The following is a 115343-nucleotide window of genomic DNA, read 5'->3' on the forward strand; positions in this document are numbered from 1 at the left end:
GAGTTGCCGCGGACGCTGCATGTGGATGAGCCGTCTCCGCACGTGGACTGGTCGGCGGGCACGGTCCGGCTGCTGACCGAGTCCCGGGAGTGGTCTTCGGACGGCCCGCGCCGCGCCGGGGTGTCGTCGTTCGGGATCAGCGGCACCAACGCCCACCTGATCCTGGAGCAGGCCCCCGAGGAGGAGCGGCCCCCTGCCGTGGAGACCGTGGCGCCGCTGTTGCTGTCGGCGCGGTCGCCGGAGGCGTTGCGGGACCAGGCGGCCCGGCTGCACGCTCACCTGACGGCGCGGCCTGACATCGGTGCCGGAGACGTGGCATACACGCTGACCACCGCCCGTACGGCTTTCCGGCACCGCGCTGCCGTCCTGGGAACCGACCGTGAGGCGCTGCTCACCGGACTCCAGGCCCTGACCGAGGGCCGGGAAGCCCCGGGCGTAGTGCGCGGCAAGGCCGTCACCAAGAGCCGCACGGCGTTCCTCTTCACCGGTCAGGGCGCCCAACGGGTGGGAATGGGAAGGGAGTTGTACGAGGCCTTTCCGGTGTTCGCCGCCGCCCTGGACGAGCTGTGCGGGCATCTGGATCCGCTGCTGGGACGGTCGCTGTCGGAGGTGATGTTCGACGGTCCGGCCGAGATGCTGGATCGCACGGCCTTCACCCAGCCCGCGCTCTTCGCGTACGAGGTGGCACTGTTCCGGCTTGTCGAGGCCTACGGCGTACGTCCGGACGTGCTGATCGGGCACTCGGTGGGGGAGCTGGCGGCGGCGCACGTCGCCGGTGTGCTGTCGGCCGCCGACGCGTGCGTGCTCGTGGCGGCGCGCGGACAGCTGATGGAGGCCGCCACGTCGGGCGGAGCCATGGTCGCCGTACGGGCTCCCGCCGAAGAGGTGGCCGCCTCGCTGCCGGAGGACGGTAGGGTGGCGATCGCCGCGGTCAACTCGCCCGGCTCCACGGTCGTCTCCGGTGACGCCGAGGCCGTGGCCGCGACGGCCGCGCACTGGCGGGGACGCGGCGCCAGGGTTCGCCCGCTGTCGGTCAGTCACGCCTTCCACTCCGCACACATGGACCCGGCCCTCGACAAGTTCCGCGGGGTGGCCGCCACCGTCGAGTTCCGGCCGCCGACACTGCCGGTCATATCCGATCTGAGCGGCGAGGAGGCCACCGCCGAGCAACTGACGTCCCCGGACTACTGGACCCGGCACATCCGCGAGACCGTCCGCTTCGCCGACTGTGTCCGCGCCGCCGAGGCCCACGGAGTGACAGCCTTCCTGGAGATCGGGCCCGACGAGGTCCTCGCGCCGCTCGCCGCCGAGTGCCTGTCGGCCGACGCGCTGTCCGCCGACGTGCTCACCGCTCCCGCCGTGCGGCGCGACCGGTCCGAGACGCAGAGCTTGATCGCCGCCCTGTGCCGACTCCACCTGCACGGAGTCGCGGTGGACCGGTCCGTGCTGGTTCCGCGAGCCGGCACGGTCGAGCTGCCGACGTACGCCTTCCAGCGGCGCCGGTACTGGCTGCGGGACACGGCCGCCGGGCCCGGTGAGTGGCTGGACGGCTGGTTCTGGATGGCCGTGGAGAACGGCGACACCGGGGCACTCGTCGACACCCTCGGTCTCACAGCCGAACAAGTGGGCTCCGCCGAAGCACTGTTGACCGCCGCACGGCGGTGGCGCGAGGACACGCTGAAGGCGGTCGCCGTACTTGATGACCCGCCGCCGGCGGGGGACACCCGGGAAGCCGTCGCGGACGGTGTGCCGCGTAGTCCCGACGCGCTGGCCGAGTGGCTCGCGGGGTACGACCGTGCCGGTCGGGAACGCCTGTTGCTGAGCCTGGTCCGCACCACGGCGACCGAGGTGCTCGCGCTGCCCGGTCCCGACGACCTCGACCCGGAGGCCGACTTCCTCGACGTCGGGTTCTCCTCGCTGACCGCCGTGGAGTTGCGCAACCGGCTGTGCGCCGTGACCGGGCTGCCGCTGCCGCCCAGCGTCATCTACGACCTGCCCACCTCCCACGTGCTGGCGGCCTACCTGGAGGAGAAACTGGGCGAGAGGGAAGCTGCGGGCGAACCGACCCTGGAGGCGACGGCGTGAACGACACCGTGGTGATCGCCGGCGGCGGACCCGCCGGCCTGATGCTGGCCTGTGAACTCCAGCTGGCCGGAGTGCCCGCCGTGGTTCTCGAGAGCCGGCCGGTACGCGAGCGGTCGTCCGGCGGGATGCTGCTGCACGCCCGCTCCGTCGACGCGCTGCGCAGACGCGGCCTGGCGGACCGCTTCCGCGACGCCACCACTCCCGTCTGGCCGCGCACTCACTTCGCCTTCCTCTGGCTGGACCTGTCCGAACTCGGCGGCACCGACTACGACCTGATCGTCCCGCAGTGGCGTACCGAGAAGCTGCTGGAGCAGCGCGCGGTGGAGCTGGGCGTGCGCGTCCTGCCCGGCCACCGGCTCATCGGGCTGCGCCAGGACGCCGACGGGGTCGCGGTCCGGGTGCGTTCCGCCGCGGGTGAGCAGGTGCTGCGCTGCACCTATCTGGTGGGGTGCGACGGCCCGCACAGCACCGTGGCGGAGCTGGGCTGCTTCGACTTCCTTACGCTCGCGCCGTCGTACTACGGAGTGATCGCCGATGTGGCGGTGTCGGGCGACGCTCAGGGACACTTCCAGGCCGGCGTCCATCCCGACGGCCAGTTCGGCGTGCTGCCCATGAACCCGCATGATCCGTCCGAGGTACGGCTGATGACTGTCGAGTTCGACCGCGAGCCCCCGGCCGCCGACGTTCCGGTGACCGCCGAGGAGATGCGCGCGGCGATCCGTCGCATCACCGGTGCTGGCGCCGACTTCGGCGAGCCGCGCTGGATGACCCGGTACGGCAGCCCCACCCGGCTGGCCACCTCCTACCGCAAGGGACGGCTGCTGCTCGCCGGCGACGCCGCCCACCCGCATCCCCCGTCCTCCGGCAACGGCCTGAACACGGCCCTGCACGACAGCGTCAACCTGGGGTGGAAGCTCGCCGCGACGATCCACGGCTGGGCGCCGCCCGGCCTGCTCGACACGTATCACGACGAGCGGCACCCCGTCGGCCGCCGGGCCTGCATGCGCGCGCTCGCCCAGGTACCGCTCCAGCACCCACCGCAGCGGGCGGATCCCCTGCGTGAGCTGTTCGCCGAGCTGATTGAGTACCCCGAGGTCAACCGGCACCTGGTCCAGGCTGTCACCCGGGTACGCTACCCGATCGCCTACCCCGGCCTCCCGGCCGAGGACCATCCGTTGCTCGGCACCACGCTGCCCGACGTTACCCTGCGCACCGCGGACGGCGAGGTGGAGGCGGCGGGGCTCCTGGCGGACGGCCGCGGGCTGTTGCTGTGCCTCGGCGCGGACGAGGAACCCGATCTCACCGGCTGGGCCGATCGCCTGGACGTCATCCGCGCGGACGAGGCCGAGGTCCTCGACGCCCGCTGGCTGCTGGTCCGGCCGGACGGCCACATCGCCTGGGCCGACGCCGGCGCGGGCGACCGGGACGGGCTGCGGGTCGCGGTGACGACCTGGTTCGGAGCGGCCCGGGAGCCGGCCGCTGCCCGTACGGGCTGACCGGGCGGCGTCCGCGGCCGGGAGCGAGGGCGCCACGGAGCCCGGCTCGACTGCCCCGCCCGCGGCCGGCCCCTGGACGACATCGGCCGAGAACGGCTCCGGGCCCCGCACATGTTCGGTCGCGTGCCGGACGAGAAGTGGGGCACTTTCCTGTCGCAAGCCGGCGCGTGGTCCGTACGGACGCGACCGGCCAGTCCCCCGGAGCAGACCCGAATCGTTCCTGGTCACGGTGCGTTTCACCGCAAGCACAGGGCTTGGGTCGCCCCCGGGCCGAAGGGCGGCCCGCCGAACGGCCGGTACCGTCGGTCCCCGGCCGTCCCACCAGGTGCAGGCACTTAGTCCTGCCTTAAGAGCTTCATTAGATGCCCCCTCCATCCTGGCTGAAGATGCACCGTGTGCGGCCGGCCGCCGTACACGGCTCGGACGTCGGAGGGAGTTGGCGGATGAACCAGACGGCGGCGCGGCACCAGAGGTGCCCGGTAGCACCGGGCACCCCGGAGGAGCGGATCCGGAGATGGAGCACCTACCAGCCGTGGCTCCAGGCTGACCCGATCGGCGCGTGGCACGAGCTCCGTGAGTACGGACCGGTCCTGCGCTCGGAGGAGTTCGGCGGCTACTGGATCCTCACCCGGTACGCCGACATCGAGTGGGCGGCCCGCAATCCGGACCTCTTCTCCAGCGCTGACATCGGCATACCCAACCGCCAGATCTACAAGGACAAGCTGATCCCGATCCAGCTCGACGGGGAGGACCATCGCAAGTGGCGGCAGGCCCTCTCGGCCCTGTTCAACCCCGCCGTGGTCAACCACATCACCCCGCAGATCCGTGAGGCGGCCGTGGACGCCATCGAGCCCATCGCCGCTCGCGGCTCCTGCGAGTTCGTCGAGGACTTCGCGGTCCGGCTGCCCGCCGAGACCTTCCTGATCAACTTCGGTATCGATCGCTCCCACCTGCCGGAACTCCTCGACCACAAGAACTGGTTGCGCCGCGAGGGCCTGCCGAATGCCAGGAACGACGAGGAACTGCACGCGGCCGGACGGCCGTTGTGGGAGTTCTTCAGCGCCGCCGTCGACGCGCGCCGTTCCGAGGGCACCGAGGGTCGGCGTGACGTCATCAGCTCACTGCTGCGCGCCGAGCACGAGGGCAGGCCGCTGACCCAGGACGAGATCGTCAACATCATCCTGATGACGATGTTCGCGAGTCTGGACACCTCCAACTCGCTGCTCAGCATGGTCTTCCGGCACCTTGCCGAGCACCCCGAGGGCCAGCGCACGGTCGTCGAGGAACCGCACCGCGTCCCGACCATGGCCGAGGAGTTGATCCGCCACGAGGCGATGGTCTCCACCGCCCGCGTGGTCACCCGGGACGTCGAACTGCACGACGCCAAGCTCCGTGCGGGCGACAGGGTCCTGATGTCCTGGGGCATGGCGGGCCTCGACCCCGAGATGTTCGAGCGTGCCGACGAGGTCGACTTCGACCGGCAGTCGGTGCGCCACCTCGCCTTCGGGATCGGCCCGCACCGCTGCCTCGGCATGCACCTCGCCCGCCGGATCGTCAAGGTCGCGCTGGAGGAGTGGCACACCAGGATCCCGGAGTACCACCTTTCCCCCGGCACCGAGCCGGTCTCCCGCTACTCGCCGATTCGCGGTCTGGACCGCCTGGACCTCACCGTGGGGGCGGCCCGATGAGCGAGCGGATCGGCATCCGGGTCGACGCCGAGGTCTGCCAGGGATACGCCCTGTGCCACGCAACGGCACCCGAAGTCTACGAGATCGACGAGGACACCGGTTTCAACGGCATGGGGGAGTTCGTGGTGCCCGAGCGGCTGCGCGGTCAGGCCTCGCGCGGTGCGGCGGCCTGCCCCGAAGGTGCCATCACGCTGCTGTCCCAGGAGGTGGAGCGATGAGCGAGCGCTCGCTGCTGTCCCCGAGCACCGGTGTGGAAGATGCCGCGACCCGGGTACGGCATCCCGGTGTCACCCTCGCGGTGATCATCAGCTGCCAGCTGATGATCGTCGTCGCGACGACCGTGGTGAACATCGCGCTGCCCGGCATCCGGGAGGACCTCGGCTTCTCACCGACCGACCTGTCCTGGGTCGTCAACGCCTACATGCTGACCTTCGGCGGCCTGCTGCTGCTCGGCGGCCGGTGCGGTGACCTGCTCGGCCGCCGAGCGGTCTTCCTGACCGGCATCGCGATCTTCACCGCCTGCTCGCTGCTGGCGGCGCTCGCGCCGACCGCGCCGGTCCTGCTGGCGGCCCTGGTGGGCCAGGGCCTCGGCGCCGCGCTCGCCGAGCCGACATCGCTGGCGATGCTGGCCACCACCTTCGCCGAAGGCCCGCAGCGCAACCGCGCGCTCGGCGCGTTCTCCACCGTGGCCGGCGCGGGCACCGCTGTCGGGATGATCTTGGGCGGACTGCTCTCCCTGGCCTCCTGGCGCTGGACACTCTTCCTCAACGTGCCGATCGGCATCGCCGTCCTGCTGGTCACCCCGCGGTTCGTCGCGGAGTCCGAACGCCGGCCCGGCCGGTTCGACCTGGCGGGCGCGCTGACCTCCACGGCCGGCATGGCGGCGCTGGTGAACACCTTCATCCAGGCGCAGAGCCACGGCTGGACCGACCGGGCCACGCTACTGTCGGGCGGGGCGGCCGTGCTGCTGCTGGCGATCTTCGTGGCGGTCGAACTGCGGGCCGAGCAGCCGGTGGTGCCGCTGCGCCTGCTGGCCCGGCGCGAGCGCACGGCGGCATATCTGGACACCCTGCTGGTCGGCGCCACCGTCTCCGGACTGTTCTTCTTCCTCACACAGTTCCTGCAGACGGTGCTGGGCTACAGCGGACTGCGGGCCGGCTTCGGGTTCCTGCCCCTGGCCGTGCTCATGGTGGTCTCCGCGGTCGCTGCACCGCGCCTGCTGGCCCGGTTGGGCGCCCGGCCGCTGCTCGTCGTCGGCGCGGCGGTGCTCGGCGCCGGGACGTTCTGGTTCTCCCGCATCACCGAGGAGACCGGCTACGCGAGCGGGCTGGCGATACCACTGGTCCTGGTAGGCCTTGGGTTGGGGCTGACCATCATGCCGCTCAATTCCATCATCCTGACCGGCGTGTCCCGCGGGGAGGTCGGTGCCGCTTCCGGGCTCCAGCAGGCCATGCTGCGGGTGGGTGCTTCGCTGGGCCTGGCGTTGCTCGTCACGGCGGGCGGGGGCCGCGCCGGTGCCCATCGCGCGCCGGTGCCCGGCGCGGGTCACGGCGCACTCGTCCACAGCATTGAGACGGGATTCACGGTCGCCACAGGTTTCGTTCTCTGTGCACTGGTTCTCGGGCTGCTCGCATTTCGGAAGGGATCGACCACCCTGCCCGAAAAGTCAACTGGCGATCATTCGGGGAAGTAATTCGACTGTTACGGAATGGTATGCGAATGCTAGGTTGCCCTGGCAGTTCCCTTCAGGGCTGAAAGGAATTCCACAGGACTGGAGTTGTGGAGATATCGGAATGAGGCATTCCGATTGTCTCTTCGAGTCAAGCGGCAGCAAAAGATTCCCAAAATTCATCTCAAGGATTCGGAATGGGATAATGACCGCGAATGTATGGAACGTTCTGAGCGGTGCCGGAGCCACTGCGACGGTGCTGGCCTCCGACTTTCCGGCGACCGGCCGTACCGTTGCCGGATTCGGCGACCTGGTGCGCGAGCTTGGCGACGCCGCCCCCGCCGTCTGGGAGACCGCCCCGCCCCGACCTGGCCGGGAAGCCGGAATGACCGGAGAGGACTATCTCCGGCACTGGCAGCCCGGCGTCGAATCCGCCGGACCGGTGAGCGCGGTGCTCGGCTTCTGCGTGGGTAGCGTCTTCGCCGCCGGTCTGGCCGACCGGATCGGTCGCATGCAGGGTGAGGCGCCGCGCCTCGTCCTGTTCGACCCCGAGCGGCCCGACAGCGACCTGCTTCACCGCCACTACCACGAACTGATCGGCGGCCTCGCCCCCATGCTCTCCCCAGACGAGATCGACGAGGCGCGCCGCGCCGGCGCGGATGTCAGGCGAGCGCACACGGCCATGCGCCCGCTGGCCGAGGACCTGTGTGAGCTGTTCCGCAAGTACGGCGAGCCGGCCTTCCGACGCACCGGCCTGGACGCGGAACGCGGCGCCGAAGTCGTCGCCACGTTCGCCTCCTTTCTCGGCTACCTCGTCGCCGCCTGTGACCTTGACCCGCGCGAGGCCTGGGCGGACGCGGTCGCCATCAGCTCCGCCACGGCGCACAGCGGCCTCAACCCCCTCCCAGTACAGGAGCGATCGGCGCTGGTGGCCCGCGAGATCGCCTTCGACCTCCCGCACACGGAGCTGCTCCGCGACACCGGCGTCGCGCGAGCGGTGGCCGAGCTTCTCGCGTGACGCAGTTCGCAAAGGAAGGAAAGGCAATGCAGGCGTTAGGAATCGGGGCATCCACCGAGGTTCGCGGCCTGGACAGATCCGAGGCCGCCGGCCGGAAGGAGGAAGCGCTCTGGCTGCTGGAGCGACTTGCCCCGCGCAGTGCGCCCAACAATCTGTCGGTCGCCTTCCGGGTGGACGGCAGACTCCAGGAGCTCCCGTTACAGGAGGCCCTCACCCTCTTAGTGCGCAGACATGAGGTGCTGCGTCACGTCTACCGGGCCTCCGGCGCCCACCTCACCCGGTCCGTTCTCGACCCCTCGGCCGTACGCCTCGTCCCGCGCGTGCTCACCACACGCCCGGAGGACCTCGACGCCGACCTGACGGCGTTCGTCGCGGAGCGCTTCCCGCTCGACGGCAGCCTGCTGCTGCGCGCTGCCGTCTTACGAGGTGCCGGCGGGGACGTGTTCTGCCTGGCCGTCCACCACCTGGTTTTCGACACCCTCTCGGGGGTCTCCTTCCTGTCCGAACTGGCTGAGGTCTACGGCGCGCTGGCAGACACGGGTGCACCGCCGCCGGCTCTGCTGGAAGCGGTGCCGGCCCTCGCCGAGCCCGAGCCGGCCGAGGACAGTCTGGAGTTCTGGCGCAAGCAACTCGCCGACTACGACCTCGGCGCCCTCGACCTGTGGTGCGGGGTGCCGGACACCGCCGAACCGACTCTGGTCGGCGACCGGGTGCTCCACGACCTGTCCGAGGCCGCCCGGGCGGCGGTGAAGCGACTCCAGCGAGAGCTCCGGGCCCCGGAGACGGCCGTCCTGCTCGCCGCCTACCAGCTGCTGCTGGCCGCCCACGGCGCCGGACCCGACCTGGCGGTCGGCTCGCCCGTGGACGTACGCCCGCGCGAGGCGGCGGGCGCCATCGGCTACCACGTGAACGTGCTGCCGCTGCGGGCCCGCGTGACACCCGAGCAGACGGTCCGTACCTTCGTCCGCAGCACCCGTGACGTCTTCTTCGACGCCCTGGCGCACGCCGACGTCCCGGTCGACCACCTGACCCCGCTAGTGCCGCGCGGGGGCTCCAGCTGGCGGAACATGCTGTTCCGGCACCTGTTCAACTATGTGCCCGACAGCGTCCTGCACCAATTCACCATCGGCGGACGGCAGGCCGAACCGCTGGTGGTGGAGAACGGTTTCAGCAAGTTCGACCTGGAGTTCTTCGTGGTCGCCGCGCCGGACCGGCTGCGCGTCCGGGCGGTCTATTGCACCGAACTGCTGACCCGTCAGGACGTCGAACTGCTCCTGGAGCGCTACGACGCGCTGCTGGTCCAACTGGCCGAGGACGTCGAACGGTCGGTCGGCGCGCTGCGGGTGTGGGGCGATCAGGATCACGAGGTGATCGCGACCGCCAACCGGACCCAGGCGGAGGTGGGTCCGGAATCGGTCCTCACGGCGTTCACAGCCCGGCTTCTGGCGAGCCCGGACGCCCCCGCGGTGCACGCCGCGGACGGCGCCACCAGCTACCGGCAGCTGTGGCACGCGGCGCTCACGGTACGGGAGCGGCTGACCGAGGCCGAGGTGCGCCACGGCGACGTGGTCGCCGTCGCCGCCCAGCGCGGTCCCGAACTGGCTGCGGCCGCCCTCGGGAGCTGGCTGGCCGGCGCGGCGTACCTGCCGCTCGACCCCGAGCATCCCGAGCAGCGGATCGCCTACCAGCTCTCGGACTCCGGCGCCCGAGCCGTCCTCGCCGGGCCGGGGGTCCACCTGCCGGGCGCGGGCGACCGGACGGTGCTGACCCTGGCCCGGGCCGGTGACGCGCCGGCCCGTCCACTGCCCACCGAGCCGGTGGCGACCGACCCTGTCGCACCCGCGTACCTTATTTACACGTCGGGCTCGACCGGGCGGCCCAAGGGGACCGTCGTCGGCCACCGGGCGCTGGCCAACCTCGTCGCGCACTTCGGCACCGAGCTGGACGCTGGCCCAGATACCACCGCGGTGTGGCTGACCACCTTCTCCTTCGACATCTCGGGGCTGGAGCTGTACGTCCCGCTCGCGCACGGCGGCAGTGTCGTGGCCGCTCCGGATGCCGCCCGCACCGACGGCGGTGTCTTGCGCGAGTTGATCGAACGGCACGACGCGGACGTCGTCCAGGCCACCCCCACCACCTGGCGGTTGGTGCTCGAAGCGGCCGGGCCCGCCCTGCGCGGCCGACGCGTCCTGTGCGGCGGTGAGGCGGCGCCGCAGCCGCTGGTGGAGCGGCTGCTGGCCACCGGCAGCACCCTGCACCACGTCTACGGCCCCACTGAGACGACCATCTGGTCCACCTCGGCGATCCTGCGACCGGGCGACCCCGAGCCCGCCGGGATCGGCCGGCCCATCGCCAACACCCGGGTCTTGGTGCTCGCACCGGACGGCACTGAACTGCCGATCGGGGTGCGCGGTGAGCTGTGCATCGGCGGTGACGGCGTCGCCCACGGCTACCACGGCAGACCCGAGCTGACCGCCGAACGGTTCGTGGACGACCCCGAACGGGGCCGCTACTACCGGACCGGGGACCTGGCGCGCTGGCGGGCCAACGGCACCCTCGAACTGCTCGGCCGGGCCGACCGCCAGATCAAGCTGCGCGGCAACCGGATCGAACCGGGCGAGATCGAGGCTGTCATGCTCGCCCACCCCTCAATCCGTGGCGCAGCGGTTGCGCTGGTCGGCGATCCCGACGCCGACGCGGCCCTGGTCGCCTTCGTCGAACCGGTTGGCGCCGATTCTGCCGGCGTGACGGGGGACCTGGTGGAACGGCTCTGGGAGCACGTTCGGGCCGAGTTGCCGCGCGCCCTGGTACCGCAAGAGCTCCTGGTCCTGGACGTGCTGCCGACCACTCCCAACGACAAGGTGGACTACCCGGCGCTGACGGAGCTGGCCCGTGCGCGGCGGGCGGAAGCCACGTCCCAGGGATCGGTCGACTACACCGGAGACCCGTTGGTGCGGGACCTGATCGGGCTATGGCAGCGCGTGCTGAACCGCCAGGACATCACCGCGGACACCAACTTCTTCTCCCACGGCGGCCATTCACTGCTTGGAGCGCTGGTGGTGCAAGAGGCCGAGGCGCTCCTCGGGGTCCGGGTGGCGCTGTCCGAACTGTTCCAGCATCCGACGCCGTCACGGCTGGCCGGACGGCTGCGCGCGGCCGGAGGGGACCAGACAGAGGGAAGGCGGGAGAGCGAATGAGGTACCAGGTACTGGGGCCGCTCCAGATTATCGACTGCGGCGTCGCGCGCCAGATCAGCGCACCTAAGATGGAGAACGTCCTCGCGACCCTGCTGGCCCGTGCCAACCAGGTTGTCTCGGTGCCCCAGCTCACGCTGGAGATATGGGGCGAAAATCCGCCCCGGCGGGCCACCCCGGCGATCCATGTCTACATATCCCAGCTGCGCAAACTGCTGTCCGGAGCTACCCCGGACGAGTCCCCGCGCCGGGTCGGCCCGATCGTCACCTCGTCATCGGGCTACCTGCTCCAGGTGAGGCGGGACGACCTGGACTGCCGGGTTTTCCAGGGGCTGGTGCAGCGCGGGCGCGCCGAACTCACCGCACGTCGCTTCACGGCGGCCAGCGTGACCCTCTCCGGCGCGCTCGACCTGTGGCGCGGCTCGGCGTTCGGCCAGCTCGGCAACGGGCCGATCGTCGCCGGGTTCAGCGACTGGCTGGAAGAGCTGCGTCTGGAGTGCATCGAGATGCAGATCGAGGCCGAACTGGCCCTCGGTCATCACCGCGAGCTGGTGGGTCGGCTGTACCGGCTGATCTCGGAGCACTCGCTGCACGAGGTCTTCTACGCGCAGCTGATGCGCGCTCTGTTCGCCTCCGACCGGCGGGCCGACGCGCTTGCCGTGTACGCGCAGGCCGCGGACGTGCTGCGCAACGAGCTGGGCCTGGAACCCGGACTGCGCCTACGCGAGTTACAGCGTGTGGTGCTGATCGCGGACAGTCGGCATCGCGTGGCGCTGGCACCGGCGGTCTGAGGGAGTATGAGGGGCGGCCCCGTGGCGAGCGCTCGCCACGGGGCCGGCTTTCAAGCTGCGCACACCCGGTCCGAGGGCTCAACTCGCAGACCCGGCTTCCTGGGCCTTGGCGGGCGCGGGAGCCTGGGCCGCCTGCGCCTGCTTGCTCTTGTCCTGCAGGAAAAGCGCCACCAGGACAGCGACGACGAAGAACGGCAGCGCCCAGCGGAACATGCTCTGGGTGCCGCTGGCCACGGCGTCCACATATGCGGTGCGGGCCGACTGGGACAGCGACTCGATCGCGCTCGAACCCGCACGCCCGCCGTTGTTGTGCACGGCCTCCAGCTCGGCGGCGGAGAGCTTGGAGTCGAGGGAGTCGCTCAGCCGGCTGGTAAACACGGCCGCAAAGAGCGCTGTACCGAACGAGCCGCCGATGGAGCGGAAGAACGTCAGGGTGCCGCTGGCCACGCCCATGTCCTTGAGCTCGACGCTGTTCTGGGTGATGACCATGACGTTCTGGAAAAGCAGGCCCAGACCGAGGCCGAAGACCACCATGTAGACCGAAGCGACGACACGGGAGGTGTCCACGTCCAGCATCGACAACAGGAACGAGCCGACGCTCAGGAGCACTCCGCCAGCAAGGAGGATCACCCGGTGGCGGCTGGACTCGCTCATCAGCCGACCGCTGTACATCGAGGCGACCAGCATGCCGCCGAGCACCGGAAGCAGCAGCAGACCGCTGCTGGTAGCGGACAGATGCTGCACGCTCTGCTGGTAGACCGGCAGGTAGGTGATGGTGCCGTAGAGGGCGATGCCGACGAGGAAGCCGAGCACCAGGCTGGCTACGAAGTTGCGGGAGCGGAACAGGTGCGGTGGCAGAATCGGCTGAGCGGCGCGGCGCTCGACCACCACGGTGGCGATGATGACGACCACCGCGAGCGCGATCAGACCGAGGATGGTGGGCGAGCCCCAGGCGTACTGGTTGCCGCCCCAGGTGGTGAACAGCACCACAGCGGCGCTGGCCACGGAGAGCAGGGCGGCACCGAGGTAGTCGATGCGGCCGGCGCCCCGGTTGTGCGGGAGGTTGAGCCGGGCAGCGACGAACCAGACGGCGACGGCGGCGATCGGCAGGTTGAGGTAGAACGCCCAGCGCCAGGAGGCATGGTCGGTGAGCGCGCCCCCGAGCAGCGGACCGCCGACAGTAGCGACCGCGCTGAGGGCGGCGATGTAGCTCTGGTACTTGCCGCGCTCCCGCGGGGGAGCCATGACGCCGATCACCGCCATCACGCCCACCATCAGTCCACCCGCGCCGATGCCCTGGAGAGCACGGAAGGCGATCAGTGCCCCCATGGACTGGGCGACGCCGCAGAGCACGGAACCGATTGTGAAGATCACGATCGAGGCGAGGAGCAGCTGCTTGCGGCTGAAGAAGTCGCTCATCCGGCCCCAGAGCGGGGTGGAGACCGTGGAGGTGAGGATGTATGCGGTGATGACCCAGGAAAGGCGGCTGAATCCGCCGAGGTCACCCGCGATGGTGGGCAGAGCGGTGGCGACGATCATCGCGTCGAGCATGGAGAGCAGGAGCGCGAGCATCAGCCCGGGCAGCACTCTGCGGAGGCCGGAGTTGGGGCTTGGCGCCGCTGAAGTTGACACGGTGGGACTCCCCGGAATGGAAGGAACGGGTGGAACCAGTCTGGCTAACCGGGTCCACGGACCCGGTTGCGGACGATACGGGGCCGCTGCCCCGGTTGTCAACGAAGTGCGGTTACAATCGAAGACCTCCGCCGCCCTGAGGCGTACCCGCGGGGGTGTTGTCACGATCGGGAGGCACCATGGCAGTCGGGAAGTCGACGGGGCTGGACTCCGCCATCCCCTATGCGCCTCCCCCTCCAAGGCCGCTGCGTGCCGACGCGCGCCGCAACCGTGACCAGATCCTCGCCGCCGCGCTGGAGACCTTCGCGGTGGAAGGGCACTCGGTATCGCTGGATGAGATCGCGCGCCGCGCCGGCGTCGGGCCGGGCACCGTGCATCGGCACTTCCCTACCAAGGAGGTGCTGTTCGAGGCGGTGATCATCACCCGGATCCAGCGGCTGACCCAAAAGGCCCGCGCGCTGGCCGACCTGGCGGATCCCATCGGGGTGCTGTTCGGCTTTCTCTTCGACGTCCTGGAGGAGGGCCGCGTCAAGAAGGACTTGGTCGACGCGCTGATCGGGGCTGGGGTCGACGTCGGCGAGGTCACAGGCCCAGCCGCCCTTGGCCTGAACGAGGCACTCGGCGTGCTGCTGACGCGCGCTCAGCGGGCTGGTGTCCGTGAGGACGTGACCGTCGCCGATCTCATGGCCGTCATGGCGAGCACCCTGATCGCGGCACAGCGCACGGATGACGCCCGGCTGCCCAGTCGGATGCTCGCGATCTACTGCGACGGTCTACGCGGTGAGGGCACGGTCGAGCGGTTGAGGCGGGCTGGTGATGGCCCGGCGTCGAGGGGGTGACCGGCGGAGCGAGGGGCATGCACTGCGGCGCGCGGTGAAGCGGACCGGGGCGACGGCCGTCCCGGCGGCACTGCACGGCGGCGGCCGGCAGGAAACACCTTGCGTGGCCGCCAGAGCGTGCGGTGGACGGCATATGGCGACCTGTGACGTCAATCACGGCGACTCAGAGATGTTCGTGCAGCGCCGCCCGGATCCCGGCCACGACGACATCTCGCTGTTCCTCCAGGTAGAAGTGACCGCCTGGAAGCACCCGCACCTCGAAACCCCTGCTGGTGTGCCCTTCCCAGAGGCGGGCGTCCGTCACGGAGACCCGGGGATCGGCGTCCCCGATGAGCACGGTCACCGGACAGGCGACCGAGGCATCCTGCTCACACCGGTAGGACTCGATCGCACGGTAGTCGGAGCGGATGGTCGGGAGGAGCAGAGCCCGCACCTCGGGATCGGCGAGCAGCACGGGATCCGTACCGCTGAGCGCCTGCAACTCGGCGACCAGCCCGTCGTCGTCCTTCCGGTGCACGAACTCCGGACGGAAGGCGCTCGGCGCCCGCCGGGCTGAGGCGAAGAGATGCAACACCCGTGGACCTGGCCCCTCCTCCAGCCGACGAGCCGTCTCGAAGGCGACCGCCGCACCCATGCTATGGCCGAAAAAGGCCAGCCGCTCGTTCGGGCGATGCCCCCGCAGCACCTCGGCCGCCCGGTCCGCCAACGCGCCGATCTCATCCAGACAGGGCTCCCCCCGCCGGTCCTGCCGGCCCGGATACTGCACCGCCAGCACCTCGATCTCCGGCCGCAGGAGTTTGGAGTACGGGAAGTAGAAACTTGCTGAACCTCCCGCGTGTGGGAAGCATACGAGGCGAAATCCATCGACCATGGGTCCGCTTTTCGGGCCCGCGTCGAAGGTGCGTATCCAGGCGTCGTGGTCCAGTGCCGCAGAGGTCATCGGATACTCCCTGTGAGCCGCGCAACTTGGCAGTTGCAGGTTAGCGCGAACCTATCTTATCTTTCTGACGAATTGCTGCAGACGCACGGACTTGCAGAGCAGTGTCCGTGGGGGCTTTCGCATTGCCGAGGGAAGCTGAATACTCACGTCCGAGGGATTACTGAACTCGAACTCGTGACGTCGGATGGCGCAAGCCTTGGTCGCCTGTCAGAGCTTGGCTTCCTACTGCGGCGTGTCAGTTTCCCCGTCGACATCGTCCACAACGAGGAGGAACTTTCTGGAGCAGATGATTGGGGACCACCCCGCTACCTCACTCCTGAGCAGGTTCGCACCGCAGCCGCCGCCCTGGCTGCCACACCAAGCCACACCTGGATCGGCAGCGTTACCGTCAGGGAGCTGGCCTAGGCCGATCTGTATCCCAGCATCACTGAGACGAGCATTGGCTGTCGTATGTCGTCCACCACTACGAAGCTCTGACGCCGTACTTCCAAGCAGCAGCCCAGGACGGCGACGCGATGATCATCTGGCTGGACCGATACTCGCCAAGCTCGATCCCAGGGTGGACCGCCCTGTCCTGCGTCACGGACGTTGAGCTCGTGATGTTCCGCGGGTGATCAAGGGCTGATCGTCAGTCCTGTCTTGGTGAGGCAGCCGTCTATGAGGTGACTGCGGTACTGGATGTGGCGGAGGCCGCTTCTTACGTGTTGCATTAGGTGGTCCGGCGTGGTGAAGGCGACGTTGGAGAGCCTGCCGCGCCCAGCAGGGACCAGATACCCTCGACGGGATTGATCGGGTGCATAGGGCGGCAGGTAGTAGATGGTCAGCCAGTCCCGGCTCTCGGCGAATTTCCGTAGTCCTGCAGCCTTATGCACGTTGAGGTTGTCCCAGACCAGGACGATCGGACCGCCGAGCTGAGCGTGGGCCGCGATGAGAAGGTCCCGGTAGTCGCGCCAGGAGAAGCTCTTCGCCAGCCTGCCGCAACCGACTCCGCCCGGCGCAGCTCAAGCGAGGCGACGGCGGCGTCCGGGTGCCCAGGTACTACGGGGTGACTCTGTGGGAGGCCTGCTGGTGGATCTTGCAGCCGGACGCCTAGGCTCACCGTGACAACGAAGGAGGATCCCGATGATGACGCTCGATCTCCACCCGGTCTTCCGTAACAACCGGGACATCGAGCTCGCGTTGCGTCAGTTTCTCTTCAGGGCGTCCCATGCGGGTGAACCGGTCGCGGAGATCATCCCCGGCAAGGGATCGGGACGGCTTAGGGCCCGGGTCCTTGCCTTCCTGGACCAGAAGCACATCCGCAAGCTCTATGTGCGCCGAGAGGTCGACTCGGGCAACTCCGGCCGCATCCTGGTGTACTTCAACTGAGGGGGCGGTCCCTGCATGCCCCGGATCAGGACGCCGACGCTGGACGGCGTCGCGTAATTATTCTGGGGCGGGCAGGTTGACCTGCCCCGTCTGCTCGTCAGCCGGTGAGGGTGAGGTCGTGCAGGCGGGCGATGCCGAGCATGGCGTGGTGGACGCCGTCGCCTCTGGGGCGGCAGTCGCGCAGGATCTTCCAGCTCTTCATGTGGGCGAAGGTGTGCTCGATGCGGGCGCGGACGCGGCGGTGGGAGGCGTTGTGGCTCTCCTTCCAGGCCGGTGGCTCCTCGTTCTCGCCCGCGATTCCAGCATTCTCCTGGCCTCGGCGACCACCGCTGGGTCGGTGACGAAGTGCGTGTCCTGCTCGGCGGAGGCGCTGGAGGCGCCGAGGGGGATCCACGTTCCCCCGCGCCGGGGTTCTGCGCGGCGCTTCGCGGAGAGGTGGACGGCGGCGACACCGGCGGCGGTCAGGGCCGGGATGTCGGCGGGGCGCACCCCGCCGCCCGCCATCACCTGCACGCCGGGCGCGGCCTCGACCATGGCGGCGAGCGCGGCGAGTCCCTCTCCGGCTGCCGGGGCGCCGCCGGAGGTGAGCACCCGGGTGAGCCCCAGGGCGGGCAACAGCGCGGCGGTGGCGACCGGGTCCGCGGACAGGTCGATCGCGCGGTGCAGGGTCACCTCGACGGGGCGGCCCGTGTCATGAGCCGCCGCGGCGAGGCGGGTGACGGCGTCGGTGTCGAGGCGGCCGTCGACGGTGAGCGCGCCGACGACTACGCCGGAGGCGCCGGAGGCGATCACGGACCGCACCTCGGCGACCATCAGGGCGATCTCCTCGGCGTCGTGGACGAAGTCGCCCGGTCGGCAGCGGACCAGGACCTGCACCGGCAGGCCTACGGCGGCGACCGCCTCGACGAGGGCGGCCGACGGGGTCAGACCGCCCAGTTCCAGGCCGGTGCAGAGTTCGACGCGATCGGCTCCGTGGTCGAGGGCGACACGGGCACCGGCCGGTGAGGTGACGGCGATCTCCAGTGCGGGCCGCCGGGAAGGTACAGCCGGCCCGGGAACCTCGTCGGCCGCCACCGGTGCTGGGGCCCGGCCCGCACCGCCGGCCTGGGGCGAGCCGAGGGACCGGGGGGTGCGGTCGGTCACTCGTCGTCCCCGGTGAGCGGCTGGTCGGAGGCCGGAATGACACGGGCCGTCAGGTTCGGGTCGGCCATGTCGCGGTCGAAGGGGAACATCGGGCGGCGGATGCGGCGGTGGCCGAGGCGTACCAGGTCCTGGTCGACACCGCCGGGAGTGAGGGCCATCTTCCAGCCGACCGACATGTCGAACAGCTCGGGCTCCAGGTAGCCGATCTTGACGATCACGATGTCGGCGGAGCGCGGGTCGAGGTCGAGGTCGGTGAAGTCGTGCTCGTGGTGGTACGGCTTCCGCAACCTGGTGAGGATCGCGTACACGCTGCCGACCCGGATGACGACCTCGGTCTTCGCGTCCCGGTCGCCGTGCCGGATCGCGTGGACCACGCCGGTGAGGGTGACGGGGCCGGCGTGCCGGTCGTCGACCTCGGCGCCGGCGGTGACGGTGACGGTGGCGCCGATCCCGGCGGCGACGGCGGTCTCGATCGCGGCGGGGCCCGGCACCGAGGCGTAGAGGACGGTCGGCCCGTCCTCCTTCTGGAACTCGGGGCGCTCGAGCAGCCGGGTCAGGCCCCAGGTGACGTCACCGGCGCCGCCCGCGGTGGGGTTGTCGCCGGTGTCGCTGATGAAGTACGGCCGCTGGTCGGAGGCGAGGGCCTCGTCGAGGAGTTCGTCGTAGGTGCCGGTCGGGGCGACGAAGTCGAAGTCGTGGCGGGCGTTCCAGAAGCCCCGGGCGAGTCGTTCGGCCCCGGCCGAGACCGCCGCCGCATCGTCGCCGGTGACGACCACGACGGCGCGGTTGCGGGGTTCGTCGGCCCAGGCGTAGCCGACCCAGATGGCGGCGTCCGTCACGCCGTCGGCGGCCTCGACCTCGTCGACCGCCGCGTACACGCTCTTCGCTGGTTCGATCCGGGTGGAGGTCTGCTCGCCGGCCAGCAGCACCGGGACCGGGACCCACGCCTTGACCGGGCGGGGGGCGCCGGACGCGAGCAGGTCGACCAGGTTGCGGACGGCACGCTCCTTGGTCTCCATGTGGTCCTCGTGCGGGGCCATCCGGTAGCAGGTGATCAGGTCGCTGCCGTGGACGAGTTCCCGGGAGACGTTGCCGTGCAGGTCCATCGAGGTGGAGACGATCACGTCGGGGCCGACGGTGGCGCGGATCCGTTCCAGCAGCACGGCCTCGGCGTCGTCGATCCCCTCCACGGTCATGGCGCCGTGGATGTCGTACCAGAGGCCGTCCAACCGGGGTAGCGCGGCGAGGCGTTCGATCAGTTCGTCGGTGAGCGCGGTCCAGGCGGTGGCGGTGACGGTGCCGCCGGGCAGTGACTTGCCGACCAGGGCGCCGTGCCATTCGGCGGCCTCGCGCAGTTCCTCGCCGGGGGCGAGGAACGGGTACCGGTCGAGGACCTCGGCGCCGCGCGAGGGGTGGAAGGCGGGGGCTTCGGTGCGGGCCGGGGAGAAGGTGGAGGACTCGATGCCGAGGCCGGCGACGGCGATGACCGGACGGGTGACGGCGGTGCGGGTGTGGGACATGGCTCCTCGTGCGGGGTGGTGCGGAGTGGGCGGTGTGGCCGGGGGCGGGAGTTCACCCGGTGCGGGACTTTTTGAGCGGGCGTCAGCCCCTTCCGGGGGGCGCGGCGGTACGGAACCCGTCCGTGCCGGTGCCCCCGGCATCGCCCAGAGCGCGGGCCAGGGAGTGCTGCAGGGCGAACAGTCCGGCGCCGACCAGTCCGGCGTCTGCGCCGAGGACGACTCGCTCGATGGTGAGGTGTTCGGTCACCAGCGGGTGGCAGCTCTCGTAGAGCTGGCTGCGCACCGCGGCGACGAACGGTTCGAGGGTGGAGAGGATGCCGCCGAGGTAGACGGCGTCCGGGTTGAAGAAGTTGACGTTGGCGGCGAGTACCCGGCCGAGGTGGTCGCCGGCCCTGCGGACGGCTCGGGTGGCTTCCGGGTCGGCGTCGGTGACGAGCCGTACGACGTCCTCGGGGCCGGCGACGTCGAGACCGCGTTCGCGCAGGATGCGCACGAGCGCGGCGCCGGACGCCACGGTCTCCAGACAGCCGGTGTTGCCGCAGGAGCAGGGGATGTCGGCGCCGCCGTCGATGCGGATGTGGGTGATGTCGCCGGCAGCTCCGCGGGCGCCCCGGTAGAGGCGGCCGTCGGCGATGACGCCGGCACCGATCGCCGAGCCGATCTTCACCGTGATCGACTGCCGGTGCTCGGCGGGCCTGACGCTCTGCTCACCGACCGCCATGCAGTTGGCGTCGTTGTCGACGACGGCCGGGACCCCGAAGCGCTCCTCCAGCCAGGCGGCGACCGGGAAGCGATTCCAGCCGAGCATCCGGGACGGCTGGACGACGGCGCCGGCGGCGACGTCCACCGGCCCGGGCAGGGAGAGCCCGACGCCGCGGAGCTGGTCGCGTCCACGCTGCTCGGCGAGGGACTCCAGGTGCTCGGCGAGCCTCGGCAGGGCGGCCTCGGGACCGTCGGCGATCTCGAAAGGGACGTTGGCGACGTCACGGACACCGCCGCCCGGGAGCACCACCCCGATCCGGGCATGGCGGCCGCCGACGTCGGCGGCGACGGCGTACTCGTCGTTGCTGCCCGCCCTGAGCACCCTGCGGGGGCGGCCGCCGGTGGAGGAGTGGGTGCCCTCCTCGGCGATGAGCCCGCGCTCGACCAGCTGGGCCACGGTGAGGGAGATGGTGGAGGGGGCCGTGCCGAGGAGTTGGGCGAGTTCGGCGCGGGACGTGGCCTGGCCCGAGGCGACGAGTTCGAGGACCCGCGCGGCGATGGCCGTGCCCTTCTGTGCGGCGCCCTTCGACGTCGCGCCCTTCAGGGACACGCCCTTGGTGGTCCTGCGGCCCCGTGCACTTATTTCAGTCATGTACGAAGTAACTTCCGCAATGGTGGATGTGACGGAGAGAGTACGCCCGTCCTGGCAGGCAGGGAACAGTCTCCGTGAAGGAAGTGGACGGCGTCAGCGCACAGTTAAATCGCCTCAAATCGGTACATAGAAACCACTTGAGGCGCCTGAAGTGGCCGACTGTGACTTTTGTCGAAACTGCAGAAACTTACTTTTTACTAAATCTTGTTTGTTTGTTCGGCGCGTCCGTCGTTGTATGTCGCCATACACAGCGCCGATCCCGCGGCGCCGGCCCGGGTCCTCCCGGGATGGATGCGGGTCCTTTCACTCTGAGGAGAGTCATGTTCCTTGCTCACACGGCGGCCGGCCGCCGCTGGGCCCTCGTCGCGGGTGCCGCCGTCATCACCGGCGCGCTGCTCACCGGCTGTTCCGGGGGCGGTGGCTCGTCGTCCTCGGGCTCGGCGTCGTCGGACACCATCAACTACGCCCTGCCGGCGAACTTCACGCCGAACTGGATCCTCCCGGTCGGTACCGCCTCGCACCTGAACACCAACAACTCCTCCATATCCCAGGCCGTCTGGGAGCCGCTGATCGCGTACGACGGTTCCACCGGCAAGGTCGGCTGGAACAAGGACAACTCGCTGGCCACCGACGCGAAGTTCGCTGCGGACAGCAAGAGCGTGACGATCACCCTCGGCGATCGTCACTGGAGCGACGGCAAGCAGATCACCTCGCGCGACGTGGAGTTCTGGTTCAACCTGGTCAAGGCCAACAAGGCGGACTGGGCAAGCTACAGCCCGGGCAAGGCGCCGGACAACTGGACCTCCTTCAAGACGATCGACGACACGCACTTCACGATCACCTTCGACAAGGCGTACAACCAGGAGTGGATGCTCGCCAACGAGCTGAGCATGATCCGCACGATGCCGCAGCACGTCTGGGACAAGGCCAGCGACTCCGGCGCCGTCTCCGACCTGGACCGCACCGCCGCCGGCGCCAAGAAGGTCTGGACGTACCTCAACAACGCCGCCAAGAAGATCTCCGGCTATGCGACCGACCCGCTGTGGAAGACGGTCAGCGGCCCGTACACCATCAAGTCGTTCTCCACCGCGGGCAAGGTGGAGCTGACCGCCAACGCGAAGTACGACGGCGGCGGCAAGGCCAACATCAAGAACGTCAACCTGCTGCCGTTCACCACCACCGAGGCCGAGGTGAACGCCCTCCGCGCGGGCACCGTCGACTACGGCTACATCAACGCCACCGACCTGAGCCAGGAGTCGTCCTTCAAGGCCAAGGGCTACTCGGTGAAGCCGTGGACCGGCTGGGCGATCACCTACATGCCGTACAACTTCAACAACCCGACCATGGGCCCGGTGTTCAAGCAGCTGTACGCCCGCCAGGCGATCCAGATGTCGGTGGACCAGACCACCCTCTCCAAGGTGGTCTTCAACGGCACCGCCGTCTCCACCTACGGCCCGATCCCGCAGGGCCAGGACTCGTCCTTCGTCTCCTCGGAGCAGAAGAACAACCCGTACCCGTTCGACACCGCCAAGGCGAAGAAGCTGCTCACCGACCACGGTTGGACCGAGCAGGGCGGCACCATGGTGTGCACCAGCCCCGGCAGCGGCGACAACCAGTGCGGCGCGGGCGTCGGCAAGGGCACCAAGTTCGAGATGGAGGTGCTGTCCCAGTCCGGCTCCACCGTGACCGACAACATGATGAGCGCGCTGCAGTCGTCGTTCGCGGAGACCGGCATCAAGTTCGGCATCAAGACCGCCCCGGTCAACTCCGTCCTGTCGCAGTCCGGCCAGTGCACCGCCGACGAGTCGAACTGCAAGTGGCAGCTGTCCTTCTTCGGCACCGCGGGCAGCTGGTACTTCCCCGCCTACCCGAGCGGTGACTCGCTCTTCGCCACCGGCGGCGGCTCCAACTTCGGCAGCTACTCCAACGCCGGGGTCGACAAGCTGATCAACGAGACCACCACGTCCTCCTCGAACGAGGCGGTACAGAAGTACAGCGCCGCGCTCGCCAAGGACCTCCCCGTGATCTGGCTGCCGGAGCCCGACTACCAGATCTCCGTGGTCAAGGACGGCCTCGGCGGCTTCGCCCAGGACTCCCTCGCCAACTTCCACCCCGCCATGTGGAAGTGGACCAAGTAAGCCCGGTCGGCGCCCGCGCGGGCCGACGGCAGCCTGCCGGTTGCCGGGGCCCGCGCGCGTTCGCGCCACACCGGCACCCCTCCGCACCGACACCCACGTCGCAGTGACGTCCATGTCCAGGTGACACCCGCGCGCACCACAGAGACGAAGCGACCGGAAAACACATGAGCACTTCCTCGTACCTGATCAGACGCGTCCTCCAGGCCGTCGCGGTGATCGTCATCGTGACGATCGTCGTCTTCGGCCTGCTGCACGCGTTGCCCGGAGGCCCCGCACGCGGGATCCTCGGGCCGCAGGCCACCGCACAGCAGATCGCCCGCTTCAACCACGAACAGGGCCTCGACAAGTCCCTGCCCGTGCAGTACTTCTACTACCTCGGCCAACTGCTGCACGGGGACCTCGGAACCTCGTACACCCTCAACGAGCCGGTTTCCCAGCTCATCGCCGAGCGGCTGCCGAAGACCCTGGTCCTCACCGTGCTGTCGGCGCTCGTCGGCCTCGTCCTGGCGATCCCGCTGGGCATGTGGCAGGCCATGCGCCGCAACAAGCCGGTGGACTACGTCATCACCACGCTGAGCTTCATCGCCTACTCCACGCCCGTGTACTTCCTCGGGCTGATCCTGGTGCTGGTCTTCAGCCAGATGCTGGCGTGGTTCCCGTCGCAGGCTCCGCAGGGCGAGACGCTGGGCCAGGTGCTCTCCGACCCGCAGGCCCTGGTGCTGCCGGTGGTCGCGGGCGCGGCCTCCATGGTCGCGGTGTTCAGCCGCTACATGCGGTCGGCCACCCTGGAGAACCTCTCCGAGGACTACGTCCGCACGGCCAGGGCGGGCGGCTCCCGCTCCCAGGCCATCCTGTGGCGGCATGTGTTCCGCAACTCGCTGACGCCCGTGGTCGCCATGCTCGGCTACTACGTGCCGGTGCTCTTCGGCGGCGCCCTGGTCGTCGAGCAGCTCTTCAACTACCCCGGCATGGGGCTGCTGTTCTGGACCGCGGCGCAGTCCTCCGACTACCCGGTCCTGCTGGGCTGCGTCCTGGTGATCGCCGTCGCCACCGTCGTCGGCACCCTGCTCGCCGACATCGTCCAGTGGATCATCGACCCCCGAGTGAAGGCAGGTCGGGCATGAGCGCCGTCATCCAGCCGGACATGGCCCCGGCGAAGGACGCAGCACCGCGCGAGGCCTCCGGCGTACGGCTCGCCGTCCGCCGTTTTCTGCGCAACAAGCTGGCCGTCGTCGGACTCGCCGTCGTGGCCTTCTTCTTCCTGTTCTGCTTCGTCGGTCCGCTGGTGTACTCCACCGACCAGACCCACACCCTGCTCCAGCAGGTCAACCTCGCCCCCAGCGGCGCGCACTGGCTCGGCACCGACGCCGTCGGACACGACGAGCTGGGCCGGCTGATGTACGGCGGCAAGGTCTCCCTGATCGTCGGCCTCGCGGCGGGCGTCCTCGCCACCGTCATCGGCACCCTGTGGGGCGCCGCCGCCGGTTACGCGGGCGGCTGGATCGACGCCGTGATGATGCGGATCGTCGACGCCGGCATCGCCATCCCCGCGCTGTTCATCCTGCTGGTGGTCTCCGCCATCACCACGCCGGGCCTGACCGGTCTCGTCCTCATCCTGGGCCTGGTGTCCTGGCTGGTGCCGTCCCGGCTGGTCCGCGCCGAGACACTGACCCTGAAGAACCGGGACTACGTCCTGACCCTGCGCGCCATCGGCGGCACGCACGCCCGGGCCATCCTGCGTCACATCCTGCCGAACTCGGTCTCGACCATCATCGTCGCCGCGACCTTCCAGGTCGCCGATGCCATCCTGCTGGTCGCCTATGTCTCCTATCTGGGCATGGGAGTCCGGCCGCCGCAGACCGACTGGGGCGGCATGCTCTCCGCCGGTCTCACCGCCGCCTACTCCGGCTACTGGTGGCTCATCCTGCCGCCCGGCCTGGCCATCATCCTGGTGGTGTGGGCGTTCAACGCGATCGGGGACGGACTCCGCGACGCATTCGATGTGAGGGGACGCGGATGACCGCCACCACCAAGGGCTCCGCCGCCCGCGCCGCGACGTCCGGCCCGATCCTCGAACTCGACGACCTCGGCGTCGTCTTCACCACCGAGACCGGCGACGTACCCGCGGTCAGGGGCGTGTCCCTCCAGGTCCGACCGGGCGAGACGCTGGCGCTGGTCGGCGAGTCCGGCTCCGGCAAGTCGACCGTCGCGCTCGCCGCGATGGGCCTGCTCGCCGGGAACGCCCGCGCCACCGGCAGCGCCGTCATCGCCGGCACCCAGATCGTCGGCGCCTCCGAGAACGGTCTCGCGGCACTGCGCGGCAAGACCGTCTCCATGGTGTTCCAGGAGCCGGCCACCGCGCTCGACCCGCTCACCCGGATCGGGAAGCAGATCGCCGAGGTGATCCGCAACCACCGCGAGGTGTCCCCCAAGGAAGCCGCCGCCGAGGCCGTCGAGTTGCTGCGCAGGGTCGGCATCCCCGAACCGGAGAAGCGCGCCCGCGCCTACCCGTTCCAGCTCTCCGGCGGACAGCGCCAGCGGGTGGTGATCGCCATGGCCATCGCCAACGAGCCCGTCCTGCTCATCGCCGATGAGCCGACCACCGCCCTCGACGTGACCGTGCAGGCCGAGATCCTCGATCTGCTGCGGAGGCTCGCCGTCGAGACCGGCACCGGAGTGCTGCTCGTCACCCACAACATGGGCGTCGTCGCCGACTTCGCGGACCGGGTCGCCGTCATGTACCAGGGCGAGATCGTGGAGAGCGGATCGGTCGAGGACGTCCTGCTGCGCCCCTCCCACGACTACACCCGGCGCCTGCTGGCCGCCGTGCCCCGGCTGTCCGTCGCCGAGGCCGCGGACGGCACCGGCCGGCTTGCCGCGTCCGTGCCGGCCCAGACGAACCGTTCCGCGGCCGAGCCGTCGGCCCCGCCCGCTGGGACCGACCGGCCCGGGAGCGAGCCGGTGGTCGAACTGCGTGACATCAGTGTGGTGTTCGGCCGTGGCAGGGCCGCCGTACGCGCCCTCGACGGAGTGTCGTTCCGGGTCGGGCCGGCGGAGACCGTGGGTCTGGTCGGCGAGTCCGGCTCCGGCAAGTCGACCGCTGCCCGGGTCGCGCTCGGCCTGATCCCCCCCACCTCCGGGACCGTCTCCCTGTTCGGCACCGACCTCGGCCGCACCCGCGCCCGGGCCCGGCGCGCCCTGCGCTCCGGCATCGGTGTCGTCCTCCAGGACCCGGTGGCCTCCCTCGACGCCCGTATGACCGTCGGCGAGTGCATCGCCGAACCGCTCCGGGTACACCGTCACGATCTGTCCGCCAAGGACCGGCAGGCCAAGGTGGCCGCCGTCCTCGACCGGGTCCGGCTGCCCCGCGAACTCGCCCGGCGCGCCCCCCGCGAACTGTCCGGCGGACAGCGCCAGCGGGTCAGCCTGGCCCGCGCCCTGGTCCTGGAACCCCGGCTGCTGGTCGCCGACGAACCCACCAGCGCGCTCGACGTGAGCGTGCAGGAAGCGGTCCTGGAGGTCATCGCCGAGCTCCAGGGCGAACTGGGCTTCGCCTGCCTGTTCGTCTCCCACGACCTCGCCGTGGTGCAGCACTTCGCGCAGCGCGTCGTCGTGATGCGCGCCGGCCGCATCGAGGAGCAGGGCTCCACCGGGACGACGCTGCTGCATCCGGAGACCGACTACACCCGCCGTCTGCTGGCCGCCGTGCCGGTGCCCGATCCGGTGGTGCAGCGGGGCCGCCGAGCCGAACGCCTGGCCACTCTCGCGGCCGGCCGTACGGAGGCCCAGGCGTGACCGGCCCTCTACCTTCCCCCCACACCCCGCAGGACTCCGCCATTTCCAGCACTCTCCGGCCGCTGTTCGCCGGCATCGACATCGGCGGCACCACCACCCAGGTGGTGCTCTGCTCCGACGACCTGACCGTCCTCGACCGCGCGGAGACCACCACCCCGGCGCAGGAGGGCGGCCGGGCCATGGTCGGCGCCGCGCTCGACGCGCTCGCCCCGCTGCTGGCCCGCACCCCGGGCCGCCTGGTGGGCGCCGGAATCGGTGCCGCCGGGGTGGTGGACTCCGCGAACGGCCGCATCCTGGTCGCCAGCGACTCCTTCCGCGGCTGGGCCGGCTTCGCCGTCACCGCCGCCGTCGAGGAAGCCCTCGGCGTCCCGGCCTTCCTGGACAACGACGTCAACGCCTTCCTCTACGGGGAGGTCTACGGCGGAGCGGTGCGCGGCGAGACCGACGTCCTCGGCATGACCCTGGGGACCGGCGTCGGCGGCGCCCTGTGGACCGACGGCGCCCTGTACACGGGTCCGCACGGCGCGGCCGGCGAGATCGGGCACATCCCCGGCTTCGGTGACCTGCCCTGCTCCTGCGGCGGCCGGGGCCATCTGGAGACGTTGGCCTCCGGCCGCTCCATCGGGGCTCGTTACGCCGACCGCACCGGCCGGCACCTCACCGCCCGCGAGGTCGCCGAGGCCGCCGCCCGAGGCGACGAGGACGCGCTCGCGGTGTACCGCGGCGCAGGAGAAGGCATCGCCCGGGCGATCGTGATCACGGCGGGCGTCGTCGACATCACCACGGTGGTCGTCGGCGGCGGCGTCAGCCGCGCCTGGCCCCTGCTGGAGCCCGTCGTCCTGTCCGCCCTCGCCGCCGACCCCCCGGTCAGCGGCCACCCCGTCCGCCTGGTCAAGGCCGCCCTGGCCTCCGACGCCGTCCCGGTCGGCGCCGCCGCCCGCGCCCGACGCGAACTGGGCACAGAGGTGAGAGCGACGGCGTAGGGACAGGACCCCCGGCCCCCCGAAGTCCGCGGGCCCGACCCGCGGACCACACCGGCATGCCGGCCCGGGTAGGCGTGGAGCCGGCGCTGTGAGCCGTTCCAAGCAAAATGAAACAGACACAGGAGAACCAAACGCTCACTTACTCGTCGCCGAGGACAACCTCGGGGAGACCGTGCCGGTAGGGAGGGCGATCAGACCACGGGGTTCGCCTGATCCGGCCGTCCTGGCCGACGAGCGTCAGCGTGCTTTCAGGAATACGCCCGGCGAGGCAATCTGCGAACCAGTCGGCGATGTATGTCAGCTCGTTGACAGAGGCGCTGGACGGCGTCTTGTGCAGAGTATGACGCTCTCCCTGGAGCAGCATCAGCTCCTTCGGCGCGGAGACGTCGTCCAGGAGAGCGAAGGTCGATTCCAGCGCGGTGAGCTCGTCATCCTCACCGCCGATCGCCAGATAGGGGCAGTGGACAAGTTTTCCCAGGCCCTCGACGGTTATCAGGTCGGAGGCCGCTGCATCGAACTCGTTCTCGTCGTCGTACCCGGCCATGTACATGAACCGCGCTTTGAACGTTGGGGAGGCTTCTCCGAAGATCGCGGGTCCACCCCGTTCTTGGCAGAGGTAGACGACGGCACAGGCCTTGATGCGGTCGTTGTGGGCAGCGGCTTGCGTGGCCCACATCGACCCCATGCTGATCCCGCGTACCGCGATGCGCGACTGATCGATCTCCGGTTGGCCTTCCAGCCAATCGAGTGCAGCGGCGGTTGCTATGGGAAAGTCACCCGGCCGGACCCATATCTCGCGCAGCGTGCAGCTGGCCTGTCCGGGCCCGTCCAGCGCCAACACCGCGAGCCCCCGCTCAAGAATCGGATCTCCATAGAGGCCAACGAGCATTTCCTTTGCGGAATCCATCCCGCCGATACTGATCACGCACCCCACTGGCTGGTCTGCGCCGGCACCGGGCGGCAGATGCAACCAGCCGGGAAGAGAGCGCTCGCCCCACGGCAACTCAACTTGTCGAACAGGGTGGTCGGCGGTCCTGGCGTACGCTGCGTAGGCGGCGTTCTTGAGCGACTCGAGGCGATGGTTCTCCTCGGTGTTCTCGAAGATTGGCCACTGCGCCTGGCTGAACAGGACGCTGGCAATGAAGCTGTGTTCACGCTCGCTGACTTCGTGACCGGCTAGTCGAGCATCTTCCGCGCGCCGCAGTCGCGCGAGCCCGACGGCCGCGAATTCCCGAGCAATGTCATCGAACTTCTCGACCCGGTTGCTGACCCGCTCGAAATCCGGTCGAGCCGGAAACCCGCACGGCCCCATCGCATACCCGATGCGACCTTGATCCCATTCCAATCCGACAGTCTGGATGACGGCATCGAGCAGCCAGCGCTGCTCGGCAAAGCGGCGTGTCCGTCGTGTCGCGTGAGGAGTGAGAATGGCCATGGCCGACACCTCCTGTAGGGCGCAGATGGTCGCCCAGGGCCGCGGCCGAAGCTCGGGCGCGAATCGGCGCATGCCGTTAATCGAGTTGAGTAGTTGCCCATCCAACTGATATCGGAGGCCGGGCCCTGGACTTCGGGCACTCGAGCGGGACCTCATACAGTCGGCTGTATTCTCACATTCTCTCGCAGTCGCGATGGCGGGCAAACCCGGTCGACCCCCAGGGTGAAGCCCCGGGCCTCGGGATCGGGCCGCCTTCGTCATCCCGCTCGGTGGCCCGACCGAGAACCTCTGGTCAACCTCGCGCCTTCGACCGTGTCACGGTGAAAGGTGGGCGGGTCGGGCCGCGCGGCGGCCTATGGTAGAGGCATGGGCGAGATCGTCGTCGTGTACGAGGTCGACAAGGGGGCGGACACACGTGGACCGCGTGGTGAGGAGTGGCTCGTCCGCCGGGTGCACGCGGCGCCCGCCGCGCCGGGTTCCCCCGGCACGACCGGACCACGAACCCTCTGCGGCAAGGACACCTTCGCCATGGAGACGACCCGCTGGAAGCCCTCCGAGCGCCCTGAGACACCGTGGTACCCCGTGGAGTACGCAACCGCGATCTGCTCCGACTGCGATGCCGTGATGGAGACCTGACCGGCGCGCCGACTACCCTGACGCGGCCGCGTTGCCCGGTGGTATCGGGGCGGCGGAGAACCTGTAGGTCAGCGTGTTCGACCTGTCACAGCTGCTGTCCCGTCCGCTGCCGACAGTGGACGGGCCGGTACCTTTCGGTCCGAGTGGGTCTGGGGGATGGGATGGACGTCCTGGGGATCGACGCCTGCGGTAAGCAGGGGTGGGTGGGGATTCGGCTCAGCGGCGGCGCGTACGCGGGAAGTCTGGTGGCCGTATCTCTCGATACGCTGATCCAGCGTGCCGGTGCGGTAGCGGCGATCGCGGTGGACATGCCGCTGGGTCTTGGTGAGAAGGGCTGGCGTGCCGCTGATCTCGCGGCCAAGGCGCTGCTGGGAACGCGACGCAGCAGCGTTTTCCTCATCGCGCCACGGCCCGCGTGGCAGGAGCTTGATTATCCGGCAGCCGCAAACCGGTGCCAGGAGCTCACCGGGAGCCGGCTGAGCCAGCAGGCGTGGGCGCTGGCACCGAAACTTCTCGAGGCTCGGGCGTGCTGGCTTGCCGATGAACGCATTCACGAGGTGCACCCCGAGGTGTCCTTCCAAGCCTTGGCCGGCGGGGTGCCACTGGCCTACGCCAAGAAGACCTGGCGCGGCCAGAGCCTGCGCCGCGCACTGCTGGCCGAGGCGGGCCTCGTGCTCCCGGACGAACTCGGAGAGGCCGATCGGGTCGCCGTGGACGATGTACTCGACGCCACTGCCGCCGCCTGGTCGGCGCACCGGATCGCGCTCGGGATCGCAGAGCGGGTTCCCATGGTGCCCGAACCGGACGTGGAGGGCCGCCTCATCGAGATTCGATACTGACTGATTCATCACGTAACAGGTCGTGTGCACGGAGACGGCTGCGGCGTCCCCCAGCACAGTCCGCCCGGGTCGAGAGCCCGGTGTCAGGGCACGTTCCACTTCTGAGCCGCGTTGGCGGAGCACCAGGCGATCTGGAGGGGCGTCCCGTCCGTCGTGTCGGCGTTGGCCACGTCGAGGCACTTGTCGGCCGCGACGTTGACGATGTCGTAACCGGGCGAGTAGCGCCACTGCATGACGTCGGTCGCGTCGCATGCGTCCATCACGACCCGGGTGCCGTCGTCCGTGTAGCGGTTGGCCAGTGAGAGGCAGCGGCCGTTCTTCTGGAGGGTGCCGTCGGCGGCGAACTTCCACTGCTGGTCGGGGCTGCCGTTGCAGGTGTAGAGCTGGAGCGTGCTGTCGACGAGCTGCACGCACTTGCCGACGAACGGGTCGTAGCGGCCGGCGATGGCGCCGACCGGCCGGGAGAAGTCCTCCGTGGGCGCCTGCACGGTGTTGCTGTCCTGGGTCGTCGCGTCCGGGGTCGACCTCGGTTTCTTCTGCTCGGCCCGCTCGGTGGGGGGCTGCACGGGCGGCTGCTGGACGGTGACGTGCTCCACCGTCTTCTGCTGCTTCACCGGGTCCTCGCTCGGCGAGGCGGAGGACGCCGACGGCGTGGGCTCGCTCGGGGACGGCGATACGGACTCCGTTACCACGGGCACGGTGGACGCGGCGGTCACGGCCGTAGCGTCACGGCCGCCGGCGCCGAACGTCACGTGCTGCGCCAGCGAGGCGGACAGGGTGACCGTGGCGGTCGCGGCGGCGGTCCAGCCGACCGTCGCCCAGACCCGGCGGCCGGGGACCATGCCGCGCGGGGCACGGGCCGGCTTGTCGCGGAAGGTGTCGGCGAAACGCTGCGAGGACATGACGATCGGGCTCCAGAAGGCGTCGGGGGTTACAGCAGGTCCTGTTCGTCCAGCTGGATGAGCTGGGCGGAATCGGGCGAGGTCAGCTCGGCGACCCGCAGCGCCTGCCGTTCCGTCATCCGCTGGAAGAGCTGACGGGCGGTGCGTCCGTTGCCGAACTGGGCGTTGCGCGGGATCCGCTCGACGTACGCGGTGAGCGCCCGGTGGGCGGTGGGGGTCAGCTCGTACTGGTGCCGCTGCGCGTGGTGTTCGACGATGCTGACCAGCTCGGCCGAGGTGTAGTCGGCGAAGAGCAGGGTGCGGGTGAAGCGGGAGGACAGACCTGGGTTGGAGGTGACAAAGCGGCCCATGTCGTCGGGGTAGCCGGCGGCGATCACCACGACCTCGTCCCGGTGGTCCTCCATCAGCTTGACCAGGGTGGCGATGGCCTCCGTTCCGAAGTCGTTGGCGGCGCCCGCCGGGACCAGGGCGTACGCCTCGTCGATGAAGAGCACTCCGCCGCGGGCGCGGTGGAACGCCTCGGTGGTCTTGGGCCCGGTGTGACCGACGTACTCGCCGACCAGCGCACTGCGGTCGACCTCCACCAGATGGCCCCGCGCGAGCAGACCGAGGGCTTTGAGAAGCCGCCCGTAGAGGCGGGCCACCGTCGTCTTGCCGGTGCCCGGGTTGCCCGCGAAGACCAGGTGACGGCTGAGCGGCGGCGCGGGCAGCCCGGCCTGCTCCCGCAGCCGCACCGTCTGCATCAGCTTGACCATGCCGCTCACATCACGCTTCACGCCGTCCAGACCGACCAGCTCGTCCAGTTCGGCCAGCAGGTCCTCCAGGGTCTCCGGCTCCGGTTCGGGCTCGCCCTGCTGCCACAGGTCGTCCGCGCCCGCCCCGGGCGTACTCTCGGCGGCCGGAGCGTCCGGGCGGTCGGGGGTGAAGGGCGTGAGCGGAGCCGCCGGGGGCGCCCCCGTGCGGTCGGCCAGCGTCGGCAGCACGGTCGTGCGCACCCGAACCGCCGCGCAGTCCTCGAACACCGGCTGCGCTCCGTCGGCGAGACCCACGTCCTGTCCGCAGTCGAACACCCGGCAGCCGCGGAACCGTACGTCGGCGCCCTTGCCGACGTGCAGCGCGGGGAACGTGGAGCCCGACAGGTCACAGTGGTCGAACGTGCCGGTGACGGCCTCACCGGCCAGGATTCCGTTCTTCCCGCAGTCCTCGATCCGCACCGCGCGCACCTCGGCGGCGGCGCCCCGCTCCAGCACCAGCCCGCTTCCCGCGGCGCCGGTGACCGTGCCGCCGGCCATCCGCAGGCGGCCCCCGGCGTCCACGGTCACGCCCGCGCCGCCCACCTGGGCCACCCGGGTGCCGGTCAGCTCGACCGAGGACTCCACGCCCACCTCGACACCGCTGCGCCGCTGCCCGCCCACCGAGCAGTCCCGCAGCTCGGACGGCTCCTCGGCGGCCGACCGCAGCCGTACCCCGGTCTCGCCGCCCCTCACCCGGACCGTGTCCAGCACCGCGCGCGCCTCGCCCTCCACGTGCACTCCGCAGACCCGGAAGCCGTCCAGCGAGCTCTCCGCCACCTCGGCCCGTGCCCGCTGCGCCGCCGCAAGACCGTGGTCGCCGGTGCCGCGCACCCGGCAGCCCGTCACCTGGGCGTGCGCCTGCCCGCCCAGGTGGAGCGCGGTGGCGCCGGCCCGGTCGAACTCCGAGTCTGCGAGGGTCACCGCCGTGGCGTCGGTGGCAAGCACCGCGTGCCCGCCGGACTCGGTCACCCGGCAGCCCCGCGCGGTCAGCCGGGACGCCTCGTTCGCGACCACGCCGTGGTCGCCGGCCCCGGTGATCCGGCAGTCCGTCAGCTCGGCCCGCGCCTGGTGCGAGACCTGCACCCCCGATCCGGTCGGCCGCTCGATCCGGCAGGCGGTCAGCAGTACTTCGGCGGTGTCCTGCACCAGCACGCCGTTGCGGCCCGCTCCGGTCAGGGCGCAGTCCGCGGCCAGCAGCCGGCCGCTGCCCCGGGCGCGCAGCGCGGAGCCGGAGGTTCCCTCGATCCGCAGCCCCTCGGCGAGCAGTACCGCCGAGCCGGAGAGCACCGCGCCGATGCCCTCCACCTCGTGGATCAGCGTGTCCTCGACGCGGGCCCGCGCGTCCCCGGTCAGATGCAGTGCCGTGTTCCGCACGGAGCCCAGCCGGGTGCGGCGCAGCAGCAGCACCCCGCCGCCGTCGACGGGGTCGGACAGCTCGGCGGACAGGTCGTCGTCGAGTCCCAGGGCGGTGTTGGCCACCGCGGAGGCGCCCGACGCGGAGCCGGTCACCTCGACCCGGCCGCCGCTCAGTTCGCAGTCGACGAGGGTCAGCCCGGCCGCGTCGGCGACCCGGACCAGTACCTCCGCCGGGTCCGCGCCCCGCAGCACCAGACCGGTGAGCGCACAGCCCGGGGCGGACACGGTCAGGGCGGGCCCGCCGGGGGAACGCAGCTCCACCGAGCCGGAGCCGGCCTCCGGCTCCAGGGTGACGCGCCGGGTGAGCCGCAGGGACTCCTCGTAGGTGCCCGGCGCGATCCGCACCACGGCGCCGGCGGGCGCGGCGGCCAGGGCGGCGGCGAGGGTGCGATGGGCGCCCCGGCCCTTCGGCGCGACGTGGACGACTGTCATCACTGCCCCCCGTTCGCGCCCGGTGCCTCGCCCGAGCCCTGGTAGTAGCCCGGCTGGGCGGACTTGACGATCGCCCCCGACAGATACAGGTTGGAGAAGATCTTGTCCACCAGCTTGCCCAGGCCGCCGACGGCGAAGATGTCGAAGAAGCCCTGGCGGTGGTACGAGCGGCCGCCGAGGTTCTGGATGATCATGGTACGGCCCAGGCCGGTGGTGAGGGCGCCGGCCAGGCTGCCCGCCGCGCCGAGCGCGCCCGCCAACAGGGCGTCCGAGCCGGAGAGATGGTGGACATGGCCGTCCTTGTCCTTCACTCCGAAGATCGCGGAGGACGCGGCCCCGCCGACGAATCCGGAGACGGCGCCGCTGACCAGGCCGACCCCGAAGTCGTAGGTGCCCGACCGCCAGCGGGTCACCTTCTCGTTGCCGGCGAACTCGGCCGCCCAGGAGTCGTCGTTGGGGCGGCGCGTGAACGGGTTGCCCTGGTCGATCTGGCTGAGCCCGGTCTTCCAGGGGCCGCCGCGGTGGGCGGCGAAGTGCCCGGCGCTGAACGTCCCCTTCACACTGGCGCCGACGGTCGCGCCGAAGGCGGCGCGGGCGACGTCCTTGGGCGTGAACGGGGTTCCGTTGACGGCGCTGACGATGCCGGAGACGATGAGGTTCATCGTGAAGTCGAGCACCCACTCCTGCACGAACTCCACGGCGAGCGCGGTCGCGACCCGGCCGAGGAACGGGGTGGTGGTGGAGACGCCGTTCGCGGTGGCGCCCCACTCCCAGCGGTTGACCTCGCGCAGCATCCGGCTGTAGCCGCGGTACTCGTTGAACGCGCCGGTGAAGTTGGTCTCCCGGCCGATCAGCGAGACGTTGGTGCGGCCGAAGGTGTCGGTGTCGGTGTGCCAGACGTACCCGGGGATGGTCCGCTCGTCGATCATCGTGATGCCGTCGGCGCCGAACCGGCGCCACTGCTTGTGCCAGTCCTCGCTCTCCAGGAAGGTGCCGTCCGACAGTTCGACCTTGCGGCCCAGTTCGAGGCCGTTCTCGTACTCCTTGAAGACATGCGGGTTGTGGGTGCCGCCCGGGTCGGGCAGATACTCGCGGACCCGGTGCGGGGCGTCGGTGAACCATCCGGCGCCGGCGGGCTTGGCGGGGATCTCCTGGATCTTGAGGTTGCCCTGGCCGGCCAGGTGGTCCTCCCAGCGGGCGCCGGGCTCCCACCGCATCAGCCCGTTGCCGTCCGCGTCGAACCAGTGCCGCACCCGGTCGGCGGGCCCGGTCCCGAAGGCCTTGATCTCCCCGTCCGCGCCGGTCTTGTTCCAGTGCCAGGTCTCCCGGCCGCCCGGCCCGCGCACCGCCCAGGCGTCCACGGTGGTGCCGTCCTTGAACAGATGGTGTTCGCGGATCAGCCGGTCGCCCAGGAAGTCCTGGTACGACTCCCGGTCCCAGCCCCAGTGGGTCATGTCGCCGCGGTTGAAGTTGAGTTTGCGCACGCCCTCGTTGCCGAGGCTGTCGTGCCAGCGCAGTTCCCCGCCGCGCAGCATGTCCGTGGTGGTGACCTGGACTGGCAGGCCGCCACCGGTGTGCGGCTCGGGCCAGGTGTCCTGGCGGGCGACGACCAGGCCGTGGTGGTCGTAGTGGGTCCAGTCGCCGGCGCCGGCGTGTCCGGTGCGGGCATCGGGGCCGGGCGCCGGGCGGTAGTCGATTACCGTGCCGTCGTCGAGGCCGACCCGGACCACGTTCCACTGCTTGCCCGCGTTCGGCGTGTACCAGTCGCCGTCGGCGAGGTCGTCCGTGACCTTGTCCTGCCAGCGGATGCGCCGGGTGTCCACGCCGGGGACGTTGGCGAAGTCGGTGCGGTCGAAGGTGCGATGGCCCTGCGGCCTGCCCTCGCCCTGGGACCAGGGCAGATGGCCGTCCCGGCGGCCCACTCCGTCCGGCAGCTTCACATCGCCGGCGGTGACGGTGTCGCCGCCGAGCAGCTTGCGGGTGTCGCGGAGGATCTCGCCGTCGCGGGCGATGTCGGTGATCGCGCCGTTCTGGCTGACGAACCGCACGCCCTGGGTGACGGTCTTCCCGTCGGCCGAGGTCTGTGTCCAGTGGTGTATCTGGAGCTTGCTGTCCTTCGCGAGCCAGGGCACGTTGTCGAAGTTCACGGCGCGGTAGTCGCCGCTCGCCAGCCAGCGGAAGGCCACCGGGGGGCGCTGCTCGGCGAACCGCCGGCTCTCCAGGAAGTCGCCGTTCTTCAGCGTCAGCCCGCGTCCGTTCTCCTTGCCGTGCGCCGACCAGGAGGTGAAGTCCTTCTTCGGTACGCCGTCCGCGCCGATCTCCAGCTGGTGGTAGCGGCGCACATCGTGCGGGTCGAGGGTGAAGCGGCCCCACTTCTCGTGCACCACGACCGTCTCGCCCGAGTGCGGATGGACCATGGTGTCGGTATAGCCGCGGCCGGGCCCCCAGGACCGGGTGCCGTGGGCGATCTCCTTGAACTCGGCGTCGAAACGGGTCCAGTCCGTCGTCGCGAGGCTCTGGGCGAACGGATGCCGGTCCAGGTTCGCCAGGACATGGCCGCCGTCCGGGTTCTCCTGGAAGTGGCGTACGCGGGTGTCGACGCCCTTGGACGTCGTCACATCGAACCAGCTCCGGCCGCTCTCGCCCCAGTGCCGGGTGCCGACCCGGGCCACGCCGCCGTTGGCGTCGAACTCCGTCCACACACCGTGCTGGTTGAGTCGCCCGAAGGTGCCGACGCCCGCCGTGGAGTGGTACGCGTCCACCGAGTGCCCGTTCGGCAGCGGGCGCCGTTCCATGACCTCCACACCGGAGCCGCTGAGCAGTTTGACCCGCCCGTTGCCGAGGCCCTTGGTCTCGACGGTGCCGAAGTCGTACCAGTGGCGGGCGCCGTGCTGCGCGACCGCCTGTCCGGCCCCGTCCAGGGTGACCCGCTGCCAGGTCGGCTTGCTCCCGTCCGCCGGGTGGGTGACCAGCAGATGCTCGTTCGGCTTGGGGACGCCCTTGTCGTTGACGTTGATCCGCTGCCCGGTGAGCTTGCCGTGCACGTCGTACACCGTGAACTCGCCGCTGCGGGGGCCCGTGGTGTGGTCGAAGCGGTAACCGCCGCCGGGGTCCTGGGCGAACGTCCCGTGCCCAGCCGGGGGGACGGCGGTCAGATCGCCGTCGAGCAGCGCATGGGTGTCCGTGCGCACGAAGCGGGTGCCCACGCTGTCGGAGAGCTGCACCATGTCGAACTGGTGCGCGCCCTGGGCGTCGGTGACCTGGAAGATGTGGGCGCCGTCGCCGGGCGGGGTGATGGTGTGCTCCAGGCCGCCGCCCGCGCCGTGCAGCCGTACCTCGCCGTTCACGGTGGTGACCCGGAAGCCGCCGTTCGGGCGGGCGGTGACCGTGGTGCCGGCGACCTTGGCGAGGTCGGCGTCGAGCAGTTCCAGGCCGCCGCCCGGGTGCAGTCGTACGGCCGTCCCGTCGGCGAGGCCGGTCAGGGTGTACTTCAGTCCGCCGTCGTTGCCGTGCACGCGGATGCTGTCCGGGCCGGTGACGACGAGGGTGCCGTCCGCGCGGGAGGTGAGGGTGTGGTGCGGGACGGGCGCGCCGTCGGCGGCGTGCAGGGTCGGGGCGCCGCCGGCGGTGGTCGGCACATGCACGAGGTGGTCCGTGCCCGCCAGCGCGACGACATGGCCGGTCTGGCCGCCCTGGGCGTCGAGCGCGACATGGCCGTGCGGGCCCTGGACGCGGAAGCCGTCGGCGCCCGGGACCACCCGGGCGCCGTCCAGACGGGGCGTCGCACCGTCGGCGCCGAGGTGGATGTCCCGGCCGCGGTAGAGGCCGTCCTGGACGGTGAGCAGATGGTCGGTGTGGACGCCCCGGCCGTCGTAGACGGTGGTGCGGTTGCCGCCCGCGGGGACATGGAACTCGTTGCCGACGCGGGTGACCGGGCCCTGGGCGATCCCGTCCGCGTTCACCCGCAGCGGGGCGCCGCCGCCCACCGGGAGGTGGACCAGGTCCTGGGTGCCCTGGAGCGGGACGACGTCATGGGTGTACCGGCCGTCGGCGTCGACGACGGCGTGGTGGCCGTCCTCCTGGATCCGGAAGCTCCCGTCGTGCTGTCGGACGACCCGGGCGTCGCCGAGAGCGCCGGTCCCGTCGAGGTCGACCTGCAGGGTGCGGTGGTCGAACGGTCCGCCGTGCAGGTCGAGCAGGTCGTGGGTGTGGGCGCCGCTGAGGTCGTGGACGGAGGTGTGGTGCGGGGGGCCGGGGACATGGAGTTCGTCGCCGACCCGGGTGATCGGTCCCCGTGGGTGTCCGTCCGCGTCCAGACGCATCGGTAGGCCGGTGTTCCGGTCCAGATGGACCAGGTCGCCCGTGCCCTGGAGGGTGACCACGTCGTGGGTGTGCACGCCCTGCGCGTCGGCCACGATGTGGTGGGTCCCGTCGTCGATGCGGTACCCGTGGGGCTGCTGGTGGACGGTGGCACCGGGGATGTCGTTGCCGGCGGCGTCGACCAGGTGATGGTTCGCCAGGTTGACATAGGCGCTGTCCTGGACGTCCAGTGCCGTGTGGGAGAAGCGGCCGTCGGCGGTGTGGACGTCGACGACGCCCTGCCCGTTGCGGGGGCTGTGCACATGGAGGACGTCCTGCACCGGGGTGACGGTGACGGTGCCGTGGACCTGGGCGCCCGCGTCGGTGATCTGGAACGTCCGGCCGTCGTGGGCCGGCAGCACGAACAGGCCGTCCGCGGCGCCGCCGCCCGTGAGCCGGGTGCCGGCCCGGGTGCCGAGGCCGGTCGCCGGGTCGTAGAGCTGGAAGCCGCCCGGGGTGGGCAGCACCAGCTCGCCGCCGTGCAGGCCGAGCGGCCCGCCCGGCACCGCGGTGCCCTCCACATGCCGGACGGCGCCGCTGCCCGGGTCGATGCCGACCGTCGCGCCGGAGTGGGTGCCGTCCTGAAGGGTGATCAGGCGTTCCTCGCCGAGCGGACGCAGACCGTTCGGGTCGACGGCGAAGTCCAGGCTGCGGACCTCGACCGCGTTCACGGGCTGCCGTACGTTCACGATCTGGGCGCCGTGCGCGTCGGTGGTGACCCTCGGGTGGACCACGGGCGTGCCGCCGTCGGGCACGACCTGCCGGACGTCGACGATCCCGCCGGGCGTCTCGCCGAAGCGGATCTCGATGCTGTGTCCGCCCGTGCCGGGCAGGTCGAGGACCCGGGAGTGGACGGCGGGAGCGGGCACCAGGGCGGGGCCGGGCACCGGGGCGGGCACGGCGTTCGACGGGCCCACCAGGGCCGGAGCGCCGGAGGCGGCGGGGACGGGCGCGGTGTCCGCCCGCGGGGCCGTGGGCATCAGCTCGATGTCGTCGGAGGCACCCGAGGGCAGATGCTGCACATCACCGAGGCGCGGGTAGTCCGGGGCCTGGAGCGCGTAGTTCCAGCGGTCCGTGCCGCCGCCCGGCAGACCGCGCTCCACGCGCAGCACGTCCTGACCGCCCACCACCTCGTGCACGGCGGTGACGCCCGGGACGCCCTGCGGGTTGTGGACCGTCAGGTTCGTCCCGTGCGGGCCGTTGCCGATGTGGACCTCGACACGGACGCCGGGCAGCGAGGGATCGATCTGGGCGAACGTGTGCTCGAAGTTGAGCCCGCCCACCTGCATCATCCGCACCTCGATCGTCTGGTGCGCGAGGATGGCCAGGTCCACCCGGCCCAGCTTGAACGGGTCCGCGACGAGGGCGCCGGGGCCGGGGGCGGCCAGGCCGCCCGTGGTGGCCGGGGTGGGGGCCGGCGTCGGGGTGATGTGGGAGACGGAGACCGCCGGCGGGACGGCGGGGGTGTCGAGCCGGCCGGTGACCGGGACGGAGGCGTCCAGGCCGGTGGTGGACAGGGCGGGCGGCTGGATCGCGGCGGCGTGCACCGCGGGTGCGTCCACCTGCGTCACCGGGACCGCCGGGGCGTGCACGGCGCCGGCGCCCGGGGCGGCCGTCTCCAGGTGGGGGGCGGCCACCGTCGGGGTCCCCGTCTGGTGCACATCGACCGCGGGGAGGTCCGCCTGGCCCACCGAGGGGATGTCGACACGGGACGGCGCGGGCGCATCGAACCCGGCGGTCGAGCCGCCCATGCCCGGTACGTCGACACGGCCGACGGACGGGACGGTGATGCCGCTGGTGGAGGCATTGAGCCCGGGTACGTCGACGCGGCCCACGGACGGCACCGCGATGCCGTTCGTGGAGGAGGTGGCGCCCGGTACGTCGACGCGGCTCACGGACGGTGTGCTGATCCCGGCGGACGAGGAGCCGGCCGCCGGTACGTCCACGCGGGCGACCGGGGGCACCTCGACGCGGGGCATCCCGCCGACCGCGGGCAGGTCGGTCAGGCGGGCACCCGTCCCGGGCATCTCGATCCGGGTGACCGTCGGCCCGTGCGCCACCGACCCCAGGCTCGGCACGTTGACGTGCCCCACGGAGGGCATGTCGGCCAGTCCCGTCGTCGGCACGTGAACACCACCGACAGAGGGCGTGTGCACCGTGGGCGTCGCCGGCACCTGACCGCCGACGGACGGCATCTCGATCCGCGTCACCCCGGTGCCGGGCACGTTCAGGTGGGGCGCCCCGATCTGCTGCACCGTCACCGATCCGACGCCGTGGCCGGCCGCCGGGACCGACGGCACGTTCAGCCCGTTCAGGTGGGGCGTCGACACCGACGAGACCGGCCCCAGCTGGGGCAGGTGGAGACCGTCCATCCCGCCGAGCCCGCCCGTGGCCGGCAGGTCCACCAGACGCGCCCCGATGCCGGGCGTCGAGGAGGTGACCGAGCCGATCCCGTGGAAACCGCTGAGGTTGACCGTCCCCAGCGAGTCGCTCACCGAGAGTGTCGGCAGTCTGCCGAGTTCCGTTGCCAGTCCGCCCGGGGCGCTCGGGGCGAACTGGCCGAGGTGGAGGGACGGCAACGAGCCGAGGCCCTCCCCGGCCCGCGCGATGTCGAGGCCGGCCGCAACCCCGCCGCTGATCTTGCTGGACGCGCCGAGGAACTGGCCGCCCGCGAAGGCGCCGTACCGGTACATGCCGAAGACGCCCCGATCGATGACGCCGATCTTGAGCGCGAAGGTCAGACCGTGCCCGAGTTCGTCGGCGGCCACCGGCAGGAACAGTCGCAGCACGTTCACCCCGCGCACGCTGTTGAGCATGCCGTGCCCGATCGCGCTGCCGACCCCCTTGATGCCGTTGAGCCCGGTGACCAGGGTCCGGATCCCGAAGAACGTCTTCGCGCCCATCAGGTTGATCACGGTCAGCTCGCTGGCGGCCGGCACGAGGTGGAAGGAGGTGACGAGCGAGTTGCCGCCCATCGTGAAGCCCTTGACACCCGGCATGAACTTCAGGCCGGGTATGTGCGTCATCCCCTCCAGCCCGTGGATGCCCTTCATCCAGACACCGGTGACCTTGACGGTGTCGTCGATGCCGAGGGTCAGCCGGGCGAAGAGCCCGAGCGCGTTGGGCCCGCCGAGGAAGAGGTTCTTGCCGCCCTTCAAGGTGCCGACCAGGATGCTCTTCAGGCCCTTCCACAGATCGGCCAGGCGGATGCCTTTGGTGGTCGGCGCGATGACACCGAGGATCGACAGCACCAGATCGGTTGCGCTCGCCTTGCCCTGCGAGAAGTCCACCGCCGTCTTGATCAGCAGCGCCACGTTGAGCCCGATGGTGAACAGCGCCAGCGGGCCGCCCACGATCATTGCCGGGATGACGAGAATCAGCGCCAGCCAGCCGAGCGCCTTCCAGAACTCGTCGCACTCGTCGATGGGCGAGGCGATGCTCTCCGCCGCGTCGCGCAGCACGCCCGCCGCGGTGCTTGCCGCGTCCGACAGGGTGTGCCTGGCGTCCTCGGCGGTCGCCTTGTGCGCGTCCCGCCCCTCCTGGTCGTCCTCGGCCAGCGCCGCCGCCGCGTCCAGCGCCTCGTCCGCGCGCCGCTGCTGCTCCCGCATCACACCGACATAGGTACGCAGCGCCGACTGGGCGTCCTTGTGCGCCTGCCGGAAGGTGGACACGTAGTTGCGCAGGTCCTGGTCGATCACCTTGCGCAACGCGTCCGCGGTCTCGCCGACGAAGGCGCCGTCCGTGGTGTTCTTGATCTCGGTCAGGCCGGAGTCGATGGTGTCCGCCAGGGTGATCAGATCGTCCTGGGACAGGATCAGCGCGTCGATCCGGTCCGGATCGCCCACTGTGGGGTCGCTGTCCAGGCCGAGGGCACTCCAGTCCGCGGGACGGGCCACCGGGGACGCTCTCCTTCCGATGCAGGGCGGCTGCTGCTCCCTCCACGCACCAGGGCTGCGAAAAGGTTCAACCACGGATCGGAAAGTGGAAGGCGTGACCACTGTGACGAGGTCGACCACGGTGAAGAACCGAGTTCGTTGAACGTTTCGGGGGCCCTGGTGCGTGGAGGGAGCGGAAGGTGAACCGGGGCGGCCCGGCCGGGCGGCCGGGGGAGGACCGAAGAGGAGGAGCGGTGGCCGATTTCTCCATCGACTACTCGGCTCTGCAGACAGTGCAGCAGAAGATGCGTGCCCTCGCGGACGACGCCGACTCGGGAGGGGCGACGGGGGCCTTCAAGGAGATGGGCGAGGCCACCGCCTCCGAGCGCCGGTCGGTGCTGGGCTCCGCCGATCTGTCCTCCGCCTTCAACCTCTTCTACACGCGTTCGAGTTCGCGCACCAACCAGGCCAAGGACGGCCTCCAGCAGCTCGCCGACACCTTCAAGGGCGTCTCCGACACCTTCTTCCAGGCAGACGCCCAACTCGCCTCCTCCGGCGGCCTGATGGGTTCCAAGCTCGGGCTGGACGACTGGAAGAACCAGAAGGCGGCCTACGACCGGTGGGTGTCGGACGACAAGGCGTGGCACGACTACCTGGAGAAGATCGGTGCCACCGACTACTTCGACCAGCACCCCGACGCCCGCATCGGGGACGTGTGCGGCGCCGACAACCCACCCGGCTTCTGCGACGCCTGGCAGAACGACCTGGACAACCAGCAGGTGACCGTACCGGACGACCCGGGCGCCCCGCCGCCCGAGCCCACCGACGACCCGCCGACCTCGTACACGTACGAGGACGACAAGGGCAAGGTCGACGTCAGGCTCGAACTGGACGACCACTACGACGTGATGAAGGAGACGTCCGTCATCACCACCCCGAACGGACAGTCGTACACGTCCGTCACCACCTACGACTCCGCTCCGCACCACATCGATCTGGGCGACAACAAGCGCGTCGACGTGCGCGACTACACGATGGAGACGACCTACGCGGACGGGTCGAAGAGCACCGCCAAGGTGGTGAACGACGACGACGGCTCCGGAACCATGACGATGACCGACAGCGAGGGCAACGTCACGGTCTCCACCCGCTCCGGCCCCGACGCCGACTGGTCCGAACCCGTGGACCGGAACGACTAGGGCGACACCAAGGTTCGGCCCGAGAAGACCAGAAAGGTTCACCCCATGCCCGCCAACATCAGCCTCTCCTACGGCGAGATCGAGCGCGTCTCCAATCTCCTGGACAGCAGCGTCGAGCACACGCTGGTCCCGCGCATGGAGGAGGCGAAGGCCGAGGTGGACACCCTCCTCGAGACCGCCCTCGTCCTCACCGAGGCGAGCCCTGCCCTCCAGACGCAGTACGAGAAGTTCACCGGCTCGCTCAAGGACGCCACCCAGAGCATCAAGGACTACGCGGAACAGTTCCGCCAGATCATGAACTCCATCAAGGACATGGACCACGGCCTCGCCGAGAAGGTCAGGAGCAACGGCTGACCGGGCCACGCACGTACCAGCACACATCCCACCGCAGGGCCGACAGGAGACCCACGAGATGGCCGACAACGCAGACGTCGTAGTCGATTACCACGAGATCGCCCGGGTCGCCACGACCATGGGCCACAAGCTCAGCGACATCTCCCACGAGCTGAACGACCTGGAGACGACCGTGAGCGGTCTGCTCCACGAAGGCCTGGTCTTCGAGAAGGCCAGCCCCGCCCTCCAGGGGGCCTACGACGACTTCAGCAGCCAGTTGAAGACGTCCGCGAAGAACATTCAGGACTACGCGGACAGCTTCAACCAGATCGCCGACTCGCTCGCCGAGTCCGACCAGAAGATCGCCGCCGACGTGCAGAAGGCGCAGGCGGAGAGCAGCGCCAACCAGGACGCCTGAACCACCCGCGCCGAAGGGGCCGCGGGCCTTTGCCCGCGGCCCCTTCGTGCTGTCGTACGTCCGCCGTCAGCCGCCCAGGACCGTGAGCGGGACCTGGACCATGATGGCGGTGCCCCCCTCACTCGCCGTCCAGCCACGGCCGGCCATCAGGGGCGTGCGGACCTGCTCCGCGGACAAGCGGGCACCGATGAGGTCGCCCTCGCTGATGGACTTCGGTCCCAGCAGGATGCCCCGGCGGGAGCGGCGGGCCATGCCCACCCAGCCGAGGGAACTCATCGACTCGGGCAGACCGGCCAGCAGGAGGCCCTGCCCGTGGTCGCGTCCGGAGGTGGCGACCTGACGGAGCACCTTGTCCGCACGGCAGCTCAGCATCAGGTCCGCGTCGTCCACGACCACCACCGACGGCTTCCCGGCCACCGCCTTCAGCGCCTCGGTCACCGTCTCCGCCGAGGGGTCCGGGTCCGTGATCACCTGCGCCAGGTCGTGGGCCGCCAACTGCCGCAGCTGCGAGTCGCGCGGGGTGATGACCACGAGCGCGGTGCCGCCCAGCAGCAACGACACGCACATCGAGGCGAGCGTGGTGCTGCGCCCCGAGCGCGGGGGACCGGCGACCATGAACGACCCACCGCCGGCCGCGAAGTCGTATCCGAGCGGCTCGCCCGCGTCGCCGCCCACGCCGAGCAGCGCCCACAACGGACGTCGCTCGGCCTTCGGCACCTGGTCGATGACGTCCTGGAAGCCGACCAGCGTCGGCAGCTCCTCCACCCTGAACGGCCGCCGGGCCCCCGCCACCTGCGCGTCACGGGCCGTCGCACGGCGGCCGATCTCGCGCAGCGCGTCCGACTGGTCCGCCCCGTCCTGAGCCGGCAGCAATGCGATCTGCGCCTCGATCCCGCTGGGCGCCAGCCAGCCGCGCCCCGGGGGGATGTGGGCCGGCACCTTGCTGCGGCCGAGCCCGGCTACGTTGTAGTCGCTGAGGTCTGCCTGCTTGAGCAGCAGCCGGTTGTCGTTGTGCGCCGCGAGCCGCCCGCCGAGCAGCAGTCGCTCGGAGGTGGCGATGACGTGGATGCCGGCCGCCGCGCCCTCGCGCAGCAGCCGGACCACCTCGGCGTAGACCCGGCCGCCGTCGTAGTCGTCGAGCATCGCGCTGAGTGCGTCCCAGCCGTCGATCAGCACGAGGAGCCGGGCCGGGCGGCGGTCCTTGGGCAGCCTGGACCGCAGGTCGCCCAGGCCCGCGCAGTCGTGCTGCGAGATCAGCCGCTGCCGGCGCGTCAACTCGCCTACCAGCCGGGCGACCAGCCGTTCCAGCCGCTCGGTGTCGTGCCGCGAGACGACCGCCCCGCAGTGCGGCAGCGCCTCCAGCGCGGCCAGGCCGCCGCCGGATGCGTCGATGCCGTAGACGTGCAGGTCGGAGCAGGGGATGACGCGGGCCGCGGAACCGGCGACGGTCCGCAGCACCTGGGTGCGCCCGGACCGCGGTGAGCCGATCACGTACAGGTGCCCGAAGGTGGCGAAGTCGATCGTGCCGAGCCGCTGCTGCTGGAGCCGCGGCTGGTCGAACAGTGCGTACGGGACGAGCGGCAGTGCCCCCGGCGGGACCGGGGGGACGGGCGGCAGGTCCTGTGCGCGGATGGTCTCGGGCAGCGGCGGCAGCCAGGGGCTCGGCTGCGGCACGAAGTCGTCCAGCAGGCCGGCGGCCTGGCCGAGGGCCTCCACCAGGGCGCGCAGATCGGTCAGCGGCTCCTCGGCGGACACCGTCTCCAGCAGGAGGCCCTCGCCCTCCTCCTCCAGTGCGGACAGTTCGGCCGGGCGGCTCAGCCGCTGCCAGGTCAGCTCGATGCCGCGGACGGGCCGAGGGGCCGACTCCTCCCGCGCCGCGCCCGTGCTGCGCTCGGCGCCCACCCAGGCGGTCTGGAACGGGACCGGGGCCCCGGCGCCGCGCCGCAGCAGCGCCCGGCCGGGGCTGGAAGGCGAGATGCTCACCGCGTCAGGGGCGTTGATGATGTCCTGGCTCTCGGACCGGTCGGTGACGCGCAGCGCGATCCGCAGATTGGTGTTGGCGCGGATCTCGTTGCTGACGGAGCCGCCCGGGCGCTGGGTGGCGAGGATCAGATGCAGACCGAGCGACCTGCCCCGCTGGGCGAGGCTGATGAGACCGGGCACGAACTCGGGCAACTCCCGTACCAGGGTGGCGAACTCGTCGATGACCAGAATGAGCCGCGGCAGCGGCGGGAGCTTCGGATCGCGGGCCCGCTTGGCCCGGTACTCGGGGTGGTCCTTGGCCTCGACCTCGGCCAGCACCTGCTCCCGGCGGCGCAGCTCCGCGTCGAGCGAGGCCAGCGCCCGCTGCACCAGGTGCCCGTCCAGGTCGGTGATCATCCCGAGGGTGTGCGGCAGTTCGGCACACTCCCGGAAGGCGCTGCCGCCCTTGTAGTCGACGAGGACGAAGGTCAGTTCGTCGGGCCGGTTGGCCGCGGCCAGCGAGGCGATCACGGTCTGCAGCAGTTCCGACTTGCCGGAACCGGTGGTGCCGCCGATCAGCCCGTGCGGGCCGTCCTTGACCAGGTCGAGCCGGAGGGTCCCCTCGTACCCGGCGCCCAGGGTGAAGACGGTGGAGGCGGGCCGGCGGGCCCACGCGGCGGCCAGGGCCGCCGGGTTCGGCGGCTCCTGTCCGAGCAGCGGCAGCAGCCGTACGTCGGAGGGCAGCCCCGAGTCGCCGTCCATGGTGACGTCCCGCACCGGGGCGAGCGCCCGGGCGACCTCCTCGCACCAGGCGGCGTCCACCAGGTCGGCGCGCACGCCCTCGACCACGGGGACCCCCGAGGACCTCACGGTGAGCCGGCTGCCCTCCGTGGTGACGACCGCCGTGCACTCCTCGGGCAGCAGCCGTTCCCGCTTGTCCACGCACAGGCTGAAGATCCGCACGGACGGGCCCTGGGTGAGCAGTTGCACCATGCCGGGCACGTCGCGCAGTCGCCGGGCGCCGTCCAGCACGACCAGCACATCGGGTTCGTTCAGCAGGGTGTGGCCGAGGGCCGAGGTGCCCTGCGCCGTCGTACGGGCCTGGATGTCGGAGATCAGCTCGTTGACCCGGTGGGCGGTGCTCTCCGGGTCGTTGCCCAGCGCGATCACACTGCCCGGCCGCCCCGGCCGCAGGTGCGGCAGCCAGCGCACCCAACTCCAGGCGTCCGCGTGCTCGTCGCTGGTCAGCACCACGATCCGCAGGTCGCGCGGGCTGTGCAGCACGGCGGCCTGAGCGACGGCCCAGCAGGCCACGGTGCGCGGGGTGTCGCCGGGCCCGGAGACACCGACGACGCCGTGGTCGGCGAGTTCGACGCCGAACGGCACATCGGCCACCCGCCAGTGCACCTGCCGGTGGTTGGCCTCGCGGGCGTGGTCGTCGATCCGCTTGAGGGAAGGCCGGGTGACCGTGCCGAGCCGCAGCGTGAGGTGGTCGGGGTCGCGGCGGCGCCGCTGCCACAGCAGGCTGCCCGGCCCGGTGGCGGTGAGCAGCACGGTGGCCGGGTCGGGGAACGTCACATTGCGCAGGTCGCGTTCGGCCAGCGTGGCGTCCCGCACCTCCAGCTCCAGCGCCGCCCGGCGCAGCCGGTACAGCCGCAGTGACTCTTCCTGCTGCTGCCGGTTGGTGCGCCGGCTCATGACCCAGTTGCTGATCGCCATCATCGGCGTGAAGAAGATGAAGACGGCGAAGTAGAGGGTGCGGAACAGGCTCATCATGACGAGGCCCATGACCAGCGGGGCCATCATCATCAGAAACGGGAAGGGCCGGTTCTTGCGCTCCCCGGGTGGGCCCTGCATGCGGATCGTCTCGGTGTCCAGGTGCGGGGCGATGCGCGGCGGCCGGTTGTACTCGATGGCGAGTCCGTCGGCCGATGCGTTGACGGCCGCGTCCGCCTCGAACGGCGGGGCGAGCCGCAGCAGATGGGCACCGAGCGCGAGGTCCGCGTACGGCGGCCACTCCTCGGAGCCGTCGTCCGGCGGCGGCCGGTGGCCGGGCCGGGGCAGCGGCGGCGGGGTGGGCAGCCCATCGGCACCGGGCGGTGCGGGACGCGGGGTGTGGCCGCCGGGTCCGCCGTCCACGGGGTCGGCCGGTTCCTCGGCGGTGAGAGGGGTGCCCGTCTCGGGGTCGACCGGGGGCGGCGGGGTGAGACTGCGCAGCCCGTGCCGGGCGGGGTCGGTGTCCTCGGGCAGCCGGTAGGTGACCTGCCCGTCGGTGCCCACAGTGATCCACACGCCCCGCTCGGGCGCATCGCCGTCCGCCAGCCGCAGCGCACAGCCGCGGTCGGTACCGATCTCGTGGCTGCCGGGGCCGAGCCGCCAGGACCGCCCGGACCCCGGGCCGCCCACGTGCCGCACCTCGACCAGCACCGGGTCGGTGGACGGCGGCTCCCAGGCCCGAGCGGCGGTGTCCGGGGAAACCGGGGTGTCGAGGCCGAGCAGCGCACCGGTGCGGATGCCACTGGCACCGACCGGCAGGTCGGGGTTGAGGGGGCGCTCGCCCAGGTAGAGGCGCGGGGTGTTCAGGGCCGTGCCGAGGTCGGCGACGGTCGTACCCTCGGGCAGCTCCAGCAGATGGTCCGCCCGGCGGCCGGTGGCGTCGGCGGTGGTGAGGGTGAGTTTCACGTGGCGGTCCGTTTCGGGGCCTGGGCCGGCTCGGCGGTCTGGGTCGGTCGGGCGGGGGCGGCCAGGACCGGGGCGGCGGTCTTCGCCGGGCCGGAGCGGAACACCGGGGCCGACTCCTCGGCCTCCTCGAACAGTTCGTCGGCGCTCTGCCCGGTGGCGGCCTCGGCGACCGGGGCGGGCGGCAGCACCGGCGGCATCTTGTCCAGCACCCGGGCCACGGCCCGGCCCAGCGCGTCGCACCGCGCGAGCAGGGGGGTGCCGATGACGGCGACCCGCCCGTACCGCTCGGTCAACAGGCTGCGGACGTACCCCCGGCCGGGCCCGAGAACGAGGGTCCGCAGGGCGGGGGCGTCCCCGGGCGGGGCGGCCAGCTCCGGCGGCAGCGGGTCGGGCAGCCCGGCGGCGACCAGGACCGGCGCGAGGCCGAGCCGGGGCGGGGTCTTTCGGGCCTCCCGGTAGGCGTCGCGGACCGGGAGGCCCGGGTGCTTGTGGTGCACTCCCTCCGCGACCACGACCAGCTGGTCGGGCAGCCGCATGTCGAGCTGGGCGGCGACGGCCTGGAGCAGTGCGCGGGAGGCGCGCTCGTCACCGGTGACGGAGACCACGGGCGGGCCGACCGCCAAGTCGAGGAAGACGCACCGGCGTTCCGCCCCGTGCTCCATCGCGCCGATGGCGACCACGAGGGGGCGGGCGTCGGCCGCCTCCGGGGTCACCGGGGGCAGCTCCGCGCGCGTCATCGTCCAGGGCTCCGCGTTGTCGGGCCCGGCCAGCAGTACGGTCACTGTGTCGGTGCCGACGAGCGCGGCGTACGGCCGGCCGGGCGCGGCGGCGACGCGAGCGGCGGTCAGGGCCCGTTCGGCGTCGCGCCACACGGCGGGTGTGCTCAGCCGGCGCACGAGCAGCCGCAGCGTGCTGCGGTAGCGCAGCCAGGCGCGCACGGGCTCGGCGAACGCGTGGACGGTGATGGCCAGTTCGCGGCACAGCCGGGCCCAGGCCTTGCGCCAGCCGCCCCAGCGCATGGCCCACATCCGCAGCAGCAGGAAGCAGAGCAGCACGGCACCGGCGATGCCGACCCACCGGAAGATGGCGTCGCTGTGCTGCCGGAACCAGACGAAGGGGTCGATATTTCTCATGGGGGTGTCCTTCGGGCTACCGGCTTCGAGGTGAGGGTTTCGCCGTGTCTCACGCCGCCGGCATCTCCCGCCGCATGGCCTGGAGCGCGTAGTGGTTACGCGACTTGACGGTGCCCTGGGGCACGCCGATGACGCGGGCGGCCTCGGCCCGGGTGCGGTCGCGCAGATGAACGTGGACCAGTACTTCCCGGTGTTCGGGCGACAGCCGGGCCAGGGCCCGCTGGAGGACGTGCCGGTCCACCACGGCGTCGGCAAGGTCGCCGTAGCCCTCCGGTCGACGCAGCATGTCGTCGCCGAGCACGCCGACCGGGACGGCGCGGTCGCGGCGGCGGGCGTCGACGGACAGGTTGTGCGCGACTCGGTAGAGCCATGCGATCAGCCGCTCCTCGTCCTGTCCGTCGAGGTCGGCGGCGGTGAGCCAGGCCCGCAGCAGGGTCTCCTGCACGATGTCCTCGGCGCGGTGCGGGTCGCCTGCGGTGAGTCGGTTGGCGTAGCGCAGCAGACGGGACCGGTGCCGAAGGGCGGGATGCAAAGCCGGAGGTGAAGCTGGTTGAGCGCTGAACATGTTCTGCTCCACGACTGGCTCAGGTCAGGTGGCTTGGGGAAGGGGCTGGGGGAATCTCCGGTGGAGAGGCCCAGGGAGAGGCTATAAACATCGGGCCGTGAGCGCCTCCGTCAATTTTCCACGAAAAGGTCGGCAAAGGGGGACAGAAGCGCCTCGGGCGAACCCCAGAATTTACCGTTCGGATTCCCAGGCGCCGCCCGCGACTTGACCGCCGACCGCGCCGACGGCATCCTCGGCGCGCTCGCGTTACGGGCGTCACGTGCCCCCAGGCGTCTGATGTGTCCTGGCTCGGTGCTCGGTGCTCGGTGCTCGGTGCTCGGTGGGCCCTCACTTCGCGCCACCTGGCCGGCCCCGCCGGAGTGTCGTCCGATGGCCGGCTCGTGCCCCGGCCACGGGCCGGTGACCGGTCGTGGCCGGGGCGCGCGCCAGGTGTTCAGGCGGATCGTCCGCGGGCCGGTCGGCGGGCGCCGGCCGGGGCGTGCGGCTGCGCTGGGCGATGTGATGTCACTTCAGGGTGTGATGTCACTTCAGCGCGGGCGGTGCGGCCTGTGCCGAGGTGCCCCAGGTCGAGGGCCGGGGACCGACCGTGTAGTCGATCGAGCGCAGTCCGCGCAGTGCGCCGGTGGTCAGATAGGTCCGGTCGTAGGCCGATGCGTCGGTGTGGACCGTCTGGATGTAGCGGTTGCCGTCGGAGGTGCCGGGAGCGGCGATCGTCAGGTGTCCGCGCGGGTAGTAGCGCCGGTCCAGCCGCAGGTCGACACGGTCGAAGACCGGCGTGGAAAGGCCCCAGGTGGGGTAGCCGGGCTGGACCGGGAACAGGCCGATGGAGGACAGCACGTTCCAGGCGGACATGGTGCCCAGGTCGTCGTTGCCGGTCATTCCGGTCGGCGTGTCGGTGAACAGGGTCAGCGCGGCGTGCACCACATCGGTCGTCTTCCAGGGCTGCCCCGTCGACAGGTAGGTGTACGGGGCGATGAGGTCGGGTTCGTTCTGCGGGTTGTACTTGTCGGCGTTGTAGTAGTCGTAGGCTCCGTTGACCCACACCTCGCGGGTGGTCTTCACCGGGTCCTTCAGGAGCTGGTCGTAGGCGAAGAAGGCATCGAGGCGGTCGTTGGCGGCCTGCCTGCCGCCGATGAGGTCGGTCATGCCGGGCAGATCCTGCGGTACGAGCCACTGGTACTGCCAGGAGGTGCCCTCGTGGAAGCCGACGCTCTGCGCCGGGTCGGCCGGGCCGGTGAAGGCGCCGGAGGCGTCGCGGGCGCGGAAGAAGCCGGTCGAGGGGTCGAAGACGGTGCGGTAGTTGCGGGAGCGGTCGGCGTACCGGTCGGCGTCCTCCCGGTGGCCGAGCGCGCGGGCCATCTGGGCGAGCATCGCGTCCGACAGGGCGTACTCCAGGGTCGCCGAGGCTCCGTGGTCGTAGTCCGAGTCACCAGGCTTCGCGTGCGGCCGGTTGTCGATGTAGGGGGCGAAGCCCTTTTCGAGGTACTCCTGGTTCGCCTCGCGGCCCACAGCGGGGGAGTCGGCCGGCGGTACCCCGTCGGCGTTCTTCTTCAGTGCCTGGTACGCCCGTTCCTCGTATCCCTTGAGCAGGCCCTGCTGATAGGCGTTGGTCAGGTAGGGGGTGACGGGGTCGCCGGTCATGATGTTGGTCTCGACGGTGCCGTAGCCCCACTTCGGCAGCCAGCCGCTCTCCTCGGCGACCCGGATCACCGAGATGGCCATGTCCCGGGCCTCACCGGGCGCGAGCAGCGCCAGGAACTGCGCCTGGGTGCGGTAGGTGTCCCACAGCGACCAGTTCTGGTAGTAGGTGAAGCCCTGGGTGCGGTGGACGCGCTGGTCCCAGCCGGTGTAGCGGCCGTCGGTGTCGCTGCCCACGTTGGGCGCCAGGAACGAGCGGTACAGCGCCGAGTAGAAGGTGCGGCGTACGGTGGCGTCGCCGCCCTGGACGCGTATGTCGCCGAGCCGGTCCCCCCAGGCCCGCCGGGCCGCCTGCCGCACGGCGTCGAACGAACGGCCGCCCTCGGCGCGCAGGTTGCCTGCCGCGCCGGCCGCGTCGACGTACGACAGCGCGGTCGTCGCCTCGACCGTACGCTTCTTGGTGGTGTCGAAGCGGACGTAGGCGCCGCCGGACCCGGCCGTGGAACCGGCGGTGACCGTGGTGCCGTCCCAGGTGCCGTAGGCGGTGAAGGGTCGGTCGAAACGGGTGATCGTGTAGACCGTGTAGGGCTGGGTGTCCTGGCAGAAGCCCCGGCCGGTGATCGCGGTGCGCACGGTGCGACTGTCCAGGATCTCCACCTTCGTGGACACCGTCCGGTGCAGCGCCTGGCCCGCGTTCAGCAGGACGTTGGCCTTGTCGGTGGCCGGGAAGGTGTAGCGCTGTACCCCGGTGCGGGTGCTCGCCGTCAGCTCGGCCCTGATGCCGGAGGACAGGCCGACCCGGTAGTAGCCGGGGCTCGCCTGCTCGTCGTCGTGGCGGAAGGAGGCCGCGTACTTCGCGTAGTCCGTTTCGGTGACGTCACCGACGGTCGGCAGCACCGGCAGGTCACCGCCGAGCCCGCAGCCGACGCCGGAGAGGTGCACCAGGGAGAAGCCCCGGATGCGGTCCTGGGCGTAGTCGTAGCCGGTGTTGTGGCCGGTGTCCGGCGAGAGCTGCACCATGCCGAAGGGCACGGCCGCGCCGGGAAAGGTGTTGCCTTCGTCCTGCGTGCCGATGAATGGATTGACCAGATCGACGAGGTCGCCCTGCTGGGCGGCTGCCGGGGGCGCGGGTGAGACGAGCGCGGCGAAGATCAGCAGGGCCGCGGCCACCATCGTCCCCGCGGCGCGCAGCTGTCGGGAGCGGTTCATGACGGTATGGCCTCCTCAAGGGTTGGACAACGTTGTCACGAACTCGGTCATTCTTCGTTGTGGTCGTGTACTCGTCAAGAGTTGCCGGTCGGAACAACCCGAGGTCGACCTGGTCGGCGCCGACCGGGAACCCGTGGCGGGCGCCGTGCACCAGCGCCGGTTCTCAGGGCCGTCTTCCGGCGCCTCCCGGTGCGGTGGTCAACGCGGCGGCGGGGTGACCAGCCGCTGTTCGTAGGCGTAGATGACGGCGTGCACGCGGTCGCGCAGGCCGAGTTTGTCCAGGGCGTGGCCCACATGGGTCTTCACCGTCGTCTCGGCGATCGCCAGCGCCCGACCGATCTCGGTGTTGCTCCGGCCCGCGACCAAGAGGTCGAACACCTGGCGCTCGCGTGGCGTCAGCCGGGCGAGTTCGGGCGGAAGGCGTCCAGCCCGTGGCCGTCCCGTGGTGAGCTCCGCGATGAGCCGGGTGGTTATCGCGGGGGAGAGCAGGGCGCCTCCGTCGGCGGCGGCGCGGATACCGAAGAGCAGTTCCTCCGGCGGGGCGTGCTTGAGCAGGAAGCCGCAGGCGCCGGCGTGCAGGGCGTCGAAGACGTACTCGTCGACGTCGTACGTGGTCAGGATGACGACCCGCGGCCCGGCCCCGTCGTTCAGTGCGGCCAGGCGGCGGGTCGCCTCCAGCCCGTCCATAAGCGGCATGCGGATGTCCATCAGCACAACGTCGGGCGCCAACTCTCCCGTCAGGCGGATGGCTTCGCGGCCGTCGGCGGCCTGGCCGACGACGGTCAGATCGGACTGGCTGTCCACCAGCATGGCGAGCCCGGCCCGTACGACCGTCTGGTCATCGACGATCAAGACGGTGACGGTCACGGGATCCCTCCGGGCGAGCCGTAGGGCAACTCCGCGCGAACGGCGAATCCGCCACCGAGCGGCATGGCGGTGGTCAGCCGGCCGCCATGGAGTTCCGCGCGTTCGCGCATCCCGAGCATCCCCCGCCCGCCCGTCGCCGGTGCACGGTGTGGCGTGGGCGGTGGCGTGTTGACGACGGCGATATGGAGTGCCTCCGGCAGGAAGCGCAGGCTGACATCGGCTGTGGACCCAGGCGCGTGCTTGGCGACGTTGGTCAGCGCCTCCTGCACGATCCGGTACGCGGACAATTCGGCGCCGGGAGAGAGCGGACGGGGGTGGCCGGTGACGGCCAACTCGACGGCCGTGCCTGCCGCGCGCGCCGCGGACACCAGGGACGGAACCTCGGCCAGGCAGGGAACCGGCCGGCGGTCGGCCGAGTGAGGGGACTCGCGGCGCAGTGCACCGAGCAGGTGTCCGAGCTCGGTGAGCGCTTCGCGGGCGAGACCCTCGATGCCGGTCAGCACCTCCAGAGCGGCGGCGTTCCGCGATCCGGGCCCGTCGGCGCTCGACATTGCCATGCGTGCGGCTCCGGCCTGTACGGTGATGGCCGACAGTTGGTGCGCCAGCACGTCGTGCAACTCCCTCGCGATGCTCGCGCGTTCGGCGACATGCGCGGCCTCCACCGCTGCCGTGGCCGCACGTCGGCGTGAGGCGGCCGCGTCCCCGGCGAGAACGCCGGCGGTGAGGAGGACGCCGGGCAGGCCAACGGCGGCACGCAGCGGATAGTCGACCGCGGCGGCGAGCGCGGTGAGTGTCGCCGCGGCGAGCAGCGGTCGGGCGTAGCGATGCGGCAGGGCGCTGTAGGCGCCGAAGGCGTATCCGGTCGCCGCGAGGGCCACCAGCGCCGAGACGGGATGCAGGCCCACACCCATGCGGACGGCCAGTGCCGTGCACGCGAGCGCCAACCCGGCGCCCGGCAGCCGGCGGCGCCACAGCGAAGGCACCGACTGCGCCAGGCCCAGGGCCAGAAAACCGCAGACCGCCGCTGCCGAGCCGCCGTGCCCGGGCGGGCGCCATGGCCAAGGCACGTCGGCCAGTGCCCACCCCAGCAGGGTCACGGCGATCATCAAGTCCGCCCGTCTGCGGGCGTCGATCCCCCGTGGGCGGGTCAGCAGCCGCATGGTTCGAGCATACGCCGAGGTCAACCGGTGACATCCGTCCTTGTGAACAGCCGCAGGGAGACCAGCACGCAGACCACCACCAGCGCGCAGACGCCGGCCAGGCCGAAAACGTGGCCGGGTGGGGTGCCGTGGGAACTGAGGAATCTCGACCAGTAGTTGTCGGGCAGGCTGGTGATCGAGGCCTGCCCGGCCGCGAACCCCATCCACCCCTGGACCCACGTCGCTGGTGTCCACTCACCGAGGCCGGGCAGCACCGTGGCGATCAGCATCGCGAGCACCGTCACCATGGTGGCCGCCATGGTGCCGATGGAACCGCGGGTGATCATCCCTGCCAGCAGGCCGATCGCGGCGAACGCCGCCAGGACCAGGAGCGACCGGCCGGCCTGCGAGCCGGCCCATGACGCGGCATGACCCAACGACTGGTGCGGGTCCGGCAGATGGTTCACCCGGCGGATGATCGGCCCACAGATCGCCAGTGCCGCCCAGCACGCGACCACCAGACCAGCCCCTGCGATCCACAGGCTGGCCAGCTTCGCCGCAAGCACCTGCCACCGGTGGCCTCGTTGCGTCAGCAGATTCTTCAGCGTCCGGCCGGACCACTCACCGCCGACGTGGCCGCCGGCCAACAGTGCGATCGCGACCGCCCCGGGGAGTGAAGCCATCAGCCCGGCCGCCTCGGCCCCGGCAGCCACCGGGTCCAGCTGCGCGGCGGTATGGGTGGCCGCAGCGACGAGCCTTGAGCGGGCGGCATCGATCTGCTGCCGTTGCAGGCGCTGTGCCTGATCGCAGGCGGGTCCGGCCGGTAGCCGCAGTTGTGCGCAGGAGGCGACCGGCTGGTCGGCGTCGCCCAGGCCCGCGTGGGCGTTGGAGGCCCCACCGACTGCGAGAACCACGCAGAAGACAGCCATCGTCACCAGCACGGTCCAACTCAACGGCCGGTGCAGCTTCGTCAGTTCAGCGCGCAACAGGCGCATGGCGCCCCCTGTCGTCGTCGGTTCCGGCATCCGGGCCGGGCTTGTCGCCTGTCAGGTCGAGGAAGGCTTCCTCCAGCCCGGAACGCTCCACACGGATCTGGCGCGCCCACACCCCGCCGCGCCCGAGTGCCTCGTTCACCGCCCGACTGTCGGTGCTGTCGACAAGCACCACTTCCGATCCTTCGGTGCGCAGCGTGAAGCGCCCTTCCAGCAGCACGCACGCCCTGTCCTGTTCTGCCGGCGCGAGGTCGACGCGCACCAAGGCACCCGTCAGATCGTCGACGCGGCCCTGTTGGAGCAGGCGGCCCGCCTGCACGACGGCGACCCGGTCGCAGAGCTGCTCCACCTCCGACAACTGGTGGCTGGAAAGGAAGACGGTGGTTCCACTGGCGGCAAGAGACCGCATCGTGGCACGAAACTCCCGGATACCCGCCGGGTCCATTCCGTTCAGCGGCTCGTCCAGTACGACAAGCGACGGCTCCCGCAGGAGCGCCAGCGCCAGCGCGAGGCGTTGCCGCATGCCCTGGGAGTACGTCTTCACCTTGCGGTCGGCCACAATGGCCAGGCCGACCCGCTCCAGGACATCGCCGATCACGCCCGCCCGAGGCAACGGCGGACCGCTCAGTGCGGCCACCTCCAGATTGCGCCGACCGGTCATCCACGGATAGAAGGCGGGCTCTTCGATCATCGACCCGACCCGCGCCAGGCCGTCCGGATCCGGCAGAGGTCGCCCGTTCAGCCACGCCCGGCCGGCGGTTGGCCGGATCAGCCCCAACAGCATCCGCATGGTCGTCGTCTTGCCCGAGCCGTTGGGGCCAAGAAAGCCGAAGACCTGCCCCGCTTCAACTCCCAGGTCCAGCCGGTCGACCGCGACTGTTCTCCCGTACCGCTTGGTGAGCCCTTCACAACGGATGACCTCCATGACACCCCCTCTCGCACCGTGTGCCATGTTCACGTGTCAGACCGTAGGGGCGGGCAAAGGAACGGGTCATCACCGGCGGGACGAGGACGCCCTCATCCATTCGTCGAGATGGCACGACCCGGACACGGTGACTGCCAAGGCGGGCGGACCCGCCGGGGGAAAGAGCGGCAGGGTCCCCTTGGTACGCGGTACGGTGCGCCGATGTCAGCGATCAGGACGTTCCAAGTCACCTTTGACTGCGCAGAACCTGAGCGCCTCGCTCGCTTCTGGTGCGAAGTATTGGGGTACGTCGTACCGCCGCCACCGGAGGGGTTCACCACCTGGGACGATTTCAACCGCACCCTGCCTCCTGAGGAGCAGGGATCGTGGTTCGCCTGCAGTGATCCCTCAGGCGTGGGCCCACGCCTGTACTTCCAGCGCGTCCCCGAAGGCAAGACCGTCAAGAATCGGGTGCATCTCGATGTCCGGGTCGGCACCGGGCTCGTGGGGGAGGAGCGCCTCGCCACGCTCGAAGCCGAGTGTGCACGACTGGTGGCGTTCGGTGCGACCTATGTGCGCACACTGTATGCGGATGAGGAGAACGAGTCGTGCATCCCGATGCTGGACATCGAGGGCAACGAGTTCTGTCTCGACTGAGCACTCTCCGAGCCGGGGAGGTGGGGAGCCACCTCCACCGACACCGTCTCCGAGATCACCTGGTCCGGCGGGAAGATTGCACCGGGCCAGTACGAAGACGTCAACGTCGCCCGCCCGCGGCCTCGGCAGCGCCGGCCTGGTCGTCGGCGTGCTGGGGTTGGCAACTGCTCGTCGGGGCGAGTGTCAGGAGTCGTCCGCCCCGGGCGGCGGCGCCGAGGGGACGCGCACCCGTGCCGTGCTGCCGCGCGGGATGAGCCGGGCCGGGGCGTCTTCGACGCCCTTGGCCCAGCCCTCCTCGATCAGCGTGAGCAGCGTGCGCGCGGCGTGCGTCCCGTACGCGGGGATGTCGCGGTTGAGCGCGGTGAGCGGCGGCCGCACCACCTGCGTCAGCTGTGAGTCGTCCCAGGCGACGAGGGAGAGTTCGCTCGGCACGTCGACGCCCAGCTCCTGGGCGACCGAGAGCCCGGCCACCGCCATGATGTCGTTGTCGAAGACGATCGCCGTGGGGCGCCGCGAGCCGATCAGGAGCCTGCGCACCGCCTGTGCCCCTGCCTCGCCGGAGTAGTCGGTGTGCACCAGAACCGGTTCGTCCAAGCCGAGTTCGGTGCAGATGCGCAGATGAGCCCGGTCGCGCCGCCCGGTGTGGTGGAGCTCGGGAAGGCCCGCGACGCGGGCGATGGAGCGGTGCCCGAGCGCACGGAGGTAGCGCAGCGTCTCACGGAGAGCGGCGGCGTCGTCCGACCACACGGCCGGCAGGTCACCGGCCCCGCTGGGATGTCCGATGGCGACCGCCGGCAGGCCGAGTTCTCCCATCAGCTCGATCCGGGGGTCGTGTGCGCGAAGATCGGTCAGGAAGACGCCGTCCACACGCCCCTCGCCCCACCAGCGGCCGTAGATCTCGATCTCCTGCGCGGGGTCGCCGGCCACCTGAAGGGTCAGGGCCTTGCCCCGAGTGGCCAGTTCGTCCTCCATGCCGCTGATGAGTTCCATGAAGAACGGTTCGGCGCCCAGGACCCGTGCGGGCCGCGACAGCACGAGCCCGACGGCGTCGGCGCGCGCCCGGGTGAGCGCGCGCGCCGCGCTGTTCGGCCGCCAGCCGATCTCACGCGCGATCTTCTTGATCTCCGCCCGGGTGACGGGGGAGACGCCAGGGCGGTCGTTGAGCGCGTAGGACACCGCCCCTTTGGAGACTCCGGCACGCCGTGCGATGTCGGCGATCGTGGGGCGCCGCTTGGTCATGCAACCTCACTTAACCGTTTCGTGACTTGAGGGGCATCCTAGCGCGGACGTCCGTCACCTCGGGATACCCGACCGAGTGCCAAGGGAGCCTGAGATTCCGGGAGTTGAGAGGTGTGGGAGCGCTCCCGCACGTATTGACACGGACTCGGTGCGCATCGAGACTTCGCAGACTTACCCGGTTCAGTTACTCCGCTCAGGGACGGGCGGGGAGGGAGTGACCCCGATGCGTATCCGGGCGCGATGGTTCACCTTGCTGGCCGTCGGCGGGCTCATCGCCACGGCATGTACGAGCGGCGGCTCGTCGACCGACGGCGACAAGGGCGGTGGCACCTCCGGCGGTGGTGCGATGCCTCGCAACGAAACCCTGTACACGACCGGCACCCAATGGGGTCCGCCCGCCAACTACAACCCGCTGCACAACTGGGACCATGCGACGGGTACCAAGGGCCTGGCCTATGAGACCCTGTTCCACTTCGACCCGAACCAGGGCAAGTTGACACCGTGGCTCGCCGAGTCCGGCTCCTGGACCGGCGACAAGACGTACGAGATGAAGCTGCGGTCCGGCATCACGTGGTCGGACGGCAAGCCGATGACCGCCAAGGACGTCGTCTACTCGTACGAGATCGGCAAGATCGAGGCGTCGAGCTTCCACACGCTGTGGGACTGGCTGTCCAAGGCGGAGGCGGTCGACGACAACACCGTTCGCTTCACCTTCAAGCAGGCCCGGTACCAGGAGTGGGACTTCACGCTCTACGGGCAGCCCATCGTGCCCGAGCACGTGTGGAGCAAGCTCTCCGACGAGCAGGTGCTCAACGGTGTCAACGACAAGCCCGTGGTCTCCGGTGCGTACACCCTCAAGAGCCACTCCCAGGACCGGGTGGTCTGGCAGCGGCGCGACGACTGGTGGGGCGTGAAGGCGCTCGACATGAAGCCCGCCCCCAAGTACATCGTCGACATCTCCAACCCCAGCAACGAGGTCGTCATCGGCCAGCTCAACCAGGGCCAACTCGACCTGAGCAACAACTTCCTGCCGGGCGCCGCCTCCATGATCAAGGCCCACAAGGCCGTCTCGTACTACGACCAGGCGCCGTACATGCAGTCGGCCAACACGGCCTGGCTGGTGCCCAACACCACCAAGAAGCCGATGGACGACCCCGCCTTCCGCAAGGCACTCGCGTACTCCGTGGACGTGGACAAGATCGTCAAGGGGGTCTACGGCGACCTGGTCAAGCCCGCGGACCCGACCGGGCTGCTTCCGCAGTGGGACAAGTTCATCGACAAGTCCCTGACGGCGAAGGAGGGTTTCTCCTTCGACACCGCGGAAGCCAAGAAGATCCTGGCGGACGCCGGTTACAAGGACACCGACGGGGACGGCTACGTCGAGAACAAGGACGGCTCGGCGATCAAGCTGAAGCTGCAGGTGCCGACCGGCTGGACCGACTGGATGGAGGCCGCGAAGGTCATCGCCTCCAGTGCGAAGGCCGCGGGCATCCGGATCACCACGGACTTCCCCGACCAGAACGCGCTCAACGACCTGCGCGGGAAGGGGAACTTCGATCTCGTCATCAACAACGAGCGCCAGCTGTCCAACACCCCGTGGACCTACTACGAGTACATGTTCCAGCTGCCGATCCAGAAGCAGCAGAACACGGTCAACTTCGGCCGCTACGAGAACAAGGAAGCCTGGGACCTCGTCCAGCAGCTCGGTGGCGTCAAGACCGATGACGAGGCCGGGATGAACGCGGTCATCTCCAAGATCCAGGACATCCAGCTCAAGGAGATGCCCGTCATCCCGCTCTGGTACAACGGCCTGTGGTCGCAGGCCACCACCGGAGCATGGACCAACTGGCCCTCCGACACGGGCGATTCGCACTACGCGCCCGCCCTGTGGCGCAACTGGCTGGAAATGGGCGGCTTCGAGATGCTGACCAAGCTCAAGCCCGCCAAGTGACCCTTCCGGCCCGGGACCAGTCCCGGATCCATGGCCGTGTGAGGGGCCACGGATCCGGCGGCACCACCCCGGGCCTTTGGGGCGCACCCCGAAAGGAGCACGACCCCCGGTTCGCGACCGCCCCTGACAGCGGTCCCGGACCGGGGGCCGCGCCCCGCCCGAGCCCTCCCTCAGCTTCTGCCGCCGCGCCGATCCGGGAGATCCCCCTTGCTCCGCTACTTCGTCCGAAAACTCGTCGTCTATGTACTGACGTTCGTCGTCGCCGTCACCGTGAACTGGATGATCCCGCGCTTCATGCCGGGCGACCCCGTATCGGCGATGATCTCCCGTGCCCGGGTCTCACAACCCGAGGCGGTGGACGCGATGCGCGGCTACTACAACAACCTGTTCGGCTTCGACCAGCCCGTGTGGCAGCAGTACCTGCACTTCTGGTCGTCACTGGTTCACGGTGACTTCGGCCTGTCCATCTGGGTGTTCCCCAAGCCCGTGAGCGAGGTCATCCTCGACGCACTGCCCTACACCCTGGCCCTGATGATCCCGGCGATCCTGCTCAGCTGGTTCGTCGGCAACTGGCTCGGCGCGCTCGCCGCCCGCCGCAAGATCCTCGACAACACCGTGCTGCCCGCCGGCTATGTGCTGACCGCGATGCCGTACATGTGGATCGCCGTCCTCCTCGCCTGGCTGCTCAGCGCCAAGGCCGGCTGGTTCCCCGTCTCCGGCGGCTACAGCCTCGACATCCAGCCCAGCATGAGCGTCGACTTCCTCCTGGACGCCCTGCACCACTGGGTGCTCCCCTTCCTGTCCCTCTTCCTGGTGGCCCTGGGCGGCTGGGCGATCGGCATGCGCAACATGATCATCTACGAGCTGGAGTCCGACTACTCCTCCTACCTGGCCGCGCTCGGCGCACCCCACCGTCTCATCCGCCGGTACGCCTTCCGCAACGCCGTGCTGCCCCAGATCACCGGACTGGCACTGCAGTTGGGCGTCCTCGTCGCCGGCGCGCTCGTCACCGAGATCGTCTTCAACTACCCGGGCCTGGGCAACCTGATCCTGGCGGCCATCCAGAACCGGGACTTCTTCCTGCTGCAGGGCACGTTCCTGTTCATCGTGATCGGCGTCCTGATCGCCAACTTCCTCATCGACCTCGTCTACGTCGTCGTCGACCCTCGCACCCGTACCGGCATGGCAGGAGGACAGTCGTGAGCACACTGCCCCAGCCGTCGGACACTCCGTCGTCGGAGACGCCGGACCCGGTGGACGAGACCGCCGGCCCCGCCACGGCCGCCGCACCGACACTCACCCCCGGTCGTGAGAGCCTGCACTACGCGGTCCGCAACCCGAAGCTCCTCATCGGGCTCGCCATCGTGCTGATCCTGCTGCTGACCGGAGTGCTGGGACCGCTGTTCCTGGACTCCTCGGACCCCAACGCCTACGTCGGCCCGCAGGCTGCCGCGCCCGACGGCACGTACTGGCTGGGCACGACCACGTTCGGGCAGGACGTCTACGCCCAGTTCGTGTACGGCCTGCGCTCCACCTTCCTCGTCGGTGTGATCGGGGGCGGCATCGCCGCGATCGTCGCGATGCTGGTCGGCTTCCTCGCCGGCTACCGCGGCGGCATCGTCGACGAGATCCTCACCATGCTCACCAACATCGCCCTGGTGATCCCGACCCTGGCCGTCCTGCTCATCGTCAACGCCTACCTGGGCGTGCGCAGCGTCAGTGTGCAGGGGCTGTTCATCGGCCTCACGTCCTGGCCGTGGGCGGCCCGCGCGATCCGGGCGCAGACCTTCAGCCTGCGCTCGCGCGAGTTCGTCGACCTGGCGCGGCTCAGCGGCAGCCGCACCTGGCGGATCATCTTCCGCGAGATCGCGCCGAACATGAGTTCCTACCTGTTCATGATGTTCATCCTGCTGTTCGGCGGCGCCATCCTCGTCGCCTCCTCGCTCGACTTCATAGGCCTCGGCCCCACCGAGGGCGTCTCGCTCGGTCTGATGCTGCAGAGCGCCCACCAGTGGAGCGCCCTCCAACTCGGGATGTGGTGGTGGTTCGTGCCCCCGGGGGTCGGCATCACCGCCGTCGTCGGTGCGCTGTACGTCGCCAACGTGGGTCTGGACGAGGTGTTCAACCCGAAGCTGAGGGAGTCGTAGACCGCATGACCCTGACCGTCAACGACCTCCGCGTCCACTACCGCACGCTGCGCGGCGAGGTCCACGCCCTGGACGGCGTGAGCTTCGGCATCGCCGACGGCGAGATACTCGGCCTGGTCGGCGAGTCCGGCTGCGGCAAGACCACGCTGGGCAAGTCCCTCATCCGCCTCGACGGCCGGATGCGCCACGTCGGCGGCTCCATCACCCTCGACGGCGACGACGTACCCATCGCCGACGACCGGGCGATGAACGCCTTCCGCTTCCGCCGCATCTCCCTCGTGCCGCAGTACTCGATGAGCGCGATGAACCCGACCCGCCGCATCGGCCGGATGATCCGCGAACTGCTCGCCGCGCGCGGCGCCGACGTCGACACCCCCGAACTCCACCGTCGCCTCGGCCTCGTCGGCCTCGAACCCGACATCCTGGAGCGCTATCCGATCGAGCTGTCCGGTGGCATGAAGCAGCGCACCGTCATGGTGATCTCCACACTGCTCGACCCCTCGCTCCTCATCGCCGACGAGGTGACGTCCGCACTCGACGTCTCCAACCAGAAGGCGGTCGCCGCGGCGCTCGTCGGACTGCGCGACAGGGGCCTGGTCACCAGCATGGTGTTCATCACCCATGACCTGGCGCTCACCTCGCACATCGCGGACACCATCATGGTCATGTACGCGGGACTGCTGGCCGAGAAGGCCCCCGCCGAGGTCCTCACCACCCAGCCCCGGCACCCCTACACCCGCCGGCTGCTCGCCGCCCTGCCCCAGGTCGGGGTGCGCCGCTCCGAGGGCCGTCTCACGGGAATCGAGGGCAGCCCGCCCTCCCTGCTCGATCCGCCCACCGGCTGCCGGTTCCGCGACCGCTGCCCGCTGGCCGACGACCAGTGCGCGGCCCAGCCGCCGGTCGTGGAGGTCGCCCCCCGTCACCACGTAGCGTGCTGGAAGGCCTGATGCTGACACTCGACCGCGTCACCAAGACGTTTCGCACGGGGACGTTCTCCGGACAGGGCGTCACCGCCGTCGACCGGGTCTCCTTCGGCATCGCCCCGGGCGAGGTCGTCACCCTGATCGGCGAGAGCGGCAGTGGCAAGTCCACCATCGGCCGCATGATCCTCGGTCTCACCCAGGTCAGTGAGGGGTCGCTGACTCTCGACGGTGAGCCGGTACGCTCCGGCAAGGAGTACCACCGCCGCGTCCAGGGCGTGTTCCAGGACCCGTTCAGCTGCTTCAACCCGGTCTTCAGGGCGGACCGCGTCTTCGCGATGATCAAGGATGCCTACCATCCCCACGTACCGGCCGGTGAATGGCGTACCCGCGTGGAGAAGGTCGTACGCGATGTGCGCCTGGACCCCGCGCAGGTGCTCGGCAAGTACCCGCACCAGCTCAGCGGCGGTCAGCTCCAGAGACTTCTCATCGCCCGCACCCTCCTGCTCGACCTGGAGTTCCTCGTCGCGGACGAGATCACCAGCATGCTGGACGCCTCGACCCGCATCGACGTCCTCAACCTCCTCGGCGACCTGCGCGAGCGCGGTCTCGGGGTCCTCTACATCACCCACGACCTGTCGCTGGGCACCTACCTCGCCGAACGGACGGTCGTCCTGCGCCACGGTCGGGTCGTCGAACGCGGCGCCACGGACAAGGTGTTCGGCGCCCCCCGGCACCCCTACACCCGCAACCTGCTGGCCGCCGTGCCCCGCCTCGGCGCCGACTGGGTCGACGCGGAACCCGTCGAGGTCTGCCTCTACCACGCGTCCGGCGCCACCGGGGACCTGCACGAACTGGAGCCCGACCACCACGTCGCCTGCGCCCGGCTCCCGGAATGCGGAAGGCCCCAGCAGTGATCACCCGGCCGGCGACTGAGCGCAGACGGCGACGTCCCGGTGACGCTGCCCGCCGAGCGAGGGGCGGCGACCGTCCCGGGCTGCGTCCGCACCGACCTGCTCACCGCCGGCCTCGACACGGTCGCCGCGGTCAGCCTCAAGGGCGCGGTCCTCAGCGAGACAGCCAACCAGCACCGCAGCCACCTTCCTGGATTGCGGCTGTCCCGAGGTCAGTGCTCGGTGAGTTCTTCCAGCTGTTGCACGACGCGTTCGATGGGTGCGGTGGCGTCGATCTCGACGGTCGCGGTGGCACGCAGCAGTGGTTCGACGGTGGTCAGGTGGTGCAGAACGGCGTCTCGTTCTTCGGGCCGCTTGCCGTAAGGGTTGTTGGTCCGGGCGGCGATCCGGGCCAGCAGTACCTCGGCCGGTGCGCTCAGCAGCATGCGGGCCGCTGCCGGGCCGGCCCACCGGGGACACCCGCCATCCGCTGACGAGCGAGGTCACCTCACGGATGATCACCGTCCTCGCGGGGCAACTGCTGCCGGCGGACGCGGAGTGCAGCGCAACGGCGTCGTCGTGGATCCTCGTCAGCATGAACATCACGACTGGCGCAGACCACGGTGCCGGAGGCGGCACCGGGTCGACACCGAGCGTTTCCGCAGGCGCCTCCACCGCCACACTCCCGGACGGCCCGTTCACTCGGACGGCAACGGAGAGCGCGAACGGCAGTCCGATCACGTCCCGCTCGTGGCAGATCATCTCCGGGCCGATGGGCGCAGGAACCAGCATCCACACGACCGCTGCCCTCTCCTGGACGCCCGGCTCATCCCCTGCCGACACCGTCGACATCCGCCAACCCGTCTGCCAGGAGATGGCATTCGAACTCACGTCGACCGCGGAGAACAGTACGAAGGACTGGACGACCGCCTACCAGTACATCGAGGACATCGGCGACAAGCGCGGCTACACCGCGGGCGTCGTCGGTTTCGTCTCTTCGTCGGGTGACATGCTGCAACTGGTGCAGCAGTACACGGCGGAGCAGCCGGACAACCCGCTCGCCGCCTACATCCCCGGCCTCCAGCAGTGCTACCGGGTCGGCTACGGCAATGCCGCCTCCCACGCCGCCGGCACCTACCTCGGTACCGCCTTCAAGAACGCCTGGATCCGGGCCGCGAACACGGATTCCGTGTTCCGGAAGGTGCAGCGGGACATGCGGAAGTCCATGTACTGGGACGACTGCCTCGTCCAGGCGTTGGCGGACGGTGTGGGCCCGCTCGGGCTGGCCATCCACTACGACATCCTCGTCAACCACGGCGTCGGCGACGACTCCGAGTCCTACGGCGGGATCGTCGCCGCGGCCCGCGCATCCGCCGGCAAGCCCCCCTCGAAGGGCGGCAGCGAGGCCGCTTACCTGACGAAACTCTGCGACATCCGCGACGACGTGCTGCGCGGCTGGGGCGACTATCAGACCGACGGCCGCTCGGGAATCTTCCGGCCGCTCATCGCCGCGGGCAAGTTCCACCTCACCGGCACGATCACCTGGTCCGTGTACGGCGACAGCTACTCCTTCAACCGGCCGGACCCGCCGGTTGATGCCCGCGTCGGCTCCTACCTGCTGCGCTACTCCACCACCAACGCCATCGGCACGTCGTCGTCGGACATCACCGTCACCGTCAGCGAACCTGAGGGCGGCGACGGCGGCCCCGGCGACCCGTCGCTCATCGCGAACCTCGTGGACACCTTCGACGACAACACGATCAACACCGTGCTGTGGCCCGACAACTACGGCAGCCCCGCGGCAACCGAGCTCGGCGGGCGCGCCCGCCTGCCCTGCGGCCCCGACTACTGCGCCTACCAGTCCGCCGGCATCTACACCCTCGCCGGATCCTCCGCGTTCGTCCGCATGGTCCCGCCGGAAAAGAACGGCGCCGTCTCCGAGGCCTACGCCAGCTTCCAGTTGACGTCGGCAGCAGCACCGGAAGGCACTGCGATCACCATCAGCGTCAACACGGCGACCGGCACCATCCGCTTCTCGAGCAACGTCGACTACTGGGAGAACAACGCCGTCTCCGCCACCTACGACGCGACCACGCACGCCTGGGTCCGCGTCCGCGAGACGGGCGGCACCCTCTACTGGGACACCAGCACCAACGGAATCACCTGGACCAACCGGCGTTCGCTGCCCACCCCCGCATGGGTCACCACGGCCAAGGACATCTCCGTCATCCTCGAAGCCCATCGCGACGCGGGCACCGTGAACTTCGCCGAATTCGACGACCTCAACGTCCCCCAATCCTGACCGGAAGGAACCCTGCCGTGAGGCACCTCTTCGGCGGCAGCCCCGCCGGCTGTGTGGCCGAACGCGTCGGGACGGCGGCGTCCAGCCCCGCGTTCACCGGCCCGCGACGGCGGACAGTGGCTCCTGTCCTTCGGCCGTCGCGCGCGCGGCGAGGATCTGCAGGGCGGCGGCCCGGGTGTTGGCCACATGCCGTCGGGCCAGGTGCGCGGCCGTCTGCGCGTCGCCCGACCGCACGGCGCGGAACAGCTCCTCGTGTTCACCGCACATCAGCGGCCCGTCCCCGGGCTCAGCGGTCAGCCGGAACAGCCGCCGCAGCCGCCCGTCCAGCGGCTGCATGAGGTCCTGGAGCAGCGGATTGCCGGACAGGACGACGATCTCACGGTGGAAGTCGGCATTGAGCGCCGCGAGGTCCCGTGCACGTCCGCGCTCGGCCGCCCGGCGGGCGCGGACGAGCAGCTGCTCCAGCCGGCGCAGGCCCGCCGCGTCGGCGTGGCGGGCGGCGAGGTCCGCGGCGAGCGCCTCGAGGTTTTCGCGCACGTCGAAGAAGTGGGCGGTGTCCTCCACCCCGACCCGGGAGACGATGGTTCCGCGCCGGGGCTGGGTGGTGAGGAAGCCCTCCGTCTCCAGCCGCTGCATGGCTTCGCGCACCGGAACGCGGGAGACCTCGAACTCCGCGGCGAGGTTTCGCTCGACCACCCGCCGGCCGGGTTCGAGTCCGCCCTCGATGATGAGTTCACGAAGCGCCTCGTACACCTGGTCGCGCAGGGACTTGTCCCCGGCTCCGATGCTGGTGTCCCGCGTAGTCTCCGCCATCTCGCGCCTTCTCCTGACCGGTGCCCTGCCGTTCGCCGCTCCATCCTAGTGCCCACCAGGTGAAAGAAGGCCTTGCCTGGTATTCGGTATACCAAGTAGCTTGTGCGTGCCCTTCGGCCCGCACGGCGCAGTCCGGTGTCCGCGGCCCCGGTCGAGGTGCACGGAAATCACCCTCACGCGTTCGGAAAGTCCTATGCACAGCAGCACCTCGTACCCCTCCGTCCTGGCCGATGTCACGCTGCCGGACGGCCGACGCGCAGACGTGTCCCTGCGTGACGGCCTGATCGCGGCCGTCGATGAGCGCGTATCGCCCGCCGAGGAACCGACCGGTACGGTCGGCGGCGCGGACGACGGGCGCGTCGACCTGGGCGGCGCGCTCCTGCTCCCCGCGTTCGTGGACGGGCACTCCCATCCGGACAAGACGTTCCTCGGGGCGCCCTGGCAGCCGCACGTGGCGGGCAGGACGATCCGCGAGCGGGTCGCGGCCGAGCTCGAGACCCGGCAGCGGCTCACCGTGCCGGTGGCCGAGCGAGCCCTGGCACTGGTGCACCGAATGGTGGGTCACGGCACCGGACACACCCGCGCGCACGTCGACATCGACCCGCGCTCCCGCCTGGCGAACCTGCATGCGCTGCTGGAGGTCCGCGAGCGCGTCCGCGACCTGATCACGATGCAGATCGTCGCCTTTCCACAGAGCGGAGTGGTCACCGCGCCCGGCGTACCGGACCTGCTGGACGCGGCGCTGCGCGAAGGCGCCGACCTCGTCGGCGGCCTCGACCCCCACGGCTTCGACGGCGACGTCGACGGACAGCTCGACGTGGTCTTCGGGCTTGCCGAGCGGCACGGCACCGGCGTCGACATCCACCTGCACGACCCCGGCGAGGCCGGCGCCGCACAGCTGCGTGCCATCGCCGCCCGTACCGGCGCGCTCGGCCTCGGCGGCCGGGTGACGGTCAGCCACGCCTACTGCCTCGGCGACGTCGAGGCCGCCACGTTCGCCCGTACCGCCGCGGCGCTCGCACAGGCGGGGGTGTCCATCCTCACCAACGGGCCCACCGGACCCATGCCTCCCATGCTGCGGCTGCGTGAAAGCGGCGTCCGTGTCTTCGCGGGCTCCGACAACATCCGCGACGCATGGTGGCCGTACGGGACCGGCGACATGCTGGAGCGCGCGACCATCGTCGGTCTGCGCTCCGACCTGATGACCGACGACGAGTTGCGGACCGCGGCCTCGCTCGTCACCACGGAGGCCGCCGCCGCGCTGGGCCTGGACCGCTACGGGCTGCGGCCGGGCAGCCACGCCGACCTCGTCGCCGTCGCGGCGGGAAGCGTCGCCGAGGCGGTCGCCGCACACCCCAGGCGCCTGCTGGTCATGCACGCCGGCCGAGTCCTCGCCACCGACGGCTGCCCGGTGGCGGGCCTGCCGACCCCCGAACCGGGTGCCCAGCGCGCCTGGTGACAGGGGCCGACCGTACCGCCCCCGTACGCGCCCGAGCGGAGCGCGACCTTCGCCGGGTCACCCGGATCGTCCGAAGCGCGCCACGGGCGCACCCCCTCCCCCGCAGTGACCGGATCACGGCGGGCGCACAGCCCTCTCCCAGGAGCATCCGGAAAACCACCGGTCTCTTCCTCTTCCTCCCGAAGTGCCCATCACCTTCCCTCTCCTGAGGGCCACTCAGCTCACCCAGCTAGGAGTCCCATGCCTGTCTCCAGCGGCTCCGGCGGCGCCCCCGTCGCACGCCCGAGCGCCCCCGTTCCCCCGGCCCCGGACACCGGGACGCCGCCCACCGAAGGCGGCACCGCCCTGAGCAGCGCCGCCATCGGCGTGTTCGACCTGGTCTTCTTCGTGGTCGCCGCCGCCGCACCACTGACGGCCGTGGCAGGCGTCGCCCCGGCCGCCATGGCGATGGGCGGGATCGCCACGCCCCTGGGATACGTCCTGTCCGGCGGGCTGCTGGCGCTGTTCGCGGCCGGGTTCACCGCGATGAGCCTGTACGTCCGCAACGCCGGAGCCTTCTATGCCTACGTGGCCCGTGGCCTGGGCAAGGCCACCGGCATCGGGACGGCCTACGTCGCGGTCCTCTCGTACAACCTGGTGGAGATCGGGCTCGTCGCCTGTTTCGGCTTCTTCGCCTCGGGCGGCGTCGCGGACCTCACCGGGTTCGTCGCGCCCTGGTGGGTCTGGTCGGCGATCTGCATCGTCGCCGTCGCTGTCCTCGGCTGGCTCCGGGTCACCCTCAGCGCCAAGGTGCTCGGGCTCGCGTTGGTCCTGGAGGTCGTCGTCCTGCTGATCCTGGAGGGCGGCGTACTGGGCCACCGCGGCACGGCCGCCCTGGACCCCGCCGTGCTGAACCCCGGGTCGCTGGGCGGTGCGGGTGTGGCGGGCATGTTCGTCCTGGCCATCGGCGCGTTCACCGGCTTCGAGGCGACCGCGATCTACGCCGAGGAGGCCCGCGAGCCCAGGCGCACCGTGCCGCGGGCCACGTTCATCGCCGTCGGCTTCCTCGCCGTCTTCTACGCCTTCGCCGTGTGGGTGGTCATGGGTGCTTTCGGCCCCGAGGACGCCGTGCGCATCGCGCGGGGCGGGGGTGGGCCCGACATGGTGTTCAGCGCTGCCGGCCGCTTCGTCGGCTCCTGGCTGCCCGACCTCATGCACGTACTGATCATCACCAGTGCCTTCGCCGCCACCCTCGCCTTCCACAACGCCGCCGCCCGGTACATGTACGCCCTCGGTCGCGAGGGACTGCTGCCCCGTCGGCTCGGCCGCGTCACCACAGGCCACGGATCCCCCGGCACCGCCGTGGTCGTCCAGAGTCTTCTCGCAGCCGTCTTCATCGCCGCCGGAGCCCTCAGCGGCGCCGATCCGTACGCGGTGGTCTTCCTGTGGCCGAACGGCACCGGTGTCCTCGGCATCATGGCGATGCAGGCCCTCGCCGCCCTCGCGGTGTACGGATTCTTCCGGCGCGACCGCCGCGGCGTCTCCAGCTTCCGGGCACGGTGGGCACCCCTGCTCTCCTTCCTCGGGCTGAGCGTGCTCACCGTCCTCGCGGCCCTGCGGTTCGACCTGCTCACCGGAGCCTCGGGCATGGTCAACGTCGCGCTGCTCATCCCGCTGCCCGTGGTGTTCTGCGCGGGTCTCGTCGTGGCGCGCCGCATCCGACGCACCGACCCGGAGCGGTACGCGCAGTTGACCACCGTCGACGTGGAACGCGACTGATCCGGGGCGAGCACCGAACAGCCCCCTGCGAACCAGCCGCCTCACGCCCCGCATGCCGCGCCGGACATCTCACCGAGCGCGGCCGGGCGTGGGGCCGCTGGTTGCCGCTCTGCGGCAGGGTGCTGCGGAAGAGGGAACGCCGCGGCGTCGGTCCGGCCGCCCCGCCAGCAGGGCGGCAAGGCTCCGGTCCGGGTCGGCCAGGCGGCGCCGGCGGGCGAAACCGGACGAGCGGATCCGGCAGCAGGAAGCACGGGTGGCCGAGTCGGGCCGGCTTGCCCTGGATCCGCCGTGCTGCTTGGGCGGTGGCCGTCCAGTGCGGGCGCGCCGGGCGCTGTAGTCCCACTTCGGCGATGAACCTGCGGTGCCAGGCCGGCAGGGTCCCGGGCAGGGTGTCAGCGGGGTGTGAGGTCGCCCGCGTGGATGGCACGCATGGCGCGCTCGACAGTCTCGTGGTTTTCGCCGACGGGAGCCACGTAGTCGAGGACGCCACGTGCGGCGTCCTCTCCGAGCGTTCGGGTGATCACCCAGGTGGCGAGGTACTGGGAGGCCAGGCAGCCGCCGGCTGTGGCGATGTTCCCCTCGGCGTGGAACGGCGCGTCCAGCACGGTGATGTCGCAGGCTTCGACGAAGGGCCGGCTCGTCCTGTCAGTGCAAGCCGGCATGCTGCCCAGCAGCCCGAGGCGGGCCAGCACGAGCGCGCCGGAGCACTGCGAGCCGATCAGCTGTCGCGAAGGGTCGAGCGGCAACATGGACAGCACAGGAGGCCCTGCCTTCAGGCATGCCCCGGCCGAAGAACCCCCGTCCGAGACCGGAGCGATCCACTACAGGGTGTTCTTGACGAAGCCGCCGCCCTTCATGATGAGCAGAAGACTGCGTTCGGGGTCGGCGAGCAGACCGATGTCCTCCAGTGGGTTTCCGTCGACCACCAGGAGGTCGGCGTGGGCGCCCGGTACGATCTCGCCGACGCTGCCCACGAGCCCGGCGATTTCGGCGCCGGTGACCGTCGCCGAACGCAGGATGTCGGCAGGCTTCTGCACCTGGGAGCGCAGCTGGAACTCCATCGACTGGTGCGCGTGCAGCGGGCCGTGCAGGTCGGTGCCGTAACCGATGCGGATCCCCGCGCGGTCCGCCAGCGCCAGTGCCTGGATCCCCGCGTCCCTCACGTGGTGGAGCTTGGCCAGGCTCTCCGCGGACAGGGCGTGCGGCGCGTCCTCGCGGGCCAGCGCGAAGAACGACGCCAGCGTGGGCACGTAGAACGCCTCGTGCTGCCGGAAGAGTTCGATGCTGGAACCGTCGATGAGGTTGCCGTGCTCGATGGTGCGCACACCCCAGCGCAGTGCCCGGTTGACGGCCTCGGCCGTGTACGCGTGCCCGGCGACGTAGCGGTGGGCCAGGGCAGCCTCGTCGACCGCGGCGCGGATCTCGGCTTCGGAGAACCCCAGTGCGTCGATCCGCATCGAGGAGATCACGCCGCCGCTGACGGTGAGCTTCACGTGGTGTGCGCCGAGGGCCATCTGCCGGCGGATCGCCCGGCGCAGCTCGGTCTCGCCGTCGCAGATCTCGGTCAGGCCGTGGCCGCCGGTCGGCGCGATGATCGGACCGCCGTAGAGGACCCGGGGCCCCTCGAACAGCCCTTCCTCCACGGCGCGCGCCACGCCGTGGTCGGCGCCCCCCATGTCCCGGACGGTGGTGAAACCACGCAGCAGCATCTCGCGCAGCAGCCGGGAGACCCGTGCCGCGGCGTAGTAGGGCGACCACGAGCGCAGTTCGGCGAAGTCCGAGCTGGCCTGGGTGGCGTGGACGTGCGAGTCGATCAGGCCGGGCATGAGGACCCGGCCCCGTAGATCGATCACCGTGGCGTCACCCGCGTGGGCCTTGGCGTCGGCGACCTCCTCGATGCGGCCGTTCCGGATCACCACCGAGCGGTCGGGTATGAGCTCGCCCGCCCGGGGATCGAGTACCGTCGCGTTGCGCAGGATGATCGGGTTCACCGGTGTGCCTCCTGGAGTGTGTCGGTGGAATCGGCCGCCTCGGTCAGTTCCTCGAGCGTCCGGCCGTTGGTGCTCACCCCGAAGAGCACGACCACCACGGCCCCTGCCGCCAGCGCGCCGGTCACCATCGCGAACACCCCGCCGAAGCCGAGCGAGGCGTACAGCACTCCGATGACGATCGGGGCCGAGATGCCGCCGATCCGCCCGAAGGCCGATGCGGCGCCGGAACCGGTCGCCCGGATCGCGGTGGGGTAAATTTCCGGGCTGTAGGCGTAGAGGGCGGCGTACGTGCCGTTCATGAAGAACGACAGCAGCGCGCCGAACAGCAGCACCCGGAGGTCGCTGCCTCCCCGGGAGAGCAGGTAGGCCGACAGCGCCCCACCGGCCAGGTAGACCGCGATGGTGCGGGTGCGGTCCATTCGCTCGCCCACGAACGCCGCCGAGTAGTAGCCGGGAATCTGCGCGAGGGTGATCAGCAGCGCGTAGGTGAAGCTCTTCGACATGGTCATCCCCTGCTGGACCAGCAGTGAGGGAATCCAGGTGAAGAAGCCGTAGTAGGCGAAGGTGACGCTGATCCACAGGAGCCAGAGCACCGCGGTGCGCCGGGCCATGTCGCCGCGCCAGAGCCCGGTGAGGCGTTGCAGGGCTCCCGCGGGTTGCCGCGTCGGAACGGCGGGTGCGGTCGGAGCCGGTACCGGCGGAAGTGGGGCGCCAGTGGCGCGTTCGACGCCCGCCTCCAGTTCGGCGACGACCGCCTCGGCTTCCGCCAGCCTGCCTTGCTGCACCAGCCAGCGAGGGGACTCCGGCAGCCTGCGTCGCCACCACAACAGCATGAGCACGGGCGCTGCGGTGACCAGTTGGGCGAAGCACCAGCCGTCGGGGAAGGCCGGCACGAAGAAGCGGCCGAGGAGCGCCGCCGCGACGTAGCCGAGGGAGAAGAAGCCGGCGGTCGCGCTGACGAACACCCCCCGGATCCGGCCCGGCACGAACTCGGACATGAAGGCCGGGATGACCGCCGCTTCCGCGCCGGCGCCGATCCCGGCCACCAGGCGGGCCGCGAAGAAGAACTCCCAGTTCGGTGCGAACGCGGCGACCGCGGTGGCGCCGCAGTACAGGAAGAGTGCGTACATCATCACCCGTCGGCGCCCGATCGTGTCGGCGACGAGTCCGGCCGAAAGCGCGCCGATCATGATCCCGATCAGCAGGGAGCTGCCGAGCACCCCTGTCTGCCACGGGGCCAGGTGCCACAGCGGTGTGACGGCGGGGAGGACATACGAGACCAGGGAGCCGTCCATGCCGTCGAAGGCGATGCCGAGGCCACCCATGAACATCAGTCTGAAATGCGGACGGGATACCGGAAGGCGTTCGAGACGGGCCAGTAGTGAGGGGCCGCTGCTCGCCTGTGGTGCCGACATGGCACCTCCTTCAAGCCAGAAGGGGAAGGTCGCGATGGCGAGCACCTTACAGGCACGTGTTGTTGCAAACAACGGTCAATGCAATAAGCCATGCATGGGCAAAATAGGGGTGTGATCGATGAAGGTGCAAACGTCGCGGAGTGGCTCGACGCGGTGGTCGCCGACGTGCGGCTGGGCCCGAAGGCCATGCGAGTCCGCCAAGTCCTGACGACTCAGCCGACCTACTGCTCGTACGCCACCGCCGCCGAGGTGGCGGTCCGAGCCGAGGTGAACGCGGCGACGGTGGTCCGCTTCGCCCAGAGCCTCGGGTACCCGGGATGGCCTCAGCTGCAAGGGGAGTTGCGCGCCGTCTACCTTGCCCACCGCTACGACTCCGAGCCGTCGGCCGAGCACCACGGCGGCCTGCTGGCGTCCGCGTTCGCCCGCGACGCGCAGAACCTGCGGTCCCTGGAGCAGTCGTTCGACTTCGACACCGCGCGTGCGGTCGTCCGTGCCATCAAGGAGGCACGCCGCACGGTGGTGGTCGCCTCGGGCACGCATGCGGTCGGCGCCGCCACCCTCGCCATGCTCGCGGTGAGCCGGGGGTTCCCCGTCGCCTACGAGGACCGGGGCGGGCCACAACTCGCCAACGCCGTCGCCGGTTTGGGCGAGCACGACTGCCTGGTGGCGTGGAGCTTCTGGCAGCACTACCGGCAGACGGTGGCCGCGCTCCGCCTCGCCCGCGCGGCGGGTGTGGTGACCTGCGTGATCACGGACACCCACCATTCCCCCGCGGCGCGGGAGGCCGACCATCTCCTGGTGATCCCGACCGAGGGTGTGGCCAACCTCCAGTCGATGACCGTTGCGACCAGCGTGGCGCACGCGCTGGCCGCGGAGCTCGCCGCCACCGACCCGGCGGCGAGCCGGGCCGCCGCCCAGCGGGTGGACGCCGTCTGGCGGGAGATGGATCTCTTCGCCGAGGACGAACCGAGCGAGGGGAACGTCCCGGGTGACAGCGTCCGCCGGGAACGCGAGAAGTCGTGACGCCGGCGCCCTCCCCGGTCGCCGTCTTTCTTGCCATGCCGCAGGGTGAGGCCCGATCCTGATCGGGATAGCGAACGATACTGCTGGACGTCCGTACGGTATATCGAACGGCGGCAGGGGAGAAGGGAAGGGAACGTGAGCGTCCCCGAGGGCTCGGTTCGGCACGTGCTGGCCGCCAATCTCAGACAGGCGAGGACCCGCCGGGGGTTGTCGATCTCCGAGTTGTCCCGGCGCTCGAAGATCGGCAAGGCGACGCTCTCGCAACTGGAGTCGGGAGCGGGCAACCCCACCATCGAGACGGTGTTCAGCTTGTCGCGCGTGCTGGAGGTGCCCCTCTCCGACCTGTTGGACGCCCCGCCCGCCGGCGGGCTCACCGTTGTACGCGCCAAGGACGCGGAGGTGCTGAGCGGCGAGGGGGTGAATCTGCGCCCGCTGCAGCGGATCGAGTCGGGCGACGCCGTCCTCGAGGTTTTTGACCAGCAGGTACGAGCCGGCAAGCGGCAGGAGTCGCTCGGTCATGTGGGGACCGAGCACACCATCGTGCAGGCGGGCCGGCTCGGTGTGCGGGTGGAGGGGCGCGAGGTCGAGCTGGGCCCCGGCGACTACGTCGGCTTCGATGCCGGGGTGCCGCACAGCTACACGGCGCTCGACGGCGAGGTGCGCTCGGTGCTGCTGCTCCAGTACCGGGCCGATCAACGGCTGCATCTGTCGGACGCGACGCCCGGTGACGCCTGCGCGACAGAAGGGTGACGGCCCGCGGCGCAGTGGAGGGGAGGATTCGGTCCGGCTCGACCGTTGACACGCTCCGTGCCGCGTCATAGCTTTCCGTTCGTTCGGTTCAGCGAACGAGGAGGTTCGATGTACGGAACGCGGGTGGCGGTGCTGGGCGCCGGGATCGTCGGCGCCGCCTGCGCTCGCGAGCTGGCCCTGGCCGGAATCGAGGTCATCGTCGTCGACCGCGGGGCAGCCGCTTCGGCGACCACCTCCCACGGCGAGGGCAATGTGCTCGTCTCCGACAAGGGGCCGGGTCCGGAGCTGGAACTCGCCCTGATCTCCCGGACGTTGTGGCCGCAGGTGCTCGCCGAGGTCGCCGAGCGGTCCGCGCACGCGGCGCACGCGGTGGAGTGGGAGCCCAAGGGCGGCATCGTCGTGGCGACGACCGGCGCCGGAGCCCAGGGGCTGGCCCGGTTCGCCGCCGACCAGCGCGCGGCGGGGGTGCGCGCCGAGGTGCTGGACGCCGAGGCGCTCGCCGAGGCGGAGCCGTACGTCACCCGTGAGCACACCGCGGCCCTGTACTACCCCGAGGACGCGCAGGTGCAGCCGGCCGGAGCGGCCGCCGCCCTGCTCGGCGACGCACTCGCGGCCGGTGCGACCCTGTGGACGGGCTGCGAGGTGCTGGGCGCGGCCACCCGCGGCGAGCGGATCACCGGGGTCCGTACCTCGGCCGGCCTGCTGGAGGCGGACGGGTTCGTCAACGCGGCGGGCCCCTGGGCCGGTGAGCTGTCCACCCGCCTCGGCGCACCGGTGGATGTGCGGCCCCGCTGCGGTGACGTCCTGGTGACCACGCCGCTGCCGCCGATGGTCTTCCACAAGGTCTACGACGCGGACTACGTGGGCGCGGTCGGTAGCAGCGCCGAGGATCTGCAGACCTCCGCGGTCGTGGAGTCCACCCGCGGCGGCAGTGTGCTCATAGGCTCCTCGCGCCGCCGGGTCGGCTTCGACGACCGGCTGCGCCCGGAGGTTCTGTCGGCCATCGCGGCGAAGGCACTGCGACTGTTCCCGACGCTGGCCAAGGTCCCGGTGATGCGTGCGTACGGCGGTTTCCGGCCGTACGTCCCCGACCATCTGCCGATCATCGGCGCCGATCCCCGGCTGGCAGGTCTCTGGCACGCGGGCGGTCACGAAGGTGCCGGGATCGGGCTGTCGGTGGGCACCGGACGGCTGCTGCGGAATCTGATCCTCGGTGAGCCGACGGACATGGACGCCACCCCGTTCCGGGTGGACCGTCCGGCCGTGCTGGGCGAGAGCGCACCCCCTGCCAGTGAGGAGACGGCATGAGCCCCAGACGTGTCCGCGCCGAGTCCGACGCCGTCGGCCGACAGGACCGGCCGCTGCGGATCACTGTCGACGGCGAGCGCGTCGACGGCATCGCGGGCCAGACCATCGCCGGCGTGCTGCTCGCCGCCGACCGGCCGGCCTGGCGACGAGGACGCTCCGGCGCGCCCCGCGGGGTGTTCTGCGGGATCGGCGTCTGCTTCGACTGTCTGGTGACCGTGGGCGACGAGCGTGACGTACGCGCGTGCCGCCGCCGGGCCCGCGACGGCGATGTGGTGACCACCCAGACCCGGCAGTCGGCGTCGGACCTGCCGCGGGATCCGGAGACCGTGTCGTCTCCGCAGTCGGAGACCGCCCAGGAGCCGGCCCCCGGGGCCCAGGGGAACGCCAAGTCATCCGGATCGGGGGAGCGATGACACGACGTCATGTGACGGTCGTCGGCGCGGGGCCCGCGGGCCTTGCCGCCGCGGAGGCCGCGCTGAGCGCCGGCGCCCGGGTGACGCTGATCGACTCGGCGGACCAGCCCGGCGGCCAGTACCACCGGATGCTGCCCGAGGCGTACGGCGCCGCCCGTCCCGAGGTGCTGCACCACGGCTGGAAGGCCTTCGACCGGCGCCGCCGCCGGGTGCTCGCCCACCCCCGGTGCGCCTGGTGGGCCGAGACCTCGGTATGGGCGCTGGAGCGCCCCGACCCGGAACAGCCCGGGGTGCCGCGGGTGCATGTGCTGCGCGGCCCGGCTGACGGCGGCGAGCGCCGCCGGACGACACTCGACCCCGATGCGCTGGTGCTCGCCGTCGGCGCCCATGATCGCGTCCTGCCCTTCCCGGGCTGGGAGTTGCCCGGTGTCTTCACCGCCGGTGCGGCGCAGGCGCTCGCCAAGGGGGAGCGGGTCGTGGTCGGTGATCGGGTGGTGGTCGCCGGCACCGGACCGTTCCTGCTTCCGGTGGCGGCCTCGCTGCTGGAGGCCGGTTCCCAGGTGCTGGGGGTGCTGGAGGCCAACACCCCGGGCACCGTGGCCCGCGGCTGGTCGCGGCGTCCGTGGCAGCTGGCCGCGCAGGCCGGCAAGACCGGAGAACTCGCCGAGTACACCGCTTTGTTGCTCCGCCACCGGGTGCCTTACCGCGCGGGCCGCACCGTCATCGAGGCGCGCGGCGACGGCCGGGTCGAGGAGGTCGTCACGGCACGGCTGCGTGCGGACTGGTCGGTGGTGCCGGGCAGCGAGCACACGATCGCGGTCGACGCGGCGTGCGTCACGCACGGCTTCAGCCCGCAACTGGAGTTGCCGGTGGCCGCCGGATGCGCCCTGCGCGGCACGCCGGGCGGCGAGTTCGTGGACGTCGACGACGACCAGGCCACCAGCTGTCCCGGCGTGTACGCGGCCGGCGAGATCACCGGCATCGCGGGCGCCCCGGCCGCGCGGGCGGAGGGCGCGCTCGCCGGCTGGCTCGCCGCCGACGGCGACCCGGATGCGCCCGCACTGCGTCATCTGCGCCGTAGCCGGGACCAGGGTCGCGCGTTCGCCGAGCGGCTGGCCCGGGCGCACCCGATCGGTACGGCCTGGCCGGCGTGGCTGCGCCCCGAGACCGTCGTCTGCCGCTGCGAGGAGGCCGACTACGCCTCGCTGTGCCGGGCCGCCGCGGACCGGGCGAGCGCCGCCGCGCGGGTCGCCAAGCTGGAGACCCGGGCCGGGCTGGGCCCCTGCCAGGCCCGGATCTGCGGCCCCACGGTCGCCGAGCTGAACGCCCGGCTGTCCGGTGAGCCCGCCGACCGGCCGGTCGAGGGTCTGCCGGCGCCCGCACCGCACCGGCGTCCGATCGCCCAGCCCATCCGGCTCGGCGAACTGGCCGCCGCCCCCGATCCGTCCCCCGAGGACCCGACCTCTCACCACCGCTGAAAGCTCGACTCTCTGCGACTGTCAACTTCCCTTCCAAGGAGAAGAGTTCATGAGCGACACCAAGAAGCAGGCCCTGTCTCTCGGGGGCGTGGTGGTGGCCACCGCCCTTCCCTACTCCGAGGACGCCTCCGCCCCGGCCGGTCTGGCTGTGGACTACGACCGTTACGCCGAGCACTGCCGCTGGCTGGTGGAGAACGGCTGCCACGGCGTCGGCCCGAACGGCTCGCTCGGCGAGTACTCCTCCCTGACGGACGACGAGCGACGCAAGGTCGCCCGGACGGCGATCGAGGCGGTCGGCGACTCGGGCGTCGTGGTCGTCGGTGTGCACGGCGCCGGCTCGCACCAGGCCAAGCACTGGGCCGAGGTCGCGGCCGAGGACGGGGCAGACGGGCTGCTGTGCCTGCCGCCGACCATGTACCGCGCCAACCGCGGTGAGGTCCTCGCCCACTTCGAGGCCGTGGCCTCCGTCGGCCTGCCGGTCATGGTCTACAACAACCCGATCGACACCAAGGTCGACCTGACCCCGGACCTGGTCGCCGAGATCGCCCGGATCGACAACATCGTCGCGATCAAGGAGTTCTCCGGCGACGTCCGGCGCGTCCTGGAGATCAAGGAGCAGGCGCCCGGCATCGAGGTCATCAGCGGCGCCGACGACGTGGTTCTGGAGAGCCTGCTGATGGGGGCCACCGGCTGGTTCGCCGGCTTCCCGAACGTCTTCCCCGCGGAGTCGGCGCGCCTGTACGATCTCGCCGTCACCGGCAAACTCGAAGCAGCGCGGGCCCTGTACGAGCCGCTGGTTGCCGCCTTCCGCTGGGACTCGCGCACCGAGTTCGTCCAGGCCATCAAGCTCGGCATGGAGCAGGTCGGCCGGTACGGCGGCCCGTGCCGCCCGCCGCGCGGCCCGCTCACCCCGCAGATGCGCGAGCAGGTCCAGGCCGACATGGCCCGCGCCGTCTCCGCCCTCGAGAAGCGGTCCGCCTGATGCTTTCCCACAGCGTGAACGGCGTGGGTGGTGCCCCCACCGTCCGTACGATCAGCGCCGTCGACTCGCACACCGAGGGCATGCCCACCCGCGTCGTCACCGGCGGGGTGGGCCTCATCCCAGGCGACACCATGGCCGAGCGCCGCCGCTACGCCGTGGAGAACCTGGACGGGTTGCGTCGGTTCCTGGTCGACGAGCCGCGCGGGCACTCCGCGATGAGCGGTGCGATCCTGCAGCCGCCCACCCGCCCGGACGCCGACTGGGGCGTGCTCTACATCGAGGTCAGCGGCTTTCTGCCGATGTGCGGTCACGGCACCATCGGCGTGGCCACCGTCCTGGTGGAGACCGGGATGGTCGAGGTCACCGAACCGGAGACCAGGGTCCGTCTCGACACGCCGGCCGGGCTGGTCGAGGCGCGGGTGACGGTCAGCGACGGCCGCGCCGAGAAGGTCACCCTGCGCAACGTGGACGCCTTCGCGCTCGAACTCGACGCCGCCGTCACGGTCCCGGGCCTCGGCGAGGTCCGCTACGACATGGCGTACGGCGGCAACTTCTACGCCATCGTCGAACTCGACCGGCTCGGGCTGCCGTTCGACCGGGCACGCAAGGACGAGATCCTCTCCGCCGGCCTGTCGATCATGAAGTCCATCAATGAGCAGAACCGGCCGGTGCACCCGGTCGACACCCTCATCGGCGGCTGCAAGCACGTGCAGTTCCTGGCTCCGGACTCCACCGCCCGGCACTCGCGCAACGCCATGGCCATCAGCCCCGGCTGGTTCGACCGCTCTCCCTGCGGCACCGGCACCTCCGCCCGGATGGCCCAGTTGTACGCGCGCGGTGAACTGCCGCTGAACACCGAGTTCGTCAACGAGTCGTTCATCGGCACACGGTTCACCGGCCGGCTGCTGGAGACCACCGAGGTCGGGGGAGTGCCCGCCGTCGTCCCCGAGTTCTCCGGCCGCGCCTGGATCACCGCCACCGCGAACTATCTGCTCGACCCGAGCGACCCCTTCCCGCACGGCTTCGTGCTCTAGAGCACCCGGCACGGTTGCGTGCCCCGGAGCTCGCAACGGCTCCTTCCCTCGCAGCCCGGACGTGACAAGGAATGACCGTGTGGCCATCGCTTCATCCTGCTAACGTGTCCGACATGAAGCGCGCTGCTGTGACGACGACGCCGGAGAGTGTCCCGGCGCGCTGACAGACGATCTGATCCGAAGCCCCGGGGCAAGTGCCCCGGGGCTTCGTCGTAGGCCCGGTCACTTGCTCCGCAACCGCAAGGAGACCGCGATGACCACCAAGCACGACCACCGCAAACTGGGCCGTGAACTGGGCCTGTTCGACACCGATCCGCTGATCGGCGCCGGCCTGCCGTACTGGCTGCCCGATGGCGCGGCCGTGAGGCACACCCTGGAGGAGTACATCCGTACCGCCGAGCGGCTGTCGGGCTACCAGCACGTGTACTCACCGGTACTCGGCAAGCGGGAGCTGTACGAGATCTCGGGGCACTGGGCGCACTACAGCGACGACATGTTCCCCCCGATGGACCTCGGCGGGGAGCAGGTCGTCCTGCGGCCGAGTCTGTGCCCTCATCACGCCGTGATCTACCGCTCCCGCTCCCACAGCTACCGCGAACTGCCGCTGCGCATGGCCGAACTGGGCGGCATGTACCGCTCCGAACTCTCGGGCGTGCTCGGCGGACTGACCCGTGTGCGGGCCATCCAGCTCAATGACGCGCACATCTTCTGCACCCTGGACCAGGTCGCCGAGGAGGCGCAGGCGGCGCTGGAGATGATCCGCCGGGCGTACGAGGCGCTCGGCATCACCCCGACCCGGCACCGGCTGTCCCTCCCGGGCCCCGGTGGCAAGTACGTTGCCGCACCCGAGAAGTGGCAACGGTCCGTCGCCCTGCTGACCGACGTCCTCGACCGCTCCGGCCTGCCCTACGAGGCAGCCGAGGGAGAGGCAGCGTTCTACGGCCCCAAGATCGACGTCCAGGTCACCGACGGCGCCGGCCGGGAGTTCACCCTGTCCACCGTCCAGATCGACTTCCACCAGCCCGAGCAGTTCGACCTGCACTACATCGGCGCTGACGGCGCCAAGCACCGCCCGGTCATGGTCCACCGCAGCGTCATCGGCAGTGTGGAACGTGCCGTCGCCCATCTCATCGAACAGCACGGCGGTGCTTTCCCTGCCTGGCTCGCCCCCACTCAGCTGGTCATTCTCCCGATCTCCGACACCGAACTGCCGAACGCCGCGGCCCTCGCCCAACGCTGCACCCGCCTCGGACTGCGTGCCCAGATCGCGGGACCGGACCGCGGCAGCCTGGGCGCCCGTATCCGAGAGGCCCGCCTGGTTCCCTACCAAGCAGTCATCGGCGCCAAGGAGGCCGCTGACGATCACGTCGCGCTGCGCTTGCGTGACGGACGCCGACTCGACCCGCAGCCGGTCAGTGACGCACTCACCCACATCAGCGCTCTCGTCAGGGCCCACAGCACCGACCTGTGGGCCGATCCCACCGCATAGCAGCGCCGCGATCAGCACCTCGACTTGACCATCAGCATCAGCAGACCGACCCCGGCCTCGCCCAGGTGGGTGAGGCCGGGGTGACGGCATTCGCACAGTTCCAGCCCGTGCCCGGCCCCGGGCGGCGTCCTCTCCCGCAGGTGGCTCAGTGGAACTCGTGAACCAGCTGGATCTTGCCGACGATGTGAGCGTTGAACTCGTCAAGCTCCCCGGCCGGTACCCACAGTTCCAGTATCGTCTGTCCGCCTGCCTGCTGGACCGGGTACCTGCACAGGAAGGCGGACTCGACTTCGAAGCGGGTGACGAAGCCGGCGCCGTCGTGCTTGACGTTCCAGTCCCGCGCGATCTTGACGGCGTAGTCCTCGTTGAGGACCGGGTAGAAGATCGGCTGCTCGGGAAGCCGGGGTGGCCAGGCGCGCCAGTCCAGCTCACACACCAGCTCCAGTTCCTTGGGGCCGGTGGGACGCCACAGAGTCGTCGTTGCTTGCTGGCTGGTCACCGGAATCGCTCCTGGGCGGGTCCACCGCCGATGCGGCTGGCTGGGAGCCCGACGGTATCGACAGCCCGTGTACGGCGGCCACCGGGTTTCGAGCTTGGTTCCAGGGCAACCGGGCAAGCTGTCGGTGGCAACTGTTACGTATGTCGGCGTGACCGACGACGAGATCATCCACAGAATCCGAGAGCAGGATGTGGCTGGCGAACTGCCGCCACCTGCGCCGCCCGAGGCCGTGGCCGGCCCGTACTGCACAGATTGCTGAGACCGCCCTCCACCGTGCACCGGATGAACCGCGCGCAGATCTCCGCGTCCTCGTCCCGGGTGCTCAGGGGCAGCAGGCGCGGTAGGTGCAGTACGGCGAACGCGATTGTCACGGACGACCCGGTTCGGCGGGGTTGGTCGAGGTCGTGTCGGTTCTGGTGTAGAGGACCTCGCGACCCTGCTCCGCGGCGCGGATGAGTCCTTCGCTGACGAAGTCGAGGAAGCGGGCGGCGTTCTCGAGGCGGTTGGCGGCCGGGGTGCCGCGGCCGAGGATGTCGACGCCCTGCCGTGCGGTCTCGATGAACTGGTCGTTGGCCCGGGCGCTGCGGATCATCGACTGGTACCAGAGGTCGTCGTCGACGACGTAGCGCTCGCGGCGGTGTCCGTCGCGTTCCCTGCGGACGAGGTCCAGGCCCTCGAGGAACGTGATCGCTTTGGAGACGGACGCCGGGCTGACCTGGAGGCGCTGGGCGAGTTCGGAGGCGGTGAGGCTGCCGGTGTCGGTGGTGTAGAGGCAGCCCAGCACCCGGGCCATCATCTTGGGCAGGCCCGAGGTCATGAGGACGGTGGTCAGGTTCTCCTGGTAGTCCTGCACGGCCTCGGCGTCGCGTCCGTGGGGTTGCGGGAGTGCCTGCGGCCCCCCGGGCGCGGCCTGCCTGCGCCGGTGGGTGCGCTGCTGGGTGGCCCGGTGGGCGAGGTCGGCGCGGTAGCCGGTGGGGCCGCCGTTCCGCGTCACCTCACGCGTGATCGTGGAGGTGGGTCGGTCGAGACGGCGGGCGATCTCGGCGTAGGCCAGGCCGTCGGCCAGTCCCACCGCGATCTGCTGGCGCTCCTGCTGGGTGAGTCTGCCTCCCGGCATCACGACCTCCTTCATGCCACGTGGGCGCTCCATGGGTGCTCCATGGGTGTCCCGCGGGGCTGTTCGGTGTTCCTGGACGCCACCACCATAGCGTTCATCCTCATTTCATTGCAACGAGCGACTCTCTGTTGTTGCGTTAAGTGGGAGGGTGTTGCAATGATTAATGCCATCTCACCTGCATAGATGCTGTTGCTAAGCAAAAGACTTGTTGTCGGGAGTTGGAAAGCAACGTAGTGTTTCCAGTGTTAGGAAACAGGGAGTCGCAAGCATAAGGGAGAGCACGATGCAGAAGTTCGACACCCCCGCCCCGATCTCCGCCGTCCTGGACATCCCCGCGGGACGCGTCCTGTTCATCGCTGCGGACCGGGCGGACACCGCGGTCGAGGTCCTGCCCTCGAACGCCTCGAAGGGCCGCGACACGAAGGCAGCGGAGCAGACCACGGTCGAGTACGCCGACGGAGTCCTGCGGATCGGGACTTCGGCGACGAAGAACCAGTACCTCGGCCCCTCCGGGTCTATCGAGGTGACGGTCAAGCTGCCCGCCGGTTCCCGGGTCGAGGCCAAGACGGCCAGCGCCGAACTCCGGACCGTCGGCCGTCTGGGCGACGTCGCCTTCGACGGTGCGTACCGTCAGATCAAGCTGGACGAGACCGCGAGCCTTCGTCTCACCGCGGTCGACGGCGACGTCGAGGTCGGCCGGCTGGGCGGGCCCGCGGAGATCAGCACCACCAGGGGCGACATCCGGATCACCGAGGCCACGGGCGGGAAGGTCGTGCTCCGCACTCAGTCCGGCGACATCACCGTCGGCGCCGCTGCCGGCGTCTCGGCCACCCTGGACGCGGGCACCAGCTACGGCCGCATCAGCAACACCCTCAAGAACGACGGCACCGCCGAGCTGGAAATCCGCGCCACCACCTCCCACGGTGACATCACCGCCCGGAGCATCTGACAGGTGCCGAGTGTGTGGCCGGTCGTCACGTCCGCATGGTCCGGGACCTCATCGTGGCGATCGCCCACGGTCGGCGTCCCGGCGGGTGCGAACACGACGACGCCTCGTCCTGGCCGTCGCGGTTAAAGGATTTCCCTCGGGGGATGAGAAATTCCTTGAAGCGGGTTTCTTTTACGTAGTCGGCTCGTGCGATACCGAAGACTGCCGTGCATGGCTACGACAGTCCTCGCCCCGAACGCCGCAGGGACCGACCGCCGAGCGCCCTGGAGAGCGCCGGCGGACCAGCCGGCCTACGCGCGCCCCGCGCTGCTGGTCATCACCGTGCTGGCCGCCGTGCTGTACGCCTGGGGGATCAACCACAGCCAGTACCACACGTTCTACGCCAACGCCGTCCGCAGCATGACGGAGAGCTGGAAGGCCTTCTTCTACGGTTCTTTCGACCCCGGAAATTCCATCACGCTCGACAAACTGCCGGGATTCCTCTGGCCGCAGGCGCTCTCCGCCCGCATCTTCGGATTCCACCCCTGGGCACTGGTTCTTCCTCAGGTCATCGAGGGCGTGGCGAGCCTGCTGGTCCTGTACCGGCTGGTGCGGCGCTGGGCCGGGGTGGAGGCGGCGCTCATCGCCGCCACGGCGTTCCTGCTGACCCCCGTGGCCGTGGGACTCTTCCGGACCGCCGTCGAGGACCCCGCCTTCACCCTGTGCGTGTTGCTGGCGGCCGAGGCGACCCAGCGGGCCGCCCGGGACGGCCGGTTGGGCCCGCTCCTGCTCGCCGGGGTGTGGGTCGGGCTCGGCTTCCAGGCCAAGATGCTGGAGGCGTGGGCGGTGCTTCCCGCGCTCGCCCTCGTCCATCTGCTGTCGGCGCCCATCGCGCTGCGCAGGCGGCTGGCGCACCTGGGCCTGTCCGCCGTGGTGATGGCCGCGGTCTCGATGTCCTGGATGCTCGCCGTCACCCTCACCCCGGCCAAGGACCGGCCCTATGTCGACGGCACCACCAACAACTCCGCCTTCAGCATGGTCGTCGGCTACAACTTCCTCAACCGTTTCTCCTCGCTCGGCATCAACGCGGCCTCCACGGGGAGCGTGAGCGCGACGCGGAACGGCGGAGGCCACCACGGTGGAGGCGGTCATGGCGGGCTCGCCGACCGTGAGGCCGGTGCGGTCACCCAGGCGAGCGAGACGGCCGGGACGAGCGAGGCGCGCCAGGCCGGGTCCGGTGGCAGGGGCGGCTGGGGCGGTGACCAGAACGGCTGGTCGAAGATGTTCGGCACGTCGCTCGCGTCGCAGACCGGCTGGCTCTACCCGATCGCCGCCGTCGCCGTCGCCTGCGGTGTGCTGTGGCGCCGGGGCCGGCCACGCACCGACCGGGTCCGTGCCGGATTCCTCCTGTGGGGCACCTGGCTGGCCACGTACTTCCTGGTGTTCAGCGCGGGCAGTGTCGATGGCCACACCTACTACATGGGCGTCATCGCCGTACCGCTCGCCGCGCTCACCGGCGGCGGCGTCACCCTGATGTGGCGTGCGTACCGTGCGGGCGGCCCCCGTGCGTGGGCGCTGCCCGGCGCGGTGGCGGCCACGGCGGCGTGGAGCGCGCATCTCGCCGGAAGGTTTCCGTCGTTCCTGCCCTGGCTGGCACCCGCCGTGGGTCTGCTCGGCCTGGGGGCCGTCGTCCTGCTGGTGGTGGGCCGTCGGCACCGTGGCGCCCCCGGCGGCCGGCTCGCGCTCGCCGGGCTGGCCGCGTCCCTCGCCGCGCTGCTGTTCGCGCCGAGCGCGTGGGCGGTGCAGGTCTTCAACCCCGCGTACGGCAGTTCCGGCATGGGCGCGGTCGGCCCCTCCGGCAAGCACCGCGGCCACCGTTCGGTGACGTCGGCGGGGGGCCGGACGGGGCAGCGCCCCTTGACCGGGGCCGGCAGCCCTGGGCAGACCCGGGGCGCGCCGGGTGCGCCGGGTGCGCCGGGTGCGCCGGGTGGCACGGGTGGCTTCCGTGTCCGCCGGGGCGACGGCCGACTCACCGCGACCCAGCGGGAGTTGCTCCGGTACACCACCGCGCACCAGGGCTCGGCCACCTACGTCTTCGCCACCACCCGCTGGAACGGTGCCTCCCCCTACGTCCTCGCCACCGGTGCCCATGTCCTGCCGTTGGGCGGCTACAGCGGCCGTGTGCCGTTCCCGACCGAGGCGCAGTTCCGGCACCTGGTCGCCTCCGGCAAGCTCCGGTACGTGCTGCTGGGCGGCGGCGGTCGCGGCATGGGCGCCCTGTTCGGCAACCGCACCGGCACCGGCAACCGCACCGCCACCGGTGCCACGCAGATCACCGCCTGGGTCCGGTCCGCCTGCACCCCCGTACCGACCTCCGCCTACGGCGGAACGGAATCCGCCGACGCGACGAAAACGCCCGGCGCACCGGGCGAGGAGCTGTACCGGTGCACTGCCGGCGCCGCGTGAACCGCCCCCGGCCCAGGCCATGGGGCATGCTCTAGTCGAGGCGGGCCAGCAAGTGGGCGTCGAGGAAGCCCCGTTCGGAGGCCGGGTCGTGGAGAAGCCGAGCGACCGTGGCGAGCCCGGCCCCGGCCAGCAACTCGGCGAACCGGTCCACCGGCCAGCTGTACGCGGGCGTCACCTTGTGATCGAAGCGGACCGGCTCCGGTCCCTCGGTCGCGAAGAACGAGACCAGGAGCAGGCCCCCTGGTGCCAGGACACGCGTCTGCTCGGCGAGCAGCGCGGGCAGTTCCCCGGGCGGGGTGTGGATCATCGAGTAGTGGGACAGCACTCCGCCGAGCGCGCGGTCCTCGACCGGCAGGGACTCCATGCGCGCCTCGTCGAACCGCAGCGCCGGATAGGCCCGCCGGGCATGGCCGACCATGGCCGGGGAGAGGTCGAGCCCGAAGGCGTCCAGCCCCAAGTCGTGCAGCATGGCCGTCAGATGTCCGGGTCCGCACCCGACGTCGGCTGCCCGCAGGTTCCCCGTCCCGCGCACCAGCTCGGCGAAGGTGCCGACCATGGCCCGCGTGAACGGCCGCGTCTCCAGCCGGTCAGCGAACATCGACGCGTAGAGCTCGACGACTCCGTCGTAGGCCGCCCTGGTCTCGTTTTGGTGTTCCGCCACGGGAGAGAAGCTAACACCCGTGCCGTTCAACGCCGTTCACGGCCGCTTGCACATGACGACTGAGGCGGCTTCCGTTCCCGAGCTGCCGGGCGAACAAACCGGTCGCGTCGGCGCAAGTCCAGTGGTTACAGTCCGCGGATGACTCGACAGGTTCCTGCCACAGGTGGCGAAAAAGAGAGTTTGCGCGTCAGTCTCGACCGGCACCGCGATGTCGTGCTCTGGAAACTGCAGGGTCTCGACGAGGACCAGCTACGACGGCGGATGACGCCGTCCGGGACCTCCCTGCTGGGGCTCGTGAAGCACTTGGCAGCCACCGAATACGGCTGGTTCAGCGAGACGTTCGGGCGTGAGACGGAACCTCTCCCGTTCGACGACGACGACCCGGACGCCGATCTGCGCCCAACGCCCTCGGAGACGGCCGCGGACATCGTCGCGTTCTACGGCCGGGCCCGTGCCGCGTCCGACAAAGTGATCGACGAGCTGGAGATCGACAGTCTGGGCACCGCATGGCACGGCGCATCCGTGTCCCTGCGCTGGACACTCATTCACATGATCGAGGAGACCGCACGCCACGTCGGGCACATGGACATCGTGCGCGAACTCCTGGACGGGCGAACGGGCGACCACCCGCAGGACTGGGATCGATCGCCGGGCGCCCGGCCCGGGGAACCCGGGGAACCCGCGTAGGGCCGGGGAGGCGGACACGGCGCGGGGTCCGTCTGTCGAGCAGCGGACCCCGCGCGGCTGCCGGCCCCGGCCGGCCCGGCTTTCAGGACGTCGCGGTGACGGACTGCGGCTGTATCCCCGCCTCGGCCTCGGCCGCCAGCCGCCGGCGGCGCGTGGCCGGCCCGAAGACGGCCAGCACGATGGCGCCGACGGTCCACGAACCGGCGATGAACATGAAGACCGCCTTGTAGCCGACGCCGTTGTAGATACCGGCGATCATCAGCGGGCCCACCGCGTTCGACAGGCGTCCCAGACCGTAGGCGACGCTGGTGCCCAGCGAGCGGCCGTTGGTGTTGTACAGCTCGGGGGAGTACGCGTACGCCAGGGCGGTGTAGCCGCGCTCGAAGAGGTTGACCAGGAACCCGAAGACGACGATGAGCACCGGGGTGAAGGTCAGCCCGTACATCAGTCCGGACGCGGCGATGACCAGCCCGAAGACCACCAGGCACCACTTGCGTTCGAACCGGTCGGTGACCATCGCCGCGAGGAAGGAGCCGAGCGGCGCGCCGACCGTGGTCAGGGCGACGTAGAAGATCGAGTCCTCCACGCTGACGCCCTCGGCGGCCAGCAGCGTCGGAGCCCAGCTGGAGTAGCCGAAGAAGCCGATCGTCTGGGTGATCCACAGGACCGACAGCAGGATCGTCGGGTACAGGAACTTCTTGTCCTTGAGCAGCCCCAGCCCCGGCTTGACGACCGGGCCCTGCGGCTTGGGCTCCTGCGCCTCGGGCAGCGCCCCGTGCTCGGCCGCCGCGCTCGCCTCGATGCGCGCCAGGACGGTCTCCGCCTCCTCGTGGCGGCCGCGGGACTCGAGCCACTGCGGGGACTCCTCGAGCTTGCGCACGAAGAACAGGAACAGCACGCCGAGCGAACCCCACAGGTAGACCAGGCGCCAGGACCAGTCGGACATCGGCACCACCGCGGAGGCGATGAGGTTGGTGGCGGGGGTGCCGCAGATGCCGATGACGATGGCGTACGCCTGGAACTTCCCGCGCTTGGCGGCGGGGAAGAGCTCACTGAGGTAGACGACGGCGACGACGGTCATCGCGGACAGGCCCGCCGAGGTCAGCACCCGGAAGACGCCGAGGGACCAGATGTCCCAGGCGAAGACGCACGTGAACGACCACAGGGTGAACCACAGCGTGGTCGCGGTCAGGGCGCGCTTGCGTCCCAGCCGATCGGCCAGCGCGCCGGCCACGATGGCGCCGATGAACATGCCCACGAAGGACAACGAGGTCACGTAGGCGACGTGGTTGACCTCGGCACCCCACTGCTCGCGCACCACCGGTGCCGTGATGGCGAAGGTGTTGATGTCCGCGAACTCGAAGAAGTAGGCGAACGCCACCGCGACGAGAGTGGTCTTGTGGAACTTGGAGATCGGCAACCGGTCGAGCCGGTTCGCCGCGTTGGTGGTGCGGATGTGCTGCACTGCACGCTCCTGGGAATGGGGGACCCGGCGGCATGACCGGGCCGAGGTGACGTCAGCGGGCCTCTTCGGGCCAGTACAGACGCATGGGGTTGTCGACGAGCAGGGCCTGCTGCCGGGCCGGCGTGGTCGCCACATGGGGGATGTGGTCGACGAGCAGACCGTCGTCGGGCATGTGGTCCTTGAGGTTCGGGTGGGGCCAGTCGGTGCCCCACAGGGCCCGGTCGGTGAACTCGTCGACGACCTTGCGGGCGAAGGGCACGACGTCCCGGTAGGCGTGCCGCTCCCCGTCCAGGGCGCGCGGCCCGGTCACGGTCAGACGCTCGGGGCAGGAGACCTTCACCCAGACGTCGTTGGCCTCCACGAAGCGCAGGAAGCGTGCGAACTCGGGCCCGTCCGGGCTCCGGGTGACGTCGGGGCGCCCCATGTGGTCGATGACGAGCGGCACCGGGAGGGAGGCGAAGAACGCCTCCAGGTCGGGCAGGTCCGCCGCCTCGAAGTACAGGACGACGTGCCAGCCCAGAGGCGCGATGCGGCGGGCGATGGCCTCCAGCGCGGCGGTGGGCGCGGCGTCCACCAGGCGCCTCACGAAGTTGAAGCGCACGCCGCGCACGCCGGCGTCGTGCAGGCGCCGCAGTTCCTCGTCGCTGACGTCGGGACGCACGGTCGCCACACCGCGGGCCAGGTGGCCGGCCGTGAGCAGGGCGTCCACCAGGGCGCTGTTGTCGGCGCCGTGGCAGGTGGCCTGCACGATGACGTTGCGCGTGACGCCGAGGTGGTCCCGCAGGGCGAACAGGTCGTGCTTGGAGGCGTCGACGGGCGTGTACTTGCGCTCGGGGGCGAAGGGGAACTCGGCGGCGGGGCCGAACACGTGGCAGTGGGCGTCGACGGCTCCCGGCGGCAGGACGAAGCCGGGTGTGCTGGGGCCGCGGTACCAGTCGAGCCAGCCAGGGGTGACCGTGAAGGCCTGGTCGGTCATGGGGAGTGCTCCTCGGGCTCGGGGCGTCAGTCGACGTAGGTCAGGCCGAGCTCGGCCAGGGGGCCGCGCATCGCGTACAGGTCGAGGCCCAGCTCGCCGGCCCGGAACCGTTCCCGCTTGCCCTCTTCCGCGGCCTCGCGCCGCGCGGCCGCCTCGGCGACCTCGGCGGCCCGGGCGGCGGGGACGACCACGACACCGTCGGTGTCCGCGACGACCACGTCACCGGGGTTCACCAGTGCGTTGGCGACGACGACGGGGACGTTGACCGAGCCGAGGGTGGCCTTGACGGTGCCCTTGGCGCTGATCGCGCGGGAGAAGACGGGGAAGTCCATCCGGCGCAGGTCGTCGACGTCGCGGCAGCCGCCGTCGATGACCAGGCCCTGGGCGCCTCGGGCGCGCAGCGAGGTGGCGAGCAGCTCCCCGAAGAAGCCGTCCTCGCTCTCGGTGGTGCAGCCCGCGACCACGACGTCGCCCTCCCGCACCTGCTCGGCGGCCACGTGCAGCATCCAGTTGTCGCCGGGCTGCAGCAGCACGGTGACGGCGGTGCCGCAGAGCCTCGCGCCCTCGTAGACGGGCCGGAGGTAGGGACGCATCAGGCCGAGGCGGCCCATGGCCTCGTGCACGGTGGCGACCCCGAACTCCGACAGGGCCTCGACCGCCGCGCGGTCGGCGCGTTCGATGTTCCGGTGGACGACTCCGAGGTGGTGCATGGTGCGGCTCCTTGCTCTTTCGGGGGCGGGGGCCCTCTTGGGCGGCGGGGGAGGGCCGGTGGACGGGGGACGCCCGCCCTCCCCCGCCTCGCGGGGTGGGGACTCAGCGGCCCTGGGCGGTCAGGTGGGCGTCCAGACGCGGGTAGACCCGCCGGGCGTTGCCCTCCTCGACCGCCGCCAGGTCCTCGGCGGACAGGCCCGCCTTCTCGACGTAGCGGCGGGTGTCGTCGAAGTGGTGACCGGTGCGCGGGTCGACGCCGCGGACGGCACCGATCATCTCGGAGGCGAACAGGACGTTGTCGACGGGGATCACGTCCAGCAGCAGGTCGATGCCCGGCTGGTGATAGACACAGGTGTCGAAGAAGACGTTGCGCAGCAGCGACTCCTCCGGCTCCGGCCTGCCGAGCGCCTGTGCCAGACCCCGGAACCGGCCCCAGTGGTACGGCACCGCGCCGCCGCCGTGCGGGACGACCAGGCGCAGCTCGGGGAAGTCGGCGAACAGGTCGCCGGTCAGCAGCTGCATGAACGCGGTGGTGTCGGCGTTGAGGTAGTGCGCCCCGGTGGTGTGGAAGGCCGGATTGCAGCTGGTGGAGACGTGCACCATGGCCGGCACGTCCAGCTCGACGAGCTTCTCCCACACCGGGTACCAGGAGCGGTCGGTCAGCGGGGGAGCGGTCCAGTGGCCTCCGCTGGGGTCCGGGTTGAGGTTGACGGTGACCGCGCCCAGGTCCCGTACGGCCCGCTCGATCTCCGGGACCACGGTGGCCGGGTCCACCCCGGGCGACTGCGGCAGCATCGCCCCGGGGACGAAACGGTCGGGGTACAGCTCGGACACGCGGTGGCACAGGTCGTTGCAGATGCGGGACCAGGCCGAGGAGGTCGCGAAGTCACCGATGTGGTGCGCCATGAACGAGGCGCGGGGGGAGAAGACGGTGACGTCGATGCCGCGCTCGTCCATCAGCCGCAGCTGGTTGGTCTCGATCGACTCGCGGATCTGGTCGTCGCTGATGACGGGGCCGGCCGGGTCGGGTGCCTGCACCGGGTCGGTGAGCGCGGCGACCTGGGCGTCACGCCATTGCCCGAGGGGAGCGGGGGCCGTGGTGTAGTGGCCGTGGATGTCGATGATCACGCGGACTTCTTCTCCTGAACGGTGGGAGTGGGGTCCCAGACGGACCGGGGGACGAGCAGGTCGCCGGCCATGATGAGGCGGGCGGTGCGCAACAGCGCGGAGCGCGTGACCTGTTGGGGGTCGTCCGGGTCGCGTCCCAGGGTGACGCTGAACTCGCCGGACGGGTGCTCGACGGAGACGGTGGGCTCCGGGCCGGACACCGCGGCGGCCACGTCGTGGGCGACGCTGCCCTCGAGCACACAGGCGGTGGCGGCCGTGACGGCGGCCAGCACGCCGATGGACTGGTGGCACACCCGCGGGATGAGGCTGCGGGTGGAGAGGGTGCCGCCGTGCCGCGGCGGCGCCACCAGCGTCATCTTCGGGTAGTTGCGCGTCGTGACGTCGCCAAGACCCATGGCCGCTCCGCACACCAGGCGCAGCGCCTCCACCCGGGCCCTGAGGTCGTCGTCGGCGTCGATCTGGGCCGGCGTCTCGTAGCCGGTGGCGCCCAGGCGTTCGGCCGCGACGACCACCAGGGGCTGGCCGTTGTCGATGAGGGTGACGTCGACGGGGCCCACTCCGGGCACCTCGACGGTGTCCCGCACCCGCCCGGTGGGCAGGAGGGAACCGGCGACGGAGCCGGCGGTGTCCAGGAACCCGATCTCGACCGGGGCGGCGGTGCCGGGGACGCCGTCGATGCGGGCCGTACCCTCGTAGGCGACGTGCCGGGCCCCCGAGCGGTCGGCCGGGGTGGCGACGGTGATCTCGGCGACCATGCCGGTGTTGCGGGTCAGCACGCGGGCGGTGGTGCGGTCCCCGGTGGGCACGACCATGCCGGTCTCGACGGCGAACGGCAGCACGGCGGCGAGCATGTTCCCGCAGTTGGACGACGTGTCGACGACGTCTCCGCCGGGCTGCACCTGGGCGAAGGTCCATTCCAGGTCGACGGCGGCCTCCGTGGCCGGGCGTACGATGCCGATCTTGCTGGTCAGCGGGTGAGCGCCGCCGATGCCGTCGATCTGCCGCGGATCGGGTGAGCCCATCGCCGCCAGCAGTACGGCGTCCCGCACGCCGGGGTCGTCCGGCAGCAGCCGCGCGTCGAAGAACGGCCCCCGCGACGTGCCGCCCCGCATGAACAGGCACGGAACGGCGGTCTGGGAGCCGCGGCTGGTGACCTCTGGGGCCCGGGCGGCCGCTACGGCGGGCATGACCACTCCTTCGTGAACGGGGGATTGCGGAGTAAGCTAAGTCATCAACGAGATTGTTGACAAGATATTCCGAACAAATTGCCAACCTGAGGGCTTCCGGTGTGGTCGCACCGGCCCGCGCACTAGGGTTCTCCCTGCGAGAGCCGCTGATGGAAGACGACGGAAACGACGGAAGAGGTCGACCGAGTGACGGACAAGCTCACGGGTGCCGCCGGCCGCCAGTACGTGGCGGACGCCATCAGGCACGCCCTGCGCTCCGGGGACCTGGCACCCGGGCAGAGGCTCGTCGAGAACGACCTCGCCGAGTCCTACGGGACGACCCGCGGCGCCGTCCGTGAGGCACTTCAGGACCTCGCCGCCGAGGAGATCCTCGAGATCGTCCCCCATCGAGGGGCCCGGGTCCGCGTGGTGTCCGTCGAGGAGGCCATCCAGATCACCGAGTGCCGTTCGGCGCTGGAGCAGTTGTGCGCCCGGAAGGCGGCCACGCGGGCGAGCGAGAAACAGCGCGCGGAGCTGGACCGCATCGGCACGGACATGCGCCGGGCCGTCGCGGACGGCGCGTGGGACACCTACTCCTCCCTCAACCAGCGGCTGCACGAGCTGGTCATCGAGGCCAGCGGCCAGGAGGTCGCCCGGCGCCAACTCGAGCGCCTCAACGGGCCGATGGTGCGTTTCCAGTTCCGGCTGGCCCTGCGCCCCGGACGCCCCCACCAGTCCCTGCCGCAGCACCTGGCCATCATCGACGCGGTGGTCGGCGGCGACGCCCCTGCGGCGGCCCGGGCCGCCGCCGCCCACCTGGACGACGTGATCGAGCAACTGCGGTCCTCGGCCGCCCCCTCACCCACGCCGGCCCCGACCCGCCCCTGACCGAGCGGGCCCGCCCCCTCTCCACTCCTCCCGGGGCCGCGTCCCCTCACCGACTGACACGGACCACGCGGCCACGACTGGTCTCCCGCCACGTCGACAGCAAACCCGTGAACAGGGCCAGTTATAGGCTGTCTGGCCGGCCGGTGCTGGACCGGCCGAGGTCGGGTCGGGACGACGGGAGTTGGCATGTTGCGGGAATCGGTGACGTCGGCGCATGTCCCTCGGTCCGGCCTGCCCGCGGACCAGGTGCTCTTGGACCTGGACGACGATGCGCGAGCACTCTATGTGCGGCTGGCCATCGCCGGTCGGCTGCCGCTGGCCGAGGTGGACGATCGCGTCCTCGGGCCGTTGCTGCGCGCGGGCCTCGTCGCGCGAGCCGAGGGGATGGTCGAAGCGCGGGCGCCGCGTGGCCCGCTCGAGGCGGTTGCGCAGTCGTACACGCAACTGGCAGCGCACATCCGAGAGATCGGCGAGGAGCTGACGGATGTGTGGAACGCGTCCCGGCGAGCGGACGTGGGCGTCGACATATCGACCGGTGCGATCGCGCTGCAGGAATACGCGGACCTTGTCAGCTCCGCGACGACCCGGATCGACGCGCTGACCATGGCTCCGCGAGGCGATCGACCGATCGCCACGGCGAACGGTGTCTTCGGGGTGCTGGCACGCGGGATCGAGGTCAGGGTCGTGTACGACAGCCGACTGCTCGAGTCTCCCCAGGCGATCGAGGTGGTGGAGTCATGCATGGCGGCCGGCGAACAGGCGAGGGTATTTCCCGGCGTTCCCATCAATCTCGTCATCGTCGACGACGCGGTCTCCGCCAACGTCACCTCTGATGGCGATGAGGAGGTGCACGTCGCCAACATTCGGAATCGTCGGCTTGTCGCGGGGCTGCGAAGCGTGTTCGAGTCCTACTGGCAGCTGTCGATGCCGCTCGCCGACGAGAGCCTCGTGCTGGATGGCTCGAAGGACTTCCGGCCTCTCGTGCGCTTGCTGAGCATCGGGTTGACCGACCGGTCGATCGCGCGGGAGCTCGGAGTGTCCGAACGCACCGTGGGCCGCCGGGTCACTCGACTGCAGGAGCTGCTCGGAGCGGATACCCGCTTCCAGCTGGGACTGCAGATCGCCAGACATGGCTGGGTGTGACCCGACGGCCGACGTACCGTGTCAGAGGTGCCGCGAAGAAGACGCTGCCTGTTTCCTCAGTCCGCGTCGGGAGCGACGATCTCGGGCAGCATCTTCTCGAAGGAGTCGGCGACCGTCAGGCTCGGGAGGACGTGTCCTTGGTCGTCGGCACTCTTGGCGAGGCCGGCAGCCCAGGCGGAGCTGTGGTAGCGCTGGTTGGGCGTGCCGTGGTGCCCGGGGTTGGAGAAGCTGCAGTCGCCGACGTTGTAGAACGTCTGGAGATCCTGCAGGGTGTACGCCTTGTTGAGCGACTCGCCGCGCTTGTGGACCATGAAGTACGTGCCGAAGGCATCGGCCATCAGCTCCGTACGGCGGGTGGCCTCCGCTTCGTCGGTGATGTCGGTCTCGAAGAGATTGTCCGAGTACTGGACCTGGTGTCCGAACTCGTGGGCCATCACCGCACGTCCGGCGACCCGGCCGAGGCCGAGCTCGTTCCACATCTGGAGGATGCCCTGTCCCACCGCCACACGCCGGGTGATGCCGAGCGTCTCGAGGGTTTCCTGCGAGTCACCGGCATGGGCGGGGTCGATCGCGAACGCGTTGAGCGAGAACATCGGGTTGTCGACGCCGCCCGGGAACCCGTTGAGCTGGCCCGAACCGAGACCGCCCTCGACGCCGATCTGGAGGAAGAGCGCGCCGAGCGGGCTGATCTCGCTGAGGCCGTCGTACACGTGCTGACGGTCGGCCGCGCCGTCGGGGCCGAGGACCTTGGCGTCGAGCGAGACGAGTCCGACGTCGCTGGTGTCGACGTCCCAGAACCGCTGGAGGTTCGTGAACGTGCGAGCGAGCTCGTTGGTGTTCGCCCCGTTGGGTCCGAGAGCGGTGTCCTGGGGGTTGGTGGGCGTCTTCATCAGGGTCCAGTACTGGAGCAGAAGGTCGGGCGACAGCCCCAGGAAGCCGTTCTGGTACCAGTCCCACGACGCAGGGTCGATCTGCGCGGTCTGAGCGCGGGCCCACTCGCGGAAGTCCGTGGTCGAGCAGTTGTAGTCGTCGGGGTTGATGGCCCCGGAGGTCCACTCGTTGTCGACGCCGGCATCGGTGAGCGCTGCCTTTACCTGGGCCAGGGACTTCGCAGCGGCCGCGACGAGTGCGTCGTCCGACGAGCCTGCCGCCTCGGCGGCCGCTCGGGTGTCGGCATCGAGGTCGAGGCCGGCGATGTAGTCGTTGAACTGCTGGCGCAGTTGCGAGATGTCCGCGGACTGGGCTGCCGCATGGGGCGCGGTCATGGCGACGGTGGCCGCGGCGGGGGAGAACGCGTTGGCTGCTGTCGCGCCGGTGAGTGACATGGTCGCAAGCGACGCGACGGCCAGGGTCGCCAGGATGGAGCGCTTCATCCGTACTGACTCCTCAATGTCGCCAGGCTCGGTGTGCCTGGGCCTGATCGGCATTCAAACGACGCGGAGCAGGTCAGTGGAAGGCCTTCGGAGTGGCGGGGACCGGACATGTCCGGTCCCGGACAGATCATGTGGTGGTTCGCGCGACCTGTCGGGCCCTGGCTGGAGACCTCGCCATGACGGTCACCTTCTGCACGGGCGTCGGCTGCGTGCACACCTCCGTGTCAGGGGGTGACCGGCGGCGAGTCCACGACCATCCAGTCGAGCACCGGGGTGCTCTGCAGGTAGATCAGCACGCACATGACGAGCATGAAGACCACGCTCCACACGATGACCCGGCGGAAGAGAATCCCCTCCCGGCCCTCGAAGCCGACCGCGGCCGCGGCGATGGCGAGGTTCTGCGGGGAGATCATCTTGCCGAGCACGCCACCGGAGGAGTTGGCCGCGGCCATGAGGGTGGGGGACAGGCCGGCCTGGTGGGCGGCGGTGACCTGGAGGGCGCCGAACAGGGAGTTGGAGGAGGTGTCGGAGCCGGTGACCGCGACGCCCAGCCAGCCGAGGATCGGTGAGAGGAAGGCGAAGGAACCGCCGGCACCGGCCATCCACAGACCCAGTGTGGTGGTCTCACCGGACTCGTTCATGATGTAGCCGAGTCCCAGTACCAGCATCACGGTGAGCACCGCGAACTTCAGCTGGTCCAGGGTGTGTCCGTATGCGCGCAGGGCGCGGCGCGGGCCGACCTGGAGCAGCACCATGCTGATCACGCCGGCGATCAGCAGCAGACTCCCGGCCGCCGACAGGTAGTTGAGTTTGAAGGTGGTGGCGACCGGGTCGCCGTTCGGCTTGACGATGTGCAGCCCCGGCCAGTTGACGATGTGCGTCACCGACTCCAGACCGGTACCGGTCGCGCCGACCCCGGTCGGCGCCTTCCCGGTGATCGCCGGGACCCGGGTGGCCAGCACGAACACCACGATGACGGCCAAGTAGGGGGCGTATGCCCTGAAGACGTCCAGCGGCCGGTCGTGCGGGTCGCGGTCGGCGTCCGCGCGGGCCCGGGTCAGTACCGGGGTGTCCGCGGACTCGCCGTCGCCCGGGCCCGCTTCGCCGCCGGGGGTCCGCGGCCGGCGGGAGCCGCCGCCGGCACCGTCGGGGTCGCTGCCGGCACCGTCGGGGACGCCGTCCAGGCCGTCGTCCGCGTCGCCCTCCTGGTACGTCTCCTCGGCGTGCCACACCCGGGTGAACGCCAGGACCGCCAGCGCGGAGGCGAGCGCGGCGATGATGTCGGCGAGCGGCACGGACCAGAAGTTCGAGGACAGGTACTGGAAGACCGCGAAGGACACGCCGCACACCACCGCCGGCGGCCAGGTCTGCCGCAGTCCTCGTCGACCGTCCACGATGAACACCAGGGCCAGCGGCACGAACAGCGCCAGGACCGGCGTCTGCCGGCCGACCATCGCGCCGAGGTCGTCCACGGGCAGACCGGTGACGCCCGCCAGTGTGGTGATCGGCACGGCTATCGCGCCGAACGCCACGGGTGCGGTGTTGGCGACCAGGGCGACGGTCGCCGCCTTGAGCGGCTTGAAGCCCAGGGCGATCAGCATGACCGCACTGATCGCGACGGGCGTGCCGAAACCGGCCAGCGCCTCCATGAGGGCGCCGAAGGAGAAGGCGATGATGATCGCCTGCACGCGCTGGTCGTCGCTGATGGACGCGAACGACCTGCGCAGCACGTCGAAGTGACCTGTCTCGACGGTGAGGTTGTAGACCCAGATCGCGTTGATGACGATCCACATGATCGGGAAGAAGCCGAACGCCGCGCCCAGCAGACCGCTGTTGAGCGCGTCGGCGAGCGGCATCGAGTACACGGCGACCGCGAGCACCACGGCGATGACAAGGGAGATCAGCGAGGCGATCCACGCCTTCATCCGCACCACGCCGAGCAGCACGAACAGGACCAGCAGCGGAAGGATCGCGATGATGGACGACAGCCCGAGCGAGTTGCCCACCGGACTGTAGTCCTGCTGATAGCTGGCGAGGATCATGGAGCACCCTTTTCTACGACACCGGAGAGGAGGGGGCCGCGCCAGGGGTCGGCGCCGGGGTGGTCTGCGCGAGGGCGTGCGGGACGGCGGCGCCGGGGCCGGAGCGGGGGCCGTCGAGCGTGTGCTTCCACTACTCGGTAGACACCAACCGAATGCTGGAAGAATGCAGTGGGGCCGGATCCGCGTCAAGGGGCGCGGGTGGCCTGCGTCACAAACGGACGTCCTCCTGTCGCACCATCAGCAACTCTATGACGGTATGTGAGGGCGCCGCGTCCTCAGGAAAAGCACGTCCTGTTCTGCCTCGCAACAGGGCGGCGCCCGGGGCGGCTTACTCCTCCGGTCTGGCTGCCAGGAAGTCGGCGATCCGGTGGTTCGTCTGCGCGGGCACGGCGGTGGGCATGGCGAAGTGGGTGAGCCCGGCGTGGATCTCGATCTGGGCGTCCGGTACGGCCTTGCGTGCGCGGGCCGCGACGTTCTCGGCGTCGTGGGCGTCGCTGCGGCCGGCGAGCAGGACCAGCAGCGGAACGTTCAGCGCCGCGGGGTCCGGGCGGCGACCGACGACGAGTCTCCGGTTCGGGAAGTCCGAGACCGCCAAGGCGTAGAGCCGCTTCCAGTCCAGGTCGGTGTCCGTGCCCGCCGTCTCACGGTCCAGGTAGGCGCGTGCGCGGGCTTCCGTCGGGCGCAGCAGTATCGGCAGCGAGCGCAGCAGGAAACCCGGTCGGAAGCCGGCGAAGCACTGGGTCGGGTCGAGCAGCACCAGCCGGTCGACCCGCCGTGCGGCGTGCAGGGCGTAGGTCAGGGCCAGCCAGCCGCCGTAGGAGTGGCCCAGCAGGTGCGTGCGGGACACGGCGAGTCCGTCGAGCAGCGCGTCCAACCAGCCCATCAGGTCGGCGGTGGAGCGCAGCGGGCGCCCACCGGGGACGCTGCGCCCGGCATCACCGAGGATGTCGACGGCCAGCAGCCGGTGGTGCGTGCCGAGTGCCGGGGCACTGGCGAACCAGACCGCGCCGGTGGAGCCGCCGCCGTGCAGCAGGAGGACCGGGGTGGCGTCAGCGGGGCCGTAGGCGTGGACCCGGGTGGTCCCCTACGGGGTGGGAACGTCGAGCTCGGCGGTACCGGTGGGCCAGCGGGCGAGCAGCGCGTCGTAGGCGGCGAAGAAGCCTTGGGATGAGGACACGGCGAACCGTTCCTAGAAACTGAGCGGGAGTGAGCCCTGGTGCCAGGGCTCGTGCTCAGTCGTGTGCCCCGAACGGTTGTGGGCACACTGGTTGCCCGCTTTCGCTCCGCGTCCGGGCGGCACGGATCGTCTCCGTGGTCCGGGAATGCGGGGGCGGGGTTCCTCACGTCCCGGGGTGTCCGGTCGGGCCTGGACGGTCCGATGCCGCACACGATCGCTCCGGTCGTGTGGGGGCGGTGCCGTCCGACGCCTGATCGGGCATCCCAGGGCGCGTCGTCCGATTGCCACGGCGGCAGCATCGTGCCGCGTGGGCTTGCGTGTCGTGGTGGTGAGGGGTTGTTGCCAGTGCTGGGTGCCCCAGCGGCTGGTGAAGGCCGGGTCCACGGCGACGACGGTGACACCGAGCTCGGCCGCCATGGACACCAGGCGTGCGCGCAGCCGGGCGGTGGGCATCCCGGAGATCAGCTTGCGGAACCGCTTGCGGCGGCCGTGCTTCTCCCGGGTCTTCTCGGCGGTGAAGTCCAGGTCCTCGATCGCGAGGGCCAGACCGTGGCGTACGGTCCAGTGCAGCAGGCGGATCAGGGCGTGGCGCACCTGTGCGTCGCGGTGCTGTGCGCTGCCGGTCAGGGTGTAGTCGAAGCGGCGGGGTGTGCCGAGTGGGTTGCCGTGTGCGTCCAGGCGCCAGGCGGCCAGGTGGTCGGCGTTCATGTCCACGCCGACCAGCCCACCCGCACGGGCCGCCGAAAGCGGTACCGTCTGCACGAGTGGGTTCTGCCAGGAGGCGGTCACGTACCAGCGGTCCCGGTCTACGTCGTAGTGGATGCGGTAGGCCACGGCACGGTTCGAGGCGATGCGGTCGGCCCACTGCTCGCCGCGGTGGTGGAAGCGGACCCGGCAGGCGAGTACGTACCGGCCGTGTGGCGCGTTGGCCAGGTCGGCCATTGGCGCCGGGAGCTTGATGCTCACCTCACCGACGGGTGTGATGCGGATCGTCTCGTTTCCGAACCGCTTCCCGGACTCGCCGTCGGCCTGGAGGAACCACCGCTCGGCGTGCCACCGCGACCGCCACTGCGCCTCGGTCAGCCCGGCGGCCTTCAGGTGGTGCCGGTCACGCGCCAGTTTCTTGCCGCCGCGTACCACCCGCACCCGTCCGGCCTCCCAGTCGGCCCGCTCCTGCTCCAGCCGGTCCTGAAGCACGTGCAGGCGCCGGGACTTGGCGAACCACTCCCGCTCCGAGCGGTAACCGCCCGGCCTCCCCTTGGCGCCCTTGGCCCCGATGGGCTGCGCAAGCCGGTACGTGATGGTCTCGGCGCCTGCCCGCAGACTCTGCATGTGGGCGAGCTGACCGCGCCGGGCCAAGGCCCACTGATCATGCGTGGCCTTGGTGATACTGCCCGCCCACCGCGACGACGACTCCCCCGTCAACGCCCGCTTCCGCCGCGCCCACTGCTCACTGTCGTGGTCCAGCCCCGCCGCACAGCGCGCCTTCAGGTCACGCGAGGCCAGCGAGCCGAGCAGAGCGCCGACCTGGCGCAGCACCGTCTCGTCCTGCCCGGCCAGCCCCTTGAGACCGGCGCGGATCGCCACCCCGGACGGGCCGGGCACCACGAACGACGCCACCACCTCACGCAACCCGCCCACACCCCACCCTCGCCCGAAGCCGAAGAACCCCTCACCGCACCCAACGACCACCCCGGCCGAAGGTCACGCATTCGAAACCAGAACACCCATCGCCCTGCCACGCGCCGCCACCCCACGCCGCAACTGCGAAGCTCGCTCACGCACACCAGAACACGCCCAACCGCTGTCAAACGGCGGCAGTTCACCCCCCCGGGAGTCGTCTCGTTGACCAAGTATCTCGCTCAGCGAGATGATAGCCGGGTGAGCGATGACATCGACCCCGCGATGCGACTGGTCCATCTGCTGCGCGCGGTGACCGTGGAACTCGACCTGCATGGCGCCGAGTTCGCCGCGCGAAACGGACTGCACCCGACCGACCTGCGGGCTCTGATCCACCTGCTGGACGCCGACCGGGCGGGCACCGACGTCACCCCGGGACGACTGGGTGCGGCGTTGCGGCTCAACTCGGCCGGTACCACCGCCCTGCTGGACCGGCTGGAGCGCCTGGGGCTCGTGAGCCGCAAGCGTGACGAAGACGACCGACGGCGCGTCATGCTGACGGTGGAGCAGAAAGCCGTGGAACTGGGCCGGTCCTTCTTCGGCCCGCTCATCGCCAACCTGGTCGACGCGGCGGAGGACTTCACCCCGGCCGAACTGGACATCGTTCAGCGCTACCTGACCGCCGCGCGTCGAGCAGCCGATTTCCTTCCAGGGTCCGGGCCGGGCATCGCGGAACTCAACGCCGGGTGATCTCGGAGAGCCAGTCGGTGTCCTCCGGGCCCGGCGCTTCGAGGCCGGGTGCGGGCAGCCGGCGGACCTCGCCCGTGCGCAGGGCGACCGTGGCCCGTGGCCGCATCGGCTCGTCGCCCCTGCGGGAGAGCAGGACGAGTTCCCAGACCGTCGCCGTCATGGCCTCGAGCCGGGTGGCGCAGTCGGCGGTGACGCGCTGCGGATCCCCGGTCCTGCCCAGGGACAGGTGCGGGGTGAAGCCCTTGGCGGGCCCACGACAGCGGGGGAACCGCTGCCGCAGCGCTCGGTGCAGGTCCGCCCACGGCGCGTCGCCGGCTGCCGTCGGATCGAGCCACACGGTGTAGTACGCCCGGTGCCGGAAGGTACGTACGCCGTCCAGCCGGGCGGTGAAGACCGGTGTCCGGGCCGTCGCCGCGGCGAGCAGCGGGGCAGCCCGCTCGAAGTCGGACTCCGGCACGAATCCGTAGAGGATGTTGACGTGCGGCGGCCACCGGTGGATCTGTGGATCGTGATCCCGGCGGATGTCCTGGATCGGCGGCCACAGCTCCGCGGGCGGGATCCAGGCCACGGCCGTGCGCGCCGTCGGGAACACGTCGAGGACGTCGACGGGCTCGTCCCCGCCGGGGCTCCTGTCGCGGCCCGGGTCCGCTTGCGGGTCCCGTACCCGGCCGGCGCGCGACTGGTCGACGCGGTCCACGCCCGTGGTCCGGTCCCAGACGACCTCGCCGTCCGCCTCGATGAACACCACCCGGTGCCACGGGATGTCGCCCCCGGGCACGAAGGAGGACAGCGGGACACGTGCGATGCCGTCCCCTCGGCGGCGGATCCCCAGCACGAACCGGGCCGGGTCGAACCGCGGGTCCCAGCGGACCCGGTGATAGATCTCGTCACTGGTCCGCATCACGCCTCCTCTCCCGCCTTTCACCCCTTCTCTTCCTTCAGGGTGCCCTTCTGCGGGGCGGCCAGTCGATGACGCCGCCACGCGCAGGAAGGTGCGGACCCAGAGCCGTCAGAGCTGCTTGAGGCGGGCCTTGAGCAGGCAGAACTCGTTGCCTTCGGGGTCGGCGAGTACGTGCCACTGCTCCTCGCCGGTCTGGCCGATGTCGGCCGGGCGCGCCCCGAGGCTCAGGAGGCGTTCGAGTTCGGCGTCCTGATCGCGGTCGGTGGAGTTGACGTCGATGTGCAGCCGGGACTTCCCGGGCTCCGGCTCGTCCCTGCGGCTGAGGATGATCGTCGGCTGGGGGCCGCCGAACCCCTCGCGCGGCCCGATCTCGATGCAGTCGTTCCCTTCGCGGTCGAGCACGACGAAGTCCAGGACCTCGCACCAGAACCGCGCCAGCACCTCGGGATCGTGGCAACCGAGCACGAGTTCACTGATGCGACATGCCATGGACGAAACCTGCTCTCAACGGGGGAATCGCCGGGGTGACCGTGCGCGGAACTCTCGGCCTCCCGGCAGCGGGAACGTGAGCGAGACCGTACCGGGTGAGGCGAGCGCTTGAGAAGTGGATTTGGACAGGCGGGGAAGCGGGGGAACCGGGATCAGCCGGCCCCGGCCGCGCTTCGCCGGTCAGCCGGCCGTCGCGTCGGCGGTGGGGGCCTCGGCGCGGGCGGCGTGCAGGCGGGCGTAGGCTCCCCGCGCGGCGAGGAGCTGGTCGTGGGTGCCCTGCTCGACGATCCGGCCGGACTCCATCACGACGATGACGTCGGCGTCCCTGACGGTGGACAGGCGGTGTGCGATCACAAAGCTCGTCCGGCCCGCCCGCAGAGTGCTCATGGCCCGCTGGATCAGCAGCTCGGTACGGGTGTCCACGGAGCTGGTCGCCTCGTCCAGGACGAGCACGGCGGGCTGCGCGAGGAACGCCCTCGCGACGGTGATCAGCTGCTTCTCCCCGGCGCTCACACCCCCGGACTCGTCGTCCAGGACCGTGTCGTACCCCTGCGACAGGGTGCGGATGAACCGGTCGGCGCAGGTCGCCCGGGCCGCCTCCACGATGTCCGCGCGGGACGCGCCCGGGACCCCGTACGCGATGTTCTCGGCGATCGTCCCCTTGAACAGCCAGGTGTCCTGAAGGACGAGGCCGAAGCGGGAGCGCAGGTCGTCGCGGTTCATCAAGGCGGTGTCGGTGCCGTCCAGGAGGATGCGGCCCGAGTCGATCTCGTAGAAGCGCATCAGCAGGTTGGCGAGCGTGGTCTTGCCGGCGCCGCTCCGGCCGACGATCGCCACCGTGCTGCCGGGTTCCACGGACAGCGAAAGGCCCTCGATGAGCGGCACGTCGGGGGAGTAGCGGAACGACACGTCCTGGAACTCCACCCGGCCCTCGGCGCGTTCCACGGCGAGCGGGCGGCGCGGTTCGGGATCCTGCTCCGGCGCGTCCAGCAGCGTGAACACCCGCTGCGCGGAGGCCACCCCGGACTGCAGGCGGCCCGCGACCGAGGCGATCTCCACGATCGGCTGGCTGAACTGCCGTGCGTACAGGATGAACGCCTGCACATCGCCCAGGGTCAGCGAGCCGTTCACGACCTTCCAGGCACCGACGACGGCGACCGCGACATAGCCGAGGTTGGCGACGAACATCATCACTGGCTCGATCGCGCCGGACGCGAACTGCGCGCCGGCAGCTGCCCGGTATACCGCCTCGTTGCGCTCGTCGAAGCGCCGCTCGGCCTCCGCCCGCCGGTCGAAGGCCCTCACCAGCGCGTGCCCGGCGCACATCTCCTCGACGTGCGCGGTCAGTTTGCCGCTCGCGGCCCACTGGGCGGCGTACCGCGGCTGGGCCCGCTTGCTGATCCAGGCGGCGAGCAGCCCCGACACCGGGACGCTCAGCAGCATCACCCCGGCCAGCGAGGGCGAGATGAACAGCATCAGGGACAACATGATGAGCAGCGAGAACACCGAGCTGATCAGGTCGGTCAGGGTCTGCTGGAGCGTCTGCTGGAGGTTGTCGACGTCGTCCGTGCCGCGGCTGAGCGTCTCACCCGTCGGCTTCCGGTCGAAGTAGCGCAGCGGCAGCCGCGCCAGCTTCTCCTGGGCCCGGTGCCGCAGGTCGTGGATGAGCAGCCGGACCACCGAGGCCACGAGCCAGTTCTGCACCAGCATGAACACCGACGCCAGCACATACAGCACCAGCAGGATCAGCAGCAGCCTGCCGAGCGCCCCGAAGTCGACGCCCGGGGCCGGCCCGCCGTGCCCGAGGACGCCGTCGGCGACCAGGTCGGTGACGCGGCCCAGCAGCAGCGGGCCGAAGGCGTTGAGGAGGATGCCGGTGACACCCGCCGACAGGGCGAGAACCACCGACCGGCGGTGCGGGCGCAGCAGAGCGGCGAGCCGGCGGACCGGCCGCTCCGACTCGTGAGCCTTCTCCTTGTCCTCCTCTCCGCGCTCCTGCCCGTGCTCCTCTCCGTGCGAGTCAGGAACGTCCGGTTCGTGCTCGTCAGGAACGTCCGGCGCCATGAGCGGCTTCCTCTCGGGTGCGCTGCGAGAGCGCGATCTCGCGGTACGTGGGACTGTCGCGCAGCAGCGCGTCATGGGTGCCGGTGGCGGCGATGCCGCCCTGGTCCAGGACGACGATCCGGTCGGCGTCGCGCACGGAGGCCACGCGCTGCGCCACGGTGACCACGGTGGCGCCCTCGGTGCAGGGCACGAGGGCCTTCCGCAGCGCCGCCTCCGTGCTCTGGTCGAGCGCCGAGAAGGAGTCGTCGAAGAGATAGACGGCGGGGCGGCGCAGCAGCGCCCGGGCGATCGCCAGCCGCTGGCGCTGACCGCCGGAGACGGTGGTGCCGCCCTGGGCGATCTCCGCGTCGAGGCCGCCGAGCCGGGTCACGAAGCCGTCCGCCTGGGCGACCCGCAGCGCCTCCCACAGCTCCTCGTCCGTGGCGTCCGGCCGGCCGAAGCGCAGATTCGTCGCGACGGTCCCGGCGAACAGGTACGGCCGCTGCGGCACGTAGCCCACGGCGGCGGCCAACACCGACGGGTCCAGTTCGCGCACGTCCGTGCCGCCGATCCGCACCTCGCCCGCGGTCGCGTCGACCAGCCGCAGCATCAGGTGGACCAGCGTGGTCTTGCCGGCGCCGGTGCTGCCGAGGACGGCGACCCGCTCACCGGGCCGCAGCGTCAGCGACAGGTCCCGCAGCACGGCGTTCTCGGCGCCCGGGTAGCGGAACTCGGCGCCCACCAGCTCGACCTGCCCGGCGGGACCCGTCATGGGCCGCGGCGCGGCGGGCGGGACGACGTCGGTCTCCGCGTCGAGGACCTCCGTGATCCGCTCCGCGCACACCCGGGCCCGCGGCACGTTCAGGAACACGAAGGCCAGCATCACCACCGACATCAGGATGAGCGACAGATAGCTGAGGAAGGCGCTGAGCGCGCCGATCCGCATGCTGCCCGAGTCGATCCGCCGGGCCCCCACCCAGAGCAGCGCCAGGGTGAACAGGTTCATCAGCAGCAGCACCGACGGCAGCATCACCGCGATGAGCCGGCCCACCCCCAGGGACAGACCGAGGAGTTCCTCGTTGGTGGCGGTGAAGCGCTCGCCCTCGTAGGCGTCGCGGGCGAAGGAGCGCACCACGCGCACCCCGGTGATCCGCTCCCGCAGCAGCCGCCCGATCCGGTCCAGCGTCTGCTGGAGCCGGGCGTACAGCGCGGCCATGCGGGACAGCAGCAGACCGAAGCAGACGGCCACCACCAGCACCATCGGGACCAGGATCAGAGCCAGCGTCACGTCCTGGCGCAGCGCGAGCACCACACTGCCCAGGCACATCAGAGGGGCCGCGACGAAGATGCCGAGCCCGGACTGGGCGAGGTTCTGCACCTGCTGCACGTCGTTCACCGAACGGGTCAGCAGGGACGGGGTGCCGAACCGGCCGATCTCGCGGGCGGAGAAGTCCAGCACCCGGCGGAAGACCGCGGACCGCAGATCCCGGCCGAGAGCGGTGGAGGTGCGCGCGCCCAGGGCCGCGGCACCCAGCGCCGCGGCGATCTGCACCAGGGCCACCACCGCCATCGTCGCGCCGATGGTGCCGACACGTCCGCTGTCCTCGCGGACGACGCCCTCGTCGATGAGCGCGGCACCCAGCGTCGGCAGCAGCAGCGTGCCCAGGATCTGCACCAGATGCAGAACGACGAGAGTGACAACGGACCCGGTATAGGGGCGTAGTTGTGTGCGCATGAGTCTCAACAGCACGAAATGACACCCCGGGTTGACGGCGGACAGGAACCGCCCGTTGGAACGGAGTCGGCCGGCACGCCGACCCGGCCATTGGAGCCCACAACGCACCCGGATTTCCCTAGTGTTCGCCCTCGCAGTGCCGGCCGCCCGGGAATTCCCTAGTAAGTTCGAGAATCGTTGACATTGACTTCCGCCGCTTGGGAGCGTGCCGGTGTCTATCGTCCGGACAGCTTTCTCGAGGCCAGGTCGTCGACCGAGCGCAGCGTTTGGACGGTCTCTTCGCGGTCTGAGATGGGGATGGAATGCCCAAGCGCGCACTGATCACCGGAATTACCGGCCAGGACGGGTCCTATCTGGCGGAGCACCTGCTGGCGCAGGGGTACCAGGTGTGGGGTCTCATCCGGGGCCAGGCCAACCCGCGCAAGTCCCGGGTGAGCCGGCTCGCCTCCGAACTGTCCTTCGTGGACGGCGACCTCATGGACCAGGGCAGCCTGGTCTCGGCGGTCGACAAGGTTCAGCCGGACGAGGTGTACAACCTCGGCGCGATCTCCTTCGTGCCGATGTCCTGGCAGCAGGCCGAGCTGGTCACCGAGGTGAACGGCATGGGCGTGCTGCGGGTCCTCGAGGCCATCCGCATGGTGAGCGGACTGAGCATGTCCCGCACCGCGCGTCCCGAGGGCCAGATCCGCTTCTACCAGGCCTCCTCCTCGGAGATGTTCGGCAAGGTCGCCGAGACGCCGCAGCGGGAGACCACGCTCTTCCACCCGCGCAGCCCCTACGGCGCGGCCAAGGCCTACGGCCACTTCATCACCCGCAACTACCGCGAGTCGTTCGGCATGTACGCGGTCTCCGGCATGCTGTTCAACCACGAATCACCCCGCCGCGGCCAGGAGTTCGTGACCCGCAAGATCTCCCTCGCGGTCGCCCGCATCAAGCTGGGACTCCAGGACACCCTGGCCCTCGGCAACATGGACGCGGTCCGTGACTGGGGCTACGCCGGTGACTACGTCCGCGCCATGCACCTGATGCTCCAGCAGGACACCGCCGACGACTACGTGATCGGCACCGGGGAGATGCACACCGTGCGCGACGCGGTCCGCTTCTCCTTCGAGCACGTGGGCCTCGACTGGGAGGACTACGTCGTCGTCGACCCCGACCTCGTGCGGCCCGCCGAGGTCGAGGTGCTGTGTGCCGACAGCTCCAAGGCACAGGCCCAGTTGGGCTGGAAGCCGAGCGTCGATTTCCAGGAACTCATGCGGATGATGGTCGACGCCGACCTCGCGTCCGTTTCCCGGCAGAACGAACTCGACGACCTTCTGCTGACGCACAGCTGGTAACGGGCGAAAGCCCCTTCAGGTTCTAGGGATTTCCTGCCGGACTTCCGGCCACACTCGCCTCGTGGCTTCTCCCGTCGGGGAGAGCCATGTGGCGAGTCGGTGTTCTGCGGCACGACGCAGAGATTTCGGCGATGCGTGTACGGCCGTCGGCCGTCGGGATGGGTTGAGATGGACAACGAACAGAAGCTCCGGGATTACCTCAAGCTTGCGACGGCCGATCTCCGACGTACGCGGCGGCGCGTGAGCGAGCTGGAGTCGGCGGCCCAGGAACCGATCGCCATCGTCGGCATGACCTGCCGCTACCCCGGAGGCGTCAACAGCCCCGAGGACCTGTGGCGGATGGTGGAGGCCGGCGAGAACGGCGTCACCCCGTTCCCCACCGACCGCGGCTGGGACCTGGAGGCGCTCGCCTCCTCGCCGACCTCCCGGGGCGGATTCCTCCACGACGCGCCCGAGTTCGACGCGGACTTCTTCGGCATCTCGCCGCGCGAGGCGGTCGCCATGGACCCGCAGCAGCGGGTCGTCCTGGAGTCCGCGTGGGAGGCGTTCGAACGCGCCGGCATCGACCCCACCTCCGTCAAGGGCAGCCGTACCGGCGTCTTCATCGGCGCCATGGCCCAGGACTACCGGGTCGGCCCCGCCGACGGCGCCGAGGGCTTCCAGCTCACCGGCAACACCGGCAGCGTGCTGTCCGGCCGCATCTCGTACACCTTCGGCACGGTCGGTCCCGCCGTCACCGTCGACACCGCCTGCTCCTCCTCCCTGGTCGCCCTCCACCTCGCCACCCAGGCGCTGCGCGCGGGTGAGTGCACCCTCGCCCTCGCGGGCGGCGTCACCGTCATGTCCGGCCCCGGCACCTTCATCGAGATGGGCCGCCAGGGCGGACTGTCCGTCGACGGCCGCTGCCGCTCCTTCGGCGACACCGCCGACGGCACCGGCTGGGCCGAGGGCGTCGGCATCCTCGTCCTGGAGCGCCTGTCCGACGCGATCCGGGGCGGCCGCGAGATCCTCGCCGTCGTCCGCGGCACCGCCGTCAACCAGGACGGCGCCTCCAACGGGCTCACCGCCCCCAACGGCCCGTCGCAGCAGGCCGTCATCGAGCAGGCCCTCGTCAACGCCCGGCTCTCCGCGGGCGATATCGATGTCGTCGAGGCGCACGGCACCGGCACCACCCTCGGCGACCCCGTCGAGGCGCAGGCGCTGCTCGCCACCTACGGTCAGCAGCGCGACGAGGACAAGCCGCTGCTGCTCGGCTCGGTGAAGTCCAACATCAGCCACACCCAGGCCGCCGCCGGTGTCGCCGGTGTCATCAAGATGGTCATGGCGATGCGGCACGGTGTGCTGCCCCGCACCCTCCTCGCCGACGAGCCGACCCGCCACGTCGACTGGTCCCAGGGCGCCGTCCGCGTCCTCACCGAGAACACCGAATGGCCCGCCACCGGCGCCCCCCGCCGCGCGGCCGTCTCCTCCTTCGGCATCAGCGGCACCAACGCCCACACCATCGTCGAGCAGGCCCCCGAGCCGGAGCCCGCCGACCCCGAGGACGACGCCCCGAGCACCCCGGCCGCCGTCACCGGCGTGCTGCCCGTGCTGCTCTCCGGCCGGAGCCCCGAGGTGCTGCGCGCCCAGGCCGCCGCCCTGCTCACCACCCTCGGCACCGGCACCCCGCCCGCCCCGGCGGACCTCGCCTACTCGCTCGCCACCAGCCGCACCGCGTTCGAGCACCGAGCCGTCCTGCTCGCCGCCAACCTGCCCGAGCTGACCGAGCGGCTGACCGCGATCGCCGAGGGCACCGATCCGGCCGTCCTGGTTGGCACTGTCACCGGCACCGCGAGATCCGAAACCCGCCTCGCCGTCCTGTTCACCGGGCAGGGCGCCCAGCGTCTCGGTGCCGGCCGTGAACTCGCCGCCCGCTTCCCGGTGTTCGCCGCCGCCTTGGACGCCGCCCTCGACGCCTTCACCCCCCACCTCGAGGTGCCGCTGCGCGAGGTGCTGTGGGGCGAGGACGCCGAGCGCCTGGACCGCACCGAGTACGCACAGCCCGCGCTGTTCGCCGTCGAGGTCGCCCTCTACCGTCTGCTGGAGTCCTTCGAGGTCAAGCCGGACCACCTGGCCGGCCACTCGGTGGGCGAGATCGCCGCCGCGCATGTCGCCGGAGTGTTCTCCCTCGACGACGCGGCCACCCTGGTCGCCGCCCGCGGCCGTCTCATGCAGGCGCTGCCCGAGGGCGGCGCCATGGTCGCCGTGCAGGCGAGCGAGGACGAGGTCGCCCCGCTGCTCGCCGGCCACGAGGACCTGGTGTCCCTCGCCGCCGTCAACGGCCCCTCCGCCGTCGTCCTCTCCGGGGACGAGACCACCGTCACCGAGCTGGCGGCCCGCCTGGCCGCCGACGGACGCAAGACGAGCCGGCTGCGTGTCTCGCACGCCTTCCACTCGCCGCTGATGGCGCCGATGCTCGACGAGTTCCGGAGCGTCGTCGAGGGCCTCACCCTGCACAGCCCGCTGCTGTCCGTCGTCTCCGACGTCACCGGAGAGCCGGCCACCGTCGCCCAGCTCACCTCCCCCGACTACTGGGTCGACCATGTCCGTCAGGCCGTCCGCTTCGCCGACGGCATCGACTGGCTCGCCCGGCACGATGTCACCGCCTTCCTCGAACTCGGCCCCGACAGCGTGCTGTCCGCCCTGGCGCAGAACTGCCTGGACGCCGCAGGATCCGACGCCCTCACCGTGCCCGCACTGCGCGAGGGCCGCCCCGAGGACCACACCTTCACCGCCGCGCTCGCCGCGCTGCACACCCAGGGCACCCCGCTGCAGTGGGACGCCTGCTTCACCGGCACCGGAGCCCGCCGCACCGACCTGCCGACGTACACCTTCCAGCGCCGCCGCTACTGGCCGCGCGCCGTCCAGGGCGGCGCCGCCGACCTGCGCTCCGTCGGACTCGGCGCCGCCCACCATCCGCTGCTGTCCGCCGCGGTCTCCCTCGCCGACTCCGAGGGCGCCCTGCTGACCGGCCGGATCTCCCTGCTCAGCCACCCGTGGCTCGCCGACCACACCGTCCGCGGCGCCACCCTGCTCCCCGGCACCGCCTTCCTGGAGCTGGCCGTCCGCGCCGGCGACGAGGTCGGCTGCGACCGCGTCGACGAACTGACCCTGGCCGCACCGCTCGTCCTGCCCGAGCAGGGCGGCGTCCAGGTGCAGCTGTGGATCGGCAACCCGGACGCGTCCGGCCGCCGCAGCGTCACCGTCTACGGACGCCCCGACGCCGACGAGGACGCCCCCTGGACGTCCCACGCCACCGGTGTGCTCTCCGCCTCCCGCACCACCACCAGCGACTTCGACGCCACCGTCTGGCCCCCGGCCGACGCCGAGACCCTCCCCGTGGACGGCCTCTACGACCGGCTCGCCGACGGCGGCTTCGGCTACGGCCCGCTCTTCCAGGGCCTGCGGGCCGCCTGGCGCCGCGGCGACGAGGTGTTCGCCGAGGTCGTGCTCCCCGAGTCCGGCCACACCGACGCCGAGTCCTTCGGTCTGCACCCCGCGCTCCTCGACTCCGCCCTGCACGCGGCGTCGTTCGTCGACCTCGACGAGCGCGCCGCCGGCGGACTGCCCTTCTCCTGGGAGGGCGTCAGCCTGCACGCGAGCGGTGCCACCACCCTGCGGGTGCGCCTGGCCCCGGCCGCCGGTGACTCCGTCGCGATCGCCGTCGCCGACGACTCCGGACAGCTCGTCCTGTCCGCCGACTCGCTGATCCTGCGCGCCGTCGCGGCCCGCGAGATCGACGCCGCCGCCGCGCTGGTCCGCGACGCGCTGTTCCGCCTCGACTGGGTGCCCGTCACGGCCGTCGCCGCCTCCGGTATCGCCGCGGCACTGGTCGGCGAGGACCCCTTCGGCCTGTCTGCCCTGCCCCAGTTCGGCGACCTCACCGTCCACCCGGATCTCACGGCTCTGGCCGCCGCCGACGGCGCCGTCCCGGACACCGTGCTGCTGCCGCTCACCGGCACCGGACCGGACGCCGACCCGGTCACCGCCGCACACCGCGCCGCCACCGAGGCCCTCGCCGCCGTCCAGACCTGGCTCGAGCAGGACGAGCGGTTCGCCGCGTCCCGGCTCGCCCTGATCACCCGGGGCGCGACCACCGGCCACGACCCGGCCGCCGCCGCGGTCTGGGGCCTGGTGCGCTCCGCGCAGTCCGAGAACCCCGGCCGCTTCCTCCTCGTCGACCTCGACGCCGAGCAGGACACCCCCGCCCTCCCGGCTGCCGCGCTCACCTCCGAGGAGCCGCAGCTCGCCGTGCGCGGCGAGGAGCTCCGCGCCGCCCGTCTGGTCCGTCGCCCTGCCCCTGCCACCGACGCGGTGTCCGCGTTCGGTGGGGAGGGTGCGGTGTTGGTGACGGGTGGTACCGGTGGTCTGGGTGCGGTGGTGGCGCGTCATCTGGTGGCCGAGTACGGGGTGCGTGAGCTGGTTCTGGTCAGTCGTCGTGGTGGTGCGGCCGCGGGTGCGGCCGAACTGGTCGCGGAGCTGGCGGAGTCGGGTGCGCGGGCCACGGTCGTGGCCTGCGACGTGACCGACCGTGCGGCGGTGGCCGAGCTGGTGGCCGCGCATCCGGTGTCGGCGGTGGTGCACTCCGCCGGTGTCCT

The 115343-nt window shown here is 70.8% G+C and carries 83 protein-coding genes and 4 pseudogenes (1 of these 87 running past the window's edge); 46 read left to right on the top strand and 41 right to left on the bottom strand.

Features of this window, described 5'->3' with window-relative positions:
* From ACIHCX_RS19150 to ACIHCX_RS19185, 8 genes are all read left to right on the top strand, one after another.
* Window positions 1–2085 (top strand): acyltransferase domain-containing protein (locus ACIHCX_RS19150; protein WP_400030852.1); only part of this gene is annotated, 2085 nt, incomplete at its 5' end.
* Window positions 2082–3581 (top strand): FAD-dependent monooxygenase, encoded by a 1500-nt coding sequence (locus ACIHCX_RS19155; protein WP_400030854.1) that lies wholly within the window; start codon window positions 2082–2084, stop codon window positions 3579–3581. The genes ACIHCX_RS19150 and ACIHCX_RS19155, both read left to right, overlap by 4 nt.
* A 443-nt stretch (window positions 3582–4024) precedes the next feature.
* The gene (locus ACIHCX_RS19160) at window positions 4025–5269 is read left to right on the top strand and encodes a cytochrome P450 (protein WP_400030856.1); all 1245 of its coding nucleotides are present in this window, start codon (window positions 4025–4027) and stop codon (window positions 5267–5269) included.
* Window positions 5266–5487, top strand: a complete 222-nt coding sequence (locus tag ACIHCX_RS19165; RefSeq protein ID WP_400030858.1) for a ferredoxin — start codon at window positions 5266–5268, stop codon at window positions 5485–5487. The genes ACIHCX_RS19160 and ACIHCX_RS19165 overlap by 4 nt, the downstream gene beginning before the upstream one ends.
* Complete coding sequence (locus ACIHCX_RS19170) at window positions 5484–6962, top strand: MFS transporter (protein ID WP_400030860.1); 1479 nt, start codon at window positions 5484–5486, stop codon at window positions 6960–6962. The genes ACIHCX_RS19165 and ACIHCX_RS19170 overlap by 4 nt, the downstream gene beginning before the upstream one ends.
* A gap of 181 nt (window positions 6963–7143) precedes the next feature.
* Window positions 7144–7956 (top strand): hypothetical protein, encoded by an 813-nt coding sequence (locus ACIHCX_RS19175; protein ID WP_400030862.1) that lies wholly within the window; start codon window positions 7144–7146, stop codon window positions 7954–7956.
* 26 nt (window positions 7957–7982) lie between these two features.
* Window positions 7983–11153 (top strand): amino acid adenylation domain-containing protein, encoded by a 3171-nt coding sequence (locus ACIHCX_RS19180; RefSeq protein ID WP_400030864.1) that lies wholly within the window; start codon window positions 7983–7985, stop codon window positions 11151–11153.
* A complete protein-coding gene (locus tag ACIHCX_RS19185; protein WP_400030866.1) occupies window positions 11150–11941 on the top strand; it encodes a BTAD domain-containing putative transcriptional regulator in 792 nt (263 codons plus the stop codon). Before ACIHCX_RS19180 ends, ACIHCX_RS19185 begins: the two co-directional genes overlap by 4 nt.
* Before the next feature lie 78 nt (window positions 11942–12019).
* On the opposite strand, the gene ACIHCX_RS19190 is transcribed toward ACIHCX_RS19185, so the two are convergent.
* The gene (locus ACIHCX_RS19190; protein ID WP_400030868.1) at window positions 12020–13573 is read right to left on the bottom strand and encodes an MDR family MFS transporter; all 1554 of its coding nucleotides are present in this window, start codon (window positions 13571–13573) and stop codon (window positions 12020–12022) included.
* Between the two features lie 179 nt (window positions 13574–13752).
* Here ACIHCX_RS19190 and ACIHCX_RS19195 point away from each other — a divergent pair, with 179 nt between their 5' ends.
* Window positions 13753–14412, top strand: coding sequence for a TetR/AcrR family transcriptional regulator (locus tag ACIHCX_RS19195; protein ID WP_400030870.1), 660 nt, complete (start codon window positions 13753–13755; stop codon window positions 14410–14412).
* A gap of 163 nt (window positions 14413–14575) precedes the next feature.
* Here the strand turns inward: ACIHCX_RS19195 and ACIHCX_RS19200 are convergent, their stop codons facing one another.
* Window positions 14576–15352, bottom strand: coding sequence for a thioesterase II family protein (locus ACIHCX_RS19200; RefSeq protein WP_400030872.1), 777 nt, complete (start codon window positions 15350–15352; stop codon window positions 14576–14578).
* Window positions 15353–15526: 174 nt separating this feature from the next.
* On the opposite strand from ACIHCX_RS19200, the gene ACIHCX_RS19205 reads away from it, so the two are divergent.
* Window positions 15527–15757, top strand: coding sequence for a DUF1877 family protein (locus ACIHCX_RS19205; RefSeq protein ID WP_400031346.1), 231 nt, complete (start codon window positions 15527–15529; stop codon window positions 15755–15757).
* Window positions 15758–15966: 209 nt separating this feature from the next.
* Here ACIHCX_RS19205 and ACIHCX_RS19210 read toward each other — a convergent pair.
* Window positions 15967–16317: pseudogene (locus ACIHCX_RS19210) on the bottom strand (transposase); the annotation flags it as partial.
* A 157-nt stretch (window positions 16318–16474) separates the two neighbouring features.
* On the opposite strand from ACIHCX_RS19210, the gene ACIHCX_RS19215 reads away from it, so the two are divergent.
* Window positions 16475–16720 (top strand): Smr/MutS family protein, encoded by a 246-nt coding sequence (locus tag ACIHCX_RS19215; RefSeq protein WP_400030874.1) that lies wholly within the window; start codon window positions 16475–16477, stop codon window positions 16718–16720.
* Between the two features lie 97 nt (window positions 16721–16817).
* On the opposite strand, the pseudogene ACIHCX_RS19220 reads toward ACIHCX_RS19215, so the two are convergent.
* The 4 genes and pseudogenes from ACIHCX_RS19220 to ACIHCX_RS19235 all read right to left on the bottom strand — a co-directional run.
* Window positions 16818–17000: pseudogene (locus tag ACIHCX_RS19220) on the bottom strand (transposase); the annotation flags it as partial.
* Window positions 16919–17794, bottom strand: coding sequence for a copper homeostasis protein CutC (locus ACIHCX_RS19225; RefSeq protein ID WP_400031348.1), 876 nt, complete (start codon window positions 17792–17794; stop codon window positions 16919–16921). The pseudogene ACIHCX_RS19220 and the gene ACIHCX_RS19225, both read right to left, overlap by 82 nt.
* A gap of 65 nt (window positions 17795–17859) precedes the next feature.
* On the bottom strand, window positions 17860–19383 hold the full coding sequence (locus tag ACIHCX_RS19230) for a M81 family metallopeptidase (protein ID WP_400030876.1): 1524 nt from the start codon (window positions 19381–19383) through the stop codon (window positions 17860–17862).
* A gap of 82 nt (window positions 19384–19465) precedes the next feature.
* Window positions 19466–20737: an ROK family protein gene (locus ACIHCX_RS19235; RefSeq protein WP_400030878.1), complete on the bottom strand. Its 1272-nt coding sequence runs from the start codon at window positions 20735–20737 to the stop codon at window positions 19466–19468.
* Between the two features lie 320 nt (window positions 20738–21057).
* Here ACIHCX_RS19235 and ACIHCX_RS19240 point away from each other — a divergent pair, with 320 nt between their 5' ends.
* The 5 genes from ACIHCX_RS19240 to ACIHCX_RS19260 all read left to right on the top strand — a co-directional run bounded on the left by ACIHCX_RS19240 (window position 21058) and on the right by ACIHCX_RS19260 (window position 27653).
* Window positions 21058–22875 (top strand): peptide ABC transporter substrate-binding protein, encoded by a 1818-nt coding sequence (locus ACIHCX_RS19240; RefSeq protein WP_400030880.1) that lies wholly within the window; start codon window positions 21058–21060, stop codon window positions 22873–22875.
* A gap of 164 nt (window positions 22876–23039) precedes the next feature.
* On the top strand, window positions 23040–23999 hold the full coding sequence (locus ACIHCX_RS19245; protein WP_400030882.1) for an ABC transporter permease: 960 nt from the start codon (window positions 23040–23042) through the stop codon (window positions 23997–23999).
* Entirely contained in the window at window positions 23996–24895 is a 900-nt protein-coding gene (locus ACIHCX_RS19250) for an ABC transporter permease (RefSeq protein ID WP_400030884.1), read from the top strand. Before ACIHCX_RS19245 ends, ACIHCX_RS19250 begins: the two co-directional genes overlap by 4 nt.
* Entirely contained in the window at window positions 24892–26670 is a 1779-nt protein-coding gene (locus ACIHCX_RS19255) for a dipeptide ABC transporter ATP-binding protein (RefSeq protein WP_400030886.1), read from the top strand. The genes ACIHCX_RS19250 and ACIHCX_RS19255 overlap by 4 nt, the downstream gene beginning before the upstream one ends.
* A gap of 62 nt (window positions 26671–26732) precedes the next feature.
* A complete protein-coding gene (locus tag ACIHCX_RS19260; protein WP_400031350.1) occupies window positions 26733–27653 on the top strand; it encodes an ROK family protein in 921 nt (306 codons plus the stop codon).
* Between the two features lie 139 nt (window positions 27654–27792).
* On the opposite strand, the gene ACIHCX_RS19265 is transcribed toward ACIHCX_RS19260, so the two are convergent.
* A complete protein-coding gene (locus tag ACIHCX_RS19265) occupies window positions 27793–29088 on the bottom strand; it encodes an alpha/beta hydrolase family protein (RefSeq protein ID WP_400030888.1) in 1296 nt (431 codons plus the stop codon).
* A gap of 366 nt (window positions 29089–29454) precedes the next feature.
* Here ACIHCX_RS19265 and ACIHCX_RS19270 point away from each other — a divergent pair, with 366 nt between their 5' ends.
* Window positions 29455–29724, top strand: coding sequence for a hypothetical protein (locus ACIHCX_RS19270; RefSeq protein ID WP_400030890.1), 270 nt, complete (start codon window positions 29455–29457; stop codon window positions 29722–29724).
* Between the two features lie 161 nt (window positions 29725–29885).
* A complete protein-coding gene (locus ACIHCX_RS19275; RefSeq protein ID WP_400030892.1) occupies window positions 29886–30563 on the top strand; it encodes a DUF429 domain-containing protein in 678 nt (225 codons plus the stop codon).
* 83 nt (window positions 30564–30646) lie between these two features.
* Here the strand turns inward: ACIHCX_RS19275 and ACIHCX_RS19280 are convergent, their stop codons facing one another.
* The 3 genes from ACIHCX_RS19280 to ACIHCX_RS19290 are packed head-to-tail and all read right to left on the bottom strand — an operon-like array spanning window position 30647 to window position 42362.
* A complete protein-coding gene (locus tag ACIHCX_RS19280; protein WP_400030894.1) occupies window positions 30647–31465 on the bottom strand; it encodes an RICIN domain-containing protein in 819 nt (272 codons plus the stop codon).
* A 29-nt stretch (window positions 31466–31494) separates the two neighbouring features.
* The gene (locus ACIHCX_RS19285; protein ID WP_400030896.1) at window positions 31495–34107 is read right to left on the bottom strand and encodes a right-handed parallel beta-helix repeat-containing protein; all 2613 of its coding nucleotides are present in this window, start codon (window positions 34105–34107) and stop codon (window positions 31495–31497) included.
* Window positions 34107–42362 carry a hypothetical protein gene (locus tag ACIHCX_RS19290; protein WP_400030898.1) on the bottom strand — a complete coding sequence of 2752 codons (8256 nt, stop codon included), beginning with the start codon at window positions 42360–42362 and terminating at the stop codon, window positions 34107–34109. Before ACIHCX_RS19290 ends, ACIHCX_RS19285 begins: the two co-directional genes overlap by 1 nt.
* Before the next feature lie 233 nt (window positions 42363–42595).
* Here ACIHCX_RS19290 and ACIHCX_RS19295 point away from each other — a divergent pair, with 233 nt between their 5' ends.
* From ACIHCX_RS19295 to ACIHCX_RS19305, 3 genes are read left to right on the top strand one after another with little or no spacing between them, the layout of a single operon-like run.
* A complete protein-coding gene (locus tag ACIHCX_RS19295; protein WP_400030900.1) occupies window positions 42596–43540 on the top strand; it encodes a serine/arginine repetitive matrix protein 2 in 945 nt (314 codons plus the stop codon).
* A gap of 45 nt (window positions 43541–43585) precedes the next feature.
* Complete coding sequence (locus tag ACIHCX_RS19300; protein WP_400030902.1) at window positions 43586–43894, top strand: hypothetical protein; 309 nt, start codon at window positions 43586–43588, stop codon at window positions 43892–43894.
* 58 nt (window positions 43895–43952) lie between these two features.
* Window positions 43953–44291 carry a hypothetical protein gene (locus tag ACIHCX_RS19305; protein ID WP_400030904.1) on the top strand — a complete coding sequence of 113 codons (339 nt, stop codon included), beginning with the start codon at window positions 43953–43955 and terminating at the stop codon, window positions 44289–44291.
* A 66-nt stretch (window positions 44292–44357) separates the two neighbouring features.
* Here ACIHCX_RS19305 and ACIHCX_RS19310 read toward each other — a convergent pair whose 3' ends face one another.
* The 8 genes from ACIHCX_RS19310 to ACIHCX_RS19345 all read right to left on the bottom strand — a co-directional run bounded on the left by ACIHCX_RS19310 (window position 44358) and on the right by ACIHCX_RS19345 (window position 57403).
* Window positions 44358–48935: an FtsK/SpoIIIE domain-containing protein gene (locus ACIHCX_RS19310; protein WP_400030906.1), complete on the bottom strand. Its 4578-nt coding sequence runs from the start codon at window positions 48933–48935 to the stop codon at window positions 44358–44360.
* Window positions 48932–50068, bottom strand: coding sequence for a hypothetical protein (locus ACIHCX_RS19315; RefSeq protein ID WP_400030908.1), 1137 nt, complete (start codon window positions 50066–50068; stop codon window positions 48932–48934). Before ACIHCX_RS19315 ends, ACIHCX_RS19310 begins: the two co-directional genes overlap by 4 nt.
* Window positions 50069–50117: 49 nt before the next feature.
* On the bottom strand, window positions 50118–50600 hold the full coding sequence (locus ACIHCX_RS19320; RefSeq protein WP_400030910.1) for a sigma-70 family RNA polymerase sigma factor: 483 nt from the start codon (window positions 50598–50600) through the stop codon (window positions 50118–50120).
* 555 nt (window positions 50601–51155) lie between these two features.
* The gene (locus ACIHCX_RS19325) at window positions 51156–53480 is read right to left on the bottom strand and encodes a GH92 family glycosyl hydrolase (protein ID WP_400030912.1); all 2325 of its coding nucleotides are present in this window, start codon (window positions 53478–53480) and stop codon (window positions 51156–51158) included.
* A gap of 198 nt (window positions 53481–53678) precedes the next feature.
* Window positions 53679–54347, bottom strand: a complete 669-nt coding sequence (locus tag ACIHCX_RS19330) for a response regulator (RefSeq protein WP_400030914.1) — start codon at window positions 54345–54347, stop codon at window positions 53679–53681.
* Window positions 54344–55507 (bottom strand): sensor histidine kinase, encoded by a 1164-nt coding sequence (locus tag ACIHCX_RS19335; RefSeq protein ID WP_400030916.1) that lies wholly within the window; start codon window positions 55505–55507, stop codon window positions 54344–54346. The genes ACIHCX_RS19330 and ACIHCX_RS19335 overlap by 4 nt, the downstream gene beginning before the upstream one ends.
* Before the next feature lie 20 nt (window positions 55508–55527).
* A complete protein-coding gene (locus ACIHCX_RS19340) occupies window positions 55528–56481 on the bottom strand; it encodes an ABC transporter permease (RefSeq protein WP_400030918.1) in 954 nt (317 codons plus the stop codon).
* Window positions 56462–57403 carry an ABC transporter ATP-binding protein gene (locus tag ACIHCX_RS19345; protein ID WP_400030920.1) on the bottom strand — a complete coding sequence of 314 codons (942 nt, stop codon included), beginning with the start codon at window positions 57401–57403 and terminating at the stop codon, window positions 56462–56464. Before ACIHCX_RS19345 ends, ACIHCX_RS19340 begins: the two co-directional genes overlap by 20 nt.
* A gap of 201 nt (window positions 57404–57604) precedes the next feature.
* Between ACIHCX_RS19345 and ACIHCX_RS19350 the strand changes: the two genes are divergently transcribed.
* Entirely contained in the window at window positions 57605–58039 is a 435-nt protein-coding gene (locus ACIHCX_RS19350) for a VOC family protein (RefSeq protein WP_400030922.1), read from the top strand.
* A 183-nt stretch (window positions 58040–58222) separates the two neighbouring features.
* Here the strand turns inward: ACIHCX_RS19350 and ACIHCX_RS19355 are convergent, their stop codons facing one another.
* Complete coding sequence (locus ACIHCX_RS19355) at window positions 58223–59278, bottom strand: LacI family DNA-binding transcriptional regulator (protein WP_400030924.1); 1056 nt, start codon at window positions 59276–59278, stop codon at window positions 58223–58225.
* 223 nt (window positions 59279–59501) lie between these two features.
* Between ACIHCX_RS19355 and ACIHCX_RS19360 the strand changes: the two genes are divergently transcribed.
* The 5 genes from ACIHCX_RS19360 (at window position 59502) to ACIHCX_RS19380 (ending at window position 65213) form a co-directional block, all read left to right on the top strand.
* A complete protein-coding gene (locus ACIHCX_RS19360; protein WP_400030926.1) occupies window positions 59502–61229 on the top strand; it encodes an ABC transporter substrate-binding protein in 1728 nt (575 codons plus the stop codon).
* 207 nt (window positions 61230–61436) lie between these two features.
* Window positions 61437–62432: an ABC transporter permease gene (locus ACIHCX_RS19365; protein ID WP_400030928.1), complete on the top strand. Its 996-nt coding sequence runs from the start codon at window positions 61437–61439 to the stop codon at window positions 62430–62432.
* A complete protein-coding gene (locus tag ACIHCX_RS19370) occupies window positions 62429–63376 on the top strand; it encodes an ABC transporter permease (RefSeq protein WP_400030930.1) in 948 nt (315 codons plus the stop codon). The genes ACIHCX_RS19365 and ACIHCX_RS19370 overlap by 4 nt, the downstream gene beginning before the upstream one ends.
* A 5-nt stretch (window positions 63377–63381) precedes the next feature.
* Complete coding sequence (locus ACIHCX_RS19375; protein ID WP_400030932.1) at window positions 63382–64323, top strand: ABC transporter ATP-binding protein; 942 nt, start codon at window positions 63382–63384, stop codon at window positions 64321–64323.
* Window positions 64323–65213, top strand: coding sequence for an ABC transporter ATP-binding protein (locus ACIHCX_RS19380; RefSeq protein ID WP_400030934.1), 891 nt, complete (start codon window positions 64323–64325; stop codon window positions 65211–65213). The genes ACIHCX_RS19375 and ACIHCX_RS19380 overlap by 1 nt, the downstream gene beginning before the upstream one ends.
* A 209-nt stretch (window positions 65214–65422) precedes the next feature.
* On the opposite strand, the gene ACIHCX_RS19385 is transcribed toward ACIHCX_RS19380, so the two are convergent.
* The gene (locus tag ACIHCX_RS19385; RefSeq protein WP_400030936.1) at window positions 65423–65635 is read right to left on the bottom strand and encodes a hypothetical protein; all 213 of its coding nucleotides are present in this window, start codon (window positions 65633–65635) and stop codon (window positions 65423–65425) included.
* A gap of 428 nt (window positions 65636–66063) precedes the next feature.
* Here ACIHCX_RS19385 and ACIHCX_RS19390 point away from each other — a divergent pair, with 428 nt between their 5' ends.
* Window positions 66064–67491 carry a chitosanase gene (locus ACIHCX_RS19390; protein WP_400030938.1) on the top strand — a complete coding sequence of 476 codons (1428 nt, stop codon included), beginning with the start codon at window positions 66064–66066 and terminating at the stop codon, window positions 67489–67491.
* Between the two features lie 93 nt (window positions 67492–67584).
* Here the strand turns inward: ACIHCX_RS19390 and ACIHCX_RS19395 are convergent, their stop codons facing one another.
* Entirely contained in the window at window positions 67585–68304 is a 720-nt protein-coding gene (locus ACIHCX_RS19395) for a GntR family transcriptional regulator (protein ID WP_400030940.1), read from the bottom strand.
* A 193-nt stretch (window positions 68305–68497) separates the two neighbouring features.
* Here ACIHCX_RS19395 and ACIHCX_RS19400 point away from each other — a divergent pair, with 193 nt between their 5' ends.
* Together ACIHCX_RS19400 and ACIHCX_RS19405 are read left to right on the top strand one after the other, a co-directional pair.
* A complete protein-coding gene (locus ACIHCX_RS19400) occupies window positions 68498–69763 on the top strand; it encodes an amidohydrolase family protein (RefSeq protein ID WP_400030942.1) in 1266 nt (421 codons plus the stop codon).
* 240 nt (window positions 69764–70003) lie between these two features.
* Window positions 70004–71521: an APC family permease gene (locus ACIHCX_RS19405; protein WP_400030944.1), complete on the top strand. Its 1518-nt coding sequence runs from the start codon at window positions 70004–70006 to the stop codon at window positions 71519–71521.
* A gap of 392 nt (window positions 71522–71913) precedes the next feature.
* Here ACIHCX_RS19405 and ACIHCX_RS19410 read toward each other — a convergent pair.
* The 3 genes and pseudogenes from ACIHCX_RS19410 to ACIHCX_RS19420 form a co-directional block, all read right to left on the bottom strand.
* Window positions 71914–72279 (bottom strand): annotated as a pseudogene (locus ACIHCX_RS19410) (AraC family transcriptional regulator); the annotation flags it as partial.
* 63 nt (window positions 72280–72342) lie between these two features.
* On the bottom strand, window positions 72343–73512 hold the full coding sequence (locus tag ACIHCX_RS19415) for an amidohydrolase family protein (RefSeq protein WP_400030946.1): 1170 nt from the start codon (window positions 73510–73512) through the stop codon (window positions 72343–72345).
* The gene (locus tag ACIHCX_RS19420) at window positions 73509–74927 is read right to left on the bottom strand and encodes an MFS transporter (protein WP_400030948.1); all 1419 of its coding nucleotides are present in this window, start codon (window positions 74925–74927) and stop codon (window positions 73509–73511) included. Before ACIHCX_RS19420 ends, ACIHCX_RS19415 begins: the two co-directional genes overlap by 4 nt.
* Window positions 74928–75038: 111 nt before the next feature.
* Here ACIHCX_RS19420 and ACIHCX_RS19425 point away from each other — a divergent pair, with 111 nt between their 5' ends.
* The 8 genes from ACIHCX_RS19425 (at window position 75039) to thrS (ending at window position 83404) form a co-directional block, all read left to right on the top strand.
* Window positions 75039–75950 (top strand): MurR/RpiR family transcriptional regulator, encoded by a 912-nt coding sequence (locus ACIHCX_RS19425; protein ID WP_400030950.1) that lies wholly within the window; start codon window positions 75039–75041, stop codon window positions 75948–75950.
* Window positions 75951–76085: 135 nt separating this feature from the next.
* A complete protein-coding gene (locus tag ACIHCX_RS19430; RefSeq protein ID WP_400030952.1) occupies window positions 76086–76700 on the top strand; it encodes a helix-turn-helix domain-containing protein in 615 nt (204 codons plus the stop codon).
* A 108-nt stretch (window positions 76701–76808) separates the two neighbouring features.
* A complete protein-coding gene (locus tag ACIHCX_RS19435; protein ID WP_400030954.1) occupies window positions 76809–78008 on the top strand; it encodes an NAD(P)/FAD-dependent oxidoreductase in 1200 nt (399 codons plus the stop codon).
* The gene (locus ACIHCX_RS19440) at window positions 78005–78421 is read left to right on the top strand and encodes a (2Fe-2S)-binding protein (RefSeq protein WP_400030956.1); all 417 of its coding nucleotides are present in this window, start codon (window positions 78005–78007) and stop codon (window positions 78419–78421) included. Before ACIHCX_RS19435 ends, ACIHCX_RS19440 begins: the two co-directional genes overlap by 4 nt.
* A complete protein-coding gene (locus tag ACIHCX_RS19445) occupies window positions 78418–79899 on the top strand; it encodes an FAD-dependent oxidoreductase (protein ID WP_400030958.1) in 1482 nt (493 codons plus the stop codon). Before ACIHCX_RS19440 ends, ACIHCX_RS19445 begins: the two co-directional genes overlap by 4 nt.
* A gap of 49 nt (window positions 79900–79948) precedes the next feature.
* Entirely contained in the window at window positions 79949–80881 is a 933-nt protein-coding gene (locus tag ACIHCX_RS19450) for a dihydrodipicolinate synthase family protein (protein WP_400030960.1), read from the top strand.
* A complete protein-coding gene (locus ACIHCX_RS19455; protein ID WP_400030962.1) occupies window positions 80881–81915 on the top strand; it encodes a proline racemase family protein in 1035 nt (344 codons plus the stop codon). The genes ACIHCX_RS19450 and ACIHCX_RS19455 overlap by 1 nt, the downstream gene beginning before the upstream one ends.
* Window positions 81916–82168: 253 nt before the next feature.
* Window positions 82169–83404, top strand: coding sequence for a threonine--tRNA ligase (gene thrS / locus ACIHCX_RS19460; RefSeq protein ID WP_400030964.1), 1236 nt, complete (start codon window positions 82169–82171; stop codon window positions 83402–83404).
* Window positions 83405–83549: 145 nt separating this feature from the next.
* On the opposite strand, the gene ACIHCX_RS19465 is transcribed toward thrS, so the two are convergent.
* The gene (locus ACIHCX_RS19465; protein ID WP_400031352.1) at window positions 83550–83909 is read right to left on the bottom strand and encodes a hypothetical protein; all 360 of its coding nucleotides are present in this window, start codon (window positions 83907–83909) and stop codon (window positions 83550–83552) included.
* A 361-nt stretch (window positions 83910–84270) separates the two neighbouring features.
* Window positions 84271–85020: a helix-turn-helix domain-containing protein gene (locus ACIHCX_RS19470; RefSeq protein ID WP_400031354.1), complete on the bottom strand. Its 750-nt coding sequence runs from the start codon at window positions 85018–85020 to the stop codon at window positions 84271–84273.
* A 283-nt stretch (window positions 85021–85303) separates the two neighbouring features.
* Here ACIHCX_RS19470 and ACIHCX_RS19475 point away from each other — a divergent pair, with 283 nt between their 5' ends.
* Both ACIHCX_RS19475 and ACIHCX_RS19480 read left to right on the top strand, forming a co-directional pair.
* Window positions 85304–85969: a DUF4097 family beta strand repeat-containing protein gene (locus ACIHCX_RS19475; RefSeq protein WP_400030966.1), complete on the top strand. Its 666-nt coding sequence runs from the start codon at window positions 85304–85306 to the stop codon at window positions 85967–85969.
* Between the two features lie 210 nt (window positions 85970–86179).
* Window positions 86180–88414: an ArnT family glycosyltransferase gene (locus ACIHCX_RS19480; protein WP_400030968.1), complete on the top strand. Its 2235-nt coding sequence runs from the start codon at window positions 86180–86182 to the stop codon at window positions 88412–88414.
* Window positions 88415–88445: 31 nt separating this feature from the next.
* On the opposite strand, the gene ACIHCX_RS19485 is transcribed toward ACIHCX_RS19480, so the two are convergent.
* Window positions 88446–89075, bottom strand: a complete 630-nt coding sequence (locus tag ACIHCX_RS19485) for a class I SAM-dependent methyltransferase (RefSeq protein ID WP_400030970.1) — start codon at window positions 89073–89075, stop codon at window positions 88446–88448.
* Window positions 89076–89213: 138 nt separating this feature from the next.
* Between ACIHCX_RS19485 and ACIHCX_RS19490 the strand changes: the two genes are divergently transcribed.
* A complete protein-coding gene (locus ACIHCX_RS19490; RefSeq protein WP_400030972.1) occupies window positions 89214–89762 on the top strand; it encodes a DinB family protein in 549 nt (182 codons plus the stop codon).
* 82 nt (window positions 89763–89844) lie between these two features.
* Here ACIHCX_RS19490 and ACIHCX_RS19495 read toward each other — a convergent pair whose 3' ends face one another.
* The 5 genes from ACIHCX_RS19495 to ACIHCX_RS19515 all read right to left on the bottom strand — a co-directional run bounded on the left by ACIHCX_RS19495 (window position 89845) and on the right by ACIHCX_RS19515 (window position 95229).
* Window positions 89845–91227: an MFS transporter gene (locus tag ACIHCX_RS19495; protein WP_400030974.1), complete on the bottom strand. Its 1383-nt coding sequence runs from the start codon at window positions 91225–91227 to the stop codon at window positions 89845–89847.
* Between the two features lie 52 nt (window positions 91228–91279).
* Entirely contained in the window at window positions 91280–92203 is a 924-nt protein-coding gene (locus ACIHCX_RS19500) for an amidohydrolase family protein (protein WP_400030976.1), read from the bottom strand.
* A 26-nt stretch (window positions 92204–92229) separates the two neighbouring features.
* Complete coding sequence (gene ligK, locus ACIHCX_RS19505; protein ID WP_400030978.1) at window positions 92230–92913, bottom strand: 4-carboxy-4-hydroxy-2-oxoadipate aldolase/oxaloacetate decarboxylase; 684 nt, start codon at window positions 92911–92913, stop codon at window positions 92230–92232.
* A gap of 103 nt (window positions 92914–93016) precedes the next feature.
* Window positions 93017–94042 carry an amidohydrolase family protein gene (locus ACIHCX_RS19510; RefSeq protein WP_400030980.1) on the bottom strand — a complete coding sequence of 342 codons (1026 nt, stop codon included), beginning with the start codon at window positions 94040–94042 and terminating at the stop codon, window positions 93017–93019.
* A complete protein-coding gene (locus ACIHCX_RS19515; protein ID WP_400030982.1) occupies window positions 94039–95229 on the bottom strand; it encodes a 4-oxalomesaconate tautomerase in 1191 nt (396 codons plus the stop codon). Before ACIHCX_RS19515 ends, ACIHCX_RS19510 begins: the two co-directional genes overlap by 4 nt.
* 186 nt (window positions 95230–95415) lie before the next feature.
* On the opposite strand from ACIHCX_RS19515, the gene ACIHCX_RS19520 reads away from it, so the two are divergent.
* Together ACIHCX_RS19520 and ACIHCX_RS19525 are read left to right on the top strand one after the other, a co-directional pair.
* Window positions 95416–96096 (top strand): GntR family transcriptional regulator, encoded by a 681-nt coding sequence (locus ACIHCX_RS19520; protein WP_400030984.1) that lies wholly within the window; start codon window positions 95416–95418, stop codon window positions 96094–96096.
* Window positions 96097–96282: 186 nt separating this feature from the next.
* Window positions 96283–97239 (top strand): hypothetical protein, encoded by a 957-nt coding sequence (locus tag ACIHCX_RS19525; protein ID WP_400030986.1) that lies wholly within the window; start codon window positions 96283–96285, stop codon window positions 97237–97239.
* Between the two features lie 56 nt (window positions 97240–97295).
* On the opposite strand, the gene ACIHCX_RS19530 is transcribed toward ACIHCX_RS19525, so the two are convergent.
* The 4 genes and pseudogenes from ACIHCX_RS19530 to ACIHCX_RS19545 all read right to left on the bottom strand — a co-directional run bounded on the left by ACIHCX_RS19530 (window position 97296) and on the right by ACIHCX_RS19545 (window position 103472).
* Window positions 97296–98612 carry a hypothetical protein gene (locus ACIHCX_RS19530; RefSeq protein WP_400030988.1) on the bottom strand — a complete coding sequence of 439 codons (1317 nt, stop codon included), beginning with the start codon at window positions 98610–98612 and terminating at the stop codon, window positions 97296–97298.
* 224 nt (window positions 98613–98836) lie between these two features.
* Window positions 98837–100654 carry an L-lactate permease gene (locus ACIHCX_RS19535; protein WP_400030990.1) on the bottom strand — a complete coding sequence of 606 codons (1818 nt, stop codon included), beginning with the start codon at window positions 100652–100654 and terminating at the stop codon, window positions 98837–98839.
* A gap of 328 nt (window positions 100655–100982) precedes the next feature.
* Window positions 100983–101831, bottom strand: a pseudogene (locus ACIHCX_RS19540) (alpha/beta fold hydrolase).
* 12 nt (window positions 101832–101843) lie between these two features.
* The gene (locus ACIHCX_RS19545; protein ID WP_400030992.1) at window positions 101844–103472 is read right to left on the bottom strand and encodes an IS200/IS605 family accessory protein TnpB-related protein; all 1629 of its coding nucleotides are present in this window, start codon (window positions 103470–103472) and stop codon (window positions 101844–101846) included.
* Between the two features lie 264 nt (window positions 103473–103736).
* On the opposite strand from ACIHCX_RS19545, the gene ACIHCX_RS19550 reads away from it, so the two are divergent.
* Window positions 103737–104201 carry a MarR family winged helix-turn-helix transcriptional regulator gene (locus ACIHCX_RS19550; protein WP_400031356.1) on the top strand — a complete coding sequence of 155 codons (465 nt, stop codon included), beginning with the start codon at window positions 103737–103739 and terminating at the stop codon, window positions 104199–104201.
* Here ACIHCX_RS19550 and ACIHCX_RS19555 read toward each other — a convergent pair.
* The 4 genes from ACIHCX_RS19555 to ACIHCX_RS19570 form a co-directional block, all read right to left on the bottom strand.
* On the bottom strand, window positions 104188–105102 hold the full coding sequence (locus ACIHCX_RS19555; RefSeq protein WP_400030994.1) for an RNA repair domain-containing protein: 915 nt from the start codon (window positions 105100–105102) through the stop codon (window positions 104188–104190). The genes ACIHCX_RS19550 and ACIHCX_RS19555 overlap by 14 nt on opposite strands.
* A gap of 108 nt (window positions 105103–105210) precedes the next feature.
* Window positions 105211–105591 (bottom strand): VOC family protein, encoded by a 381-nt coding sequence (locus ACIHCX_RS19560; protein ID WP_400030996.1) that lies wholly within the window; start codon window positions 105589–105591, stop codon window positions 105211–105213.
* A gap of 180 nt (window positions 105592–105771) precedes the next feature.
* Window positions 105772–107655, bottom strand: a complete 1884-nt coding sequence (locus ACIHCX_RS19565) for an ABC transporter ATP-binding protein (protein WP_400030998.1) — start codon at window positions 107653–107655, stop codon at window positions 105772–105774.
* A complete protein-coding gene (locus ACIHCX_RS19570; RefSeq protein WP_400031001.1) occupies window positions 107636–109384 on the bottom strand; it encodes an ABC transporter ATP-binding protein in 1749 nt (582 codons plus the stop codon). Before ACIHCX_RS19570 ends, ACIHCX_RS19565 begins: the two co-directional genes overlap by 20 nt.
* A gap of 287 nt (window positions 109385–109671) precedes the next feature.
* Between ACIHCX_RS19570 and ACIHCX_RS19575 the strand changes: the two genes are divergently transcribed.
* Both ACIHCX_RS19575 and ACIHCX_RS19580 read left to right on the top strand, forming a co-directional pair.
* Window positions 109672–110706 carry a GDP-mannose 4,6-dehydratase gene (locus ACIHCX_RS19575; RefSeq protein ID WP_400031003.1) on the top strand — a complete coding sequence of 345 codons (1035 nt, stop codon included), beginning with the start codon at window positions 109672–109674 and terminating at the stop codon, window positions 110704–110706.
* Between the two features lie 135 nt (window positions 110707–110841).
* Window positions 110842–115343, top strand: partial view of a type I polyketide synthase gene (locus tag ACIHCX_RS19580; protein WP_400031006.1) — the start only. It continues 24070 nt past the right edge of the window; only the first 4502 of its 28572 coding nucleotides appear in the window; its start codon is at window positions 110842–110844; its stop codon lies off the right edge, out of view.

Source organism: Streptomyces sp. NPDC052043 (assembly GCF_044548235.1).
Classification (GTDB): domain Bacteria; phylum Actinomycetota; class Actinomycetes; order Streptomycetales; family Streptomycetaceae; genus Streptomyces.

Coding starts and splice junctions, on each gene's coding strand:
- ACIHCX_RS19160 (WP_400030856.1), top strand. CDS start 4,025: ATGAACCAGACGGCGGCGCGGCACCAGAGGTGCCCGGTAGCACCGGGC.
- ACIHCX_RS19165 (WP_400030858.1), top strand. CDS start 5,266: ATGAGCGAGCGGATCGGCATCCGGGTCGACGCCGAGGTCTGCCAGGGA.
- ACIHCX_RS19170 (WP_400030860.1), top strand. CDS start 5,484: ATGAGCGAGCGCTCGCTGCTGTCCCCGAGCACCGGTGTGGAAGATGCC.
- ACIHCX_RS19175 (WP_400030862.1), top strand. CDS start 7,144: ATGACCGCGAATGTATGGAACGTTCTGAGCGGTGCCGGAGCCACTGCG.
- ACIHCX_RS19180 (WP_400030864.1), top strand. CDS start 7,983: ATGCAGGCGTTAGGAATCGGGGCATCCACCGAGGTTCGCGGCCTGGAC.
- ACIHCX_RS19185 (WP_400030866.1), top strand. CDS start 11,150: ATGAGGTACCAGGTACTGGGGCCGCTCCAGATTATCGACTGCGGCGTC.
- ACIHCX_RS19195 (WP_400030870.1), top strand. CDS start 13,753: ATGGCAGTCGGGAAGTCGACGGGGCTGGACTCCGCCATCCCCTATGCG.
- ACIHCX_RS19200 (WP_400030872.1), bottom strand. CDS start 15,352: ATGACCTCTGCGGCACTGGACCACGACGCCTGGATACGCACCTTCGAC.
- ACIHCX_RS19215 (WP_400030874.1), top strand. CDS start 16,475: ATGATGACGCTCGATCTCCACCCGGTCTTCCGTAACAACCGGGACATC.
- ACIHCX_RS19230 (WP_400030876.1), bottom strand. CDS start 19,383: ATGTCCCACACCCGCACCGCCGTCACCCGTCCGGTCATCGCCGTCGCC.
- ACIHCX_RS19235 (WP_400030878.1), bottom strand. CDS start 20,737: ATGACTGAAATAAGTGCACGGGGCCGCAGGACCACCAAGGGCGTGTCC.
- ACIHCX_RS19240 (WP_400030880.1), top strand. CDS start 21,058: ATGTTCCTTGCTCACACGGCGGCCGGCCGCCGCTGGGCCCTCGTCGCG.
- ACIHCX_RS19245 (WP_400030882.1), top strand. CDS start 23,040: ATGAGCACTTCCTCGTACCTGATCAGACGCGTCCTCCAGGCCGTCGCG.
- ACIHCX_RS19250 (WP_400030884.1), top strand. CDS start 23,996: ATGAGCGCCGTCATCCAGCCGGACATGGCCCCGGCGAAGGACGCAGCA.
- ACIHCX_RS19255 (WP_400030886.1), top strand. CDS start 24,892: ATGACCGCCACCACCAAGGGCTCCGCCGCCCGCGCCGCGACGTCCGGC.
- ACIHCX_RS19265 (WP_400030888.1), bottom strand. CDS start 29,088: ATGGCCATTCTCACTCCTCACGCGACACGACGGACACGCCGCTTTGCC.
- ACIHCX_RS19270 (WP_400030890.1), top strand. CDS start 29,455: ATGGGCGAGATCGTCGTCGTGTACGAGGTCGACAAGGGGGCGGACACA.
- ACIHCX_RS19275 (WP_400030892.1), top strand. CDS start 29,886: ATGGACGTCCTGGGGATCGACGCCTGCGGTAAGCAGGGGTGGGTGGGG.
- ACIHCX_RS19280 (WP_400030894.1), bottom strand. CDS start 31,465: ATGTCCTCGCAGCGTTTCGCCGACACCTTCCGCGACAAGCCGGCCCGT.
- ACIHCX_RS19285 (WP_400030896.1), bottom strand. CDS start 34,107: ATGACAGTCGTCCACGTCGCGCCGAAGGGCCGGGGCGCCCATCGCACC.
- ACIHCX_RS19300 (WP_400030902.1), top strand. CDS start 43,586: ATGCCCGCCAACATCAGCCTCTCCTACGGCGAGATCGAGCGCGTCTCC.
- ACIHCX_RS19305 (WP_400030904.1), top strand. CDS start 43,953: ATGGCCGACAACGCAGACGTCGTAGTCGATTACCACGAGATCGCCCGG.
- ACIHCX_RS19315 (WP_400030908.1), bottom strand. CDS start 50,068: ATGAGAAATATCGACCCCTTCGTCTGGTTCCGGCAGCACAGCGACGCC.
- ACIHCX_RS19325 (WP_400030912.1), bottom strand. CDS start 53,480: ATGAACCGCTCCCGACAGCTGCGCGCCGCGGGGACGATGGTGGCCGCG.
- ACIHCX_RS19335 (WP_400030916.1), bottom strand. CDS start 55,507: ATGCGGCTGCTGACCCGCCCACGGGGGATCGACGCCCGCAGACGGGCG.
- ACIHCX_RS19340 (WP_400030918.1), bottom strand. CDS start 56,481: ATGCGCCTGTTGCGCGCTGAACTGACGAAGCTGCACCGGCCGTTGAGT.
- ACIHCX_RS19345 (WP_400030920.1), bottom strand. CDS start 57,403: ATGGAGGTCATCCGTTGTGAAGGGCTCACCAAGCGGTACGGGAGAACA.
- ACIHCX_RS19350 (WP_400030922.1), top strand. CDS start 57,605: ATGTCAGCGATCAGGACGTTCCAAGTCACCTTTGACTGCGCAGAACCT.
- ACIHCX_RS19355 (WP_400030924.1), bottom strand. CDS start 59,278: ATGACCAAGCGGCGCCCCACGATCGCCGACATCGCACGGCGTGCCGGA.
- ACIHCX_RS19360 (WP_400030926.1), top strand. CDS start 59,502: ATGCGTATCCGGGCGCGATGGTTCACCTTGCTGGCCGTCGGCGGGCTC.
- ACIHCX_RS19375 (WP_400030932.1), top strand. CDS start 63,382: ATGACCCTGACCGTCAACGACCTCCGCGTCCACTACCGCACGCTGCGC.
- ACIHCX_RS19380 (WP_400030934.1), top strand. CDS start 64,323: ATGCTGACACTCGACCGCGTCACCAAGACGTTTCGCACGGGGACGTTC.
- ACIHCX_RS19385 (WP_400030936.1), bottom strand. CDS start 65,635: ATGCTGCTGAGCGCACCGGCCGAGGTACTGCTGGCCCGGATCGCCGCC.
- ACIHCX_RS19390 (WP_400030938.1), top strand. CDS start 66,064: ATGGCATTCGAACTCACGTCGACCGCGGAGAACAGTACGAAGGACTGG.
- ACIHCX_RS19395 (WP_400030940.1), bottom strand. CDS start 68,304: ATGGCGGAGACTACGCGGGACACCAGCATCGGAGCCGGGGACAAGTCC.
- ACIHCX_RS19400 (WP_400030942.1), top strand. CDS start 68,498: ATGCACAGCAGCACCTCGTACCCCTCCGTCCTGGCCGATGTCACGCTG.
- ACIHCX_RS19405 (WP_400030944.1), top strand. CDS start 70,004: ATGCCTGTCTCCAGCGGCTCCGGCGGCGCCCCCGTCGCACGCCCGAGC.
- ACIHCX_RS19420 (WP_400030948.1), bottom strand. CDS start 74,927: ATGTCGGCACCACAGGCGAGCAGCGGCCCCTCACTACTGGCCCGTCTC.
- ACIHCX_RS19435 (WP_400030954.1), top strand. CDS start 76,809: ATGTACGGAACGCGGGTGGCGGTGCTGGGCGCCGGGATCGTCGGCGCC.
- ACIHCX_RS19440 (WP_400030956.1), top strand. CDS start 78,005: ATGAGCCCCAGACGTGTCCGCGCCGAGTCCGACGCCGTCGGCCGACAG.
- ACIHCX_RS19445 (WP_400030958.1), top strand. CDS start 78,418: ATGACACGACGTCATGTGACGGTCGTCGGCGCGGGGCCCGCGGGCCTT.
- ACIHCX_RS19450 (WP_400030960.1), top strand. CDS start 79,949: ATGAGCGACACCAAGAAGCAGGCCCTGTCTCTCGGGGGCGTGGTGGTG.
- ACIHCX_RS19455 (WP_400030962.1), top strand. CDS start 80,881: ATGCTTTCCCACAGCGTGAACGGCGTGGGTGGTGCCCCCACCGTCCGT.
- thrS (WP_400030964.1), top strand. CDS start 82,169: ATGACCACCAAGCACGACCACCGCAAACTGGGCCGTGAACTGGGCCTG.
- ACIHCX_RS19470 (WP_400031354.1), bottom strand. CDS start 85,020: ATGCCGGGAGGCAGACTCACCCAGCAGGAGCGCCAGCAGATCGCGGTG.
- ACIHCX_RS19475 (WP_400030966.1), top strand. CDS start 85,304: ATGCAGAAGTTCGACACCCCCGCCCCGATCTCCGCCGTCCTGGACATC.
- ACIHCX_RS19480 (WP_400030968.1), top strand. CDS start 86,180: ATGGCTACGACAGTCCTCGCCCCGAACGCCGCAGGGACCGACCGCCGA.
- ACIHCX_RS19490 (WP_400030972.1), top strand. CDS start 89,214: ATGACTCGACAGGTTCCTGCCACAGGTGGCGAAAAAGAGAGTTTGCGC.
- ACIHCX_RS19500 (WP_400030976.1), bottom strand. CDS start 92,203: ATGACCGACCAGGCCTTCACGGTCACCCCTGGCTGGCTCGACTGGTAC.
- ligK (WP_400030978.1), bottom strand. CDS start 92,913: ATGCACCACCTCGGAGTCGTCCACCGGAACATCGAACGCGCCGACCGC.
- ACIHCX_RS19515 (WP_400030982.1), bottom strand. CDS start 95,229: ATGCCCGCCGTAGCGGCCGCCCGGGCCCCAGAGGTCACCAGCCGCGGC.
- ACIHCX_RS19525 (WP_400030986.1), top strand. CDS start 96,283: ATGTTGCGGGAATCGGTGACGTCGGCGCATGTCCCTCGGTCCGGCCTG.
- ACIHCX_RS19530 (WP_400030988.1), bottom strand. CDS start 98,612: ATGAAGCGCTCCATCCTGGCGACCCTGGCCGTCGCGTCGCTTGCGACC.
- ACIHCX_RS19535 (WP_400030990.1), bottom strand. CDS start 100,654: ATGATCCTCGCCAGCTATCAGCAGGACTACAGTCCGGTGGGCAACTCG.
- ACIHCX_RS19550 (WP_400031356.1), top strand. CDS start 103,737: ATGCGACTGGTCCATCTGCTGCGCGCGGTGACCGTGGAACTCGACCTG.
- ACIHCX_RS19555 (WP_400030994.1), bottom strand. CDS start 105,102: ATGCGGACCAGTGACGAGATCTATCACCGGGTCCGCTGGGACCCGCGG.
- ACIHCX_RS19560 (WP_400030996.1), bottom strand. CDS start 105,591: ATGGCATGTCGCATCAGTGAACTCGTGCTCGGTTGCCACGATCCCGAG.
- ACIHCX_RS19565 (WP_400030998.1), bottom strand. CDS start 107,655: ATGGCGCCGGACGTTCCTGACGAGCACGAACCGGACGTTCCTGACTCG.
- ACIHCX_RS19575 (WP_400031003.1), top strand. CDS start 109,672: ATGCCCAAGCGCGCACTGATCACCGGAATTACCGGCCAGGACGGGTCC.